93 protein-coding genes and 5 pseudogenes are annotated in these 96,698 nt (G+C 72.5%); 43 read left to right on the forward strand and 55 right to left on the reverse strand.

Translation table 11 applies throughout. The annotated features are described in order from the left end of the window. Positions 1-48 precede the first annotated feature (48 nt). The 4 genes from QC283_RS33615 to QC283_RS33630 all read right to left on the reverse strand — a co-directional run bounded on the left by QC283_RS33615 (position 49) and on the right by QC283_RS33630 (position 2,883). Entirely contained in the window at positions 49-408 is a 360-nt protein-coding gene (locus QC283_RS33615; protein WP_279565544.1) for a cupin domain-containing protein, read from the reverse strand. A gap of 79 nt (positions 409-487) precedes the next feature. Further along, a complete protein-coding gene (locus QC283_RS33620) occupies positions 488-1,465 on the reverse strand; it encodes a pyridoxal-phosphate dependent enzyme (protein ID WP_279565545.1) in 978 nt (325 codons plus the stop codon). Next, on the reverse strand, positions 1,462-2,169 hold the full coding sequence (locus QC283_RS33625; RefSeq protein WP_279565546.1) for a helix-turn-helix transcriptional regulator: 708 nt from the start codon (positions 2,167-2,169) through the stop codon (positions 1,462-1,464). The genes QC283_RS33620 and QC283_RS33625 overlap by 4 nt, the downstream gene beginning before the upstream one ends. Positions 2,170-2,577: 408 nt before the next feature. Beyond that, entirely contained in the window at positions 2,578-2,883 is a 306-nt protein-coding gene (locus QC283_RS33630) for a hypothetical protein (RefSeq protein WP_279565547.1), read from the reverse strand. Positions 2,884-3,228: 345 nt separating this feature from the next. Here QC283_RS33630 and QC283_RS33635 point away from each other — a divergent pair, with 345 nt between their 5' ends. Together QC283_RS33635 and QC283_RS33640 are read left to right on the forward strand one after the other, a co-directional pair. Further along, positions 3,229-4,890 carry an alkaline phosphatase D family protein gene (locus QC283_RS33635; RefSeq protein ID WP_279565634.1) on the forward strand — a complete coding sequence of 554 codons (1,662 nt, stop codon included), beginning with the start codon at positions 3,229-3,231 and terminating at the stop codon, positions 4,888-4,890. Positions 4,891-5,082: 192 nt separating this feature from the next. Continuing rightward, a complete protein-coding gene (locus tag QC283_RS33640) occupies positions 5,083-6,459 on the forward strand; it encodes an alpha-lytic protease prodomain-containing protein (RefSeq protein ID WP_279565548.1) in 1,377 nt (458 codons plus the stop codon). 70 nt (positions 6,460-6,529) lie between these two features. On the opposite strand, the gene QC283_RS33645 is transcribed toward QC283_RS33640, so the two are convergent. From QC283_RS33645 to QC283_RS33680, 8 genes are all read right to left on the reverse strand, one after another. Further along, complete coding sequence (locus QC283_RS33645; protein ID WP_279565549.1) at positions 6,530-7,612, reverse strand: serine hydrolase domain-containing protein; 1,083 nt, start codon at positions 7,610-7,612, stop codon at positions 6,530-6,532. Further along, entirely contained in the window at positions 7,609-8,529 is a 921-nt protein-coding gene (locus tag QC283_RS33650) for a DUF6895 family protein (protein WP_279565550.1), read from the reverse strand. Before QC283_RS33650 ends, QC283_RS33645 begins: the two co-directional genes overlap by 4 nt. Continuing rightward, on the reverse strand, positions 8,526-9,470 hold the full coding sequence (locus QC283_RS33655) for a DUF6895 family protein (protein WP_279565551.1): 945 nt from the start codon (positions 9,468-9,470) through the stop codon (positions 8,526-8,528). The genes QC283_RS33650 and QC283_RS33655 overlap by 4 nt, the downstream gene beginning before the upstream one ends. Next, positions 9,467-10,174 (reverse strand): hypothetical protein, encoded by a 708-nt coding sequence (locus QC283_RS33660; RefSeq protein ID WP_279565552.1) that lies wholly within the window; start codon positions 10,172-10,174, stop codon positions 9,467-9,469. The genes QC283_RS33655 and QC283_RS33660 overlap by 4 nt, the downstream gene beginning before the upstream one ends. 21 nt (positions 10,175-10,195) lie before the next feature. After that, positions 10,196-10,381, reverse strand: coding sequence for a hypothetical protein (locus QC283_RS33665; RefSeq protein ID WP_279565553.1), 186 nt, complete (start codon positions 10,379-10,381; stop codon positions 10,196-10,198). A 137-nt stretch (positions 10,382-10,518) separates the two neighbouring features. Continuing rightward, a complete protein-coding gene (locus QC283_RS33670; RefSeq protein WP_279565554.1) occupies positions 10,519-11,154 on the reverse strand; it encodes a class I SAM-dependent methyltransferase in 636 nt (211 codons plus the stop codon). A 197-nt stretch (positions 11,155-11,351) separates the two neighbouring features. After that, positions 11,352-12,353, reverse strand: coding sequence for a mechanosensitive ion channel family protein (locus tag QC283_RS33675; RefSeq protein WP_279565555.1), 1,002 nt, complete (start codon positions 12,351-12,353; stop codon positions 11,352-11,354). 669 nt (positions 12,354-13,022) lie between these two features. After that, positions 13,023-13,649: an RNA polymerase sigma factor gene (locus tag QC283_RS33680; protein ID WP_279565556.1), complete on the reverse strand. Its 627-nt coding sequence runs from the start codon at positions 13,647-13,649 to the stop codon at positions 13,023-13,025. A gap of 153 nt (positions 13,650-13,802) precedes the next feature. Between QC283_RS33680 and QC283_RS33685 the strand changes: the two genes are divergently transcribed. Together QC283_RS33685 and QC283_RS33690 are read left to right on the forward strand one after the other, a co-directional pair. Beyond that, positions 13,803-15,029 (forward strand): MerR family transcriptional regulator, encoded by a 1,227-nt coding sequence (locus QC283_RS33685; RefSeq protein WP_279565557.1) that lies wholly within the window; start codon positions 13,803-13,805, stop codon positions 15,027-15,029. Continuing rightward, complete coding sequence (locus QC283_RS33690) at positions 15,019-15,486, forward strand: TIGR03618 family F420-dependent PPOX class oxidoreductase (RefSeq protein ID WP_279565558.1); 468 nt, start codon at positions 15,019-15,021, stop codon at positions 15,484-15,486. The genes QC283_RS33685 and QC283_RS33690 overlap by 11 nt, the downstream gene beginning before the upstream one ends. Positions 15,487-15,495: 9 nt before the next feature. On the opposite strand, the gene QC283_RS33695 is transcribed toward QC283_RS33690, so the two are convergent. Both QC283_RS33695 and QC283_RS33700 read right to left on the reverse strand, forming a co-directional pair. Beyond that, entirely contained in the window at positions 15,496-17,622 is a 2,127-nt protein-coding gene (locus tag QC283_RS33695; RefSeq protein WP_279565559.1) for an MMPL family transporter, read from the reverse strand. A 142-nt stretch (positions 17,623-17,764) separates the two neighbouring features. Next, on the reverse strand, positions 17,765-18,319 hold the full coding sequence (locus QC283_RS33700) for a MarR family winged helix-turn-helix transcriptional regulator (RefSeq protein WP_279565560.1): 555 nt from the start codon (positions 18,317-18,319) through the stop codon (positions 17,765-17,767). Between the two features lie 107 nt (positions 18,320-18,426). Here QC283_RS33700 and QC283_RS33705 point away from each other — a divergent pair, with 107 nt between their 5' ends. Both QC283_RS33705 and QC283_RS33710 read left to right on the forward strand, forming a co-directional pair. Next, positions 18,427-20,001 (forward strand): SDR family oxidoreductase, encoded by a 1,575-nt coding sequence (locus QC283_RS33705; protein WP_279565561.1) that lies wholly within the window; start codon positions 18,427-18,429, stop codon positions 19,999-20,001. 219 nt (positions 20,002-20,220) lie between these two features. Continuing rightward, a complete protein-coding gene (locus tag QC283_RS33710; RefSeq protein WP_279565562.1) occupies positions 20,221-21,597 on the forward strand; it encodes a cryptochrome/photolyase family protein in 1,377 nt (458 codons plus the stop codon). A 55-nt stretch (positions 21,598-21,652) separates the two neighbouring features. Here QC283_RS33710 and QC283_RS33715 read toward each other — a convergent pair whose 3' ends face one another. The 3 genes from QC283_RS33715 to QC283_RS33725 are packed head-to-tail and all read right to left on the reverse strand — an operon-like array spanning position 21,653 to position 22,719. Then, positions 21,653-22,093, reverse strand: a complete 441-nt coding sequence (locus QC283_RS33715) for a hypothetical protein (RefSeq protein ID WP_279565563.1) — start codon at positions 22,091-22,093, stop codon at positions 21,653-21,655. A 38-nt stretch (positions 22,094-22,131) separates the two neighbouring features. After that, a complete protein-coding gene (locus QC283_RS33720; protein WP_279565564.1) occupies positions 22,132-22,464 on the reverse strand; it encodes a DUF3140 domain-containing protein in 333 nt (110 codons plus the stop codon). Positions 22,465-22,470: 6 nt separating this feature from the next. Continuing rightward, on the reverse strand, positions 22,471-22,719 hold the full coding sequence (locus QC283_RS33725) for a DUF2945 domain-containing protein (protein WP_279565565.1): 249 nt from the start codon (positions 22,717-22,719) through the stop codon (positions 22,471-22,473). A gap of 229 nt (positions 22,720-22,948) precedes the next feature. Here QC283_RS33725 and QC283_RS33730 point away from each other — a divergent pair. Beyond that, positions 22,949-23,535, forward strand: a pseudogene (locus QC283_RS33730) (thioesterase family protein). 31 nt (positions 23,536-23,566) lie between these two features. Here the strand turns inward: QC283_RS33730 and QC283_RS33735 are convergent. From QC283_RS33735 to QC283_RS33745, 3 genes are all read right to left on the reverse strand, one after another. Further along, a complete protein-coding gene (locus QC283_RS33735) occupies positions 23,567-24,019 on the reverse strand; it encodes a VOC family protein (RefSeq protein ID WP_279565566.1) in 453 nt (150 codons plus the stop codon). Between the two features lie 147 nt (positions 24,020-24,166). Then, positions 24,167-25,168 carry an NADPH:quinone reductase gene (locus tag QC283_RS33740; RefSeq protein ID WP_279565567.1) on the reverse strand — a complete coding sequence of 334 codons (1,002 nt, stop codon included), beginning with the start codon at positions 25,166-25,168 and terminating at the stop codon, positions 24,167-24,169. Positions 25,169-25,404: 236 nt separating this feature from the next. Then, entirely contained in the window at positions 25,405-25,944 is a 540-nt protein-coding gene (locus QC283_RS33745) for a DUF2269 domain-containing protein (protein ID WP_279565568.1), read from the reverse strand. 191 nt (positions 25,945-26,135) lie between these two features. Between QC283_RS33745 and QC283_RS33750 the strand changes: the two genes are divergently transcribed. From QC283_RS33750 to QC283_RS33760, 3 genes are all read left to right on the forward strand, one after another. Then, the gene (locus QC283_RS33750; RefSeq protein WP_279565569.1) at positions 26,136-26,579 is read left to right on the forward strand and encodes a hypothetical protein; all 444 of its coding nucleotides are present in this window, start codon (positions 26,136-26,138) and stop codon (positions 26,577-26,579) included. A 126-nt stretch (positions 26,580-26,705) separates the two neighbouring features. Further along, on the forward strand, positions 26,706-27,098 hold the full coding sequence (locus QC283_RS33755) for a hypothetical protein (RefSeq protein ID WP_279565570.1): 393 nt from the start codon (positions 26,706-26,708) through the stop codon (positions 27,096-27,098). A gap of 159 nt (positions 27,099-27,257) precedes the next feature. Beyond that, positions 27,258-27,851: a TetR/AcrR family transcriptional regulator gene (locus QC283_RS33760; RefSeq protein WP_279565571.1), complete on the forward strand. Its 594-nt coding sequence runs from the start codon at positions 27,258-27,260 to the stop codon at positions 27,849-27,851. Between the two features lie 12 nt (positions 27,852-27,863). Here QC283_RS33760 and QC283_RS33765 read toward each other — a convergent pair whose 3' ends face one another. After that, on the reverse strand, positions 27,864-28,883 hold the full coding sequence (locus tag QC283_RS33765; protein ID WP_279565572.1) for an SMP-30/gluconolactonase/LRE family protein: 1,020 nt from the start codon (positions 28,881-28,883) through the stop codon (positions 27,864-27,866). A 200-nt stretch (positions 28,884-29,083) separates the two neighbouring features. On the opposite strand from QC283_RS33765, the gene QC283_RS33770 reads away from it, so the two are divergent. The 5 genes from QC283_RS33770 (at position 29,084) to QC283_RS33790 (ending at position 36,517) form a co-directional block, all read left to right on the forward strand. Beyond that, on the forward strand, positions 29,084-30,898 hold the full coding sequence (locus QC283_RS33770; protein WP_279565573.1) for a flavin-containing monooxygenase: 1,815 nt from the start codon (positions 29,084-29,086) through the stop codon (positions 30,896-30,898). Between the two features lie 278 nt (positions 30,899-31,176). Further along, positions 31,177-32,400 (forward strand): oxygenase MpaB family protein, encoded by a 1,224-nt coding sequence (locus QC283_RS33775; protein ID WP_336620680.1) that lies wholly within the window; start codon positions 31,177-31,179, stop codon positions 32,398-32,400. A 253-nt stretch (positions 32,401-32,653) separates the two neighbouring features. Next, positions 32,654-34,957 (forward strand): molybdopterin cofactor-binding domain-containing protein, encoded by a 2,304-nt coding sequence (locus QC283_RS33780; protein ID WP_279565575.1) that lies wholly within the window; start codon positions 32,654-32,656, stop codon positions 34,955-34,957. Between the two features lie 27 nt (positions 34,958-34,984). Then, on the forward strand, positions 34,985-35,461 hold the full coding sequence (locus QC283_RS33785; RefSeq protein ID WP_279565576.1) for a (2Fe-2S)-binding protein: 477 nt from the start codon (positions 34,985-34,987) through the stop codon (positions 35,459-35,461). A gap of 24 nt (positions 35,462-35,485) precedes the next feature. Next, positions 35,486-36,517, forward strand: a complete 1,032-nt coding sequence (locus QC283_RS33790; protein ID WP_279565577.1) for a porin PorA family protein — start codon at positions 35,486-35,488, stop codon at positions 36,515-36,517. A 17-nt stretch (positions 36,518-36,534) separates the two neighbouring features. Here QC283_RS33790 and QC283_RS33795 read toward each other — a convergent pair whose 3' ends face one another. Beyond that, positions 36,535-37,419 carry an aldo/keto reductase gene (locus QC283_RS33795; protein WP_279565578.1) on the reverse strand — a complete coding sequence of 295 codons (885 nt, stop codon included), beginning with the start codon at positions 37,417-37,419 and terminating at the stop codon, positions 36,535-36,537. A gap of 14 nt (positions 37,420-37,433) precedes the next feature. Then, the gene (locus QC283_RS33800; protein WP_279565579.1) at positions 37,434-38,372 is read right to left on the reverse strand and encodes an NAD-dependent epimerase/dehydratase family protein; all 939 of its coding nucleotides are present in this window, start codon (positions 38,370-38,372) and stop codon (positions 37,434-37,436) included. Between the two features lie 70 nt (positions 38,373-38,442). Between QC283_RS33800 and QC283_RS33805 the strand changes: the two genes are divergently transcribed. Further along, positions 38,443-39,351 (forward strand): LysR family transcriptional regulator, encoded by a 909-nt coding sequence (locus tag QC283_RS33805; RefSeq protein WP_279565580.1) that lies wholly within the window; start codon positions 38,443-38,445, stop codon positions 39,349-39,351. A gap of 476 nt (positions 39,352-39,827) precedes the next feature. Further along, complete coding sequence (locus tag QC283_RS33810) at positions 39,828-40,382, forward strand: GrpB family protein (protein ID WP_279565581.1); 555 nt, start codon at positions 39,828-39,830, stop codon at positions 40,380-40,382. Between the two features lie 76 nt (positions 40,383-40,458). Here the strand turns inward: QC283_RS33810 and QC283_RS33815 are convergent. Both QC283_RS33815 and QC283_RS33820 read right to left on the reverse strand, forming a co-directional pair. Next, a pseudogene (locus QC283_RS33815) lies at positions 40,459-40,566 on the reverse strand (pirin family protein); the annotation flags it as partial. Positions 40,567-40,711: 145 nt separating this feature from the next. After that, positions 40,712-41,638 (reverse strand): DUF1963 domain-containing protein, encoded by a 927-nt coding sequence (locus QC283_RS33820; RefSeq protein WP_279565582.1) that lies wholly within the window; start codon positions 41,636-41,638, stop codon positions 40,712-40,714. Between the two features lie 298 nt (positions 41,639-41,936). Here QC283_RS33820 and QC283_RS33825 point away from each other — a divergent pair, with 298 nt between their 5' ends. Next, positions 41,937-42,422, forward strand: coding sequence for a hypothetical protein (locus tag QC283_RS33825; protein WP_279565583.1), 486 nt, complete (start codon positions 41,937-41,939; stop codon positions 42,420-42,422). Positions 42,423-42,442: 20 nt separating this feature from the next. On the opposite strand, the pseudogene QC283_RS39695 reads toward QC283_RS33825, so the two are convergent. Both QC283_RS39695 and QC283_RS33830 read right to left on the reverse strand, forming a co-directional pair. After that, positions 42,443-42,631 (reverse strand): annotated as a pseudogene (locus QC283_RS39695) (transposase); the annotation flags it as partial. 241 nt (positions 42,632-42,872) lie between these two features. Next, positions 42,873-43,583, reverse strand: a complete 711-nt coding sequence (locus QC283_RS33830; protein ID WP_279565584.1) for an HAD family hydrolase — start codon at positions 43,581-43,583, stop codon at positions 42,873-42,875. A gap of 395 nt (positions 43,584-43,978) precedes the next feature. On the opposite strand from QC283_RS33830, the gene QC283_RS33835 reads away from it, so the two are divergent. Beyond that, positions 43,979-44,638 carry a ScbR family autoregulator-binding transcription factor gene (locus QC283_RS33835; protein ID WP_279565585.1) on the forward strand — a complete coding sequence of 220 codons (660 nt, stop codon included), beginning with the start codon at positions 43,979-43,981 and terminating at the stop codon, positions 44,636-44,638. Positions 44,639-44,889: 251 nt separating this feature from the next. On the opposite strand, the gene QC283_RS33845 is transcribed toward QC283_RS33835, so the two are convergent. Beyond that, on the reverse strand, positions 44,890-45,855 hold the full coding sequence (locus QC283_RS33845; RefSeq protein WP_279565586.1) for a pirin family protein: 966 nt from the start codon (positions 45,853-45,855) through the stop codon (positions 44,890-44,892). Between the two features lie 164 nt (positions 45,856-46,019). Between QC283_RS33845 and QC283_RS33850 the strand changes: the two genes are divergently transcribed. Continuing rightward, entirely contained in the window at positions 46,020-46,367 is a 348-nt protein-coding gene (locus QC283_RS33850) for a tetratricopeptide repeat protein (RefSeq protein ID WP_279565587.1), read from the forward strand. 77 nt (positions 46,368-46,444) lie between these two features. Here the strand turns inward: QC283_RS33850 and QC283_RS33855 are convergent, their stop codons facing one another. Beyond that, on the reverse strand, positions 46,445-47,872 hold the full coding sequence (locus QC283_RS33855; protein WP_279565588.1) for a PepSY-associated TM helix domain-containing protein: 1,428 nt from the start codon (positions 47,870-47,872) through the stop codon (positions 46,445-46,447). A 142-nt stretch (positions 47,873-48,014) separates the two neighbouring features. On the opposite strand from QC283_RS33855, the gene QC283_RS33860 reads away from it, so the two are divergent. Beyond that, a complete protein-coding gene (locus QC283_RS33860) occupies positions 48,015-48,689 on the forward strand; it encodes a peptide deformylase (protein ID WP_279565589.1) in 675 nt (224 codons plus the stop codon). A gap of 121 nt (positions 48,690-48,810) precedes the next feature. Here QC283_RS33860 and QC283_RS33865 read toward each other — a convergent pair whose 3' ends face one another. Then, a complete protein-coding gene (locus QC283_RS33865; RefSeq protein ID WP_279565590.1) occupies positions 48,811-50,247 on the reverse strand; it encodes a dihydrolipoyl dehydrogenase family protein in 1,437 nt (478 codons plus the stop codon). 120 nt (positions 50,248-50,367) lie between these two features. On the opposite strand from QC283_RS33865, the gene trxA reads away from it, so the two are divergent. Beyond that, entirely contained in the window at positions 50,368-50,757 is a 390-nt protein-coding gene (gene trxA, locus QC283_RS33870; protein ID WP_279565591.1) for a thioredoxin, read from the forward strand. 79 nt (positions 50,758-50,836) lie between these two features. Here trxA and QC283_RS33875 read toward each other — a convergent pair whose 3' ends face one another. Together QC283_RS33875 and QC283_RS33880 are read right to left on the reverse strand one after the other, a co-directional pair. Beyond that, on the reverse strand, positions 50,837-51,871 hold the full coding sequence (locus QC283_RS33875) for a LacI family DNA-binding transcriptional regulator (protein ID WP_279565592.1): 1,035 nt from the start codon (positions 51,869-51,871) through the stop codon (positions 50,837-50,839). 107 nt (positions 51,872-51,978) lie between these two features. After that, positions 51,979-52,662 (reverse strand): TetR/AcrR family transcriptional regulator, encoded by a 684-nt coding sequence (locus tag QC283_RS33880; protein ID WP_279565593.1) that lies wholly within the window; start codon positions 52,660-52,662, stop codon positions 51,979-51,981. 146 nt (positions 52,663-52,808) lie between these two features. On the opposite strand from QC283_RS33880, the gene QC283_RS33885 reads away from it, so the two are divergent. The 3 genes from QC283_RS33885 to QC283_RS33895 all read left to right on the forward strand — a co-directional run bounded on the left by QC283_RS33885 (position 52,809) and on the right by QC283_RS33895 (position 54,282). Then, positions 52,809-53,372, forward strand: coding sequence for an NAD(P)H-dependent oxidoreductase (locus tag QC283_RS33885; RefSeq protein ID WP_279565594.1), 564 nt, complete (start codon positions 52,809-52,811; stop codon positions 53,370-53,372). Between the two features lie 230 nt (positions 53,373-53,602). Beyond that, the gene (locus QC283_RS33890; protein ID WP_279565595.1) at positions 53,603-53,806 is read left to right on the forward strand and encodes a hypothetical protein; all 204 of its coding nucleotides are present in this window, start codon (positions 53,603-53,605) and stop codon (positions 53,804-53,806) included. A 113-nt stretch (positions 53,807-53,919) separates the two neighbouring features. Beyond that, a complete protein-coding gene (locus QC283_RS33895; protein WP_279565596.1) occupies positions 53,920-54,282 on the forward strand; it encodes a hypothetical protein in 363 nt (120 codons plus the stop codon). A gap of 7 nt (positions 54,283-54,289) precedes the next feature. Here QC283_RS33895 and QC283_RS33900 read toward each other — a convergent pair whose 3' ends face one another. Next, complete coding sequence (locus QC283_RS33900) at positions 54,290-55,261, reverse strand: TerC family protein (protein ID WP_279565597.1); 972 nt, start codon at positions 55,259-55,261, stop codon at positions 54,290-54,292. Positions 55,262-55,411: 150 nt separating this feature from the next. On the opposite strand from QC283_RS33900, the gene QC283_RS33905 reads away from it, so the two are divergent. Then, positions 55,412-56,689 (forward strand): polysaccharide pyruvyl transferase family protein, encoded by a 1,278-nt coding sequence (locus tag QC283_RS33905; RefSeq protein ID WP_279565598.1) that lies wholly within the window; start codon positions 55,412-55,414, stop codon positions 56,687-56,689. A gap of 124 nt (positions 56,690-56,813) precedes the next feature. Next, the gene (locus tag QC283_RS33910) at positions 56,814-58,250 is read left to right on the forward strand and encodes an FAD-dependent oxidoreductase (RefSeq protein WP_279565599.1); all 1,437 of its coding nucleotides are present in this window, start codon (positions 56,814-56,816) and stop codon (positions 58,248-58,250) included. 85 nt (positions 58,251-58,335) lie between these two features. On the opposite strand, the gene QC283_RS33915 is transcribed toward QC283_RS33910, so the two are convergent. The 4 genes from QC283_RS33915 to QC283_RS33930 form a co-directional block, all read right to left on the reverse strand. Then, positions 58,336-59,355 carry a sigma-70 family RNA polymerase sigma factor gene (locus QC283_RS33915; protein WP_279565600.1) on the reverse strand — a complete coding sequence of 340 codons (1,020 nt, stop codon included), beginning with the start codon at positions 59,353-59,355 and terminating at the stop codon, positions 58,336-58,338. 36 nt (positions 59,356-59,391) lie between these two features. Next, a complete protein-coding gene (locus QC283_RS33920) occupies positions 59,392-59,736 on the reverse strand; it encodes a DUF6343 family protein (RefSeq protein ID WP_279565601.1) in 345 nt (114 codons plus the stop codon). A gap of 80 nt (positions 59,737-59,816) precedes the next feature. Beyond that, positions 59,817-60,242 carry a CBS domain-containing protein gene (locus tag QC283_RS33925; protein WP_279565602.1) on the reverse strand — a complete coding sequence of 142 codons (426 nt, stop codon included), beginning with the start codon at positions 60,240-60,242 and terminating at the stop codon, positions 59,817-59,819. A gap of 28 nt (positions 60,243-60,270) precedes the next feature. After that, complete coding sequence (locus QC283_RS33930) at positions 60,271-60,705, reverse strand: PPC domain-containing DNA-binding protein (protein WP_279565603.1); 435 nt, start codon at positions 60,703-60,705, stop codon at positions 60,271-60,273. Positions 60,706-60,814: 109 nt separating this feature from the next. Between QC283_RS33930 and QC283_RS33935 the strand changes: the two are divergent. Next, positions 60,815-61,006: pseudogene (locus tag QC283_RS33935) on the forward strand (CoA-transferase); the annotation flags it as partial. Continuing rightward, positions 61,006-61,652: pseudogene (locus QC283_RS33940) on the forward strand (3-oxoacid CoA-transferase subunit B). The pseudogenes QC283_RS33935 and QC283_RS33940, both read left to right, overlap by 1 nt. Here the strand turns inward: QC283_RS33940 and QC283_RS33945 are convergent. Next, positions 61,642-63,657, reverse strand: a complete 2,016-nt coding sequence (locus tag QC283_RS33945; protein WP_279565604.1) for a BTAD domain-containing putative transcriptional regulator — start codon at positions 63,655-63,657, stop codon at positions 61,642-61,644. The pseudogene QC283_RS33940 and the gene QC283_RS33945 overlap by 11 nt on opposite strands. A gap of 220 nt (positions 63,658-63,877) precedes the next feature. On the opposite strand from QC283_RS33945, the gene QC283_RS33950 reads away from it, so the two are divergent. Together QC283_RS33950 and QC283_RS33955 are read left to right on the forward strand one after the other, a co-directional pair. Continuing rightward, a complete protein-coding gene (locus QC283_RS33950; protein WP_279565605.1) occupies positions 63,878-64,756 on the forward strand; it encodes an alpha/beta fold hydrolase in 879 nt (292 codons plus the stop codon). 149 nt (positions 64,757-64,905) lie between these two features. Next, positions 64,906-66,162 (forward strand): MFS transporter, encoded by a 1,257-nt coding sequence (locus tag QC283_RS33955; RefSeq protein WP_279565606.1) that lies wholly within the window; start codon positions 64,906-64,908, stop codon positions 66,160-66,162. 219 nt (positions 66,163-66,381) lie between these two features. Here the strand turns inward: QC283_RS33955 and QC283_RS33960 are convergent, their stop codons facing one another. The 5 genes from QC283_RS33960 to QC283_RS33980 form a co-directional block, all read right to left on the reverse strand. After that, a complete protein-coding gene (locus QC283_RS33960; protein ID WP_279565607.1) occupies positions 66,382-67,518 on the reverse strand; it encodes a hypothetical protein in 1,137 nt (378 codons plus the stop codon). Positions 67,519-67,798: 280 nt separating this feature from the next. Continuing rightward, positions 67,799-68,323 carry an SMI1/KNR4 family protein gene (locus tag QC283_RS33965; RefSeq protein WP_279565608.1) on the reverse strand — a complete coding sequence of 175 codons (525 nt, stop codon included), beginning with the start codon at positions 68,321-68,323 and terminating at the stop codon, positions 67,799-67,801. A 70-nt stretch (positions 68,324-68,393) separates the two neighbouring features. Then, positions 68,394-68,822 carry a VOC family protein gene (locus QC283_RS33970; RefSeq protein WP_279565609.1) on the reverse strand — a complete coding sequence of 143 codons (429 nt, stop codon included), beginning with the start codon at positions 68,820-68,822 and terminating at the stop codon, positions 68,394-68,396. A 355-nt stretch (positions 68,823-69,177) separates the two neighbouring features. After that, complete coding sequence (locus QC283_RS33975; RefSeq protein WP_279565610.1) at positions 69,178-69,603, reverse strand: PPOX class F420-dependent oxidoreductase; 426 nt, start codon at positions 69,601-69,603, stop codon at positions 69,178-69,180. Between the two features lie 89 nt (positions 69,604-69,692). After that, on the reverse strand, positions 69,693-70,619 hold the full coding sequence (locus QC283_RS33980; protein WP_279565611.1) for an NAD(P)-dependent oxidoreductase: 927 nt from the start codon (positions 70,617-70,619) through the stop codon (positions 69,693-69,695). Between the two features lie 97 nt (positions 70,620-70,716). On the opposite strand from QC283_RS33980, the gene QC283_RS33985 reads away from it, so the two are divergent. Then, positions 70,717-71,172, forward strand: a complete 456-nt coding sequence (locus QC283_RS33985) for a type II toxin-antitoxin system PemK/MazF family toxin (RefSeq protein WP_279565612.1) — start codon at positions 70,717-70,719, stop codon at positions 71,170-71,172. On the opposite strand, the gene QC283_RS33990 is transcribed toward QC283_RS33985, so the two are convergent. After that, on the reverse strand, positions 71,157-71,996 hold the full coding sequence (locus QC283_RS33990) for a TIGR02452 family protein (protein ID WP_279565613.1): 840 nt from the start codon (positions 71,994-71,996) through the stop codon (positions 71,157-71,159). The genes QC283_RS33985 and QC283_RS33990 overlap by 16 nt on opposite strands. A 287-nt stretch (positions 71,997-72,283) precedes the next feature. Between QC283_RS33990 and egtA the strand changes: the two genes are divergently transcribed. Genes egtA through egtD form a run of 4 tightly spaced genes read left to right on the forward strand, consistent with a single transcriptional unit; the run spans position 72,284 to position 76,726 of the window. Next, positions 72,284-73,585 carry an ergothioneine biosynthesis glutamate--cysteine ligase EgtA gene (gene egtA / locus QC283_RS33995; protein ID WP_279565614.1) on the forward strand — a complete coding sequence of 434 codons (1,302 nt, stop codon included), beginning with the start codon at positions 72,284-72,286 and terminating at the stop codon, positions 73,583-73,585. Beyond that, a complete protein-coding gene (egtB, locus tag QC283_RS34000) occupies positions 73,582-74,967 on the forward strand; it encodes an ergothioneine biosynthesis protein EgtB (protein WP_279565615.1) in 1,386 nt (461 codons plus the stop codon). The genes egtA and egtB overlap by 4 nt, the downstream gene beginning before the upstream one ends. Next, entirely contained in the window at positions 74,967-75,767 is an 801-nt protein-coding gene (egtC, locus tag QC283_RS34005; RefSeq protein ID WP_279565616.1) for an ergothioneine biosynthesis protein EgtC, read from the forward strand. The genes egtB and egtC overlap by 1 nt, the downstream gene beginning before the upstream one ends. Then, positions 75,764-76,726, forward strand: coding sequence for an L-histidine N(alpha)-methyltransferase (gene egtD, locus QC283_RS34010; RefSeq protein WP_279565617.1), 963 nt, complete (start codon positions 75,764-75,766; stop codon positions 76,724-76,726). The genes egtC and egtD overlap by 4 nt, the downstream gene beginning before the upstream one ends. 12 nt (positions 76,727-76,738) lie before the next feature. On the opposite strand, the gene QC283_RS34015 is transcribed toward egtD, so the two are convergent. Then, positions 76,739-78,001 carry an extracellular solute-binding protein gene (locus QC283_RS34015; protein ID WP_279565618.1) on the reverse strand — a complete coding sequence of 421 codons (1,263 nt, stop codon included), beginning with the start codon at positions 77,999-78,001 and terminating at the stop codon, positions 76,739-76,741. 253 nt (positions 78,002-78,254) lie between these two features. On the opposite strand from QC283_RS34015, the gene QC283_RS34020 reads away from it, so the two are divergent. Continuing rightward, the gene (locus tag QC283_RS34020; protein WP_279565619.1) at positions 78,255-78,470 is read left to right on the forward strand and encodes a dodecin; all 216 of its coding nucleotides are present in this window, start codon (positions 78,255-78,257) and stop codon (positions 78,468-78,470) included. Between the two features lie 40 nt (positions 78,471-78,510). Here the strand turns inward: QC283_RS34020 and QC283_RS34025 are convergent, their stop codons facing one another. Continuing rightward, positions 78,511-79,002, reverse strand: coding sequence for a phosphatase domain-containing protein (locus QC283_RS34025; protein ID WP_279565620.1), 492 nt, complete (start codon positions 79,000-79,002; stop codon positions 78,511-78,513). A gap of 72 nt (positions 79,003-79,074) precedes the next feature. Here QC283_RS34025 and QC283_RS34030 point away from each other — a divergent pair, with 72 nt between their 5' ends. Next, positions 79,075-80,094 (forward strand): LLM class flavin-dependent oxidoreductase, encoded by a 1,020-nt coding sequence (locus QC283_RS34030; RefSeq protein ID WP_279565621.1) that lies wholly within the window; start codon positions 79,075-79,077, stop codon positions 80,092-80,094. A 64-nt stretch (positions 80,095-80,158) separates the two neighbouring features. After that, entirely contained in the window at positions 80,159-82,510 is a 2,352-nt protein-coding gene (locus QC283_RS34035; protein WP_279565622.1) for an excinuclease ABC subunit UvrA, read from the forward strand. Positions 82,511-82,555: 45 nt separating this feature from the next. Here the strand turns inward: QC283_RS34035 and QC283_RS34040 are convergent, their stop codons facing one another. The 6 genes from QC283_RS34040 to QC283_RS34065 all read right to left on the reverse strand — a co-directional run bounded on the left by QC283_RS34040 (position 82,556) and on the right by QC283_RS34065 (position 88,680). Beyond that, positions 82,556-83,428 carry a PRC and DUF2382 domain-containing protein gene (locus QC283_RS34040; RefSeq protein WP_279565623.1) on the reverse strand — a complete coding sequence of 291 codons (873 nt, stop codon included), beginning with the start codon at positions 83,426-83,428 and terminating at the stop codon, positions 82,556-82,558. Positions 83,429-83,500: 72 nt separating this feature from the next. Continuing rightward, positions 83,501-84,322, reverse strand: coding sequence for a lysophospholipid acyltransferase family protein (locus tag QC283_RS34045; RefSeq protein ID WP_279565624.1), 822 nt, complete (start codon positions 84,320-84,322; stop codon positions 83,501-83,503). Beyond that, positions 84,322-85,092 (reverse strand): GNAT family N-acetyltransferase, encoded by a 771-nt coding sequence (locus tag QC283_RS34050; protein ID WP_279565625.1) that lies wholly within the window; start codon positions 85,090-85,092, stop codon positions 84,322-84,324. The genes QC283_RS34045 and QC283_RS34050 overlap by 1 nt, the downstream gene beginning before the upstream one ends. A gap of 218 nt (positions 85,093-85,310) precedes the next feature. Beyond that, a complete protein-coding gene (locus QC283_RS34055) occupies positions 85,311-86,060 on the reverse strand; it encodes a succinate dehydrogenase/fumarate reductase iron-sulfur subunit (protein ID WP_279565626.1) in 750 nt (249 codons plus the stop codon). Beyond that, positions 86,057-88,006 (reverse strand): fumarate reductase/succinate dehydrogenase flavoprotein subunit, encoded by a 1,950-nt coding sequence (locus QC283_RS34060; RefSeq protein WP_279565627.1) that lies wholly within the window; start codon positions 88,004-88,006, stop codon positions 86,057-86,059. Before QC283_RS34060 ends, QC283_RS34055 begins: the two co-directional genes overlap by 4 nt. A gap of 2 nt (positions 88,007-88,008) precedes the next feature. Further along, positions 88,009-88,680 carry a succinate dehydrogenase gene (locus QC283_RS34065; protein WP_279565635.1) on the reverse strand — a complete coding sequence of 224 codons (672 nt, stop codon included), beginning with the start codon at positions 88,678-88,680 and terminating at the stop codon, positions 88,009-88,011. A gap of 131 nt (positions 88,681-88,811) precedes the next feature. Here QC283_RS34065 and QC283_RS34070 point away from each other — a divergent pair, with 131 nt between their 5' ends. Then, positions 88,812-89,696 carry a LysR family transcriptional regulator gene (locus tag QC283_RS34070; protein WP_279565628.1) on the forward strand — a complete coding sequence of 295 codons (885 nt, stop codon included), beginning with the start codon at positions 88,812-88,814 and terminating at the stop codon, positions 89,694-89,696. Positions 89,697-89,864: 168 nt separating this feature from the next. Here the strand turns inward: QC283_RS34070 and rmdA are convergent, their stop codons facing one another. The 3 genes from rmdA to QC283_RS34085 all read right to left on the reverse strand — a co-directional run bounded on the left by rmdA (position 89,865) and on the right by QC283_RS34085 (position 94,214). Continuing rightward, complete coding sequence (gene rmdA / locus QC283_RS34075) at positions 89,865-92,009, reverse strand: cyclic Di-GMP phosphodiesterase RmdA (RefSeq protein WP_279565629.1); 2,145 nt, start codon at positions 92,007-92,009, stop codon at positions 89,865-89,867. Next, positions 92,006-92,818 (reverse strand): SAM-dependent methyltransferase, encoded by an 813-nt coding sequence (locus QC283_RS34080; protein ID WP_279565630.1) that lies wholly within the window; start codon positions 92,816-92,818, stop codon positions 92,006-92,008. The genes rmdA and QC283_RS34080 overlap by 4 nt, the downstream gene beginning before the upstream one ends. 448 nt (positions 92,819-93,266) lie before the next feature. Next, positions 93,267-94,214 (reverse strand): SCO0930 family lipoprotein, encoded by a 948-nt coding sequence (locus QC283_RS34085; RefSeq protein ID WP_279565636.1) that lies wholly within the window; start codon positions 94,212-94,214, stop codon positions 93,267-93,269. A 768-nt stretch (positions 94,215-94,982) separates the two neighbouring features. On the opposite strand from QC283_RS34085, the gene QC283_RS34090 reads away from it, so the two are divergent. The 3 genes from QC283_RS34090 (at position 94,983) to QC283_RS34100 (ending at position 96,645) form a co-directional block, all read left to right on the forward strand. Beyond that, positions 94,983-95,114: a hypothetical protein gene (locus tag QC283_RS34090; protein WP_279565631.1), complete on the forward strand. Its 132-nt coding sequence runs from the start codon at positions 94,983-94,985 to the stop codon at positions 95,112-95,114. A gap of 16 nt (positions 95,115-95,130) precedes the next feature. Further along, positions 95,131-95,895, forward strand: coding sequence for a bestrophin-like domain (locus QC283_RS34095; protein ID WP_279565632.1), 765 nt, complete (start codon positions 95,131-95,133; stop codon positions 95,893-95,895). A gap of 222 nt (positions 95,896-96,117) precedes the next feature. Then, positions 96,118-96,645, forward strand: coding sequence for a hypothetical protein (locus QC283_RS34100; RefSeq protein WP_279565633.1), 528 nt, complete (start codon positions 96,118-96,120; stop codon positions 96,643-96,645). Positions 96,646-96,698: the final 53 nt, after the last annotated feature.

The following is a 96,698-nucleotide window of genomic DNA, read 5'->3' on the forward strand; positions in this document are numbered from 1 at the left end:
ACCCCCTCTCGCGGTTCCCGACTGTCCGCCCGACGCACGCGGGCCGCCCTAGTCGGCCTTGGCGTACTCCTTGGCCATGCCTCCGGCGAAGTCGTACACCACGCACTGTTCGTCGCCCACCACCCAGGCGTCGTGCCCGGGCGAGCAGACGAACACGTCGCCGGGGCCCACCTCGCTCTCGGCTCCGTCGTCCATGTGGACGCGCATGCGCCCCTGGGCCACGTAGCAGTTGTGGTGGATCATGCAGCTGTCGGTGCCCGCGATGGGTGCCACGGACTCCGACCAGCGCCAGCCCGGCTCGAAGGTGGCGACGGCGAAGTCGAGGCCTTCCATGTGCACGGCCTCGATGTGTCCCCGGGGGAAATCGCGCCGCTCGTCCGGCTTGTCGAGCGTCTTGGCCTCCAGCATGACGCTCCTCCTTTCCCTGCTCCCACCATCCCATCGTCCGCCTGTCAACTCGGGGCCGCCATCCGGGGGACGTGGGGTCTCAGCGGGGCGCGCCGCACAGGCGGGCGAAGCGTGCGGCGTCCACGTTGCCGCCGGAGAGGATCACGCCGACGCGGCCGGGCAGCGGGCCGGCGCGGCCGGTGAGGAGGGCGGCCAGCGGGGTGGCGCCACTGGGTTCCAGGACGGTCTTCAGCCGCTCGAAGGCGAACCGCATCGCGTCCCGGATCTCGTCGTCACCGACCAGCACGACCCCGTCGAGCAGCCGCCGGTTGAGGGAGAAGGTCAGCTCGCCGGGAGTGGGCAGGGCCTGGCCGTCGGCGATGGTGCGCGGGACCGGGACGGTGACGCGCCGGCCCGCCTCCAGGGAGCGCCGGGTGTCGTCACCGGCCTCGGGTTCGACGCCGATCACGCTGGTGCCGGCGTGCAGGCCCTTGACCGCCGTCGCGCTCCCGGCGATCAGTCCGCCGCCGCCCACCGGTGCGATCAGCGCGTCCAGTGGTCCGGTCTCCTCGACGAGTTCGAGGGCGGCCGTGCCCTGTCCGGCGATGACGTGCGGGTGCTCGTAGGGCGGGATGAGGCTCAGCCCGCGTTCGGCGGCGAGGGCCTCGGCGAGGGCGACGCGGTCGCCGGTGTAGCGGTCGTAGGTGACGATCTCGGCGCCGTAGCCGGCGGTGGCGTCCCGCTTGGAGGGCGGCGCGTCCTCGGGCATGACGATCACCGCGGTGGTGCCCAGTTCGCGCGCGGCGAGGGCGACCGCCTGGGCGTGGTTCCCGGAGGAGTAGGCGGCGATGCCGCGGGACAGCCGCTCCGGCGTGAGGCGGGAGGCCGCGTTGTAGGCGCCGCGGAACTTGAAGGCGCCCACCCGCTGGTGGTTCTCGCACTTGAGGAAGACCTCGGCGCCGACGAGGGCGTCCAGGGTGCGCGAGCGCAGCACCGGGGTGCGGTGCGCGACGCCCGCCAGGCGGGCCGCGGCGGAACGGACGTCGTCGAGGGTGACCGGCGGGGTGGTGGTCGTCACGCGTGTCCTCCAGCGGTGTCGGGGTCGGGGCCCGGGGATGCGGCCGGGCCGGTCGCGGCGCGGGCGCGGGAGAGGTAGTTGTAGGCGGAGGCCCGGGAGATGCCGAGCCGGGCGGCGACCTGCTCGACCGATCGGCGTACGGCGAACACTCCGCGTCCGTCCAGGTCGCGGAAGAGCTCCAGGCGCTGTGCGCGGTCCAGCGCCGCCCAGCTCCTGTCCCGCAGCGGGTGGGCGTCCAGGATGGCGTCGACCACCGCGTCGATGTCGTCGCCGAAGGTGGTCGCCGGGGGATCGGCGGGGGCGCCCGCGGCGCCGGCGAGGGCACCGAGGAGGGCCTGGGCCCGGTCGACGGCGGTGACGTCCAGGTTGACGCACAGGGCGCCGAACACCGCGCCCGTGGAGTCGCGCAGCACCATCGTGGAGGACTTCAGCAGGGTGCCGTCGCCCGTGCGCGTGACGTAGTTCAGCTCGTCCCGCGCCTCGTCGCCGCGGGCCAGCACGCGCATGCCGATCTCGCTCATCGCCCCGCCCACCGTCCGCCCGGTCACCGAGCCCGCGACGGCCACGACCGACCGCTCGGGGCGCCGGTAGTCGTGCAGGACCACCTCGCAGACCGGGCCGAACGTCGCCGCGATCCCGTCGACGACGGGGCGTAGCGCGGCGAGGACGGAGTTCCGTTCGGCGTCCAGGGCCGTTTCGCTCACCAGGTGCCTCCTTACTGGAACCGCGAGTGGACTGAGACTACACGTCTAATGTCTGGACTGACAGTCCAGATTCCATCGGCGCCCCGCGGTCGGCGTGGGACCACCCTCTCGCCGAGCGGGTCGTGCGGGAGGACGGCATCGCGCTCACCGCCCGCGTGGACGGACTTTTCCCCGGTCGGCGCACCCGGGTGACGCTCGCCCCGGTGGGGCACGGCGCGAGATCACGGCGACACCGACGGCGGAGGCGACGGAGCGCGAGACCGGCGGCAACCGCGCCGGGCTCACGGGAGGACTGGGAGAAGCGGCCGCACGGCCAGTCCAAGAGCCGCGTCAGCCGTTCGCCACTGCCGGCGTAGACGGCGGACCGGGCAGTGGCGGCGCCCCGGGGACGGACCGCCCGTCCGGCCCTTACGGGCGCGGATCGGTCCGCCGCCAGCCGGGGCGGGCGTCCGCGCCCCGGCGGCCGGCCGCGGCGGCGCACCGGGGGCAGACCCGGCGGACGGCGTCGGCCGCACCGCCGGACTCGGGCAGCACGTCGGCCCAGGTCACGCCCGCGAACCGGGACAGCCGCGCGCGGTGGAGCGACAGACCGCAGACGGTCTGATTCCTGCCCTGTTCCCACGCGTGCACCTCGCCGGCCGGAAGCCAGCGGTTGTCGTCCTCGTCCCACCAGCGACCGGAGGCCGCCACTTCGTAGCGCCGCGTCCTGGCCATCGGCTCCGCCCGCCGCCTTCCTCTCCCGTGCCCCCGGTCCACTGGCCCCCACGCCTCACCCGCCCCGGGTGCCCTGCGGCGAAGACGCCCACACGCGCGTACCCCCTCCTGTGTGATCACCCCGCAAGTCCTGCCGGTTTCGCCCGTTTCGTCTGCTTAGCATGCGGGGTCCGCGCATCGCGGGTCGGCGCCACCGCGCGACGGGACCCGGGCACGGACGGCGCACCCCGGCTCGCCCCGCCGCGAGTACCCCGTGCCGGCGTGCGTGGGGCGACCGCCCGGGGCCCACCCGGTTCCCCGTGCCGTTCGCCCATGGACCGCCCGCCCCGTACGAGAGGACAGCAGATGGCGCCCACGGGCCGTCACAGCGCACTGGCCGAGCACGCCTTCTCCCCGCACGACGCCGTGCTGGGCGCCGCCGCACGGCACCTCGGCCGCCGGCGTTTCCTCACCGTCACCGCGGCCGCCGCCGCGCTCGCCTTCTCCACCAACCTGCCGGCTCGCGGCGCGGTCGCCGCGCCCCTGCGGGCCGCCCGGATCAGCAGCGACCCGTTCACCCTCGGCGTCGCCTCCGGCGACCCCCTGCCGGACTCGGTGCTGCTGTGGACCAGGCTGGCGCCGGAGCCGTTCCTGGAGGACGGCGGGATGGGCACGGAGCGGGTCACGGTGGAGTGGGAGGTGGCCCTCGACGAGTACTTCGCGGCCGTCCTCTTCCGGGGCACCGCCGAGGCCCATGCCGAATACGCCCACAGCGTGCACGTCGACGTCAAGGGTCTGACACCGGGCTCCGTGTACTACTACCGCTTCCGCACCGGTACCTGGATCAGTCCGACGGGCCGCACCCGCACGGCGCCGCCGGCGGGCGGTGCGGCCTCGTCACTGAGACTGGCGGCCGTCGCCTGCCAGGCCTACCAGGACGGCTACTACACGGTGCACCGGCACCTCGCCGAGGACGACGTCGACGTGGTCTTCCACCTCGGCGACTACTTGTACGAGTACGCGGTGAACTCGGCCGGCGGCGAGCGCCGCTACACCGACATCACGCTGCCCGACGTGTTCAACCGCGAGACCATGACCCTCGCGGACTACCGGATGCGCTACGCGCTCTACAAGAGCGACGAGGACCTGCGGGCCGCGCACGCCGCGCACCCGTTCGTCGTCACCTGGGACGACCACGAGACCGAGAACAACTACGCCGACAGCGTCCCGGAGAACGACATCCCGCCGGACCAGTTCCTGCTGCGGCGGGCGTCCGCCTACCGCGCGTACTGGGAGAACCAGCCCCTGCGCGCCGCCCAGCTGCCCCAGGGCCCCGACGCGCAGCTGTACCGCCGGCTACACTGGGGCACGCTCGCCCAGTTCGACATCCTCGACACCCGCCAGTACCGCTCCGACCAGGCCTACGACGACCGGCCGCACGCCCCCGGACCCGAGTCGGACGACCCGGCGCGCACCATCACCGGCGCCGCGCAGGAGCAGTGGCTGCTCGACGGCTGGCAGGGCTCGGCAGCGCTGTGGAACGTGATGCCCCAGCAGGTCTGCTTCTCCCAGCGCAAGTTCGACGTGACCGCCGACGCCGCGCTGTCCATGGACGCCTGGGACGGCTACCGCGCCTCACGCGAGAGGGTCGTCGCCGGTGCCAAGTCGGCCGGGGTCGACAACTGGCTGATCCTCACCGGCGACGTGCACGTGGGCTACGCCCTCGACGTCAAGGACGACTTCGACGACCCCGCGTCCGCCACCGTCGGCACGGAGATCACCTGCACGTCGGTGGCCAGCGGCCGGGACGGCGTGGAGCAGCCCGCCAACTGGGACCTGTACATGCGGGCCAACCCGCACATGAAGTTCTACAACGGCAAGCGCGGCTACGTCCGGGTCGGACTCGACCGCCAGGCCGCCCGCCTCGACTTCCGGACGGTCTCCGCGATCAGCACGCCCGGGGCCCCGATCACCACGGCCGCGTCCTTCGTCACCGAGGCGGGCGCCCCGGGGCTGAAACCCGCCTGATCCCGGCCCGGGACGCGCGTCCGCGTACTGCACTTGGCACCCACCGCGTCCCCCATAGCGCGAAAGACACCCGGGTCCGGCGTCGGCGCCCGTCTTCGCGGCAATGACTGTGACTTCGCCGCTTCGCACCGTGATCCACGGTCATCCACCGATCCCCGCTGTCTCGTACAGCCCTCGAAGGAGGCACATCGCATGGTCGGCAGACATGCCGCGCGCAGCCGCCGCGCCGCCCTGACCGCGCTCGGCGCCCTGGTCCTGACCGCACTCCCCTCGGCCGCGTCGGCCGCGCCCCCGCCCGCCCCGGAGCGTCAGCCCGTCGCCGCCCGGACGCTCGGCGCCCACAAGCCGACGGCGGACGTGCTGCGCGCGATGGAGCGCGACCTGAAGCTGACGCCGCGGCAGGCGACGGCCCGGCTGGTCAACGAGGCGGAGGCGGGCACCCGGGCGGGCATGCTGCGCAACACGCTGGGCGACCGCTTCGCCGGGGCCTGGGTGAGCGGCGCGACCTCCGCCGAGCTGACCGTCGCCACCACCGATGCCGCGGACGCCGCCGCCATCGAGGCGCAGGGCGCCAAGGCAGCGGTCGTCGAGAAGAACCTGAGCGAGCTCCGCGCGGTCAAGGAGAAGCTGGACGCCGCCGCCGTCCGTACGCAGACCCCCGAGACGCCGGTCTGGTACGTCGACGTGCGGACCAACCGGGTCGTGGTCCAGGCCACCAGCCGGTCGGCCGCGTCGGCCTTCGTCGAGGCGGCCGGGGTCGAGGGCCAGGGCGTGGGCGTCCGCGTCTCGCAGGACCGGCCGAGGGTGCTGGAGGACCTCGTCGGCGGCGACGCCTACTACATCAACGGTCAGGCCCGCTGCTCGATCGGTTTCTCCGTCACCAAGGACGATCAGCAGGGCTTCGTCACGGCGGGTCACTGCGGTGACCCGGGCGACACCACCACCGGGTTCAACGAGGCGGACCAGGGCACCTTCGAGGCCTCGACCTTCCCCGGCAAGGACATGGCCTGGGTGGGTGTCAACGCCGACTGGACCGCCACCCCCGACGTCAGGGCGCAGGACGGCCAGACGGTGCGGGTCGCCGGCTCGGTCGAGGCGCTGGTGGGTGCCTCCGTGTGCCGTTCCGGCTCCACCACCGGATGGCGCTGCGGCACGATCGAGCGGCACGACACGAGTGTCAGCTACCCGGAGGGCACCGTCGACGGGCTGACCGAGACGACGGTGTGCGCCGAGCCCGGCGACTCCGGCGGCCCCTTCGTCGCGGGTACCCAGGCGCAGGGCACCACGTCGGGCGGCTCCGGTGACTGCACGCGCGGCGGGACCACCTTCTACCAGCCCGTCAACCCGCTGCTCAGCGACTTCGGCCTCACCCTGACGACCACGTCCGCCTCGGCGGGAACGCCCGCGCCGCAGGACAACGCGGCCGCGGACGCGTGGGCGGCGGGCCGGGTCTACGAGGTCGGGGCCACGGTGTCCCACGCGGGCCTGCGGTACCGGTGCCTGCAGAACCACCAGGCGCAGGGTGTCTGGTCGCCTCAGGACACGCCGGCCCTGTGGCAGCGTGTCTGACGGACGGTGAGCCGCCGGTACGGCGGCTCACGGGCGCGGGGCCGTCGCCGACGGCGGCTCCGCGCCTTCGTCATTCCCCGGCGAGGAACGCGTACGCGGTGGTCATGAACGGGTCGCGGGCGCGGAAGCGCCGGGTGCACACCGCGGCCAGCGCCGTGCCGGTGTCGGGCCGGAACCCCAGGAACGCCTGCTGGCCGAGGGTGGCACCGCTGTGGAAGTACATCGGCCCGCCGTCGGTGGGGTGCCGGAACCACGCCACCGTGTGCACGTGCCGGTGCCCCAGCCCGCGCCTCAGCACCGGAACCCGTACCGCGCGCAGCGCGCCGGCGGCCGGTGAGCCGGCCGGGTCGAGGTGGGCCTCGAGGAAGGCGAGCAGGTCGTGCGGGGTGGACCGGACGGCCCCCGCCGCCTGGAAGCCGCCCGCGTCGAAGGCCGGGACGGGGGTGCGGCCGTCCTTGCGGTGCCCCGTGGCGTCGGTCTTCCCGTCCGCCGCGCGCAGGGCCGTACCGCTCAGGCCGAAGGGGTGCAGGACCTGCCGGGTGAGCAGGTCCTCCCATGCCGTGCCGGTGACGGCCTCGACGGCGTGGCCGAGCACGGACACACCGTAGTTGGAGTAGTGCCAGCGGGTTCCGGGGCGGTGCTTCGGTCCGTGGCGCAGGAAGGTGCCGGTCAGCCGGTCGGCCGGGTAGCGGGCGTAGGGATTGGTACGCCAGGCGGGCAGGGCGAGGCGGAGGAAGCCGGCGGGCAGGCCGGGCAGCCCCGAGGTGTGGGTGATGAGGTGGGCGAGTGTCACGGGGTCGGGGCCGGCCGGCCGGGCGGGGTCCAGGCAGGCGACGGCCGGTTCGCCGCCGGTGAGCACACCGTCGTGGATCAGCCGGGTCAGCAGCAGTCCGGTGAACGTCTTGGAGGCCGACCCGATCTCGTAGCGCAGGTCCTCGCGGGGGACGGCGGGGGGTGGGGCGGTGCCGCCGCTGTGGAGGGCGCGCCGGCCGTGCCGGGAGACGGCGAAGACGACGTCGGGTGCGTCGGAGACGTCGACGGCGCCGGCCAGCCGGTCGTCCAGGGCCGCCTCGTCGGCGGGTCCGGGCGCCGGCGGTGTGGCGTGCTCGTCGTCGGCCGGATCGCCCGGCCAGTTCGTCGGACGGTCTGTCATGAGCCGCTGTGCGCCAGCTCGCTGAGGGCGCGGGAAGTGGCGAGCAGGGAGGCGAAGGCGGCGACCAGTGTCGGGTGGTAGACGATGTCGAACACCTCGTCGGGGTCGCCCTCGGGCATCGTCCGTGTCGCGGGCATGGCGCCGTCGGGCCGTTGCGCGGCGGCGAAGCCCTGCCAGGCGGGCTCGTCGAAGGTGGGCCGGGGCAGGCAGGCGTCGACGACCAGGAGTTCACCGAGCAGGTCCCAGCGTTCCAGGTCCAGCCAGTCGTCGATCCAGACCGGGAGCCAGGTGGCGAGGTAGTCGGCGATCGGGGCCGGCAGACCGTCGGGGTTCTCACCCCAGTCGGTGAGGTGGAAGACGGTGTGCGTGATGTCGTAGGCGGTGTGGCCCTCGACCGTCCACGGTTCGGGGGTGCCGGCCAGCCAGGTGGCGTCCAGCAGCTCGGCCTCCGGTGGCCGGGGCGGCAGGCCGAAGCGGCGTTGGAAGGCGGAGAGGCCCAGACGACGGGTCGGCGTCACCGGCAGCCGCGTCCAGTTCGCCAGCCGGTGATTGAGGACCGTGGCCCGCTCCACCTCGGGCTGGCTGTAGCCGAGCTCCTTGAACGCCAGGTAGACCTCGAACGGGATGGGTGAGAACGGCTCGATGCGCTGCCCGCGCACCAGCATGCGGCCCCCGTCCAGAGTTTCGCGCCAGCTGTGGTCGAGCAGTTGGCGGGCCAGTCGCGCCTGCCGGGACCCGGCTACGCCTTCGCGGAAGAGCACCTTGCAGATGAGGGCGAGTTCACCGACCGGCTTGAAGCGTTCCAGGAAGCCGATCTCGGGGTCCACCTCCGGATCCAGCCGGAAGCCGTCGCGGTGAACCCACAGCCACTCCAGGGCATCGGCTCCGACGCGGTGGATCAGTCGGGTGTCCGTCATCCCGGCACTCCTTGTCCGGCGTGGTCCACGTCCCTCAGCCGTGCCGTGGTGAGGGACGCCGCGAACGCCGCCATCAGGGTGGAGTGGTAGCAGTCGGTGAAGTCGTAGGGGGCGGCGCCGTCGGTGGATCCGGCGGCGTCCTGGATGGCGCCCTCTTCGGGGATCGCACCGGACGCGTGCTGTGCCGCCGCGACGCGCTGCCAGGCGTCCTCCAGGACGACCGGTTCGGGCGGGCGCGGCAGGCTCGCCGCCACGGCCAGCAACTCGCAGCTCAGGTCCCACATCCGTGCCTCCAGGCAGGTGTCGAGCCAGGGCGGCAGCCAGTGCAGCAGGTAGTCCGCCAGATCCGGCGGTACCCCTTGGGCGGTGCGTCCCCATTCGGTGAGGTGGAAGACGACGTGGGTGAGCGCGTAGCCGGCCGCGCGTTCGAAGGTCCAGGGTTCCGGCAGGCCGCCCAGCCAGGTGCGGCCGAGCGCCTGCGGTACCCGGCCGTGCGGGCTCAGGCCGCTGCGCCGCTCGGCCTCGATGACACCGAGCCGGCGGGTGGGGTACTGCTCGGTCAGCCGCCAGCCGCGGGTGCGGGCCACCACGGCGGCGCACTCCTCGTACCCGGTGTGCCGGTGACCGGCCGAGGCGAAGGCCGCGTACACCTCCAGCGGATAGGTGGCGAAGGGCTCCAGCGACTGCATCAACAGGAACAGTTCGCCCCGGCGGGTCTGTTGCCAGGCGAAGTCCAGCAGGCTGGACACGCGGGTGTGGAGCGGGTCCGACGGCGGGGTGCGCGCGGACACGGAGGCGCAGACCTGTGCGAGCTCGCCCAGGGGTTTCCAGGTGCTGTTCACCTGGCCGTCGGCGGCCAGGGCGTCGTCGCCGAGGGCGAAGCGGTCGCGGTGGGCCCACACCCAGGCCAGGGCGGCCTCCTCGACCTTCCGGACGCTCACAGGAGCACTGCGGCCGGCATCAGCCGGACCGCCTCCAGTTGCAGGGCCACCCGCGGGTCGTTGCCGCCCATGAGCCGTACGAAGTCGAGTCCGGCCTCGAGACCGAGGGTGTCGGGCACGCCGTCCAGGAGGGTGAGCCAGCGCCCGGCTCCGGCCGCCTGCTGCCAGTCGCGGCGGCGTACCGCACGCACGAAACCGCGGGCGACATCCACCGGACGGCGCCGGGCCGCACGGGCCACCGCGCACTCCTCGCCGGGCAGTGCGAGCGGGGCGAGTACGGCGAGTTGGTGGGTCAGGAACTGCCAGCCCGCCTCGTCGAGCCAGTCGGCGCCGGGTTCGGCGACCGGGTCGTCGTCGAGCGGGTGGGTCAGGGGTTCTTCGAGCCGACGCAGGGCACGGACCATGGCCCAGTGGCTCCATACGACGGTGGGGGCCGCGTCGGCGCGCGGCGGATGGGCCGCCACGGCGTCCTTGAACACCGTCAGTCGTCCGGGTTCGGGCGGAACGCCCATCAGGGCGGTGGGCAACAGCGCGTCGGCGCCCAGGACCCGTACCGCCGCGACGGCGACGCCTTCGCCCGCGCCGCTTTCCGCCAGGGTGCCCCCCGCTCGCACGTGGTCTCCGCTCCGAAGAGCGGAGACCACGTCGGAAGCGAGGTCCAGCACCGTCCCCTGGAGAAGGGCCGACGTGCTCGACTGCTCCATCTCGATACTCCCGTCGGTCCGTCAGCCCTTCTTCGGGCGCGGGGTCGGCGGCGAAAGCAGCAGCTTGCCGCCTCCGGCCTGGAGGGCCAGCGCGGCGCACTCGCGGCTGTCGCGGAAGACTCCGTCGGGCTCGGCGGGGTTCAGTGCCGCTTCGATGTCGATGTTCTCGGTGCGGACTTCCTCGAGCACCTTGTCCTTGGAAGGCATTTCACCATCTCCCTCTGGTAGCCAATGGCCTTCACACCACAGGTGTCCGGGAAGCCACAAAACATTCCTCTCTTCTCAAATTCCTCGTGAGATTACTTTTTCAACAAAACGGACACGGGTGCCTTCTTGCTCCTGTTTCACAGGCGCCGCAGGCGCCACACGTTGTCCTCGCGGAAGCCTTCGACGCCCTGAGGCGAGGCGCTCGGCCGGCGGACGGTCTCCTTGACCTCGATGGTCCATTCGCCGTGCGGCAGGGCGAGTTCGGCGAGGACCCCGTCCAGGGTGGGGAAGACGGCGTCGAAGGGAGGGTCGGTCTGCCAGGACGGCCACCCGGCGTGCAGGACGAGCAGCAGGGTTCCGCCGTCCGCGACGGCCCGCGCGGCGTCGCGCAGGACGGCCTGCTGGTCGAGTGCGACCGGGGACTGCAGATAGTGGGCGCTCACCAGGTCGAACGAGCCCTCGGGAAATGACCGGCCCAGCTCGTGGCGTTCCCAGGAGACGCGGTCGCCGACCCCGGCGTCGGCGGCGTGCCCGGCGGCGCGTTCGAGCGCGGTGCCGGAGATGTCCACGCCGGTGACCCGCCAGCCCCGCGAGGCCAGCCACACGGCGTCCGCCCCCTCGCCGCAGCCGAGGTCCAGCGCGGTGCCGGGGGCGAGGTCACTCGCCTCACGGACCAGCAGGTCGTTGGGCCGGCCGCTCCAGACCCGGTCGGTGTCGCGGTAGCGGTTTTCCCAGAACTCCGCCGCGGGAGCCGGCTCGGGCATGTCGGTCATGGTGCCTCCTGGAGAGGGACGGGACGGACGGATCGTCCGCTCGGCAGCGCGCGACGACCGCGCCACCTGTGCGCAGGCTGCACCGGCCGGAGCCAGGACGACAAAATACTTTGCCGGTTCGGCAAACCCGGTGCTCACCACCGTCCGGTCCGACCGGCCCGTCCGGCCTGGCCGGCCCGTCCTCCCCATCCGACGCGTCAGCGCGTCAGGGCGCCGTCCTCGGGCTCGGGAGCGTCCGTGCGCACCCATACCGTCCGCTGCGGGAAGGGGATGTCGATGCCCGCCTCGTCCAGGGCGTCCTTGACCCGGCGACGCAGCTCGCGGGTGATACCCCACTGCTGGAGCGGCACGGTCTTGACGGCCAGACGCACCAGGACGCCGTCGGCGTCCAGGGACTGCACCCCCCACACCGCGGGGTCCTCGAGCAGGAGGTCCGTGAAGTCCGGTTCCTGGCGCAGGGCGCGGCCGGTGTCCTCCAGCACGCGGTAGACCGTGTCGAGGTTCGCGTCGTAGGCCACGGCGACGTCCAGGACGGCACGCGCCCATTCCTGGCTGTCGTTGCGGACCCGCAGGATCTCACCGTTGCGGATGTGCCACAGGCCGCCGTTGAGGTCGCGTACGTGCGTCAGCCGCAGCCCGACGTGCTCCACCTCGCCGACGGCCTCACCGAGGTCGACCGAGTCGCCGACGCCGTACTGGTCCTCGACCATGATGAGCAGGCCGGACAGGTAGTCGGCGACCAGGCTCTGGGCGCCGAAACCGATCGCCAGACCCACTACTCCGGCGCTGGCCAGCAGCGGGCCGAGCGCGATGCCGACCTGGTCGAGCACCATGGCCACACCGACCATGAACAGCACGATGGTCACGGCGCTGCTGAGTACCGAGCCGATCGTGCGAGCCCGCTGTTCACGGCGCTGTTTCGCCCGGGACCGGTCGCGGTGCAGTACGGCGGCACCTCGCCCCGACCGCCGGGGCCGGCTGCGCTCGGACTCACCGGCCGGCGGCTCCAGCACTCGCTGGACGACCCGGGTGATGGCCCGCTTGGCCACCGCGCGCACCACCAGCAGGATGACGACGATGAGCGCGATGCGCAGCGGTATCCCGATCAGTGCCGTGGTGTGGTCGCCGATCCAGTCCGACCACGAGGCCGCCAACCGCGGGTCGGTGGCCGGGCCGAAGGGCGGGGAGGTGTGCGACATCGGCTCAAGTGCTCCGTTCCTCGGGGATGACGTCTCTGCCGTCGGGGCCGCCTACCCACGGACGGCTCGAGCATGACGCCCGGTGCGTTTCGGCGCTCTCGTCATGTTTTTCCCGTCCGTCCCCTATGTCGGACGGTTGCGCCATCTTCACTCGGGTCCGGCCCATCACCGGCGCCGGCCCGGGCACCCGTGAGGGGTCGTCCACAGCGGAGGGGGACCTGCGGCGTGGTTACCGTTGTTGCCGTCCTACTACTGCCCGGAGTGGGGCTGCTGTTGTTCACCATGACGTGCCTGGAGGACCGGCTTTTCGGCGATCCGGGCCCGGCCAGGCACGCCCGGCGCCGGCATCTGCGTCTCATTCCGGGCGGCAGAACCGGGGAGGCTCCGCCGGGCGCGAGCCGGAAACCGGCCGGACACCGGTCATCCGGCCGCGACGCCGCCTGAGGCCCGGCCTGTCGGCACGGCACCCCTGGCCGGTCGGCACGGCCCCCTGGCTGGTCGGCACGGCCCCTGCCCGGTCCGCGGGCGCCGGCCGCGGCGCCCGGACCGCCAGGTGGGCCACCGGGGCCGCGGCGAGCAGCGGTCCGGCGATATCACCGGCGTGGTACATGGTCTGCGCGCACTGCCGGGCCTGGTCGACGGGCCGTGGATGTGTACGATCGCCGGGCGCTACGGGGCGGCCTCCGGGACATCGGCCTCCCGCAGCCGATCGCCGAGTCGGCGCAGCCCGCGGCGGGCGTGGCTCTTCACCGTGCCGAGGGGCCAGCCGGTCAGCCGGGCGATCTGGGTGTGCGTCAGGTCGTCGTAGAAGGCGAGGCCGAGGACCCTGCGCTGCGGTGCGGGGAGCCGCGCCAGTTCCTGGCCGAGGATCACCCGGTCGAGTACGGCTTCCGGCCGGACGGCCGGATCGTACGGGGTTCGCGCGAGCCGGGCGCCGGCCGCCGCGACGAGGTCGGCGCGCCGTGTGCGGGCGATCAGCGCGTCGGCGATCTTGCGGCGGGCGATGCCGACCAGCCAGCCCGCCAGTACGCCCCGCGCGGGCACGAAGGTGTGCCGGCCCCGCCATGCGGCCAGGAAGACCATCTGGGTGACGTCCTCCGCCTCCCGCGCGTCGCCCAGCGCCCGGTGCGCCAGCGTGAACACGAGGCCGCTCCACCGGTGGTGGGCGGCCACCAGGCAGGCCTCCTCGCCGCGCGCGAAACCCTCGGCCAGTTCCTCGTCGGCGAGCGGCTCCCCGGCCGCCGGCGAGCAGGACGGAGCGGGGGTGGGCCGCCCGCGGGGCCACTGTGCGGTCATGATGGCTGCTGCTCCTTCACCAGTCGGCCGGGGTCCGGCCGGCCCGGCCGCCGCGGACGCCTCCGGCCGCCCCAGCCTGGGCAGGGCGGTCGAGGACGGGCAACTCGCAGCGTTTGTGCGTCGTATGGTGAGGAGGTGCCTGAAGGGGATGAAGTGAACGGCGGGGATGGCGAGGACGGCGTGTGCCCGGACCCGGCGGACGACGCCGGTGTCACGACCGGCGCCCTGGCACGCCGGCTCGGTGTGTCGCCGACGACGGTCAGATCGTGGGACCGGCGCTACGGGCTGGGTCCGGCCGACCGGGAGGACGGCCGGCACCGGCGCTGGCGGACGGCGGACATCGCCGTGCTGGAGGAGATGTGCCGGCTGACCGCGGCCGGGGTGGCGCCTGCCGAGGCCGCGCGCGCCGCGAGGACCGGGACGGGGCGGGGACGGACCGGGGCGCTCCCGGGCCGGGGCGCGCCGTCGACGCCGGGGGACGGATCCTCGACGGCCGGCTCGGCGCCACCGACGGACGGGTTCGCGGCCCCGACGCCAGGTCTCCCGCTCTCGACACCCGCAGCCACAGCCACAGCCACAGCCACAGCACCGACGGCGGACATTCCCTCCCAGTCCCGGCCCCCGGGCTCCCCCTCCCCGACCCCGGGCGTTCCGTCGCAGGCGCCCGGCGGCGCCCGTGCCGGTGGGAGTGGTCTGCCGCTCGGCGACGTGCGCCACGAGGCACGCGGGGTCGCCCGTGCCTCGGTACGGCTGGACTCGCCGGCGGTGCAGCAGCTGCTGAACACTTTCGTCCGGGACCACGGCGTCGTCGCCGCGTGGGAGGACGTGATGATGCCGACGCTGCACGCTGTGGGCCGTAAGTGGCAGTCCAGCGGCGACCGTTACGTGGAGGTCGAGCACCTGCTGTCCTGGCACGTCTCCACCGCGCTGCGCAGCACGCCGCTGCTCCGGCCCTGCCCGCGGCCGCCGTCCGAGGCGGCACCCGTGCTGCTCGCCTGCCTCCCCGACGAGCAGCACACCCTGCCGATCGAAGCGCTCGACGCGGCGCTGCGCGAGCGGGGCACGGCCACGCGGATGCTGGGCGCCGCCGTACCGGTCCGGGCGCTGACCGCCGCCGTGCGCCGCACGGGACCGGGAGCCGTCGTGCTGTGGTCCCAGACACGGTCCACGGCCAGTTCGCCCCTCGCCCGGCACCTCGCCGACACGCGGTGGGGCGTCAAGGGGGCCCGGCTCGGCCCCGTCGTCCTGGCCGCCGGTCCGGGGTGGGGGCACCGGGCGCCACCGGGACTGCTGCGGCCCCGCGAACTGGCCGAGGCACTGGCGATGCTGTCCCGGGCGGAAGCACGCACGATTCACGCAGGGAGATCCGATGAACACTGAGGAACGGCGCGGCACGGACGCGGCGGACACGGACACGGACGCGGAGTTCGTGAGGTTCTGGCAGGAGCGCCGGCTGTGCTTCCTGTCGACGCAACGCGTCGACGGGACCCCGCACCTGGTCCCGGTCGGGGTGACCTACGACCACGCCACCCGTACGGCACGCGTCATCACCGGCGGGGCCACCGCGAAGGCGCGCAACGTCCGGCGGGCCGAGCGCCCCGTCGTCGCCGTGAGCCAGGTGGACGGCAGGAACTGGTCCACCCTCGAGGGCGTCGCGACCGTGCGCGACGACGCCGAGGCGGTCCGCGACGCGGAGGCCCGGTACGCGGCCCGCTACCGGCAGCCCCGGGCGAACCCGGAGCGGGTCGTCATAGAGATCGCCGTCCGGCGTTTTCTGGGCACGGTGCGTCCCCTCGCACCCTCCAGGGACGGTGCCCCTGGAGGCCTCGAAGGGTGAGCCCACCGGTCAGTCGCCGCGCCCCGGGCGGGAGACGGCGTCCCCCGCCGCCCCGGCCGGTGTCCGGCGGCCGAGGCGTCCGGGCCACCACGCGACGGCGCCGATGTCGCGGGCGAGCGCCGGGACCAGCAGCGAGCGCACCACGAGGGTGTCCAGCAGGACGCCGAAGGCCACGATGAAGGCGATCTGCACCAGGAAGGCCAGCGGGATCACCCCGAGGGCGGCGAACGTGGCGGCGAGGACGACACCGGCCGAGGTGATCACGCCACCGGTGGCGGTCAGACCGCGCAGGATGCCCTCCCGCACGCCGTGCTCCAGGGACTCCTGCCGTACGCGGGACATGAGGAAGATGTTGTAGTCCACGCCGAGGGCGACCAGGAACACGAACCCGTACAGCGGGACGGAGGCGTCGGTGCCGCTGAAACCGAACACATGGGTGAAGACGAGAGCCGAGACGCCCAGGGTGGCCAGGAAGTTCAGCGCCACCGTCGCCACGAGCAGCACCGGCATCAGCAGGGAACGCAGCAGGACGACCAGGATGGCCAGAATGATGGCGAGGACCACCGGCACGATGAGCGAGCGGTCGTGTTCGGCGGTGCGCTGGGTGTCGTACTGCTGGGCGGTGTAGCCGCCGACCAGGGCGTCCGCGCCGGACACGTCGTGGACGGCGGACCTGAGCCGGACCACCGTGTCCTTGGCGGCGTCGCTGTCCGCCGGCGCCTGCAGCGTCGCGTCGATCCGCACTCGCCCGTCGACCACCTTCGGTTCCCCGCCGCCCGGCCGGCCGGAGGCGGTGACCGCGGCGGCGGAGGCTACGCCGCGTGTGTCGCGGGCCGCCGCGAGGACGGGGTCGAGCCGGCCGGCGTCCGCGATGATCACGGCGGGGTTGCCGGAGCCGCCCGGGAAGTGCCGCGCCAGGGTCTGCTGGGCGGCGACCGAGGGAGTGTCGTTCACGAAGATCTCGTCCAGCGGCACGCCCTTGGAGGTCAGGGTCGGCGAGAAGGCGGCGCAGGCGATCAGCGCGGCGAGGGAGATCGCCCAGATGCGGCGCGGGGCCCGGTCCACCAGTGCGGCGACGCGGTGCCACAGGCGGTGCCCGGCCTCCGGATCTCCGGTGCGCACGGGCTTGGCCGGCCAGTACGCGGCCCGGCCGAGCAGGACGAGGACGGCGGGCAGGAAGGTGAGTGTGCTCAGTACGGCGCAGACGATGCCGATGGCGCCGACGGGTCCGAGCGCGCGGTTGTTGGTGAGGTCGCTGAGCAGCAGGGCCAGCAGGCCGGCGGCGACGGTCGCCGCGCTGGCGACGACCGCCCCCCAGGACGCCCGCAGCGCCGCGCGCATGGCGCCGAAGCGGTCCGGGTGCCGGGCGATCTCCTCGCGGTAGCGGGCGGTGAGCAGGAGCGCGTAGTCGGTGGCGGCGCCGATGACCAGGATGGAGAGGATGCCCTGGACCTGTCCGTCCACGCGCACGATGTCGCGGTCGGCGAGCGCGTAGACGATCGCGCAGGCCAGGCCCAGCGCGAAGACGGCGCCGAGGATGATGACCAGGGGCAGCAGGACACTGCGGTAGACGAGCAGCAGGATCACCAGCACCGTGATCAGTGCGACGCCGAGCAGCAGCCCGTCGATGCCCGAGAAGGCGTCGGAGAGATCGGCCTGGGAGGCCGCCGGTCCGGCGAGTCGCGCCTGGGTGCCGGGGACCTGACCGGCGGCGTCGCGGATCTGCTCCAGGACGTCGGGCAGGCGGTCGCCGAGGTCCGGCTCGACCTGGACGACGGCTTGGAGGGCTTCGCCGTCGTCGGAGGGCAGGGCGGGCGTCGCGGGGCCGACGATCCCGGGCTCCCCTTCGAGGCCCGCGACCGACCGGGTCGCCGCCGCCCGGTGTTCGGTGACGGCGCCGCCGCCGTCTGCGGTCCACACGACGATCACGGGGAGGGTCTCGTCCTGCTGGAAGGCCTTCTGCGCGTCGATGACCCGGGTGGACTCGGCGCTGCGGGGCAGGAAGGCGGCCTGGTCGTTGGTGGCGACCTCACCGAGCTTTCCGGCGTACGGGCCGAGCGCCCCGCCGATGCCGAGCCAGGCCAGGAGCAGGACGACGGGGACGAGCCAGCGGGCTCGTCGGGAGGTGATGGACATCGCTCTTCGGGTCTCCTGGTCTCCAGCGGTGCGGGAAGTGACTCGATCATAAACAATCTCAATGATTGAGTTACTTGTGGGTCATCGCGACACACCCACTTATGCCCGGGCGCACCCGCCGGATGCGGCACGCGGCGGAAAATCAGCCGTCGTCCGACCGCACGAGCCGCAGTTCCCCGTTCATCGCCGCCAGGAAGCGGACCACGACCGCCAGTTCGCTCTCGTCGAAGCCGGAGGACGCGGCCGTGGCCGCATCGGCCAGCGGACGGAAGTACGTCCGGGCCGCCGCCCGGGCACCGGGCACGTAGTGCAGATGGACGACCCGGCGATCCGCGCTCTCCCGGACCCGGCGCACGTGCCCCGCACGCTCCAGCCGGTCCACGCACGCCGTCACCGCGCCCGAGGTGAGCCCCAGATGCTCGCGCAGCCGCCCCGGCGTCATGGGCTCCTGCGCGTCCAGGATCGCCGCGAGAGCCTGGACGTCGGTGGCGTGCAGTCCGTGTGTGCCGGCGAAACTCTGCACGAGGCGGTTGATCTCGCCGTTCATCCGCCGGAGCTGCGCGGCGAGGACGTGCAGCTCGCTCGCCTCGGGCCCCGCCTTGGACCCTCGCCCGGACTCCGCCGCGGTGGTCCGCCCGGACCCCGCTCCGGTCCCCCGCTCGTGCGCGTGCTGTCCGCGCTGGTTCGCTGTCGCCACGCGATCAGCGTATAGAAGGGTCAACCTGGGCCGTCGCGCATCCACCGCGGTCCGCGCGTGGGAAGTGATCACCGCGACGACTTCCCGTGCGAGACGGAGCCTGGCCCATGAGCGAAGTACACGGCCGCGTGAGCGGCGACAGAGCCGATGCGGGGGACGGCGACGGAGCGCGCGGCCCGCGCTGTCTGGTCACCGGCGCCACGGGGTACATCGGCGGCCGGCTCGTGCCGGAGCTCCTCGCCGCCGGGCACCGGGTACGGTGCCTGGCCCGCTCCCCGCACAAGCTGCGCGACCATCCCTGGGCCGGGGACGCCGAGGTGGTGCGGGGAGACGTCACGGACGCCGGCTCGGTGGCCGGGGCGATGGAAGACATCGACGTCGCCTACTACCTGGTGCACGCGCTGGGTGGCGGCGGGGACTTCGAGGAGACCGACCGGCGGGCGGCGCGTACCTTCGCCGAGCAGGCCGAGGCGGCCGGTGTACGGCGCATCGTCTATCTCGGCGGCCTGACCCCACCGGACGTGCCCGAACGGGAGCTGTCGCCGCACCTGCGCTCGCGCACCGAGGTCGGCCGCGTCCTCCTGGCCTCCGGCGTGCCCACGACCGTCCTGCGCGCCGCGGTCGTCATCGGCTCCGGGTCGGCCTCCTTCGAGATGCTGCGCTACCTGACCGAACGGCTGCCGGTGATGGTCACGCCGAGCTGGGTCCACACCCGCATCCAGCCGGTCGCCGTCCGGGACGTGCTGCGCGCCCTCGTCGGCAGCGCGCGGATGCCGGACGACGTCTCCCGCGCCTTCGACATCGGCGGACCCGACGTCCTGACCTACCGGGACATGATGGTCCGGTACGCCGAGGTGGCAAAGCTGCCGCGGCGGCTGATCCTGCCGGTGCCGATGCTGACACCCGGCCTGTCCAGCCACTGGGTCGGTCTGGTCACCCCCGTGCCCGCGTCCATCGCGCGCCCGCTCACCGAGTCGCTGCGGCACGAGGTGGTGTGCCGCGAGAACGACATCGTCCGGTACGTGCCCGCCCCGCCGGGATACCCGCTCGGCTTCGACGACGCGGTCCGGCTGGCCCTGCAACGCGTGCGGGACGCCCGGGTCGCCACCCGCTGGTCGTCCGCGTCCGTGCCCGGAGCGCCCAGCGACCCGCTGCCCACCGACCCCGACTGGGCCGGCGGCAGTCTCTACACCGACCACCGCGCCCTGACCGTCGACGCCCCGCCCGACGCGCTGTGGCGGGTCGTCGAGGGGATCGGCGGCGACAACGGCTGGTACTCCTTCCCGCTCGCCTGGGCGGTACGGGGCTGGCTGGACCGGCTGGTCGGCGGGGTCGGCCTGCGCCGCGGCCGCCGGGACGCCGCGCGGCTGCGGGCCGGCGACTCGCTCGACTTCTGGCGGGTGGAGGAGATCGTCCCCGGCCGTCTGCTCCGGCTGCGCGCGGAGATGCGGCTGCCGGGTCTGGCCTGGCTGGAGATGTACGCCGAGACGGACGACGCGGGCCGTACACGGTACCGCCAGCGGGCCCTGTTCCATCCGCACGGGCTGGCGGGCCACGCCTACTGGTGGAGCGTGTGGCCCTTCCACGCCGTGGTGTTCGGCGGCATGGCCCGCAACATCGCGCGGGCCGCCGTCCGGGACCACCGGCCGTCCGGCCCGGTCGGCGGCGCACCCGCCTCCTGACGCGGGCGGGCCGCGTCACCCGGCCCCCGGACGAGGGGCGCCGACGTGCGCGGCCCGGCCCGTCGCGGCCCGCGGCCCTGGGCCTGTCGCCGGGGGCGCACCTCCCCTGCCTCCACGCAGACCACACCACGGTCGGCTCCCGTGCCCCGCGATCCTGTCCGCGTCCCGAGCCTCACGTCCCGAGCCCCCAGCCCCCAGCCCCCAGCCCCGAGGAGCGTCATGACCACGTCGGTCGTCCTGTTCACCCGCGACCTGCGACTGCACGACCACCCGCCGCTGCGCGCCGCCCTCGAGGGCTCCCGCGCCGTCGTGCCGCTGTTCGTCCGCGACCGGGCCGTCGACGCGGCCGGTTACGCCGCACCCAACCGGCTCGCCTTCCTCGCCGACTGTCTGCGGGACCTGGACGCCGGACTGCGCGAGCGGGGCGGACGGCTGGTCGTCCGCTCCGGCGACCTGGCCGAGGAGGTGTGCGCGGTGGTCGGCGAGGCGGACGCCGACGAGGTGCACATGGCGGCCGACGTCAGCGCGTACGCGCACCGGCGCGAGGACGTGCTGCGGGCCGCTCTGGAGGCGCGGGGCTGCCGGCTGCACGTCCACGACGCCGTGACCACCGTGCTGGCCCCGGGGTCCGTCACCCCCGCCTCCTCCGACCACTTCGCCGTCTTCACACCGTACTTCCGGCGCTGGTGCGAGCGGCCCGTCCGGAGCGTCCTGCCCGCGCCCCGCCGTATCCGCGTCCCGGACGGCGTCGGCTCACAGCCACCGCCCTGCCGCACTGACCTGCCCGGGCTGTCCCCGGGACTGCCTCCCGGCGGCGAGAGCGAGGCCAGGAAGCGACTGACGGCCTGGCTGCGCGGCCCCGTCACCGGCTACGAGGACCACCACGACGACCTGGCGGGCGACGCCACCTCCCGTCTCTCCCCCTACCTCCACTTCGGTGCCCTCTCCCCCGCCGAAACGGTCCACCGCGCGCGCCGCGGGGGCGGCCCCGGCGCCGAGGCGTTCGTACGGCAGCTGGCCTGGCGCGACTTCCACCACCAGGTCCTGTCCGCACGGCCGCACGCCTCCGCGCTCGACTACCGCACCCGGCACGACCACTGGCGTTCCGGGCCCCGGGCCGAGGAGGACATCGCCGCCTGGAAGGACGGGCGCACGGGTTACCCGATCGTCGACGCCGCGATGCGCCAGCTGCGGCACGAGGGCTGGATGCACAACCGGGGACGCCTGCTGACCGCCAGTTTCCTCACCAAGACGCTCTACGTGGACTGGCGCGTCGGGGCCCGGCACTTCCTGGACCTGCTCGTGGACGGCGACATCGCCAACAACCAGCTCAACTGGCAGTGGGCGGCGGGTACCGGGACCGACACCCGCCCCCACCGCGTCCTCAATCCCACGACCCAGGCTCGGCGGTTCGACCCCGACGGGGCGTACGTCCGGCGCTGGGTGCCCGAACTGGCGGGCCTGGAGGGCCGGGCCGTACACGAACCCTGGAGGCTGTCCGGCCCCGAGCGCGCCGTCCTCGACGCCTACCCGGACCCGATCGTGGACCTCGCCGAGGGCCTGGAGCGCTTCCGCCGGGCCCGCGGACGCGACTGACCGTCCGTCGGGAGACACCCCGCACGCGGATCTCGGCGTCAGGTGAAAGGCCTGTTCACAGGGTGCGGGTGCCGGGGCTGTCGGGGCGGGCCGTGTGGTCGGGGTGGTCACGGGTCCGGCGGGCCTCCTTCAGCTCCGCCTCGTACAGATGGTCACGGCCCTCGGCGAGCCGGTCCACCGCCTCGCGCTCCAGATCCCGGAACGCCTGGTAGTACGTCCGGTCGTACGCCTCGACGATCTGGAACGTCCAGTGCCCGGGGATGACGTTGCGTCCCAGGATCTCCGTCCGGACGCGCTCGGCCCATTCCGGGTGACCCGCCTCGCGCAGCAGCTCGACCGCGCGGTCCAGTTCGAAGTCCGCGGTGCCGGTGAGCTGGTGAAAGGCGAACAGGTGCCCACGGGCACGATCGGTCGTCTCCAGCGCCTTGGACAGGGACCCGAGGGCTTCAACCGTCTCGTCGCTGACGCCCTCGGGGCGCCGGTGCGGGTCTTCCATGCCGTGGTCGGTCCCTTTCGGTGAACGTGAGAACGGTGTCACGTCAGCGGATCGTGGCCCCAGTTCATGAGCGAGTGCCGCCACCGGGTGTCCCGGACATCGCCCGAGGGCCGCTGGGCCAGATGCCGGCGGATGTAGCCGACGACCTCGCGCATGTGCTGGTAGTCGTCGTCCGAGAGGTCGCCCTTCTTCGTCCGCAGGATCTCCACGATCCGGCGGCCGGAGGCGTGCCCGGTGGACTCTCCCCCGTCCTTGTGCTGTCCCGCTTCCCGCGACTGGTCGGAGGCCAGCCATTTCTCCAGTTCGGCAGGCGTCATGTTCACCAGTTCGCGGAACCGGTCCCCGGTCTCCTTGCTCTCCTCGTCGTCCACTCCGTCTCACTTCTTCTTCTTGAGCGCGGACGGCTTGTGCACCGCCGGCCGGCCGGACTTGTCGCTCCGGACCTGGTACTGCGGATCGTCCGGCGAGGCGTCCACCGTGCGCCCCGCGGCCTCGGTGCGCTTGGTGATCTTCTTCTCCACCTCCCCTTCCGCCCGGCTGCCGTGGCTGCTCCAGGCGACCTTGTCGCCCTTTCCGAGGTTCTCGCCACCGTCTCGGTTCTCGGCGCCACCGCGGTTCTTCGCCATCCCGGTGCTCCTTCCCTCGCTCCGTTCCCTCACCAGCCTGGGTGGTGCGCGGTGGTTCCACCACTCGGCAGCGGGTCCCCTTGCGGGGCCGCGAGTTCCCGGTTCCGGCGCCGAACTATCCTGAACGCTGCCGGGCCCCGGCCCACGGCCTCACTCGTCACCGCAGTCGTTCCAGGAGCAGCCCCCGTCGAGCACCAGTACAGCGACCCCGGACAGCTGCTACGAGCGCATCGACGAGCACCGCTACAAGAGATACGGGTGGAGACGGTCCGCCCCGGGCGCACGATCGAGCTGGTGGAGGCGACCGTGCTCATCGCGGGCCGGTCCGTGGTGCGGGCCAGGGCCTGGCTGCTCGCCGACGGGGACACGAGCGCCGTCGCCGGTGGCGCGGCGGACCGGCTCGCCGCGCCGCAGACGCTCGCTTCCTGGCCCATGGCCGCCGAGTGGCCCGGCGGATACATCGCCTCCCTGGACGTACGCCCGCTCGCCCCTCCCCTGCCGGGCCGCACCACCGCCTGGGTCTCCACCGGGCTCGACCTGGTCGCCGGGGAGGCCGCCGGCCCGCTGGCGTCCTTCGTCACGCTGATCGACACGGCCAACGGCATCGCCGTACGTCAGTCGCCCGAGGAGTGGATGTTCCCGAACGTCGACCTGACCCTGCACCTGCATCGCGCTCCCCGCGGGCGCTGGACCGGCCTGGACACCGCCGTCGTCTTCGGCCCCACCGGGCAGGGCGTCACCAGCACCGTGCTGCACGACGCCGACGGCCCCGTCGGGCACGCACAGCAGATGCTCACCGTTCGTCCGCAGCCGTGAAACGGCCGACTTCGCGGTCCCGCCCACAGCGTCAGCCGTCACCCGCGGGTGGATCGGCGAGGATGCCGTTCAGCAGCCCGGTGGACTGACCGACTTCGATCAGGTAGCCGTCCGGGTCACGCAGGTAGCAGCGGAGTTCGGCCTTCCGGTCGATCGGCGGGGTGAGGAACTCCGCGCCCAGCTCACTCCACTCGCGGTAGCAGCGTTCGATGTCGGCCACCCGGATGTTCAGGAAGCCGGCGGCCGTCCCCGGATCGGTCGGCGGGCGCAGTGTGACGTCGGGTTTGTCCGGGGTCGGACCGCCGCCCGGATTCATGATGAGCCAGCTGTTCGCGAGCTTGACGATGCACGGGTTCTCGGCGAGTACCACCTCGCCACCGAGGACGTCGGAGTAGAAGGCACGCGAGCGCGGCACGTCGGCCACGGTGAGGAAGTGTGTGAGCAGCAGTCCCGAATCCGGGGCCGGAAGGTCTTCGCGGCGCATGCTTCGGTCCCCCCTCTCGGAGTGACGGGTCTCCTCCATGATGGGCCGCGATCGCCCGGACCGCGATCCCCCCGGGCCTCGGCCGCGCCGGAAGGACGATCAGCGGGACACGCGATCAGCCGGAGAGGCGATCAGCCCGAGAGACGATCAAGAGGGCGTGAGGATCAGGCGCCCCCGCACCTCACCGGCCTCCAGCCTCCGGTGCGCCTGCGCGGTCATCGACAGGGGCAGGCGATCGGCGATGCGCGGACGCCACGGTGTGTCCCTCAGGACGCGTACGACGCCCCCGGCGGCCTCGGCGAGGTCGGCGGTCGTGGCATTGCTGATGGCGAAGCCCACGATGCCGGCGTCCTTGGTGTAGAGCCGGCTCAACGGCAGCTCGGCGGGCCCTGTGCCCAGTCCGACCATCGCGACCAGGCGCCCGCCCCGCGCCAGCAGGTCCACCGCGTCGGCCAGCACCCCGTGCCCGGACGTGTCCAGATGCACGTCGTAGCCGTCGGGGGCGGCACCCCGTACCCGGGCGCCGAGGTCGGGCGACCGGTAGTCGATGACCTCGGCGGCTCCGAGCCCGCGCAGCGCCGTGGCGTCCTCGGCACGCGCCGTCGCCACCACCCGCGCCCCGGCCCGGGAGGCCATCGCCACGGCGGCGCCGCCCACGTTTCCGGCGCCACCCCCGATGTACACGGTCTCCCCCGGCCTCAGCCGCCCGTGCCGGAACAGCGCCAGCCAGGCCGACGCCGCCGGGTGGGCGGCCGCCACGAGATGCTCCTCGTCGATGTCGCGCGGCACCGTGTAGAGGCGTTCGGCCGGGACCGTCGCGTACTGGGCGAAGGATCCCTGACGGCCCGCGTGGCCCAGGCTGTCGCACCACACCCGTTGCCCGGGGGCGAAACCCACCGCGCCGGCGCCGGCCAGGGCGACCTCGCCCACCAGGTCACGGCCGACGACGAAGGGGAACGGCAGCGGTGTGGCGTACGCCCCGGACCGTACGAAGGTGTCCACCGGGTCGACGGCCACGGCCGCGACGCGCACGAGTACGTCCGTGGGCCCGATCGAAGGCACGGGTAGCTCGCCGTGGTGGATGTGGTCGGCCGGGCCGACGGAGTCGATGTACGCCGCCCGCATCAGGTCGGGGACTGTGCCGGTCATCTGATCCCTCCGTGGAAACCCCCGCGTACGCATGGGGGAGATGGCGGCCTCCTGCCGAGCAGGGCAAGGGGCTGGAATTCGCCGCCAGGACGGATCCCACTGCTCCAACCTACGGATTGCCGCTTCCCGTCACCGGTACGGCGGTCGGCATCGACCCGGGATTCGACCACCTGCCGACCCTGTCCACCGGCGAAGGGCCACTCCCCCGCCCCGCTCATTCACCGGGCGCGCCTGTCTCAGACTCCGGCGGTGCGGGCTCCTGGGCCGCGCCCGGCCGCCCCGGCTCGCGCGCGTAGTCTGCGGCCGCGCCGTGTCGGCCCCCAGGGTTTGAGGACCGAGATCACCGTCATGAAGACGTAGGCGGAGAGGGAGACGACCGGCCCGGACAGGACCTCGCCCGCATCGGGCAGCGGCCCGCCCGCGGCGACCGCCGCGACCGCGGCGTCGACTCCGGGGCGCAGCGCGAAGACGGTGGCGGTCGCCGTGGCCAGCGTCAGCCAGAACTTCGTGAACACCCACCGGTGCCGGGCCAGCCCCCACGGCGTGCCCAGGGCCAGCACCAGACCGCTCGCGAGGGTGAGGAACGCGAGGGGAAGCAGAAGCCAGTCGGCGAAGAGCTTCATGCCACGGACACTGGCCTCCACGGTCACCGGGGAGGCGGTGGTGGCGGCGGTGGCTCCGAGCGCCAGCAGCCCGAGTGTGAGCCCGAGCCAGCCGGCGGAGGCGACGACATGGACGACGAGAAGGACCCGGCGTGCGGGACGGCTGAGTTTCACCCCACCCACGCTGCCGGGCGACGGCCGTGAAGACGTCCGGCGAGGGGAGTAACCGCGCGTACTGACCCGGGCGTACGCACGGGAGGGGGCCATGACCCGATCGGCGCAGGCCACCGTCGTCCGCCCTGCGAGGAGGCCTCGCCCGTCCTAGGCTGGCGGGCGTCTTTCAGGATTCGCCGCGAGGAGTTCCCATGCGTCTGCCCATCGAACCCAGGCATGTCGCCCCACGACTGGCCACCGGGGCGTTCATCCTCAACTCCGGTCTGGCCAAGCGTGGTGCCGACGAGCAGACCGCCTCGATGCTGCACGGGATGGCGAAGAACGCCTATCCGTTCCTCGACAAAGTGCGGCCGACGACCTTCGTCCGTCTGCTGTCCGCCGGTGAGATGGCGCTCGGCGCCGCTCTGCTCCTGCCGGTCGTACCGACGGCCGTGGCGGGGGCCGGCCTGACCGCGTTCTCGGCCGGACTGGTGGGTCTGTACCTGCGCACTCCCGGCATGCGGGAGGAAGGCGGCCTGCGTCCGACCCAGGAGGGCACGGCCTTGGCGAAGGACACCTGGATGCTCGGTGTCGGGGTGGGATTCGTCGTCGACGCGCTCACGCGCAGGTCCCGGTGCTCGCGTGGAGCCCTTTGACGGTTCCGCTGTTCGCGCGCGGTGCGAACGCCCCAGTTGGACGACCCGGGTGGCGAAATATACGTTTTGCCCCATTCGGCCTGGTGACTCGTGCGGAGTACATCCACTCGTGACGAGGTGAGAACCATGCTGGTGCTGGGCCTCCTGCTGATGGCGGGCGCCGCCGCCTTCGCGGGTCTGCTGATCGCGTACAACCTGTCCGGCGGTCCGGACTACACGGTGACGCTGCTGGGCAGTGAACCGTTCACGATCAGCACGCTCGGAGCGTTTCTCGGCGGTATCGCCCTGACCCTGATCTTCGGCCTGGGCATGTGGATGCTGCTGGCCGGCACGGTGCTGGCGCGCCACCGCAGCAAGAAGCGCCGCGGGGAGCGGGAGACCGCCCGACGTGCCGCCGCGGAGCGCGACCAACTGGCCGGCCGTCTGGACGGCGGCGAGGGCGGCGGCACAAGCGCCTCGGACGAGACGGCGGGACGCCCGGCCGCCCACCGGCCGCACCGGCTCCGGCTGCACCACTGAGCGACGGGGCCGGCCGGCGCGGCGGGCAACCCTCCCGGCCGGCCCCGACCATCAGCCACCCCCTTGGCCCGTCGTTCCCCGACGCGGCAGGTCCGGAGCCCCCGCCCGCGCCGACATCCGCGGCCACGGCACCGGGGGGCGGCCCGGTACCCTTTCGGGGTGACGCAGCTTTCCACGCCGCACGAGGGGCGGCGTCCCCCGAACGGCGGCCCGAAGGCTGCCGCCCGCAACCGGGCGGCTCTGGTCGCCGCCGCCCGTGAGGTCTACGCGGAGCACGGTCTCGACGTCCCGCTTTCCGCCATCGCACGGCGGGCCGGCGTGGGGCAGGGCGTGCTGTACCGGCACTTTCCCGACCGCACCGCCATATCCGCCGCGGTTCTGGAAGAGAACGTGCGGCAAATCGAGCAGGCCTCCGCGGACGACACCGTCTCCTTCGACGACGTCCTGGGAGTACTCACCTGGCACCTGACGGAATCGGCGGCGTTCATCGGGCTTCTGCACGACGACGGGGCGGCCGGCCGATCCGAGCCGCACGAGCAGGCGATGGCTCTGTCCCGGCGGGTCGAGCGAGCCCTGCGCCGGCGCCTTCCAGCCGGTCACCGGCTGGAAGGCGCGGACGATCTCATGCTCGCCGTCGCCATGGTCTCCGGTGCTGTCACCGGGCCCGCCCGTCACGACCGGGAGCGTCGGGCCCTGGCGGCCTGGCGTCTACTGGGCGTGGCGGTGGGACCGGTGCGGCCGCTCGGCGAGTGAGACCGTGACCGGTCAGCCGCCGTTCGACTGCCGGACGCCCTCCGCCAGCGCGTCGAAGCGGTACAGATAGCCTCCGGCGGGCCCGCTGACCGTCATGTACGCCGTGGTTCCACCGGGCGTGATCGCCACGTTCGTCGCCGATTCGAGCCCGGAGGCGCGTCCGGGAACCTCGATCGTCGCGAGCCGCTCGCCGTGCTGGTCGTACACCGCCATCGCGGGGCGGCCGTGCAGTCCCTGGTACAGGTTGCCGTCCGCGTCCACGGCGATCGAGTCGGTCTGGGCGATGCCGCCGTCGACCTGGACGGCCGTGTGCTGGGAGGTCACCGCTCCGCCTTCGTCGAGGCGGAGGTAGGAGATGCGGTTCTGGGTGAGTTCACTGATCCACAGCCCCCGATAGTCACGGTCGAACGAGATGCCGTTCGTCGCGGCCAGGTTGTCGGCCAGGACGGTGGCCTTCCCGCCGTCCCGGCCGATCCGCACCACACGTCCGCGCTCCTGACGCTCGGTCATGCCTCGCGAGTCGCTGATGTACAGGTTGCCGTCCCTGTCGAAGGCGAGGTCATCGGGGTTCATCCGTGCTCCGTCGACCGGGCCGGAGAAGAAGACCCGGAGGTCTCCGCCGTCAGACGCGAGGCTCACGATTCGGCCGCCGGCGAAGTCCGTCAGGTAGAGCCGGCCGTCGTACGGGCTGAACTGCGCCGAGGTGTAGGTCCCGCGGCCGTCGGTGTGGAGCGCCCGTGCCGTCTTCTCGGTGACGTCGACACGCATCACCTTCGGCTCCCCCTCGGGGGCGGTGACGTCGACGACCAGCAGGTTGCCTTCGGCATCGAAGGTCGGCCCTTCCAGCAGGGTCATCCCGGTGGCCGCGTGCGCCGTCGTCAGCCGCATCAGCTTGTGGGCGGTTATGGTCCGCTCCCCGCCCTTCGAGGGCGCCTGGGCGCCGGGGTCAGCCGTCTGCGTACCGCATCCGGTGAGGGCCAGGGCGCCGATCGTGGCGAGCACTGCGAGGGGGCGGGTCGGCAGTCGCCGCATGGAGGTCACTCTTCCTCTTCTCGTGGGGGCGTTCGTCCGAGCAGCTCCACACCCGGGAACGAACGTTTCCAGCCGAATACTGTGATGCGCTCACGACTAACCGGACAGCGTTGTCCGGTGGTTGTTACGGTAGCTGATGGCGGCCCCCGTCTGGGGGGTTGACCCTGTGAAGATCGAGGATTTGGACAGAGGCCCCCCACATGACCGACCCCCAAGTCATTGGCGACCGCGAACTCGACGCCCTGAAGGAGCGCTACCGGTTCGAACGTGAGCGACGTGTACGGCCCGACGGAACCGGTCAGTACCAGAGCACCGACGCCGAGTTCGGCTACTACGCGGCCGACCCCTACGCCGGAGAGGTGAGCGAACGCGAGCCGCTGCGGGACATCGTCGACGTAGCGGTCGTCGGCGGCGGATTCGGCGGCATCCTCGCCGGGGCGCGCCTGCGGCAACAGGGTGTGGAGCGCGTCCGGATCATCGAGAAGGGCGGCGATTTCGGCGGCACCTGGTACTGGAACCGGTACCCGGGCATCCACTGCGACATCGAGTCGCACGTGTACCTTCCGATGCTCGACGAGACCGGATACGTACCGGAGTGGAAGTACGCGCCCGGCGAGGAGATCCGCCGCCACGCGGTGCGGATCTCCGAGAAGTTCGACCTTTACAGGGATGCCCTCCTGTCCACCGCGGTCACCTCACTGACCTGGGACGAGGCGTCGGACAAGTGGATCGTGGCCACCGACCGGGGGGACGCCTTCCGCGCCACCTACGTGGTCACCGCCACAGGCACCCTCTCCGAGCCGAAACTGCCCGGCATACCCGGCATCGAGACCTTCCAGGGGCACACCTTCCACACGTCCCGATGGGACTACACCTACACCGGCGGCACCCCGGACGGCGGCCTGACCGGTCTGGCGAACAAGCGGGTCGGCGTCGTCGGGACCGGAGCGACGGGCATCCAGGCCATTCCGCTCCTCGCCGAGGACGCCGGTCACGTCTACGTCTTCCAGCGCACCCCCTCCAGCGTGGATGTCCGGGCCAACCGCCGCACCACCGCCCAGGACGTCGCGGCGGACGACGAGGGCTGGGCCCGCCGACGCCGGGACAACTTCCTCCGCATCGTCTCCGGTGAGACGGTCGAGGAGGACCTCGTGGCGGACCGCTGGACCTCCTCGGCGGTGCTTCTGGAGAAGCTCGTGGGCAGCTTCCGCCGGCACGGCGACCCGGCGGCCTTCGAAGCGGCCTACGAACTGGCCGACGCGGCCAAGATGAACGAGCTGCGCAGCCGCGTCGAGCGGTGCGTCACCGATCCGGACACCGCGGAGAAGCTCAAGCCCTGGTACCGGTACGCCTGCAAGCGCCCCACCTTCTCCGACAAGTACTACCCGGCGTTCAACCGTGACAACGTCACCCTGGTCGACACCGCCGACACCCACGGCATCGAGCGCATCACCCCGCACGGCGTCGTGGTCGGCGACACCATCTACGAACTCGACTGCCTCGTCTTCGCCACCGGCTTCTCCGTCGGCACCTCCGGCGTCCTCTCCGGCAAGCTCCCCGTGCACGGCCGCGGCGGCACCCAGCTGCTGCACGCGTGGGCCCAGCGGGGTCCGCGCACGCTGCACGGCTTCACCAGCAACGGCTTCCCGAACCTGATCCAGCTGGGGTCCCTGCAGAACGCCGCCAGCGTCAACTTCACGCACGTCCTGGACGAGCAGGCGGTACACGCCGCCGCCCTCGTCGCCGCCGCCGAAGCCCGTGACGCCGTCATCGAACCCTCCCGCGACGCCGAGGACGACTGGCTCGCCACCCTGGCCAAGGGCTCACCCGATCACGAGTGGTTCCACGCCGAGTGCACCCCCGGCTACTACAACCGCGAGGGGCGCGGCCGGCCGAACGGCCCGACCGCCTACCCCCACGGGGCCGCCGCCTTCCACGACCTGCTGGCCCGTTGGCGTGAAGGGCCCCTGGACGAGGTCCTGCGGGTGAAGGAGGCGAAGGAGGGGACGCGGTAGGAGACAGCAGGAGACAAGGGAACAAGAAGTCGACGTGGCCGTACCCGGCGGGTCTTCCCCGCCGGGTACGGCCACGTCCACCTCCCCAGCACGGACGGAGCACCGGGTGACCCCATGGGCGCCAACAGGACAGGTTCCGCGAGCGTCTCCCTGATTCTGTGAAGCCTCTGGCGTTCACGTCACGCATGTGCTCCCCTGTTGAAACAAGGAAGCACAAAATGTTTCATCGTACCAACCCAGTCCACGGTGCCCCGGAACTCGAGGAGGAGTTCGAAGCGATGGACGACCTGAGCAGGCGCAAGATGCTGATCGTGGGAGGAGCGCTCGGAGCGCTCGGGACACTGGGGGCCGCGTCGCCGGTCCACGCACGGCCCCTGTGGACGTGGGCGCCGAGCGGCTCGGTGGCGGGCAAGGGAGCGGGCGTCGACCCCGAGTGGGTCTGGGACGAGGAAGCCGATCCCGTACTCGCCGCCGTGATCGAACGCGGTGACGTGGCCAAAGCCAACGCGGCGCTGAGCAAGTGGACCCGCAACGACCAGCCCCTGCCGGCCGGCCTCCCCGCGGATCTGCGCGACTTCATGGAGAAGGCACGCCGACTGCCCGCCTGGGCGGACCGGGACAAGCTCGCGGCCGCGGCCAGGTTCACCACGAAGAAGGGCATCTACACCGGAGCCCTGTACGGCCTGGGCAGCGGCCTCATGAGCTGTGCCATCCCGAGGGAGGCACGCGCCGTCTACTACTCCAAGGGCGGCGCGGACATGAAGGACCGCATCGCCAAGACGGCCCAACTCGGGTACGACGTCGGGGACCTGGACGCCTACCAGCCGCGGGGCGGAATGATCGTGACCGCCGTGAAGACCCGGCTGGTACACGCGGCCGTGCGGCATCTGCTGCCTCAGTCGCCGGGCTGGTCCCGCACCAGTGGCGGCCAGACCATCCCCATCAGCCAGGCCGACATCATGGTCACCTGGCACAGCCTGGCCACGTTTGTCATGAGCAAGCTAAGGGACTGGAGGGTGCCGATCACCACCGCCGAGTCGGACGGCTACCTGCACGTGTGGCAGGTCACCGCGCACATGCTCGGCGTCCTGGACGAGTACATCCCCGCCACCTGGGACGAGGCCAACGCCCAGTCCAAGCAGGTCCTCGACCCGATCCTGGCCTCCACGCCCGAGGGCAACGAGCTGACCGACGTCCTCCTCGACATCGTCGCGGAACTCGACGCCGGTCTCACCCGGCCCCTCATCAACGGCTTCGCCCGGTACACGCTGGGCGACCGGACCGGCAACCTGATCGGGCTGGAGAGGGAGCCGTTCTGGCAGCCGTTGATCGGCGCCGCCTGGCCGCTGTTGGTGGCCTTCCGCGAAGGTCTCATTCCGCTGCCGCTGATCCCCCAGGCCGCCTGGGCGGTGGAGGAGGCCCTCCGCAAGTTCGTCCTGCTCTTCCTCTCCGAGGGCAGGGGCATCCACCTCGAGATCCCGGACGCCAACCGCCCCTCCTGAGCCACGTCCGACACCGCCGAAGCGCGCGGGTACGTCCTCACCGGCGTACCCCCGCCAGGTGCCGCACACGTTCCGCGAGCCCACCGCGCCGACCGTGCCACCCCGTACCGACGGGCGGGCTCTTCGACCACGAACACGAGTTGAGACGGATGACTACGTCGCACAGTGACCGAACGACACGGTCGCGCTTCGTCGAGGCCGCCGGCCACGCACAGCCGCCGGCACAACCGGCAGCAAGAGCAGGAGGCCGCCGGTGACAGGCACCGACCCCTCGTCGCGGGACGCCGTTTCCCAGCCCTTCGCCAGACGCCGGTTCCTCGGGTACGTCCTGGCCGCGCCGACGCTGACGACCGCGGCCCAGCTCGTCCCCGCCTTGGAGGCGCGGGCGGACATCCCCTCGCCGGAGATCACGGAACTGATCGACCTCAACGACGTGATGACGGCCGCGGCCCTGCCGACGTCCGGCCTGATCACGGTCGAGGTGAACACGGACGGCACCGTGTCCTTCGCGCTGCCGCGGACCGAAGTGGGACAGGGCATCACGACGTCGACGGCCATGCTGATCGCCGAGGAACTCGGCATCCCCCTCACCCGGGTGCACATCACCCTGGCCGACGCGCGCCCGGAGCTGCTGTTCAATCAGCTCACCGGCGGGTCGAACACGACGTTCTCGACCTACACCCCGATCCGGGTCGCCGCAGCCATCGCCCGGCAGCGGCTGCTCCGGGCGGCGGCGACCGAATGGGACACCGCCCTCACCGAGCTGACCTGGGATGCCGGAGTCGTCACCGGCCCCGGGAACCGGAGCGCCGGCATAGGGACACTCTCCCGCAAGGCGGCGGGCGTGCGGACCGAGGAGGTGTCGGTCGGCCTCAAGCCTCGCGACATGTTCACCGTCATCGGCAAGCCGCACAACCGCGTCGACGCCCGCGCGGCGGTCACCGGGCGTAAGAGGTTCACGCTGGACCTCGACGTCCCGGACGCCCTGCCGACCATGGTCTGCCGTCCGCCGACGATCAACGGCGAGGTCGGATCGGTGTCCAATCTGTCCGAGGTCCGTTCCCTGCCCGGTGTCACCGACGTCGTCGTGATACCGACCGGGGTGGTGGTGCGGGCGACCACCTTCGGCCGGTGCGTCGACGCGGTGCGTGCCCTGCGGGTGACATGGAAGCCCGGCAGCGCCGAGGGCAAGTCCGACGACTCCGTGCTCAAGGAACTACGGGCGGCCGAACTGCCCCTGGGCCTCCCGCCGCTGACACCGAGCGTGGAGGAGAGGTTCACCTTCCACTTCCGTAGCAACAGCGCGCTGGAACCCAACTGCGCGATAGCCGACGTGCGTTCCGACCGTGCCGAGGTCTGGTCGAGCCTGAAGGCCCCGATCGTCGCGAAGGAGGCGATCGCCGCCAGGCTCGGCCTGCCGCTCCAGGCGGTGACCGTGCATGTCACGGAGGGGGGCGGGTCCTTCGGCCGCAAGCTCTTCTTCGACGCCGCGCTGGAGGCCGTCGAGGTCTCCCGGCGGATCCGCAAGCCGGTGAAACTCATGTGGCACCGCGCCGACGACTCCCGCCAGGGACGCACCCACCCCATGGCCACCTCCCGAGTACGCATCTCCTACCTGGGCGACACCGTCCTCGGCTACAAGCAGCGGCACACCAGCGTGTCCACCGACCTCGGCCACGGACTCGGGGAGATCTTCACCGCCCTGGCCGCGAGACTGCCGGTGGGTGACATCGGGTTCTCCCAGACCTTCTTCCAGCTCTCCCAGTCGATGCCCTACGACTTCGGCGCGAACAGCCGGCTGCTGAGCGAGACCGACAAGGGCTTCAACACCGGCAGCATGCGCAACGTCTACTCCCCCGACGTCACCTGCGCCCGGGAGCTCCTCGTCGACCGGCTCGCCGCCAGGATGGGCAAGGACCCTTACCGGTTCCGGCACGACTTCCTGGGGGACGACCGCGCGCGTGCCGTGCTGGACAAGGCCGCCGAGGCCGGAAACTGGGGCCGGAGCATGCCCGCCGGTACGGCGCAGGGCATCGCCTTCCACTCCGAATACCACTCCGCCGGCGCGGTGCTGGTGGAACTCGACTGCCGCCCCGAGACCGTCGGCCGCCCCATCCGCGACGGCGTCGCCGGCCCCCGCGTCACCAAGGCCGTCATCGCCGTGGACGTCGGCCTGGCCGTCAACCCGCGTGGTCTGGAAGCACAGATGATGGGCTGCCTGATGGACGGCATCGCCCTGACCCTGACCTCCAGCCTGCACCTGCGCGACGGACACTTCCTCGAAGCCAGCTGGGACAACTACTTCTACACCCGGCAGTGGAACACACCGCCCGAACTCCGGGTCATCGTCATGCCACCCACCACCGGCGAACCCGGCGGCGCCGGGGAACTCGGCGTCGCCGCCTCCATGGCCGCGGTCGCCTGCGCGTACGGCCGCGCCACCGGCACCATGCCCACGGTCTTCCCCGTCAACCACGGCACGCTCTCCTTCGAACCGAAACCCACCGTCCCGCCCGTCCCCGCCTCCCCCACCGACGGCCTGGATCACGTCCGCTGAAGTCCGCTGAATCACCTGGGAGTTCCCGTGCCCGAGCACACATTTCGCCTCAACGGCGAACAGGTCACCGTCGACGCCCCGGACGACGAGCGACTGCTGTGGGTCCTTCGCGACATCCTCGGCGTCACCGGACCGAAGTACGGCTGCGGCATCAACGTCTGCAAAGCCTGTACGAGCCACCTCAACGGCAGGGCGGCCAACCCCTGCTCCATCCCGGTGAAGGACCTGCGGCCGTCCGACGAGGTCACCACCATCGAAGGGCTCCCGGCCACCGTGGGCGCGGACCTGCACCCGATGCAGGAGGCATGGCTCGACCACGACGTGGCCCAGTGCGGCTACTGCCAGCCCGGCCAGATCATGGCCGCCGTCGCCCTGGTCCGCCGGGTCAAGGAGGAGGGCCGCACGGTCACCGAGGCCGACCTGGACGGCATCCGCAACATCTGCCGCTGCGGCACCTACCCCCGTATCCGTGAGGCGATCAGAGCCGGCTCCGAGAACATGTGACCAGACAAATGAGGGGAGGACGTCGTGTCCGCTCGTCGTCCGACGATCGTGCTCATCACCGTGGCCGTGATCCTGACCACCGCCGCGGCAGTCCTTCGCCTCGTCGTCGCCCCGAACGCGACGAAGCTGCCCGGTGACACCGACCAGACGGTGCACTACGCGGGCGAGGCCACCCTGCTGGACAGCGATGCCCTGCGGGCCGGGGACACCGCGCACGCGCTCCGGTCCGGCGTCCCCATCACCGTGGACCGTCGGGTGCGGGTCACGTCCACACACGGCGACACGGCCGTGCTGGAGGACGTGCTGACGGTCCACGCCGGCGAGCAGTCCCTGCCCAGCTCGAAGACGTACGCCATCGACCGGGGAAGCAGGAAGGGCACGTCACCACCGGCCTCGACACCGGTGGAGCCCTCGCGGGGCGCGCTGAGCGCGGCCTTCCCGCCGGAGGCGGCGCAGGACGACTCCTACACGTACTACGACGCGACGACCCGCTCGATCGTGCCGGTCCGCTACACCGGGACCGCGCAACGGGAGGGCCGTGAGGTGAACGTCTACGAGATCAAGGTCTCGGCGCCCGTCAAGGACCCTGAGACGCTCGAACCGCTCCCGTCCGCCCTGCCGAAGAAGCTCGTCGCGAGCCTGGTGCCCGGGCTCGACTCCCCGGCCGGAGCCCGCGTCACGCCCGCGGCGCTGTCCGCGCTGCCCGATCCCGTACCGCTCGGCTACCTGGGTCGGTCCACCCTGGTCGCCTACGTCGACCAGCAGACCGGCATCGCCATCGATCAGTCCGTGAGCAGGCGGGTCGTGGCGACCACCTCCGTGGCCGGTGCGCAGACCCCCCTGATGCCGGTATCCGCCTTCAGCTTCGAGGTCACTCCCGAGAGCGTCGGCGACCTGGGCGACAGAGCGGCATCAGCCGGCCTCATGCTCACTCTCCAGACCGGCATCGCTCCACTCGCCCTGACCGTCGTCGCCGCCGTGCTCGTCCTGGTCGCGTTCCGACTCGGACGAGTTGCCGGAGTAGCCGCATCCGGCGGTCGAGGTCGAGGTCGGTGAGCGACCCGTGAGCCGGCTCAGTTGGGCCGAACGTTTTCGAGTTCCGCCAGCTCCCGCGTGTCCAGCGTGAGCTCAACGGCCCTGGCCGAGTCGGTGATGGAGGCCGGACGGCTGGCTCCCGGTACCGGGATCACTGCCGGGGAGCGGGCGAGCAGCCAGGCCAGGGCGATCCGCTGTGGACTGACGCCGCGTTCGGCGGCGATGCGGTGGAAGGCCGTGCCGACGGAGGTAGGGCCGGCGGGGCCGTCGAGGGAACTGCGGGAGATTCCGCCGAGTGGGCTCCAGGGCAGGAAGGCGAGCCCCAGCTGTTCACTCAGCCGCAGCTCGGGCTCGCTGTCGCGGACGGCGGGCGAGTACTGGTTCTGCACGGAGACGAGTCCGTCGCCGAGGATCTGATGTGCCTGGCGGATCTGAGCGGTGGTCACGTTGGAGATGCCGGCGGCGCGGATCGTGCCGGCTTCGAGCAGCTCGCGCAGCGCTCCGACGGATTCCGCCCAGGGCACGGTCGGGTCCGGCTTGTGCAGCTGGTACAAGCCGATCGCGTCGGCGCCCAGGCGCTTGGCGGAGGCTTCAGCGGCTTGCTTGAGGTGGGCAGGGGTGGCGGTGACGGTCCAACTCCCGTCGCCGGGGCGGCCGCGGCCGCCCTTGGTGGCCACCAGGACATGGGAGGTGTCGCCGCCGTAGCGGGCCAGGGCGCGGGCGATCAGCAGCTCGTTGTGGCCCGCCTCGTCGGCGTGCCAGTGGTAGCTGTCGGCGGTGTCGACAAGGGTGACACCGGCGTCGAGGGCGGCGTGGACGGTGGCGATGGCCCGCGTCTCGTCCGGGCGGTGCTCGATGGACAGCGGCATGGCGCCCAGGCCGATGGCGCTGACGGTGGTGTGGGCGATGGTGCGGTACCGCATGGTGGCCTTGCTCCTCAATCGGTGGGAACGGCGGATACGGCGAGGGCTTCGGCGACGGCGCCGGGCAGCCAGTCGGTGGTGCGGGAGAAGGAGAAACCCAGCGCCTTCGCGCGGGCGTTGCTCATGGCGTAGTGGCGGTCGACTGAGAACGGCGAAACCTCCTCGCCCGCTGCGGCGGTCCGGTAGACGGCTTCCCGGCCGGCCTGCGCGGCGACGGTCTCGGCGAGGCCGTGCACATCGAGTGGGCCGTCGGAGCAGGCGTTGACCGGGCCCGTGAAGTCGGCTGCGGTCGCCCACATCAGCAGGTCCGCCAGCTCCTCGTAGTGGATGAAGACCGTGGGCAGCGCCTTCGCGTGCACAGTGATCTCTTCGCCCAGGGTGACGCGCCCGGCGTAGTGCGCCAGCCTGCCGGTGAATTCCCGCACGCCGCCGCCGAGCACATGGGCGCTGCGCACGGTGGCGAAGGAGAAGCCGGCGGCGTGGGTGAAGACGGCCTCGGCCTGCCGCTTGCCCTCGGCGTAGTGCGCCTCCAGGTAGGCGTCGTCGTGCCAGGGCAGGTCCATGGCCACCTTCCAGGTGGCCGGGTCCACACTCTCCTCCGACACCGGCGTCCCCGAGGGCACGGCGGGCAGGGCGGCGGTCGCGGGGTCGTAGACCTCGATCGTGGAGGTCATGACGTAGCGCCGGGTGCGGCCGGCGAAGGCGCGGGCGGCGACGGCGGCCTGTACCGGGGTGTAGCAGACCTGGTCCACCACGACGTCGAAGGCGCGGGCGTCGAGCGCGGCCGTCAGGGCGGCCTCGTCGTCGCGGTCGACGACGAGGTGCTCGACGCCGGCAGGCGGCGGGGTGGAGCCGCGGTTGATCACAGTGACCTGGTGGCCGGCGGCCTGCAGGCGCTCTACCAGGAGCTTTCCGAAGTACCGGCTTCCGCCGATGACGCAGATCCTTTGCATGTCCCCATCCTGGAGACCTATCGTCATCAGCGGAAGTCCTGGCTTACTGGGTACGTATTAAGGAAAACTGTTGATCGATGTGCAGCGGCTCCGCGTCCTGCGGGCGGTGGCGGAGCACGGCAGCTTCAACCAGGCGGCCGCGGCTCTCCGCCTCACCCCCTCGGCCGTATCCCAGCAGGTGGCTGCCCTGGAACGCGGCCTCGGTGCCCAGGTCGTCGCGCGCAGCACCCGAGGCGTCACACTCACACAGGCCGGCCAGATCATGGTCGGCGCCGCCGAATCCGTCGCCGCGGAGCTCGAACACGCACAACAGCGGATCGCCGAGCTCAGCACCGGCCGCACCCAGCTCACCGCCGCCACTTTCACCAGCGGCGGCAGGCTCTTGCTGCCCGCCGCTCTCACCCAGCTCATGGCAGCCCATCCCCGCACCGTTCTCCACGTCAGGGAGGGCGAGCCCGAGGACACCCTCCCACTCGTCCGTCAAGGTGCCGTGGACCTCGCCCTCGCCTACCACTTCGACGGCCCGCTCCCCGTCGGGCCGGGCGCCGGCGCCGGCCTGGAGTGGACGCCGCTCCTGGAGGACCCCCTGCACGTCGTGCTGCCGCAGGGGCACCGACTCGCCGACCACGACGCGCTGGACCTCGCCGCTCTGGCGGCCGAACCCTGGGTGCTCGGCTGCCTGAAGACCGAGGCATACCTGCGCCGTTTCGCCGAGCGGGCCGGCTTCGATCCGGAGATCCGCGGCACCACCACCGACTACTTCTTCGCCCGCTCCCTCGTCGCCGCGGGCATGGGCGTCTCCCTGATCCCCTCCATCGCACTCGCCCCCGAGGTCCCGGGGCTGAGCACCGTCCCGGTCAAGTCGCCGGGCCCGGTGCGGCACATCGGCGTCGCCACGCTCAACGGCCGTGACCGGCCCCACGTCGCGACGCTCATTCACGCCCTTCGCGAGCAGGCGGCGCGGCACACCGGGCATTGATCCGCCTCCCTGACGTGGGTACTTCTGGGACCACAGCGTCACCTTCGTCGCGGCGGACAACTCCCCAGAGCCGGTCGTCGCCGACTGAGTGGCAGCCGTGGACGTAGGTGACGCCGTGGGTGCGGCGGTACTCGGACGCCCGGAGGGCCTGGATGACCCAGTCGGCTTCGGCCTGGTATCTCAACTCGGCTGTGGTGGTGGGCCATCTCGCCGGTTCCGGTCCGGCCCCCTCCGATGAACGATCGTAGTGGCGAGAGCGGATCAGGCCGCGTTGGCGGCGCTGGGTCTCAGTGCGGACGAACTGACCGACATGGGCTCGGAGCGGGTCCTTGTCGGGGATCCCGGCGTACGAAAGGTCCTGAGGTTTGGCCGTATCCGCCAGCTCGGTACTCCCCGGCCTCTCCCGACGTCGCCTCGCGTGACCGGCGTGGTCGCTGGGCGGAAGTCGGTGGACATCGCAGCGTGCGTTGACCAGGATGACGGCCGTGTCAGAGCCCAGCGGCGTCCACGTGGCCGACTATGACCCGAGCTGGCCCCGGCGGGCCGCTATCGCTATCGATGCTCTCCGGGCAGCGACACCTGGGCTGTTCGTAGAGATCGAGCACATCGGGTCGACCGCTGTCCCGGGACTGGCGGCCAAGCCCGTCATCGACCTGATGGCCGCCGTCCACGACCTCACACACGCTGCGCCTCACCAGGCGGCGCTCACCGACCTCGGCTTCCACGCACACGACAACGGGATGACTGACCGGCTGCTGTACGTCCGCGCGGATAGCGGGGTTCGCAGCCATGTCCTGCACGTGGTGACCCTGGAGAGTTGGCCTACCCGGAACCAGAGGATATTCCGGGACCACCTGCGCGCCCACCCCGAGGACGCGATGCGATATGCACAGCTCAAGCGCGCAATCGTCGCTGCTGGTACGGGGCCGGGTGAGTATGCACGAGCCAAAACGGCGCTGGTACAGGAACTCACCGACCGTGCGCGCGCACAACTCGGTCTGCCATCTGTACCTGTGTGGGAGAAGCGGTGAGTCTTTGCCGATCTGGTTGGGGCGACTCCGGAGCGTGTACCACTCGCCAGCGACCGACCTCAGGCACTGCCGCAGGTCAACGGGCCCTTCCGCGAGGCTTCAGTGGTACAGCCGGTAGCTCGGGGGCGGGCAGTGGGGCGCCGTCGTAGCCCTTGACCTCCCCGAACCGGGAGCCTTCCATCCACGTGGGCGAGTGTGAGCAGGGCCTGACGGCCAGCGCTCGCGACAGCAAGAACCCTCCCGGCCCGTTCGTGACCATTGGCGCTGATGCCTGGACAGCCTGTTGTGAATAGCCTTCGTTTCCGGGGGTAGAGGTGCGTCGAACCTGTTCACGGGGCATCGAAAATGGTCACGGTTAGCGCCTTGTCCCACCGAGCGGCGGCCAGGTCGTCGTGGCGGATCATAAATTTCGTGTAGTGCTCCTCGTAGACCCGTGCTTCATTGGCGAGCGGTATCCATTCACTCGCCAGCCGGAGCGCGTCCTCGTCCAGATAGGACAACCCATGTCCCTTCGGGAGGGTCTTCGCCAAGATGCTGCCGACCGTCAACTCGTCATCGGCGTACCCGCCGATGACGAGGTAGGCGCCGGACGACCAGAGGCCGTATGCCAGAGACCGAAGTTCGTCCAGGTGCGGCAGTTCACGTTCCATGTACCGAGCCAACTGCTGCTGGAAGGGTGACATGTCGTCCCACTCGAGATCCTCCCAGAACTCGTGCCAGTCCTCGTCCTCGTCGCCCTCCTCAAGCCAAAGGGGTAGATCGGCTCTGAGTTCGGCGCAGACGTCGATCCGCTCGCCGACACACGCGGAGTTGGGAGGTTCCGCGACCGCGGTTTCGGTGCCGTCCGGCACATACAGGACTCGCGCGTACTGCCCCGGATCGGCCCGCCATCCGCCGAAGTCCATCTCTTGGTGAACGAAGAAGAGCAGCGTCCCGTCCGCCGGCAGGTCGAAGTCGTCGACCCTCGGCAGCGCCCCACAATCGACGGAGAGGAGCAACGGCAACGGAATGTCCCCGGCGGACGGCCATTTCATGCCCACCGGCAGCCGGGGCAACCCACCGATGTGTCCGACCGGAGGACCATCACCACGCCCGGACAATCCGATCGCCAAGCGAAGGTACTGGCTGAACCTGTTGATCTCGTCGTCCGGGATGCCCAACTCAAGCGCTGCCCGACGAAACTCTCCCTGATGATCCATGCCCGAGAAGATAGACTCCTTCCAATTCGACTGTGTCAGCGGGGCGTTGGTGAGCATGGGTGGTACGTGGTGGATCTGAGTGGTCGGTCACCTGGATCATCCCAGCCGGATCCGCCTCCAGGAAGCCGCGCAACTCCAAGGCGAGGCCGCATGTCCGTTCCGGGAGCGTGGTCAGTCCTGCCTTCGAAGTGCCACTCGTCGCCGGGGAATGGATGGTGCAGCCCATGTCCGTTGGGCATGGGCTCCCACATGCTTGGCTGAGATCGTCAGATCTCGTTCCAAGACACACCAGGTGCGGGGCATTTCGGGATCCTCGTGGGCTGCGCGCCGCGACAGGCGTGGCATCATCGCGCGGATGAGCCATGTGAACAACGCTGCCAGTTCCTCCGAAAGCGCCTGGATCTTCGGCCTGGAGGAGATCCCCGCCGTTGACGTGAGCGAGGACGGCACGATGCATCCTCCCGTCTTCGGCAGGGCTCTGATCAGGGCCCCCGAGGGCACGCCACAGGCTTTGCGATGGGCGGCGGAGGAATTCGTTGACCAGTGTGGGCCTGACTGGGCAGTCTCGTCTGTCCTTCTGCAATGGCTCAGGATCGAGGCCGGCGACGAGCTACTACTGGGCGTGGAAAGCTGTGCTTTGGAGCGCGTCTCCGACGATCAGATTCGCCTTCACGCAAACTACAACCAATGGGACGACCTGGTCGTCCCTATCTCAGCTGTTCGACGCATGCTGGCCGACATGGCGCACTTCATCGTCACGGAGGCCCGCCACCCACTGCCTGCCTGGAGGATCAGGCGACTGGGAGAGCGGGACTGGAGGCGCAGGCGCGACGCTGAGTAGGTCGGAATGCGCGACCTACTGGTCAAGCGGACGGCGAGGCGTTGGAAGCGGTGAAGCAGGGCGAAGGTCTGCTCGACGACATAGCGGAGTTTGCCCAGGTCTTTGATGTTGGGTGACCCCTTGCGGGAGATGACGGGCAGGATCCGGCGCTTGCGCAACGCGTCCCGGTTCGGGTCGGAGTCGTAGCCCTTGTCGCCGAGCAGGGCTTCGGGTCTGCGGCGGGGCCGGCCGGGGCGGCCCGCGACGGATGGGACGCCGTCACACGCCTACGCCCCAGATGCGGCACGCGTTCCGCATGGTTCTGAAGCCGGGGGCGGGGCTGTCAGGGCCACAAGGCCCGGACGTAGTTGCAAGTGCCCTCGTCCCTGCGGGACCGGTTATGCAGGCCGACGGCGTGGCCGATCCCATAAGTGACTTCCGCACTTTCCCTTGTTCAGAAAGCGTGGGCTGTCAGAGCCGGCGTGGCCCCCGCGGGCTGCCGAGCGCGTGGGCCCAGGCCAGCAGTTCGGGAACGTCCAGTGACGGTAACCACGCGTCGGCCCGGGTGGCGCCGTCGCCCTGCGGACGGGGACCGACGCCCAGGACCCGCAGGCTTGCCCGGCGGGCTGCTTCCACACCGGTCAGGGAGTCCTCCACCGCCAGCACCCGGTGCGGGGGGACACCACAGAGCCGGGCCGCCACGGCGTACACGTCGGGATGCGGCTTGGGGCGCACGCGGTCCCCGGTGTCGGGGACGACGAGGTGCTGGAAGTGCGCGAGCAGCCCGGCCCGTTGCAGGCTGCCTTCGACCACGACCCTCGGGCAGTTGCTGGCCACCGCCAGCGGCAGGCGGCCGGAGAGCATCCGTACGAGCCGGACCGCACCCGGCATCGTCACCGGTGCGTCGGTCACCAGGGCCAGGAAGTGGTCGAGGAGCGCGGCTGTCAGGTCCTCGGTCAGTTCGGGTTTGTGCACGGACTGGGCCATGAGCCGGCCGCAGTCCACGTAGTGCAGGCCGAGGGCCTGCTCCGCGAACCCGGGCGGTGGCTGAAGGCCGTGCTCCCGGAAGGCCCGGCTGCGAGCCTCCTGCCAGTGGCGTTCGCTGTCCATGAGGGTGCCGTCGCAGTCGAAGACGACGGCTTCGGGCGACCAGTCGAGCAGATCGTGGTCCGAGGTGGTCACTGGGGCCTCCCATGCTTTTGCATGCATGTGGCATTCCCGTCTCGACGGGAAACGGAAAGATAGTTTCCGCTACGTTATTTCCGTCCAGGCAAAACGGGCAATAACCCTTTTCGGTGACTCGATGGACGTCGGAGACAGACGTATCGCCCTACGGAGACCCACCTGACGCGGCCGTTGAGAATGGCAACGCCACGCCCCTGCCCACCGGTTGGCACGCACGCTTGACCGTGCAAGTCCCGGAGCGTCGCGCTCCCGATACCACTCGCACGCGTTCACATTCGAAAGAACTGTGTAATTTCCGCCCGAAAGTGCCCCTTTGGGCTCCGGGCGTACGCTGGCGCACTAAGTTCGTGGCTCGATACCCGACATCAAAACAGACGAGGGCGGACGGGACGTTGCAGGAACGGGCGAAGGCAACCCGCAGATCATTGCTGGAAGCGGCAGCCCAACTGTTCGCCGAACAGGGATACGCGGCCACCAGCGTCAACGACATAAGCGCGAGATCGGGCCGGACCAGCGGCGCGGTCTACTTCCACTACACCGGCAAGGAAGGAATCGCCGTGGCCGTCGTCGAGGACCGGTTCGCCACCTGGTCCCAGCTCGCGGCACGCTATGGAGACGACACCGTCCCCCCGCTCGAACGACTCGTCGCCCTCAGCTACGACATCGCCTACGCCCTCACCCGGGACCCCGTGACGCGCGCCGGTGCCCGTCTGTGGACCGAGCGCACCGTCATAGAAGCTCACGTCCCCGACCCTTTCGCGCTCTGGACCGCCGCCACCACGCGACTGCTTGCGCAGGCCCGGCTGGCCGGGCACGTCAACGAGAGCATCCGCCCCGCCCGCACGGCCCGCGCCTTGGTGCCCGCCTTCTTCGGCCTGTGCACTCTCACCGAGGCCCTCGAGGGCACGACCGTCCTCGACGACCGCCTGACCGACTGGTGGCACCTGATCCTCAGGGGTTTCGTCGGGGACTGTGACGTTCTTGCACGAGTGGAGGCTGGCTCACTCGCCGCCGGACGCCACGCCCCTGCCTCGGTGACGGCTAATGACTAGTGCTCTGAACGGGAAGGTTCGCCGGGTCGGCGATTGGGACGGTTGGATCGGCGGTGACGTCCGTTCCGACCGCTGGAGGTGTGGTGGCTGAGCCTGTGCGGGTGCGCAGACTGACCGATCAGGAGGGGCACGGCGCAGCGCAGTGGGCTCACAGCGGACCCAACCGCCCAGTGCGCGCGAGGATCCTGCAAGGGATGAGGCAGGACGACCGACCGACTGGCCGTCACCGGCCGGTCAGCCGTTCTCCCAGGTCAGCGAACCCTTCCGCGCGGCTTCAGCGGCACCAAAGGCAGCTCAGGGGCGGGCAGTGGGGCGCCGTCGTAGCCCTTGACCTCCCCGAACCGGGAGCCTTCCATCCAGTCCCGGCGCGCCTGCACGATCTCCTCCTGGGAGCGCCCGATCCAGTTCCAGAACATGAGCAGCTCCTCCTCGAACGGCTCCCCGCCCAGGAGCATCAGGCTCGCGTCCGAGTCGGCGCGCAGGCGGAGTTCGTCGCGGCCGCAGCCGAGGTAGAGCATCGACCCCGGTACCAGCGGCACGCCGTCGACGTGGGCCTCGCCGGCCATGGACAGGACGGCGTACTCGAAGTCCCGTTCCAGCGGGAGGCGTACGTCCGTGCCGTCCGTGAGGGTCAGGTCGGCGCCGACGACGGGGGTGTACGTCGTGCCGGGCGAGGTGGTGCCGTCGAGGGTGCCGAGGAGCAGGGTGGCCGTCAGGCCGGGCGCCGTGACATGAGGCAGTTCGGCGTGGAACTCGAAGTGCGGGTCGGTGTGGCGGTGGGCGTCCGGGAGAGCGACCCACAGCTGCGCGCCGTGCAGGTAGCGGGCGTGCGAGCGCGGGCTCTCCTCGGAGTGGCTGATCGCGTGGCCGGAGGTCATCAGGCCCAGCTGGCGTGGGCGGATGGTCTGCAGGCTGCCGGTGGAGTCGCGGTGCAGGACCTCGCCCTCGTGCAGCCAGCTGACCGTCTGCAGGCCCATGTGCGGATGCGGCGGCACCTGCATGCCGGGCTCGTCAGCGATGTCGTCGGGCCCGTAGTGATCGACGAAGCACCAGGCGCCGACCATGCGCCGGCCCAGGTTGGGCAGCAGTCGGCGGACCTCGGTGGACTCGCCGAGCTTGACGTGGCGAGGGCTGAGGAGTTCCCGCACCGGCTCCGCCACCACGAAGCCGCGGCCGCCGCACAGGCTGGGAACCGCGTCGCGGTCAAGGTTGCTCATGCCGCCCAACCTAGCGCCGGACGGCCCTCCGCGTCAGACCGCCCTCCGGCCGTCACCGTGGCCGGGCGGAAACACCCCCCGGTGGCGGAGTCCCGGTGGCGGAGTCCAGGTGGTGGAATGTTCAACCATATCGGGTGGTTGCAGTACTGCGAAGGAGGTCACGAGTGGACACGACGTACTACGGCCACGGAACGGCGGCGGAGCGCTGGGAGCGCGCGCGGATGTTCTTCGACGCCAAGGACTACGCCGCCGCGGCGCGGGTCCTGAACGGTCTGGTCAAGGAGGTGCCCGAGCAGACCGGACCGCGGCTGCTGCTGGCGCGCGCCTACTACCACTCGGCCCAACTGCGGCGCGCGGAGGCCGAGCTGCGGGTCGTCGTCGAGCGCGAGCCCGTCGAGCAGTATGCCCGGCTGATGCTGGGACGCACGCTCGAACGGCAGGGGCGGCAGGAGGAGGCCGACGCGCAGCTGCGGATCGCCGCCGCGTTGGCGGGGGACTTCGCCGACCACTGATCGGCGACGTGACGGTGGAGCGGTGAGTTCGGTGGAGCGGTGAGTGCGATGGCGTACTCACCGCTCCGCCGTACGACTCACCGTTCGGCCGTCGCACCGCCCGCGTACGTCCGCCGCCCCCGCCGGTGGGCGATCTCGCCGAGCACGACGTCGACCGCGACGAACACGGCCAGGGGGATACCGAGCAGCGGCACGAAGTAGCCGAGGACGGCGACGGCCGCCGCGAGCGGGACGAGGAGCGCCGGCGGCACCTGCTGCCAGGCGCCGCGTGGGATCGGGCGGCCGAAGGCCGAGCCCCGGCCGCGCTGCCACCACATGCGGTAGCCCCAGAGGATGAGCAGGATCAGGGAGGCCGCCAGCAGCATCAGGGCGATCTGGTTGGGCAGGCCGAACAGGCTGCCGGTGTGCAGGTCGATGCCCCAGCGGCTGAGCTTGGCGAGCACCGGGTAGTCGGCGAAGCGGAGCACGTCGGTCACCTCGCCGGTGGCCGGGTCGACGGCGACCGAGTCCTGTTTCTCGGGCCAGCTGCGCTGCACCTGCTTGACGACGTAGACGGAGGACGCGTCGGCGGGCGGGACGATCTCCACGGGGTCGCCCAGGCCCTCGGCGCGCGCGGCGGCAAGGACCTTGTCGAGCCCGACCCCGTGCCCGGCGTCCCCGCCGGCGCCGGCCGCCGCGCCGTGGCCCGCGTGCTCACCGCCTGCCGCGCCCGCCGCCGACGCCGACACGGACGGGGTGGTCTGGCCGAGCGAGACGCGCAGGTCCTCGATGTTCGCCCCGGCATACGTGGACCAGGTCAGTCCGGTGGCCGAGAGGAAGACGAACCCGGCCGCGGCCCAGGCACCGACCGTGCCGTGCAGGCCCAGGGTGCGGCGCCGGCCGTTGGTGCCGCGCAGCTTGCGCCTCGCCCTGCGGCGGGAGAACCACAGCACCAGGCCTCCGCCCGCGATCACCCACAGCCAGCTGGCGGCGAACTCGCTGTACAGGCGGCCCGGCTCACCGAGGTGCAGGTCGCGGTGGAACTCGTCGATCCAGGTGCGCAGCGGCAGCGCGCCGGTCGAGCCGTACTGTTCGAGGGCGCCGCGCACCTTCGCGGTGTACGGGTCGACGAAGACCGCGAGCGTGTGGTCCGGGTCGACGCCCTCGACGTCGGACAGCAGCACCCTGGTGGTGGCGTCCGCCTCGGGCGAGGGGCGTACGGCCGACACCGTGCCCTCGGGGTGGGCCTGCCGGGCCGCCGCGACCTGCTCGGAGACCGGCAGCTTGCTCTCGCCCACGTCGGGAACGGTCAGTTCGTGGGCGTAGACCATCTTCTCGGCCTGGAACGAGGCCGCGTAGAGGAAGCCGGTGGCCGCCGCGACCAGCAGGAAGGGGGCCACGAACAGCCCGGCGTAGAAGTGCAGGCGCAGGACGAGCGGGCGCAGCGTGGACCATCTGCGGGGTGGGGGCGGCGGGGTGGCCGGCCCTGGGGCCCCGTCCGTGGGGGCTGCGGAGGTGGTGGTCATCGGTGGGCGCTCCGGGGACGTCGTGGGGGGGCGGGGTGCTCCCAGTGGTCGGGGCGGGGGCGCGCCGGGTTCCCGGCCGTTCGAGTGGCGTGCGTCACATCGGCGGTGTGGTGGGTGGTGTGCGCCGTGGCATCCTGGCGCGATGGGAACTCCAAGTGATCGCGCACCTCTTGCCGAACGGGTCGAGGAACTGCTCGCCGTCGGCGGCCCGTTGCCGATCGTCGCGGCCGGCGATCCGGTGCTGCGTCGCGTGGCTGAGCCCTTCGACGGGCAGTTGGAGTCGTCGCTGCTGGCGCGTTTCACCGAGGCGCTGCGCCTCACCATGCACGCGGCGCCGGGTGTCGGACTGGCCGCGCCGCAGGTGGGGGTCGGGCTGAGGATCGCGGTCATCGAGGACCCGGCGCCGGTGCCGGACGAGGTGCGGGTGGCGCGGGGGCGGGTGCCGCAGCCGTTCCGGGTGCTGGTCAACCCGTCGTACGAGCCCGTCGGCGCCGCCCGCGCCGCGTTCTACGAGGGCTGTCTGAGCGTGCCGGGCTGGCAGGCGGTGGTGGCGCGGCACGCCGAGGTGCGGCTGCTGGCGCGGGACGAGCACGGGCGGGCCGTGGACGAGGTGTTCGCGGGCTGGCCCGCCCGGATCGTGCAGCACGAGACGGACCATCTCGACGGCATGCTGTATCTGGACCGGGCCGAGCCGCGGTCGCTGGCGTCGAACCGGGCGATGGTGGAGTTGTGGGGGCAGGCGACACCGGAGCGGGCGGCGGCGGCGCTGGGGTTCGGGCTGCCGGAATCGGCGGGATCGGCGGGATCGGCGGTCTGAACGGCCGCGGGGGGCGCGGGGACGCAGCCAGGCGTTAGGGGGTGCCGCTGCGGCCGCCCGTGCCGCCCCAGCGACACGACCGTCCGCAACGGCGGCGGCACCGGCTGCGCGGTGTGTCCCGTCAGTTGTCCCGGTACGACTCCAGCAGCCGCAACCACACCTCGCTGATCGTCGGGTACGACGGGACCGCGTGCCACAGGCGGCTGATCGGGACCTGGCCGGCGACGGCGACGGTCGCGGAGTGGATCATCTCGCCGACTCCGGGGCCGACGAAGGTGACACCGCGGACGATCTCGTCCTCCAGGTCGACGACCATGCGGGCGCGCCCCTTGTAACCGTCGCCGTACAGGCTCGCGCCGGCCACCGTCGCGAGGTCGACGTCGACGGCGCGGACGCGGTGGCCGGCCTGCTCGGCCTCGGCCAGGGTCAGGCCGACGGACGCCGCCTCGGGATCGGTGAACACCACCTGGGGGACGGCGTCGTGGTCGGCGGTCGCGGCGTGCGCGCCCCACGGGCCGGAGTCCAGCTCCGGCACGCCGGAGGCACGGGCGGCGATGGCGGCGCCCGCGACGCGTGCCTGGTACTTGCCCTGGTGGGTAAGGAGGGCACGGTGGTTGACGTCGCCGACGGCGTAGAGCCAGTCGTGACCCTCGACCCGGAGGCTGTCGTCGACGGTGAGCCAGGAGCCGGGTTCCAGTCCCACGGTGTCCAGACCGATGTCGTCGGTGCGGGGAACGCGGCCGGTGGCGAAGAGGATCTCGTCGGCCTCGACGCGGTCGCCGGTGTCGGTGACGGCGACGACGGTGCCGCCCTCCCGGGTCACGGACTCGACGGAGGTGCCGGTGCGGAGGTCGACGCCGGCGTCGGTGAGCGCCTCGGCGACCAGTTCGCCGGCGAACGGCTCCATACGGGTGAGCAGGCCGCCGTCACCACGCACCAGGAGGGTCACCCGGGAGCCGAGGGCCTGCCAGGCGGTGGCCATCTCGACGGCGACGACTCCGCCGCCGACCACGATCAGCCGGCCGGGCGCGCTCTTGGCGCTGGTGGCCTCGCGGCTGGTCCAGGGGCGTACCTCGGCGAGTCCGGGCAGACCGGGCAGGGCGGCGCCGCTGCCGGTGCAGACGGCGACGGCGTGCCGGGCGGTCAGCACCCGGCGGGTGCCGTCGGGCGCGGCCACCTCGACCGTGCGCGGCCCGGCGAGCCGTCCCTGCCCCCGGTACAGGTCGACCTCGATGCCCTCCACCCACTGGACCTGGCCGTCGTCCTTCCAGTGGGAGGTGAACTCGTCGCGGCGGGCGAGGACCGCCGCCGCGTCGAGCGGGTCCCCCGCCGACCGGCTCAGACCGGGCAGGCGGCGGGCGTCCGCGCGGGCGAGGACCGGGCGCAGCAGGGCCTTGCTGGGCATGCACGCCCAGTAGGAGCATTCACCGCCGACCAGTTCGCTCTCCACGATCGCGGTGGACAGCCCGGCCGCGCGGGTGCGGTCGGCGACGTTCTCCCCCACGGGGCCCGCGCCGATCACGACGACGTCGTACGCGATGGAATCCGATTGCGTCATGGGGTCAGTCTGGTGGGTGGTGTGCGACGTGGCCACATGGGTACGTGCGCGGAATACCCACCAGGTCGGCAGTGTTGTGCCGACGGCCTCGCACCCGTAACCAGGAAGAGTGATCACCTCATGACCAGCACCGTGGAACTCACCAAGGAGAACTTCGACCAGACGGTCACGGACAACGAGTTCGTCCTGATCGACTTCTGGGCGTCGTGGTGCGGTCCGTGCCGTCAGTTCGCCCCGGTGTACGAGAAGGCGGCCGAGGCCAACCCCGACCTCGTGTTCGGCAAGGTGGACACCGAGGCGCAGCAGGAGCTCGCGCAGGCCTTCGGCATCCAGTCGATTCCGACGCTGATGATCGTCCGGGACCAGGTGGCCGTGTTCGCGCAGCCGGGCGCGCTGCCCGAGGAGGCCCTGACGGACGTCATCGACCAGGCCCGGAAGCTCGACATGGACGAGGTTCGCAAGTCGGTCGCCGAGCAGCAGGCGCAGGCCGAGGGGCAGGGCGGCCAGTAGCAGACAGGACGGCCCGTAGCAGACAGGACGGCCCTAGCGGGCAGGACTCCAGGAGCGGCGGAGCGGAGCCGGCCGCCGGTCAGCTCGACTCGCGGTGCACCACCGCCGCGCCCAGCACCTTGTGGCGCTCGGGCGCGGCGGCGGGGTCGTGGACCGCGCGGTCGACGAGGGCGGCCAGGTCGCGGCCGGAGGGCAGTTCCAGGTGGACGGTGCTCAGCCGGGGCCGCAGCAGGCGCCCCAGCATCAGGTCGTCGGCGCCGATCACGGCGGCGTCGCCGGGGATGTCGAGGCCCTCGTCCTGCAGGGCCCGCATCAGCAGCATCGCGTACTCGTCGTTGTACGCGTACACGGCGTCGAGACCGAGTGAGCGCCAGCGGCCGGCCAGCCGGGCGGCGTCCCGCTCCTCGTAGGCGAGGGGCAGCTCGGTGACGGTGGCGTCGGTGTCGCCCACGGCGCGGCGGGCGCCGGCCAGGCGCGGCGCCGAGAAGACCTCCAGCCCGTCCTCCGCCGGCACGACGACGCCGATCCCGCGGCGCCCGCGGTCGTAGAGGTGACGGGCGGCACTGTGACCGACGGTCTCGTGGTCCATGAGCAGGGCGTGCGCTCCCTCGACGGCGTCGGGGCCGAGGGTGACGACCGCGCGGGCGCCCGAGCGTTTGAGGACCTCCACGCCACGCGGGCCGAGACCCGCTCCGGGGACGAGGACGGCCACCGGACGCAGTTCGGCCCAGGCGCGGGCGGCCTCGTCGTCGTACAGGCCGACGGTGCCGTACTGGACGACGGTGTAGTCGAGGCGGCCGAGGGCCCCCTGGAGTTCGTCGAGGAACCGGCGGTAGAGCGGGCCGGCGGGGAAGGACGGCGCGGGCATCAGGACCGTGCGGCTGTGCCCGGCGCGCAGGGAGCGGGCCGCGGCGTGCGGGACGTATCCGAGCTCCCTGGCGGCCTCGTGGACGCGGCGGCGGGTGGGCTCGCTGATCCGGACGGCGCTGGTGTTGTTGAGGACGTAGGAGACGGTCGCGCGCGAGACGCCGGCCAGGCGGGCCACATCGGCACTCGTGGGGACGGAGCGCGGTGCGAGGGCCTTGGGGGCGGGCGGTTTCGGTATCTGCACCATGACGTACGGCATCCTGGCAGAAGCCGGGTGCGGTGCGGCGGGCGGGGCCGAGCCGTCCGGACCGGACGAAATCCCACCCGGCGACACGTGGGCACGGTGGCCCCGGGTCAGGCCGGGTGCTCGGTGCGGGTCACCCGTGCGACCAGGTCCATCCAGCCCGCCCGCAGCCGCGCCGGAGGCACCCCGCACTGCTCGGTGAGGTGGTGGACCAGGGCGGCGTCGAGGTACGCCATCAGCGTGTGGGAGAGGAGCTCACTGTCCCCGTCCGGGGCCGCCTGGCGCAGCAGCAGGGCGACGTGACCGCGCTGGAAGCGGCGCGGTGCGGAGGTGTAGCGGCGTTCCGCGCTCGGCTCGGCGGCCAGTTGCAGCTCCAGTTCGTCGATGGAGCGGCGCAGCATCGCGCAGCCGAAGGCGCGCAGCCGCTCGACGGGCGGCGCTCCGGGCCCCAGCGGCGGCGGGCCGCCGAGGAGCGCGGCCTGGAACTTCTTCTCGGAGTGGTCGAGGAGCGCCATGAGCAGGCCGGTGCGGTCGCCGAAGCGGCGGAAGACCGTGCCCTTGCCCACCGAGGCCGCCGCGGCCACCGCCTCCATCGTGACGCCGGCCGCGCCGTGCTCGGCGACCAGCCGGGCCGCGGCCTCCAGCAGCCGGGCCCGGTTGCGCGCGGCGTCGGCACGCAGGCAGGGCTCGTCCCCGTCGACCCCTGTGCCCTCGGGCCCCGTGCCGAGTTGCAGCAAGTCGGGCGGGTCGACGGGCTCCTGGGGCTTCGGGAAGGGCGGCAGGGCGGCGGGCATGAAGCCAGCGTAAAGCATCGGGAAGAAAACTGGACCGCGGTCCGTTTGGGATGTTAGAAATTAAACGGACCCCGGTCCGGATCCTTTACGGCAGTGTTTCAGCAGCGTCTGCCCCGGCAGCGTCTGCTCCATCAGTGGGAGTACTCATGTCTGTCCGCATCCTTGCGCTCGTCGGCAGCCTTCGCGCCGGTTCGCACAACCGCCAGCTCGCCGAGGCGGCCGCCAAGTTCGCGCCGGAGGGCGCCGAGGTGCAGCTGTTCGAGGGGCTGGCCGACATCCCCTTCTACAACGAGGACATCGACGTGGAGGGCGGCGTCCCGGCCGCCGCCGCGAAGCTGCGCGAGGCCGCCCAGGCCGCCGACGCCTTCCTGTTCTTCTCGCCGGAGTACAACGGCACCATGCCGGCCGTCCTGAAGAACGCCATCGACTGGCTGTCCCGTCCGTTCGGCGCCGGCGCCCTCACCGCCAAGCCCGCCGCCGTGGTCGGCACCGCCTTCGGCCAGTACGGCGGCGTGTGGGCGCAGGACGACACCCGTAAGGCCGTGGGCATCGCCGGCGGCAAGGTGATCGAGGACCTCAAGCTGTCCATCCCGGGTTCGGTCACCCGTTTCGCCGAGACCCACCCGGCCGACGACGCCGAGGTCGCCGCCCAGCTGACCGAGGTCGTCGCCCGGCTGCACGGCCACGCCGACGAGGCCGTCGCCGCCTGACCCTCACCCCAGCGCGTACGGGACCGGAGCTCCGCCGAGCTCCGGTCCCGACGTGTGTGCCGGGGTGGGCCGAGGAGTCGATCTGGACGTCCACGGGGGTGTGGCCGCACCCTGTCTGTGTCGCGACGGTCCGATCAAGCGCCACACGTCGGCCTTGCGCCCCATCGGTCTTCCGACGCGCCGTCCTTCCGGCGCACCACCGACACACCACCGACGCACGAGGAGTCGCCATGCCCAGCACGACCGGTGTCGTCTGCCCGCACTGCGGGTGGCCCGACGGTGCCGAGCCCTACGAGGTACTGTCCGCGCACTCCACGGCGGCGGGCGGCACCCTGTGGACCCGGTGCGCCTGCGGTTCGCTGCAGGCCCGTGTCGTCGACGACCACGGCACCCGCGTCGTCTCGCGCGGCAAGCCCTCCCCGGCGGGTTGCTGAGGGGCGGCCGGCCGGGCGCGGCGGCACCCTCACACCTGTGAGGTTCACGCCGGAGCCTTCGTCTCCTTGACTGGTCGCGCAACCGAAAGACGCACGACCTCACGGGGGTACCGATGAACCGCGGGAAGAACATCGTCACGGCCGCACTGGCCGCCACCGTCTCGGCCCTGGCCCTCACGGCGGCCGGCTTCGCCGCTCCGGCGCAGGCCACGCCTTCCGGAACGGCAGCGGCAGCGGCAGCGGCCGGTGTGGACTGCGACGGCTGGGTGCACAACAACAACCCCGACCACGGCATCGCCGGCTGCAGCAACGACACCGGCCGCACCATCACCTTCCGCGCCGAGATCGTCTGCGGCCGGGCACCGGACGTCTCGGGCCAGTGGGTGACGCTGGCGCCCGGACAGTACGGCGAGTCCTCGGGCGTCTGCGCCTTCTACAGCTCGGGGGTCGGCCGCGTGGGCTGGACCATCCAGTAGCCCTGTGTCAGCCGTTCCGGTCCCCCTCCCGCCGCTGCTCCTGCTTCCTCGCGGCCCACAGGCTCGTCGCCGTGGTGACCGCGAGGACGAGCACGATGAAGCCGAGTGAGAAGGGGATCCCGATCTCCGGGACGTGGACCCCGGACTCGTGCAGGGCGTGCAGCACCAGTTTGACGCCGATGAAGCCCAGGATCACCGACAGGCCGTACGAGAGGTGCACCAGCTTCCTCAGCAGGCCGCCGATGAGGAAGTACAGCTGGCGCAGGCCCATCAGCGCGAACGCGTTGGCCGTGAACACGATGTACGGGTCCTGGGTCAGGCCGTAGATGGCGGGGATCGAGTCCAGGGCGAACAGGACGTCGGTGGAGCCGATCGCGAGCATCACGACCAGCATCGGGGTCATGACCCGCCTGCCGTTCTCCTCGATCCACAGCTTGGTGCCGTGATACCGGTCGGCGACGCCGAAGCGGCGCTCGATCGTCTTCAGCAGCTTGTTCTCCTCGTACTCCTCGTCGTGCCCGCCCTTGCGGGCGTCCTGGACGAGCTTCCAGGCGGTCCAGATCAGGAAGGCGCCGAAGACGTAGAAGACCCAGGAGAAGGCGGAGATGATCGCCGCGCCGGCCGCGATGAACCCGGCGCGCAGCACCAGGGCGACGATGACGCCGACCATGAGCACCCGCTGCTGGTACTGCGAGGGCACCGCGAACTTGGCCATGATCAGGACGAAGACGAAGAGGTTGTCGACGCTGAGCGACTTCTCGGTGATGTAGCCGGCGAAGAACTCGCCGGCGGGTCCGCCACCCCCGAACACCAGGAGCCCCACGCCGAACAGGCAGGCCAGAACCACCCAGACGGCCGTCCAGATACCGGCTTCCCTGATCGACACGTCGTGCGGCTTGCGGCCGATGAAGAAGTCGGCGGCGACCAGGACGCACAGGCCCGCGACGGTCAGCAGCCAGACGCTGAGGGAGACGTTCACCGGTGCTCCTGGGGGCGGCGGAAGGACGGGACCGCGTACGAGTTCTTGGTCAGGGTGTTTCCACGGAGCGGCGCAGGCAACCCGGCAGCGTGCGCGGTCTGCGCACCCAGGCCGGCGGGCCGGCCGACTCCGACGTGACAGGAGCCCCGGATGACCACTGCCCCCTCGCATCCGCCCTCCGCCCGCCCGGGCCCGCGCATCGGCGTACTCGGTTCCTACGGCGGTTTCAACACCGGCGACGAGGCGATCCTGACGTGTGTGCTGAGCTGCCTGCGCGCTCAGCGGCCCGACGCGCACCTGGTCGTCCTGAGCCGGAACGCGGAGCACACCCGTACCCATCACCCCGACGCCGACGAGGTGGTGCCCTGGGAGGGCGTCAGCCGCAACCACGTCCTCGACGTGCTGCCCGGCCTGGACCTCCTGGTGCTGGGCGGCGGCGGCATCCTCTACGACGGCGAGGCGCGGCGCTATCTGCGGCTGGTGCGCGCCGCGCAGACCCGGAACGTGCCCACCTTCGCCTACGCCGTCGGGGCGGGGCCGCTGACGGACGCCGAGGACCGGGACGCGGTGCGCACCGTGCTGGCGGACATGGACGACGTCGTGGTGCGGGACGAGGAGTCCCGGCTGGTGCTGGAGGAGGTCGGCCTGGAACGCGAGGTCGCGGTCACCGCCGACCCGGCCCTGCTGCTCGGGCCCGAACCCTTCACCGAGGCCATGATGCGCGACGAGGGCATCCCCTCCGGTGCCCGGCTGGTGGGCATGTCGGTGCGCGAACCGGGCCGGGCCGCCGAGAAGCTCGACGAGGGCGACTACCACGCGCTGCTCGCCGACGTCGCGGACTTCCTCGTGCGTCGGCTGGACGCGCATGTCGTGTTCCTGCCGATGGAGCGGCACGACGTACGGCACGCGCACGCCGTGCTGTCCCACATGACGGCGCCGGACAAGGGCCGGATCCTGCACGGTGACTACAGCCCGGGGCAGGTGCTCGGCTTCATGCGCCATCTGGACGTGGCGGTCGGCATGCGGCTGCACTTCGTGATCTTCGCTGCGCTCACCGGCGTGCCGGTGCTGCCGCTGCCCTACTCCGGCAAGGTCTTCGACTTCGCGCGCCGACTGGGCGCCCCGGCGCTGGTGGGCGTGGCACGGGAGCAGGCCGGACTGCTGCTCGCGGAGGTGGACCGGCTGTGGGACGAGTATCCGCAGCGCCGGGAGGACCTCCGGTCCCGGATGCGGGAGCTGTCCGTGGCGGCCCGGGAGACCTGCGTGCGCTGCGGGTCGCTGCTGGACGAGATCGGTGAGGCCGCCGAGGCCGGTGGGCACGGCGAGGAGGGTGGGGCCGGTGAGGCCGGCAAGATCGGCGCCGGAACGCGGGGGCGGGCGGCCGGACACGAGCAGTGCGTCTCCGAGCCGCGGCCGTTGCACGCCTGACCCCCGACCGCCCGACCGGATCCGACCGTCTGACCCCCGACCGGGTCCGACCGTCTGGCCCTCTGACCGCCAGACCGCCCGACCGTCCGACCGCCCGACCGCCCAGGAGCCCCTGAGGAGAGCGATGCCGATCCTGGAAGAGCCCCGCGAGCCCCGCACGGTCACCCTGCCGCCGCGGCCCGCCCGGCACGGGGGCCGGTGCGACGTCCTGGTGGTGGGCGGCGGTCCCGCCGGGTTCGCCGCCGCGGTCGGCGCGGCCGACGCCGGGGCCGACGTCGTACTGGTGGAGCGGTACGGGTTCCTCGGCGGCAACGCGACCGTGGCGCTGGTGATGCCGCTGATGTCGTTCCACAACGAGCACAAGCAGGCCGCGTTCACCGAGGCCGGGGACACCTCACGGCTGCTGCCCACCGACCACGGCGAGGGCGAACCGGTGGTCGCGGGCGTGCTGTGGCAGCTGCTCGACCGGCTCATGGGGCGCGGCGGCTGTCTCCCGCCCTCCCCGAAGACCGGCTACACGGTCCCCTTCGACCCGGAGCTCTTCAAGCTCTCGCTGCTCGAGATGATGGACGAGTCGGGGGTGCGGATGCTGTTCCACTCCTTCGCGTCCGGCGCGCTGCCCCTCGACGACGGTTCCGGCTGGCGGGTGGTGTTCGAGACGAAGTCGGGGCCGGTGGTGATCGACGCCGGGGTGGTCGTGGACGGCACGGGCGACGGTGATGTGGCCACGGCCTGCGGGGCGCCGTACGAGATCGGCCGGCCCGAGGACGGGCTGGTGCAGCCCATGACGCTGATGTTCCGCGTCGCGGACTTCGCGCGGCCGGACTTCGCCGACTACGTACGCGCGCACCCGGACCAGTGGCGTGGTGTGCACGGCCTGTGGGACCTGATCGAGGAGGCCAGGGCCAACGGCGAGCTCCGGCTGCCGCGCGAGGACATCCTCTTCTTCGCCACCCCGCACCCGCGCGAGATCGCCGTCAACAGCACCCGGGTCAATCGGGTGCTCGGCACCAATGTGTGGGACCTGACCCGCGCCGAGTACACGGCCCGCCGCCAGCTCTCCCAGATCGACCGCTTCCTGCGCACCCGCGTACCCGGTTTCGAGGAGGCGTACGTGGTGCAGAGCGGCACGCACATCGGCGTACGGGAGAGCCGTCGCGTACTCGGCGACTACCAGCTGACCGGCCACGACATCCTGGCCGCGCGCACCTTCCCGGATGTCGTCGCGCACGGTGCCTACCCGGTCGACATCCACAACCCGCGCGGCTCCGGCACCGTCCTCAAGCGTGTCCCGCAGGGCAGCTTCTACGACATCCCGCTGCGCTGTCTGGTGCCCCGGGACACCGAGCGGCTGCTGGTGGCCGGGCGCTGCATCTCCGGCACGCACGTGGCGCACTCGTCGTACCGGGTCATGCCCATCGCCATGGCGACCGGCCAAGCGGCCGGGGTGTGCGCCGCGCTGACCGTCCGGCACGGACGCGGTCCGCGCGGCCTGCCCTACCGCCTGGTCCAGCGCGAGCTGCTGCGGCAGGGCGCCCGGCTGCGGATGGACGGCCGCTGAGGTCCGCCCACCCGGTCCGGGAGGCCCGCCCACCCGGTCCAGCCGGTCCCGGTCCAGCCGGTCCGCTCGCCCGATCCGGCCGAGGTCAGCTCGCCCAGTCCAGGAGGCGGTCCCGGGTCTCGGGGGCGCGGAGGTGCTCCAGGGATGCCTTCTCCAGCTGACGGACGCGTTCCCGGGTCAGGCCGACGTGCTGTGCCACCTGGTGCAGGGTGCGGGGGCGGCCGTCGTGCAGGCCGTAGCGCAGACTGAGGATGAGGGCCTCGCGGGGTGCGAGGGTGCCGACGGCCTCCCGCAGTTCCGCCGCGAGCGCCTGGAACTCGGCGACCTCGGGTGCCTGGAGCACCTCGGTGTCGGGGATGAGGTCGCCGACGACGGTCTCGCCGGTCTCGTCGACCGGGGTGTCCAGGCTGACGGCGTTCCGTCCGACGCGGCGCAGCCAGACGACCTTCTCCTCGTCGATGCCGCTCTCGGCGGCCACCTCGTCGGCGGTCGGCTCGCGGTCGAGGCTCCCGCGGAGCTTCCGTTCGACCTTGGCGAGCTTCTGCAACTGCTCCACGACGTGCACCGGCAGCCGTACGGTGCGCGCGTGCGTCGCCAGGCCCCGCTCGATGGCCTGGCGGATCCACCAGGTGGCGTACGTGGAGAACTTGAAGCCCTTGGTGTGGTCGAACTTCTCCACGGCCCGGATCAGTCCGAGGTTGCCCTCCTGGATGACGTCCAGGAGGGGCAGCCCGCGGTGGGCGTGGCGCTTGGCCATCGACACCACGAGCCGCAGATTGGCCCGCACCATGTGGTCCTTGGCGGCCTGGCCGTCGTGTACGGCCTCCTCCAGAACGCGGCGCCGTCCTGGCGCCGGGGCGGGCTCGCCGGTGTCGGCCGACTCCAGTTCCTCCATGGCCCGGGCACCGGCCTCGATGCGCGTGGCCAGCCGCACCTCGTCCTCGGCGGTCAGCAGTGGGGTGGCGCTGATCTGGGTCAGGTACTGGCCGAGCAGGTCGGGTTCCTCGTCGGGTTCGGGGATCCGGCTGCGCAGCCGCGCGGTGCGGGTGGTGGCGCGGCGGTCCTCCCGAGGGCCCGTCGCGGGTGCTCGTGCCTGGGGAGCCATGTCGCTTCCTCCTCCGTCCCCCCTCGGGACATCGGGTCAGTGCGGAACGGGGGTGCCCCGTTCGCGCCGCAGTCGGCCGATCACGACCATCAGGTCCGCCGCCGCCAGCAGGGCGAGCGCCGCGCACACGGCGGCGAGGACCACCAGGCCGCCGCGTCCGGGACTGTCACCGGGGCCGGTGTCCGCGGCCCACACGCCGAAGAACGCGGCCCCGGCGGCGAAGAGCGGCAGGAAGACGGCCGACAGCAGCAGTCGCAGCCGCAGCGGGCTCTGCGCGGTGACCGGTTCGGTTCCGGTGCGCGGGGAGCGGCGGCCGATCATGCCGGACCGCGCACGCGAAGCGGGTTCCGTGGCCCCGTGGGGGCGGCGTCGGTCGTTCATGCCGTTCCTCCGTGACGGTCGGGGGCGTGACGGTCGGGGCGTCAGTGGCCGGAGGTCTCAGTGGCCGGTGGCCGGAGGCGTCAGTGGTCGGGCGGGGCCTCGCTGAGGTCCGCCAGGGCGGAGCGCGGGTCGTCGGTGGCGGCCAGGTCGCCGAGGGTGACCACGCCGACCGGGACGCCGCCGTGCTCGACGACCGGAAGCCGGCGGACGGCGTGGCGTCGCATCAGCTCGGCCGCGTGGTCGGTGCTGTCGTCCGGTTCGAGGGTGACGACGGGCGGTGGGGTGCACACCGAGCCGACCGTCGTGTCGTCGGGGTCGCGGCCGTCTGCGACACCGCGGAGCACGATGTCGCGGTCGGTGAGCACGCCGAACAGATCCCGGTCGTAGGTCACCAGGACGTCGCCGACGTCCTCCTCGCGCATCAGCCGGGCCGCCCGGGCCACCGTGGTCATGGGCTCGACGGCCACCGCGGCCGGTGACATCACGTCTCGGACGCGCTGTGTCATGGTCACGCCTCCCGGGGTGGGTGCGGAGTCAGCCGAGGTCGATCAGGGCCAGGCCGATGTCGGGGCGGTGGGTCTTGGCCAGTTCGGCCGGGCTGTCCCGGACGACGACCTCCAGCGTCGGCCAGACCCGGCCGGACAGCAGGTGGCCGCCGCGGGTGGAGCCGTCCGACAGGCCCAGTACGGCGTGCAGGTGCGGGGTCGGCCCGTCGTCGGCGACGGCGATGTCCCCGATCAGCGACAGCACCTCGCACTGCTCCTCCACCGGGATGTGCCGGTAGTCCTTGGCCTGCCGGTCGAACCAGCCGACGACCGCCTCCGAGAAGGCGCCCACGGCGGTCACCTGGGACGCCCCGAGCGACCGGTCACGGGCGAAGGCGGTGAGTTCGGCGAGCGCGTCCTCACCGGGGTCGAGGACCACCACGTACACCGCGGACGGACCGTCCTGCACCTGTTGCCACTTCATGCGCGGTCGGGTACCCGGCGCGGGCCGGGGCAACCGCCGCGCCGGACCTGCCCGGCCGCCGGGTTCAGCGTGCCGCCGCCAGGTCCTCCTCCAGCGCCCGGGCCGCCGCGTCGTCCACCGCAGGACCGCCCGCAACTCCAACCCGGTGATGGCCACGGCGGCAACGAGGGTGATCGCCCAGGTCACCGAGATCGTGCCGCCCGGCTCCCTCGACCCCGAGGCCGTGGTGACGCCGGGCATCCACGTCGACCGCGTCGCACGGGCGGCCGCCCGTCGGCTGACCGTCCAAGGAGCCCGCTGATGAGCGCCCCCGGCCCGCTGACCACCGACGCACTCGCGGCGCGCATCGCCCGGGACATCCCGGACGGCTCCTACGTCAACCTCGGCATCGGGCAGCCGACCCGCGTCGCGGACCATCTCGACCCGGACGCCGGGATCGGATCGTCCTGCACACCGAGAACGGCATGCTCGGCATGGGGCCCGCCGCCGTGGGCGGGGAGATCGACCCCGACCTCACCAACGCCGGCAAGGTCCCGGTGACCGAGCTGCCGGGGGCCGCGTACTTCCATCACGCCGACTCGTTCGCGATGATGCGCGGCGGTCATCTGGACGTGTGTGTGCTCGGGGCGTTCCAGGTGTCCGGGCGGGGCGATCTCGCCAACTGGCACACCGGCGCCCCGGACGCCGTCCCGGCCGTCGACGGGGCGATGGACCTGGCGATCGGCGCCAGACGGGTCTACGTGATGATGAGGCTGTTCGCCCGCGACGGCTCGCCCGAGCTGGTCCCGCGGTGCACGTACCCACTCACCGGCACGGCGTGCGTCTCCCGCGTCTGCACGGACCACGGTGTCTTCGCCACCGGCCCCGGCGGGGTGCGGGTGCTGGAGACGTACGGGATCACTCCCGAGGAGCTGCGGGAGCGGCTGGCGGTGCCTTTCAGGCATTGAACGGGCTGAACGGACCACACGGACCGGAGGTGTCGGAGGGGCCGAGTGCCCGGCGGATCGCGGCGAGCCAGCCGTCGACCGGCCCGAAAGTGAGCAACCCGCTGCCCGCGCCCGCGAGCTCCCCGGCCGCGGGCAGCAGCCGTCCGTAGGTCCGCTCCAGTGCCGTCCGGTCGCCGAGTTCGACGGCGAGCGCTGCTTCGGCGCAGCACAGGGCCTCGTACAGGAGGTCGGGCGGCGGCTGCGGGAGGGCCGTCAGTGCCGCCCGGGCCTCGGTGTCACGGCCGTCGGCCAGGAGGGCGAACGGTTCGGCCCAGGGACGGTAGGGCCCCCAGTCCGCGGCCGGGTCCACCTCCGCCGGGCGTCCGTGGGCCAGGCGCAGGCCGAGCAGGGCGAGGGACAGCAGCCCGCGTTCCAGGCCCGGCATCCCCGCACCGTCCAGCCGCGCGGCGGCGGACCGGTAGGCGGCCTCGGCGCTGTCGTACGAGCCGCCGGTGGCGGCCCGGCGCAGGGCCCGGTACCACTGGGTGAAGACGGACACGAGCGGCCGTTCGTGCCGTTCGGCCAGGCGGTCGACGGCGGTGGCGTACTCGTCGGCGGCGGTGAAGTCGCCGAGGGCCGAGCGTGCCTGGATGCGGATCAGATGGCCGGCGACCTCGTGGTTGACCAGGCCGTGCCGGGTGGCGAGCGCGACGAGTTCGGCGCCGATCGCGTCGCGGCGCGGGGCCAGCCCGGCGGTGGTGCAGGACTGCATGAAGGCCCCGTTGAGGGCGAAGGCGAGCAGCGCGGGGTCGTCCAGACGGCGGGCGACACGCACGGCCTCGTCCGCCGCCCGGGGTCCACGCGGGGACCGTACGCCCCGGGACTCCAGGGCGACGGTGGCGAGCAGCCGGCAGCGCGCCGCGTCGGCGGTGGCGTCGCCGGGCAGGGCGGTGAGGGTGCGTTCGGCCGCGGCGACGATCCGCCGGGCCGCCTCGGGGTCGTCGCCTCGGGTCCAGTTGGCGGGGACGTCGTAGGCGCCGATCACCCGGGCCGTCAGTTCCGCGTCGCCCGTCTCCTCCGCCGCCGCGACCGCGGCCGTACGGTGCTCCCGGGCCGCCTCCAGTCCGCCGCCGCCGGTGACCGCGAGGTTGCGCAGCAGACCGACGGTCGACTCCAGGCGGGCGTGGGCGCCGGCGGCGACCGCGCGGTCGTACGCCTCGGTCGCGCGGTTCCAGAGCCGGGCCGCCGCCTCCGCGGGTTCGGCGGGCGGGTCCAGGTCCGGGTCCTGGGCGAGGATGCTCGTCTCCAGACGGCGCAGCCGGGGCCCCGGGTCGACGCCGAGGTGTCCGGCCAGCAGGGCGCGGGCCCGGCGCAGCACCGCGAGAGCGTCCGCCTGGCGCCCGGTCCGGTAGAGGGCCAGGGCCAGCAGGCGCCAGGCCTCCTCACGCCAGGGGTGCTCGGTGAGGTGCGCGTCCAGGTCGGGGACCGCCTCGGCGGCACGGCCCAGGTCCACGAGGAGCTCCGCCCGGCGTTCGACCGCGCGCAGCCGCAGTTCGGTGAGCCGGGAGCGCTCGCCGCGGGCCCAGTCAGCCTCGCCGAACTCCGCGTAGGCGGGACCCCGCCACTGACCCAGCGCCGCTCGGAGGCGGGCCGGGGCCCGCGCGGCCGGCAGCCGGTCGGCCTCCGCGACGGCCGCCTCGAAGCGCCAGGCGTCCACGGCGTCCGGTGCCGCGCGCAGGACGTAGCCGGGGCCTTCGGTGACCAGCAGCCGGGCCGGTGCGCGCGGCGGGCGGTCGGGTTCCAGGGCGCGGCGCAGATCGCCGACGAAGGTGCGCACCGCGCCCACGGCCCGTGGCGGCGGCGCGTCCCACAGGTCCTCGACCAGTCGGGCGACCGGCACGACCCGCCGCCGGGCCAGGAGCAGCCGGGCCAGCACGGCGCGGTGGCGGGGGCCTCTGAGGGCGAGCACGTCGCCGTCGCGCTCGGCCGTGACCGGCCCGAGCACACCGAACGTGACCGCTTCCATGTTCCGCCCGCTCCGATCCGCACCGCTGCTCGCCGGTCACCACGGTACGCGTGCTGATCGGTTGCTGATTCACGCGCGGGAGGCTCGTAGGCGTCACCAGCACGACATGGAACACGACGTGGACGGAGACGACGTGGACGGAGACGACGTGAACAGACACGGCGTGGAAGGACACGGCGTGCAACGGACACCGCGTGGAGCAGAGAGGCACAGACCTGCCATGACACCGACCATTCCCGACTTCACCCACGACCGGGTCACGGTCGCCGACGGGGTCGCCCTGCACGTGGCCGTCGGCGGCTCCGGCAGCCCCGTCGTACTGCTGCACGGCTTCCCGCAGACCCATCTGATGTGGCGGCACGTCGCCGCCGACCTCGCGGCCGACCACACGGTCATCTGCCCCGACCTGCGCGGCTACGGCGCCAGCGACAAGCCGGCCGACCCGGACGGCACCGCCTACGCCAAGCGGACCATGGCCGCCGACGTCGTCGCCCTCGCCCGGGCCCTCGGGCACGAGCGGTTCGCGCTGGCCGGGCACGACCGGGGCGCGCTCGTCGCGGTGCGGGCCGGGCTCGACCATCCGGACGCGGTGACGCACCTGGCCGCGCTGGACGTGCTGCCCACCCTGGACATGTGGGACGTCCTGCACGGCACCTCGGCGGCCGTGGGCTTCCACCTGTACCTGATGGCGCAGCCGCCCGGGTTGCCGGAGCGGTTGATCGGCGCGGCGCCGGACGCGTTCTTCGGTCACTTCCTCGACATCTGGACGCGGGACCCGAAGGCCCTGCCCGCCGATGTCCGCGCCGCCTATCTGAAGGCGTCCCGCGAGGCGGTGCCGTCCATCGTGGCCGACTACCGGGCCTCGGCCGGCATCGACGTCGCCCACGACCGGGCCGACCTCGACAGCGGCGGCCGGCTGAGGATGCCGGTGTCCGTCCTCCAGCAGGACTGGGGCGCCGCCCTCGGCTACGACGCCGCGGCGCTGTGGCGGGCCTGGGCCCCGGACCTGCGGCACGAGACCGTCGACTGCGGCCACTTCATGGCGGAGGAGGCGCCCGATGAGGTCACCGGGGCTCTGCGGAAGCTGCTGGCGCGGTAGGACGCCCGCCCGCCGTCCGCGTACCTCGCGTACCCGTGTGCCCGTACACCCGCGTACCCGCGTATCGCCGCTCGTGCCCCGGTGTACAACGGCCGGTTGTACGGGGTCCACGGGCGGTTGTTTGATCCGTGGGGCCGCCGCTCGCTTTGATGTCCGGCGTGTTGATGTCCGGGGTGGCGGGTGGCAGGTCGCTGGGGCGGCGGTTCGGGTGGCTGTGGGCCGCGTACGCCGTCAGCACGTTCGGCACGCGGCTCGCGTTCGACGCCTTTCCGCTGATCGCGGTCGTGGTGCTGGACGCCGGCCCGGCGCGGGTGGCGGCGCTCGCGGCGGCCGGTCTCGCGGTGGGCGCGGTGGTGGCGGTGCCGCTGGGTCCGTGGGTGGAGTTCCGGCGCAAGCGGCCGGTGATGGTCGCGACGGACCTGGTCCGGTGCGCGGTGCTGCTGAGTGTGCCCGTCGCGTACGTGTCCGGCCGGCTCGGTTTCGCCCAGCTGCTGGTGGTGTCGGTCGTGGTGGCCGCGGCCGACATCACGTTCAGGGCCGCCGCGGGTTCCTGTCTCAAGACACTGGTAGGGCCCGGTGACCTGCTGACCGCTAACGGCCGGTTCGAGGCGACGGCCTGGACCGCGACCATGCTCGGTCCCCCGGTCGGCGGTGCCGCGATCGGGGTCTTCGGGCCGGTGGTCACGGTGGCGGTCGACGCGGTCAGCCATCTGCTGTCGGCGCTGGGAATCCGCGCGATCGGCGGTGGGGAGCCGCGCCCCCACCGCACCGGCGCCCCCTCCCGGCTTCGCGCCGGTGAACTGCTGGACGGCTGGCGGTATTTCCTCACCAGCCCGGGTCTGCGTCCGCTGTTCCTCAACACGGTCCTGGTCAACGGTCTGATCATGGCGACCACGCCGCTGCTCGCCGTCCTCATGCTGGCCGATCTGGGCTTCGCGCCCTGGCAGTACGGCCTCGCGTTCGCGGTGCCGTGCGCCGGCGGACTGATCGGGTCCAGGATGGCCCAGCCGCTCGTGGCGCGGTTCGGGGAGCACCGCGTGCTGACCACCAGCGGGGTGCTGCGCGTGTGCTGGCCCGTCGGTCTGGCCTTCGTCCGCCCCGGCGGCGCCGGGCTCGCCCTTGTGATGGCCGTCGAATTCGGGCTGATCACCTCCATGGGCGTCTTCAATCCGGTGTTCGCCACGCGCAGGCTCGAGCTGACCCCGCCGGACCGGGTCGTCCGCACCCTGTCCGCCTGGTCGGTCAGCGGGAAACTGACGACCGCGGCGCTGATCGCGGTGTGGGGCCTCCTGGCCGGTCTGACCGGGCCGCGTACGGCGATCGCGCTCGCGGGCGTACTCCTTCTGGCGACCCCGCTGCTGCTGCCCCGGCACGACCACGCGCGGACCGCTGGAGGGCGTCCCTAGGGCCTGTCCGGCGGATCAGGTCGCAGGAAAGGGGCTGCGCCTGATCAGCGCCGGTGAGCGGGGGCTGGTGCGTCCAGATGCAAGGCGGAGGAGGGCGTCGACGCGATGGGGGTCCCCCCGCGCGAGCGCAGTCGAGCGTGGGGGAGTCGGCAACCGACGACAACGCCGCAGGTGGGCGTGCCAGCCCCCGCGTCTGCGGCATGATCCGCCGGACAGGCACTAGGGGGCCTGTCTGTCCGGGCCCAGCGTGGGGAACTGGCGGCGGGCCTGCGCGAACAGGGTGGGGTAGTCGGTGCCGTAGGTGACCGCGGCGGCGAAGAGGGCGTCGAGGGCCGCGCACAACGGGTCGGGTTCGGCCGCGGCGAGCAGCGCGGGCATCGCCATCGCCTGTCGTAGCGGGTTGTCGTGGCATCCGGCCGGCGAGTCCACCAGGGTGTGGGGGATGCGGTCGTCGGCGAAGAACCGGTCCCAGACCCGCTGGGGGTCGTCGAACGGCGCCGGCAGGCTCTCTCCGCGGTCCAGTGCGGCCAGCGCGGGCGTGATCCAGTCGACGTCGTCCAGCCCTGCCACGGTGAGGGCGCGGTGGGCGGCCCACCGGGCGAGACCGCGCTGCGTCGCCGGGCACGCCGCGTCGACGGCGTCGAGCAGATCGCGGTCCAGCGGCACGAGCCCCCGGGCGTTGCAGCCGGCCTCGCGCACGCGTCGGCTGGGCAGCCGTCCGCCCCATGACAGCGCCTCAGTACGCTCCCGTGCGGCCTGCTCCGCCGCCCGCCGTTCCTCCCGCCGGCGGCGTTCGGCCGCGGCCCGCTGCTCGGGGGTGGGAGGCGGCGGCAGCCCGCGGGCGTGCCGGTGCCAGTGCGCGGCGCTGCGCGAGGTCTGCCGGACGACGAGGTCCTCGGCGGGCGGGGCCGGCCAGAACTGCAGCAGGTAGTGGTCGACCGGCGCACCGCCTTCGAGTACGGCGAGCTCCTCCTGACGCCCCCGGTCCATGCCGCGCCCGCAGTAGCGCACCCGGTGGTCGACCGGGAGCAGGTCCAGCGCGCACAGGGGGCCGTCGCCCCACGGCAGGACGACCGTCGAGGCGGAAGCCGGCTGGAAGGACGCCTCCACCACGTCCTCCCAGCCGTCGTCGAGCGGCGGCGGCGCACCGTGCACCTCGACGGTCAGACCGACGCGGCCGGTGTGCAGGCCCGTGACGAGGAAGAGGCGTCCGGGGACGGCCGCGCCGCACAGACCGTTGGCCTGCCCGGCGCAGGCCGGCGACGGGCCCGGGTCGTCCCCGTCCCGTCGGCTTCGGCTGTCCACGTAGAACTGCCCGTAACTGACGTGCAGTTCACCGCTGTACACCGTCCGCACGGCCGCCCCCTCCTCACGTCCGGCTCCCAGAGGCCACCAGTATGCGGAGTGGGTCTGACAGTGAGGATGTTCCTGGCGTCGTTCGGCGGTCCGACTCCGGGTCCGACTGACGTCCGGCTGTCCGTCTGTTGAATCGCCGGCCGCCGAACGACGCCACCGCGTGTACTCGCGGGTGTCCGTGACCTCACAGGAGCTTGACCTCAGGTTCGTCGCCCACGAGGTCTGCAGGCACGTCAGCAGCACAGGCATCCGGAACACGGCGGGCTCGGGCGGAGCCAGCTCATGACGCCGACCGACTGCTGTCCGCGTCATCGAACGACGCGGCAGCAGTCAGGTGCTCGACGAACGTATGGAAGTCCGCGGCCAGTGGGAGCTCCGAGTCGCCCTCCACGTCGAACCACGTCACGGACGGCTCCCCGCGCTCGCCGCAGGTCCGGTAGTCGAGGGCGATCCAGCAGTGGCCATCACCGGAGAGCAGAACGAGAGGTGAAGGAAGACCCCATTCCTCCACCAGGTAGCCCGAGTCCAGCAACGACGGCTGACCGTCGTCACGGCCGATGCCCCTCATGTCGTCGAACGGAACATGGTTCTCGCTCCATGACGTCGGCGCATCGGTCGGGAACGCGTTCCAGGCGTCCGCCACCAGGCCGCCGTTCTGGAGCCGCAGGATCTCCAGCAACGCGGCCGGCAGACGGACACCGAGCCGGCGCTCGGCATCCTGAACGACCGCGTCGGTCAGCGGTGGCTGAACCCCGTACAGGCCCTCGCCCCAGAACGTCGCCTTGACCTCATCAAACCGAGCCACGAACGCATCCTATGGACCTCGCGGCCCGGCTTGACGATCTACAGGAGCTTCGAGGGTGCGCCGACGACCGTCAGCGTGCCCCCGGCACGTCCTCCGTGACGCCGTTCAGCGGCGAGGCCGGGTCGCTGCCGTAGGGGCGGGTGAAGGCCTCCATGCCGTGCCCCGACGGGTCGGCGAAGTACACGCCCCGTCCGCCGTCGCCGCGGTTGATCCGGCGCGGGTGCCGACCGTGCGGGTCGGCGTGGATGGGGATCCCGTCCTCGACCAGCCGGGCGAGGATCGTGTCGAACTCGTCCTCGGAGACGAGGAACGCGTAGTGCTGGGTCGGGATGTCGATGTCGACGGTGGCGAAATCGAGGGTGACGCCGTTGGCGGTCGTCACGGGCAGGAAGACTCCGGCCGGCTCACCGACCTCCAGCCCCAGGATCGAGGCGAGGAAATGAGCGGACTTCTCCCGGTCCCGGGAGAGAACGATGGTGTGGTTGAACTCGACTGACACGGGTGAATGCCTCCACGGGCATCTCCGCGGCGCCTCCATGCCTCACCCGGACGGTGACCGACACGCGATGCCGCGCCGTGGATCCTAGACGAGGTGGATCGAGGTGTCGACACCCCGCGGGATTCCCTGCCGGCGCCTGGGTGAGGGTCCGTTGACCGCGCGGGAGTGATGCCGCGGGTGCTGACGGGATGTCCGGAAGCGGCTCTGACCACCGCCCTTCTCCGGACCCGCACCGTCACGCCCGTGACCCGGAGCAGGCCGCACGGGTTCACTTCGACGGGTGGACCCGGCGGCCTCGAACGCCGGACGGCCGCGCGGACAGGCGCCGGGCCCCGCGGGCCCCGGCGCTCGTTCCTCAGGTGGACGCCTGGTCGCTGTCCTTCATCGCGCCCCAGCCGTGCCAGCGCTCGACCTCGACCCAGGCGCTGACCCGGGCACGGACCCGGTCCGGGTAGGGGTTGCCCGTGTAGTGCCGGGAGAGACGGTCGATGCCGGTGAGGCCCTCGTCGTCGCGGGTCTCGGTGACGCGGCCGATGAGCGTGACGTGCGTGTACCAGTCGTCGCCCGCGAGGACGGTGAGGGTCACGCGGGGGTCCCGGCGCACGTGCTTGAGACGTACCCGGCCCTCGTCGAAGTTGATCAGGACCCGGCCGTCGTCCTCCCACAGGTACCAGGTGGGCGTGGAGACGGGCGCGCCGTCCGAGCGGAGGGTGGCCATGACGCAGGGGTTGGGGCGGCGCAGCAGTTCGACGGCCTCGGGCGGCAGCGGCGGCTTGGACATGCGGACTCCTCTGATCTCGATGTGTGCCGGGACGGCGTCGGCGTCCCGGTCGTTCCGGTCGTTGCGCTCACCCGGTACCCCGGGTGAGCTCAGTCGGACAGCTTCGCGGACGGCTTGTCGGAAGGCTCGTCGGACAGTTTCTCTTCGAAGCTGGCGAAGTACGCCGCCGCCATGTCCTCGTCCCCGTGTCCCCGCGCCGCGGCGCGCGCCAGGCGTTCGGCGCCGGCGGCGGCCACGTCCAGCCGGACGCCGTTCGCCTCGCCCGCCTCGACGATCAGCCGGGCGTCCTTCGCGGCGGTGGTGACGGCGAACTGGGCCGGCGTCAGCGCGCCGTCACGGATCAGGCCGGCCTTGGCGCGCAGGTAGCCCATGTCGAGCGGTCCTCCGGCGATGGCGTCGAAGAATCCGTCGGGGTCCACGCCCAGCGCCTTGGCGAGTGCCAGGACCTCGCCGGCCGCGTTGGTGGCGGCCAGGACCCAGCTGTTGGCCACCAGCTTCAGCCGGGTGGCGCTGCCGGCCGCGCCGTCCTCGCCGGTCCACACCGTGCGGGAGCCGACGGCGTCGAACACGGGCGTCACCGCCTCCCGTGCGTGGGACGGGCCGGCCGCCAGGACCAGGAGCTGACCGGCCTCGGCGGGCGCGCGGGTGCCGAGGACGGGGGCGTCGAAGAAGACGAGGCCGTGTTCGTGGGCGAAGGCGGCCAGGTCGGCGACCGCGTCGACGCCGGCGGTGGTCGACTGCGCCCACGCGGTGCCGGGGCGCAGGCCGAGGGCGGACTGCCGCATGACGTCGAGAGCGGCCGGGCCGTCGTAGAGCATGGTGAGGACGACATCGGCGCCCCGCACCGCCTCCTGGGGACCGGCGGCGACGTGCGCGCCGTCGGCGGCCAGCGACTCGGCCTTGTCCCGGCTGCGGTTCCAGACCCGGACGGTGTGTCCGGCGCGGGCGAGGTTGCGGGCCATCGCGGCACCCATGATGCCGGTGCCCAGGACACTCACGGTGAGTTGGTCGGTCATGACGTCGGCCTTCTGTCCGTACGGTCGGGGCCCGGGGTCGCGGGCCCCGGTGATCAGCCTGCCACCCGGGCGCGCGGCTGTCCCGTACGGTACGGCCGTGAGCGCCTACCCCGATGACACCGACCGCACCGTCCCCGGCCGTTACGGCCCCGCCGCCACCACCGAGGCCGACGCCCGGGACGTGGGCCGGGTGCGTACCGAGTACTCCCCCGCGCACGACGGGGACCCCGATCCCGGCGAGATCGTCTGGACGTGGGTGCCCTACGAGGAGAACGACGGGCGGGGCAAGGACCGGCCGGTGCTCGTCGTCGCCCGGGAGGCGGGCGGCACGGTGCTGGCCGTGCGGTTGTCCAGCCGGCGGCATGACGGGAACCGGGACTGGGTGCCGATCGGGAGCGGGCCCTGGGACCGCTCGGGGCGCGACTCGTGGGTCGACGTGGACCGGGTGCTCAGGCTGCACGACGCCGGTATGCGCCGTGAGGCGTGCGCCCTGGACCGGATGCGGTTCGACCTCGTACGGCAGCGGCTGCGGGAGCGCTACGGCTGGAGCTGACCGGGGCTGTCCGCCCCTTCCGGGAAGGCGCGCGCGAAAGCGTCCCGTACCGTGCCGCCCGGAGTGCGGTCCAGGATGCCGAACGTCACCCGCTCGAAGGTGGCCGCGAACCGTCCGCCGGGCCCGAGCAGCGTCCGGAAGGCGCCCGCGACCTGCGCGGGGTCGTTGCGGAACACCCCGCAGCCCCAGGCGCCGAGCACCAGCCGGCGGTATCCGTGGGCGGCCGCCGTCTCCAGCACCCGCTCGGCGCGTGCGGCCAGGGCGGCGGGCAGCTCGGCGGCGCGTTGTGGTGCCGTACGCAGCACCACGCCCGCGTTGGGTGCGGCGGAGGTGAGGAAGCCCGCGGTGTACGGCTCGTCCAGCAGCCGGCCGCGGTCGTCGCGGAAGACGGGCACGCCGGGCGAGTGGATGACGCGGTCCGTGTAGAACGGGTCGCGATGGGCCCGGTGGTGGTCGTAGAACTCGCGCGCCCGCAGCAGGCAGGTGTACAGGGCGGAGGCCCGGCACACGGCCTCCTCCTGGGCCTGGGCACCGTTCAGATAGCCGCCGCCGGGATTTCGAGCGGAGGCGAAGTTCAGCACGGCGACCTCCCCGCCGAGGCGGCGGGCGGCCTCCAGACTGCTCTCGCCGGTGACCTCCCAGACCGTCCGCACCGGGGCGGACGGAGCCGGCTCCACGGGCCCCGGACCGAACATCCGCGTGCGCTCGCGTGCCTCCTCGACCGCCGCGGCGATCGGCACCTCGCGCCCGTCGGACGCGCGGTAGGACCCCGCCATCACGATCTGCTCGGTCTGCTGTGCGATGCCCCGCAGGCGCGCGCTCATGGCGCCACCCCCGTGGGCGCCATGACCGCGCACCGCGCGGTCTCCCCCGTCGTGCTCATGCGGGAATCCTGAGCGATGCTGGGGAGGCGGTGCAACGGAGTTTCCCGTCCCGGGAACGACGGGGAAAGCCCCCGGAAACGGACGGGTGGCGGAGATTACCGAGCCGATACGTCCCGGTATGCACCCTTGTGCGGAGCCGCATGAGGGTCTTGGGTGGGACGAGTGTGCCGACCCGGCCCACTGCAGAAGGGTCGGCGGCATGGATGGAATCTCAGGAGGATCCCGACATGTCCGATGCGGTAAGTGGCTGCACCCGGCCACGCACCACTGTCACCGAAGCCGAGGTCGAGGCGCTGGTCCACGGCATCTGCTTCAAGACCGGTCCGCCCACGCGCCTCGGCGTCGAAGTGGAATGGCTCGTCCACGACCTGCGCGCGCCCCGGCTCCCCGTGTCACCCGAACGGCTGCGCGCGATGTACGCCACCCTGCGCGCCGTGCCCCTGAGGTCGGCGCTGACCGTCGAGCCCGGTGGCCAGCTGGAGTTGAGCTCGCTCCCCGCCGCCTCCCTGATGGAGTGCGTCGATTCCGTCTCCGCCGACCTCGACGCCGTCCGGGCGGTCCTGCGCCAGGACGGTCTCGCCCTCGTCGGTCTCGGCCACGCCCCCTGGCACACGCCCCGCCGCTACCTGCGGCAACCGCGGTACGACGCCATGGAGGCCTGCCTCGACCGCACCGGCCCCGGCGGCCGCTTCATGATGCGCGCCTCGGCGTCCGTGCAGGTGTGTGTGGACGCCGGGCACGAGGAACCCGGCCCGCTCGGTCACGTACGCCGCTGGTGGCTGGCCCATCAGCTGGGCGCGGTCCTCGTGGCCGCGTTCGCCAACTCCCCGCTGGCCGACGGCCGGCCCACCGGCTGGCGGTCCACCCGGCAGCTGCGGTGGACGCAGATCGGCACCGGCCGGGCGGGCGGCCCCCCGCTGGACTCCGACCCGCGCGGCGCCTGGACCCGGCACGTCCTTCAGGCGCCGGTGATGTGCGTACGCCGGGACGACGGGCCGTGGGACGTACCGGACGGTCTGACCTTCCGGGAGTGGATCAGGAGCGGGGCGCCGGGCGCGCCGACCCGCGAGGACCTCGACTACCACCTCACCACCCTGTTCCCGCCGGTCCGGCCGCGCGGCCACCTGGAGCTGCGCATGATCGACGCGCAGCCCGGGGACGACGGGTGGATGGTGCCGCTCGCCGTGACGGCGGCGCTGTTCGACGACGCGGAGGCCACCGAGACCGCCTACCGGGCCGTGAAGCCGCTCGCCGAGCGCACGCTGGGCCTGCCCGCCCCGCACAACCCGCTGTACCGGGACGCGGCCCGTCTCGCCCTCACCGATCCGGAGCTGCGCGAGGCGGCCGTCGTGTGCTTCACGGCGGCTCTCGCCGCCCTGCCCCGGCTCGGCGCCACCACCGAGGTGAGGGACGCCGTAGCGGCGTACCTGGAGCGCTACGTGGTCAGAGGCCGCTGCCCCGCCGACGACCTGCTGGAGACGCCGGACGGCGCGAGCCGTGGCCCGCACGGGAGGGAGACCCGCCCATGACCGACCCCGCCATCACCACCGCGACCACCTCTGAGTCCGGCACCGCCGCCGTTTCCGGCACCGCCGCCGAAGCGTCCGTCGACGCCGAGGCCCTGCGCGAGCGGGCCCTGGCCACGCTCGTCACGGCCCGCGACCGCACCACGCTGCTGACCAGCTGTGTGGAGGGCCCCGACCTGACCGCCCAGGTGTCACCGCTGATGTCCCCGCTGGTGTGGGACCTGGCGCACATAGGCAACCAGGAGGAGCAGTGGCTGCTGCGCGCCGTCGCCGGGCAGGAGGCGATACGGCCCGAGATCGACAGCCTCTACGACGCCTTCGAGCATCCGCGCGCCGAGCGGCCGAAGCTGCCGCTGCTGTCGCCCGCCGAGGCCCGCCGGTACGCGGCCGACGTGCGCGGACGGGCCCTGGACGTGCTGGAGAGCACCGCGTTCCACGGGACGCGGCTGACTGAGGCGGGTTTCGCCTTCGGGATGATCGCCCAGCACGAGCAGCAGCACGACGAGACGATGTTGATCACCCATCAGCTCCGCAGGGGTCCGCAGGCCCTGACCGCCCCGGACCCGGCCCCCGTGCCGCTGTTCACCGGTCCGGCCGAGGTCCTGGTGCCCGGCGGCCCGTTCACGATGGGCACGTCGACCGAGCCGTGGGCCCTGGACAACGAACGCCCCGCGCACCGGCGCGAGGTGGCGCCGTACTACCTCGACACCACGCCGGTGACCAACGGCGCCTACCAGGCGTTCATCGACGACGGCGGCTACGACGACCCGCGCTGGTGGACCCCTCGGGGCTGGGACCACGTCCGCCGGTACTCCGTCACCGCCCCGCTCTTCTGGCACCGGGACGGCGGGCAGTGGCTGCGGCGCCGCTTCGGGGTCACCGAGGCGGTCCCGGCCGACGAGCCGGTGGTGCACGTGTGCTGGTACGAGGCGGACGCGTACGCCCGCTGGGCCGGACGGCGGCTGCCCACCGAGGCCGAGTGGGAGAAGGCGGCCAGGTACGACCCGGCCGGGGACCGCTCGGCCCGCTATCCGTGGGGCGACGCCGACCCGGGCCCGGAGCACGCCAACCTCGGCCAGCGCCATCTGCGTCCGGCGCCCGCGGGCAGCTATCCGGCGGGCGAGTCACCGCTCGGCGTACGGCAGTTGATCGGCGATGTCTGGGAGTGGACGTCGAGCGACTTCGCCCCGTACCCGGGCTTCAGGGCGTTCCCGTACAAGGAGTACTCGGAGGTGTTCTTCGGGCCCGAGTACAAGGTGCTGCGCGGCGGTTCCTTCGCGGTGGACGCGGTGGCCTGCCGGGGCACGTTCCGCAACTGGGACTATCCGGTCCGGCGGCAGATCTTCTCCGGGTTCCGCACCGCCCGTACGGCGGAGGGGTCCTGATGTGCCGTCACCTCGCCTATGTGGGCTCCGAGGAGGCTCTCGGCCGGCTGCTCGTGGCTCCGCCGCACGCCCTGTACCGCCAGTCCTGGGCGCCCCGGCACCAGCGGTACGGCACGGTCAACGCCGACGGTTTCGGTGTCGGCTGGTACGCCGGGGGTGACCCGGTGCCGGCGCGGTACCGCCGGGCAGGGCCGATCTGGGCCGACCGGTCCTTCGCCGATCTGGCCCGGGTGGTGCGGACCGGCGCGCTGCTCGCCGCCGTACGGGACGCGACGCTCTCGGGCGCCGACGCGGAGGCCGCCGCGGCGCCGTTCGCCGCGGAAACCTGGCTGTTCAGCCACAACGGTGCCGTGTCGGGCTGGCCCGGCTCGCTGGCGCGGACGGCCGGGACACTGCCGCCGGAGGACCTGCTGTCACTGGAGGCCCGCAACGACTCGGCACTCGTGTGGGCGCTGGTACTGGCCCGGCTGCGCGCCGGGGACGACGCGGGCCGGGCGCTCGGCGAGACGGTGCTGGAGGTCGCCGCGGCGGCCCCCGCCTCCCGGCTCAACCTGCTGCTCACCGGCGGTGACACCATCACCGCCACCACCTGGGGCGACACCCTGTGGTACCTGGCCCGCCCCGGGGGCGGCACGGTCGTCGCCTCGGAGCCGTACGACGACGACCCGCACTGGCAGGAGGTCCCCGACCGCACCCTGCTCGCGGCGAACCGCACGGAGGTGCTGCTCACTCCGCTCAAGGACCCGGGCGACACCGCCCTCGCAGACGCTTTCGTCTCTCCGAAGGAGCCCCGTACGTGAGCCCGTTCCGTCTCACCCGCACGCTGCCCGAGGACGCCACGGACGCCGCCCTGCGCGCCGACGTCCTGGCGGGCCTGACGAGCACGCCCAAGTGGCTGCCGCCCAAGTGGTTCTACGACGCGCGGGGCAGCGAGCTGTTCGAGGAGATCACCGCGCTGCCGGAGTACTACCCGACCCGGGCCGAGCGGGAGATCCTCGCCGACCGGGCCGGCGAGATCGCCGCGGCGACCGGCGCCCGCACCCTGGTGGAGCTGGGTTCCGGTTCCTCGGAGAAGACGCGGATCCTGCTCGACGCGCTGACCGGCCTGCGCGGTTACGTACCGGTCGACGTCAGCGAGAGCGCCCTCACCCAGGCCGGTCAGGCGCTCGTCGCCGAGCGGCCGGACCTCCAGGTGCACGCGCTGATCGCCGACTTCACCGGAGGACTGACGCTGCCCGGGACACCGGGCCCCCGGCTGGTGGCGTTCCTCGGCGGCACGCTCGGCAACCTGCTGCCCGGCGAGCGCGCCGCGTTCCTGGCCGCCGTCCGCGCGCTGCTCTCGCCGGGCGACGCCCTGCTGCTGGGCACGGACCTGGTCAAGGACGAGCGGGTGCTGGTCCGGGCGTACGACGACGCGGCCGGAGTGACGGCCGCGTTCAACAAGAACGTGCTGTCCGTCGTCAACCGGGAACTGGACGCCGACTTCGTGCCCGCGGCCTTCGAGCACGTGGCGCTGTGGAACGCCGAACGCGAGTGGATCGAGATGCGGCTGCGCTCGCGCACCGCGCAGACGGTCAAGATCCAGGCGCTCGACCTGGCGGTGGACTTCGCGGACGGGGAGGAGCTGAGTACCGAGGTGTCCGCGAAGTTCCGGCAGGAGGGCGTGCGGGCCGAACTGGCCGCGGCGGGGCTGGAGCTGGCCCATTGGTGGACGGACGGCGAGGACCGTTTCGCGCTGTCGCTGAGCGTGGCGCGCTGACGCGGCGGCGCGTCAGCGCGCGTCGAGGTCCAGTAGTTCGGTGACGCGGTCGGAGGCCTTGCCGGCCTCCGACTCCGCGTCGCCACCGGTGAGCACCTTCGTCATGTACTCCTTGATCGGGTTGTCCGCCTCGACCGCGCCCCACCGGGGCGTACCGGGGGTGGCCCGGCCCTGCGCGGCGCCGGCCGCCATGGCGGCGACCCCTTCCTCGTCCGCGACGGCCTTGGCGAGCGACTTCTTGTTCGGGACGTAGTTCATGGTGCGGGCCAGGTCGGTGTTCCACTTGGTGCCCACGAGCGCCTCGACCACGGCGAGGGCGCCGTCGCGTTCGTCGGTGTTCTTGGGGACGACGAGGTCGGATCCGCCGGTGAAGACGGCACCGGGCTTGTCGGCCTTCTTGCCGGGCACGGGGAAGAAGCCCAGCTTGCCCTTGAGTTCGGGGTTCTCGCGCACGATGGACTGGGCGAGTCCGGGCACCGCGACGATCTGCGCGACCTGCCCCTGGGCGAACACGCCGGCCTGCGGCGGGTGTTCCTCATCGGCGTCGAGCGGGCCGTCGCCCAGGGCCTGCAGCTCGCGGTAGAAGTCCATGCCGCGCAGCGCCGCCTCGGAGTCCAGGGCGCCCGTCCAGGCACCACCCGCCTCCACGGCCAGCTCGCCGCCCTCGTCCCAGATGAAGCCGGAGAGGGTGTACCAGTCCTGTCCGGCCAGGTAGATGCCCTGGTCACCGCCCTTGTCGAGCTTCTCGGTGGCGGTGAGCCATTCCTCGCGGGTGCTGGGCGGCGCGGTGATGCCGGCCTGCTCGAAGAGGTCCTTGCGGTAGATGACCACGCGGTTGGCCGCGTACCAGGGGATGCCGTACTGCTGGGACAGCCACTGTCCGGGTTCGGCGAGGCCCGGCAGCCAGTCGTCGCTGCCCCAGTCCCGCATCGACTCCAGGGTCAGGTCCATCAGCCGGCCGCCCTCCGCGTACTGCGGGACCTGGGTGTTGCCGACCTCGATGACGTCGGGCCCGTCCGTGCCGTCGGCCTTCAGCGCGGTCTGCACCTTGTCGCCGATCCCGGTCCACTTCTGGATCCGGACGTCGAGGTCGAGGCCGGGGTTCTTCCGCTCGAACTCCTCGGTGAACCGCTCCAGGAAGTCCTGCGAGGCGCTGTCCTTCATCAGCCACACGGTGACGGTGCGCCGCTCGCTCCCGCCGTCCTGCGACATCAGGCCGCAGCCGCTGAGCAGGGAGGCGGACACACAGACAAGGGCGAGCAGGCGACGTCTCACAAGGGGTCCTTCTGTCTGACGGACAGCGGCGGAGGCGGACAGGGATGTCCGGCGCACGCAAAGGGAGACCCGACGTGGGGGACGAGCCCGAGGCTCGAACGGGTGTCTGGGATTTTGGTATGGACCAATGCGGAGGTCAAGGGGGACGAGCGGTTGTCCCGTCGGACCCTCCTGACGCCTCGCGCTCCGTCGCCGCTTGGGGCACGGTGGAGTGACGGACGACACACCGCCGCCCGCGGAAGGGAGCACCCGTATGTCGAACCACACCTACCGGGTCACCGAGATCGTCGGCACCTCGCCCGACGGCGTCGACCAGGCCGTCCGCAACGCCATCACCCGGGCCTCGCGGACCCTGCGCAATCTGGACTGGTTCGAGGTGACCCAGGTACGAGGCCAGATCGAGGAAGGGGAGGTCGCGCACTGGCAGGTCGGCCTGAAGCTCGGCTTCCGTCTGGAGGAGACGGACTGACCGCTCCGGGCCCACCCCACCCCCGGGTCCGCCCGGCCCGTCAGGTGCGGCCCTCGCGCTCCTGCGCCACCCGCAGCTCGGCCGACCGGGCCGCCCAGCGCGCCCGGACGACGGTGAATCCGGCCCGCTGGGCGTCGTCGCACACCAGCTCGTCGTCGTCCACGAGAACCTTGATCTCGTGGGTGCGGGCGAGCCGCCGAAGGATCTCCAGCTTGGTGCGCCGGGCGGGCCGGCGGTCGGCGTTGCCCCGCATGTGCACGGGCCCCTCGGGCAGACCGTGCGCGGCGAGCCAGTCGAGCGTGTCGCGCCGGCAGCGCTCGGGCCGCCCGGTCAGATAGACGATCCCGCACTCCTCGGCGCGCTCCCGCACCAGCGCGATGCCCTCCGCGAGCGGCGGGTCGTGCGGAGCGGCGGCGAAGAAGGCGTCCCAGTCGCGGGGCCGGCGCTCCAGGAACCGCTGCCGGTGCGCGGTGTCGGCGAGGGTGTTGTCCAGGTCGAACACGGCCAGCGGGGGCCTGCTGCTGTCGGTCACCCGCCAACCCTAGAGGTCCCCTATAGAGGTCCCCTCCGGGAATCCTGGCGCCGCGCGGACGTTGAACACCGTGTGAGCTCAGTGATCGCGACCACCCGCTTCTCCGTCCTCGACCGCTCCCGCATCCGGGAGGGCCACACCGGCGCACAGGCGCTGCGCGACACCGTGGAACTGGCGCGGGAGGCCGAGCGGCTCGGCTACCACCGGTTCTGGGTGGCCGAGCACCACGGCGTGCCCGGGGTGGCCGGCTCGGCGCCGACCGTGCTGGCCGCGGCCGTCGCCGGTGCCACGCGGAGCATCCGGGTCGGCACCGGCGGCGTGATGCTGCCCAACCATCGGCCGCTGGTCGTCGCCGAGCAGTTCGGCGTACTGGAGTCGCTCTTCCCCGGCCGGATCGACATGGGACTCGGCCGCTCGGTGGGATTCACCGACGGCGTGCGCAGGGCGCTGGGCCGGGAGAAGGACGACGCCGACGACTTCGGCGCCCAACTGGCCGAGCTGCTCGGCTGGTTCCGGGGCACCTCCCCCACGGGCGCGCACGCCCGCCCCGCGGAGGGGCTGACCGTGCCGCCTTTCGTGCTGGCCATGGGCGAGGGCGCGGCGGTCGCCGCCCGGGCGGGCCTGCCGATGGTCATCGGGGACCTGCGCGACCGCGACCGGATGCGCCGCGGCATCGACCGCTACCGCGCCGGATTCCGCCCCTCCGCGTGGAGCCCGGAGCCGTACGTCGTCGTCTCGGGCACGATCGCCGTGGCCGGCACCCCCGAGGCCGCCCGGCGGCTCCTGCTCCCCGAGGCCTGGTCCATGGCCCACGCCCGCACCCGCGGCACCTTCCCTCCCCTGCCTCCGGCCGAGGACGTCGAGGCGAGGACGATGACCGCCAAGGAGCGCGACCTGTACGACGCCGGTCTCACCGGCCACATCGCCGGCACCGAGGAACAGGTCGCCGACGCGCTCGAGTCGCTCCTCGGGGACACGGGCGCGCAGGAGGTCCTGGTGACCACGAGTACGTACGACCGCGAGGCGCTGCTGGACTCCTACCGGCGGCTCGCCCGCGTCACCGGCGCGGGGACGACCGCCTCCCGGGCGTAGAATCGCGTAGTTTGCCCCACCGGCCCCGCCGGCCGTCGTCGAAGACCGTACGGAGTTCCCCGCCATGCACAGCCCCCACGACCCGTACGTCCGGGTGCGCGACGCCCGTGAGCACAATCTCAGGGGTGTGGACGTGGACGTCCCCCGGGACGTGGTGGCCGTGTTCACCGGTGTGTCGGGCTCGGGGAAGTCGTCGCTCGCGTTCGGGACGGTCTACGCGGAGGCGCAGCGGCGCTACTTCGAGTCGGTCGCGCCGTACGCCCGCAGGCTGATCCACCAGGTCGGAGCCCCGAAGGTCGGTGAGATCACCGGGCTGCCGCCCGCCGTGTCGCTGCAGCAGCGCCGCGCGGCGCCGACGTCCCGTTCCTCGGTCGGCACGGTCACCAACCTCTCCAACTCCCTGCGGATGCTGTTCTCCCGCGCCGGCGACTATCCGCCGGGCGCGGCGCGGCTCGACTCCGACGCCTTCTCGCCGAACACGGCGGCCGGGGCCTGCCCGGAGTGCCACGGGCTCGGGCGGGTGCACCATACGACCGAGGAGCTGCTGGTCCCGGACGCGTCGCTGTCCGTCCGGGACGGCGCGATCGCCGCGTGGCCGGGCGCCTGGCAGGGCAAGAACCTGCGGGACGTCCTGGACGCGCTCGGACACGACGTGGACCGGCCGTGGCGCGAGCTGCCCGCCGGGGAGCGGGAGTGGATCCTCTTCACGGACGAGCAGCCGGTGGTCACGGTGCACCCGGTGCGGGACGCGGGCCGCATCCAGCGGCCGTACCAGGGCACGTACATGAGCGCCCGCCGGTATGTGATGAAGACGTTCTCGGACTCGAAGAGCGCCACGCTGCGGGCGAGGGCGGAGCGCTTCCTCACCAGCGCGCCCTGCCCGGTCTGCGGCGGCGGCAGGCTGCGCCCCGAGGCCCTGGCGGTGACGGTCGGCGGCCGTTCCATCGCCGAGCTGGCCGCGCTGCCTCTGACGGAACTCGCGCAGGCGCTGCCGACGGGAGGTGAGACGGCCCGGGTGGTCACCGGGGACCTCGTCTCCCGGATCGCGCCCGTCGTCGAGCTGGGGCTCGGCTATCTGAGCCTCGACCGTGCGACGCCCACCCTGTCGGCGGGCGAGCTGCAGCGGCTGCGGCTGGCGACGCAGCTGCGCTCCGGGCTGTTCGGGGTCGTGTACGTGCTGGACGAGCCGTCCGCGGGACTGCACCCGGCGGACACCGAGGCGCTGCTGACCGTGCTGGAGCGACTGAAGGCGGCCGGCAACTCGGTGTTCGTGGTGGAGCACCATCTCGGCGTGATGCGCGGCGCCGACTGGATCGTGGACGTCGGTCCGCGGGCCGGCGAGCACGGCGGACGGGTGCTGTACAGCGGTCCGGTCGCCGGGCTGGCCGGTGTCGGGGAGTCGGCGACCGCCCGCCACCTCTTCGACCGCTCCCCCGCACCCGTCCGTGAGGCGCGCGTCCCACGGGGGACGGTGACGGTCGGTCCGGTCACCCGGCACAACCTGCGGGGGGTGACCGCGGAGTTCCCGCTCGGCGCGCTCACCGCGGTGACGGGGGTCTCCGGCTCCGGGAAGTCGACGCTCATCGGCGAGATCACTCAGGAGCTGCCGGGGGTGGGCCGGCTGGTCTCCGTCGACCAGCGGCCGATCGGGCGCACCCCGCGCTCCAACCTGGCCACGTACACGGGCCTCTTCGACGTCGTGCGCAAGGTCTTCGCGGCCACCGGCCAGGCGCGGGAGAGGGGTTACGGCGTGGGCCGGTTCTCCTTCAACGTGCCGGGGGGCCGCTGCGAGACCTGTCAGGGCGAGGGATTCGTCAGCGTGGAGCTGCTGTTCCTGCCCAGTACCTACGCGCCGTGTCCGGACTGCGGCGGGGCGCGCTACAACCCCGGGACGCTCGAAGTGGCGTACCGGGGGCGGAACATCGCCGAGGTGCTGGACCTGACCGTGGAGGAGGCGGCGGACTTCTTCGCGGACACGGACACACCGGCGGTGGCGCGCAGCCTGGCCGCGCTGCTCGACGTCGGCCTCGGCTATCTGCGGCTCGGCCAGCCGGCGACCGAGCTGTCCGGCGGGGAGGCGCAGCGCATCAAGCTGGCGAGCGAGCTGCAGCGAGGGCGCCGCGGCCACACCCTGTACCTCCTCGACGAGCCGACGACGGGACTGCACCCGGCCGATGTCGAGGTACTGATGCGTCAGTTGCACGGTCTGGTCGACGCCGGGCACACGGTGGTCGTCGTCGAGCACGACATGGCCGTGGTGGCGGGCGCCGACCGGGTGATCGACCTGGGGCCGGGCGGCGGCGAGGCGGGCGGCCGGATCGTCGCCGCGGGGCCGCCGGCCGAGGTGGCGCGGGCGGACGGGAGCGCCACCGCGCCCTATCTGGCCGAGGCCCTGCACGGGGGCGTGTGCCGGTGAAGTGCCTTCACCGGCACACGCCCCGTGGCGACGGCAGGAAGACCGCTACTTACGGCCCCGCCGGGTGTCGTCGTCGGTGATGGCCTCGGTCTCGGCCTCGATCCGCTCCTTGCGGACCTGGCCGCGTACCGTCTCGTTGTCGGTGCGCTCCTCCGTGGTCATCCGGACGCGCTCCACCGGCACCGTCTCCGTGTCGACGACAGGGCGTTCCTCGTGCAGCGTGACCTCGTGCTCGTCCTCGCTGATCTCCGGTCCGGAGAGCGCCTGGTCACGGTTGGCGTCCGTGATCGGCTCGCGCTCCACCCGCACCTCCTCGTGACTCACCGGAACGGTCTGCTGGACCTCCTCCGTGACCACGTACTTGCGCAGCCTGGCCCGGCCGGACTCACGCCGTTCCACGCCCACGTGCATCTGCTCCTCGGAGCGGGTCATGGCGTCGTCGCGCGTGCCCGTCCGGTCCTGGGCGTCCTGGTAGCCGGTGGTGCCGCCCGCCGTGCCGGCCATGCCGGCGGCTCCCGCGGCTCCCGCGGCTCCCGCCGTACCGGTGCCCGCGGCCCAGCGGCCGTCGTCGGTGCGCTCGGCCTCGGAGAGCACGCTGTCCCAGTTGATGCCGTAGTAGTCGTAGAGCCGGTGCTCCTCGGTCTCCGACAGATGGCCGCCCGCGTCGACGTCGACATTGGGCGCGTCCTTGACCTGGTCCTTGCGGTAGGGGACCTCGAGGCGGTCCTGCACCAGCGAGGCGTCACGGATGGGCACGAAGGACTCGTTGGAGCCGAACATGCCCGTCTTGACGCTCACCCACTCGGGACGCCCGGTCATGTCGTCGAAGAAGACGTGCTTGGCGTCGCCGATCTTGTTGCCGTCCCCGTCGTAGACCGGATGGTCCAGGACGTTGGCGATCTCTTCACGGGTGATCATCTGGCATCACCCTCCTTCCGGAGTGCCTGCCTTCCGGATGTCCTCATCGGCAGGACGGAAACGGCACATACGTCACAAAGCGCACATACTTTTCGAAGGTGCTTTCCCCTGGGCGGCGTGGGCGAGCCCGCGGCGGTCGGGATGGCGGTCCGGCGCGATCACCGGCCGTACCTCCACCTCCGCCATCAGCCCGTGCGCCGACGCCACCCGCCACAGCGAAGCGAGCAGGGTGTCCTCGCCCACGAACGCGGGCACCGTGCTCACCGCCCGCTCTCCGGTCCGGTACCGGATGCGGACCGGCTGGACCGGCACCCCGGCGTCCAGGGCGGCCTGGAAGACGGCCCGGCGGTAGCGGCCCTGGGCGCGCCCGCACCAGGTGCTGCCCTCGGGGAAGACGGCGACCGCGGCGCCCTCGCGCAGGCTCTTCGCGATCGTGGCGACCGTGTCCGGCAGGGCCCGCAGCCGGTCCCGTTCGATGAAGAGCACGCCCCCGCGGGCGGCGATCGGGCCCGCCACCGGCCATCGCCGGATGTCGCTCTTGGCCAGCATCCTGGCCGGGCGCACGGCGGCGAGCAGGGGTACGTCGAGCCAGGAGACGTGGTTGGCGACGAGGAGCAGCCCGCCGCCGGGCGGGGCGGCGCCCGTGACGCGGACCCGGACGCCGGCGGCCCGCACGATCCACCGGCACCAGCACCGCACCACCACGGCGGGGACCGTCCCCCACCGCCGGGGGCGTCCCCGGCCGAGCGGCGTGAGCACGACGGCGGCACCGACGAGCAGCAGTACCGCGACCGCGGTGAGCCGCAGCACGGCGAGCGGCACGGCCGCCGCGGCCCGGGACCGCTCCACGCACTGTCCCGGGGTGCAGGGCGCGGCGGGCAGCCAGGCGCTCATCAGGCCGGGACGAGGGAGAGGAAGTGCCGCAGATAACGCGGGTCGACCCGGCTCATCGGCAGCAGCACGTACAGGTCGGCGACACCGAAGTCCACGTCGTGCGCGGGTTCCCCGCATACCCAGGCGCCGAGGCGCAGGTAGCCGCGCAGCAGGGCCGGCAGTTCGGTGCGGGCCGCCGGCCCCGCCGTGCCCGCGATCCACGGGAGCAGCGGCCGTACCCGGTACTCCTCGGGTGCCAGGTGCTTGGCCCGCACCCGGTCCCAGGTGCCGGCGGCGAGGGCGCCGCCGTCGGTGAGTGGGATCGAGCAGCAGCCCGCCAGCCACTCGTGGCCCCGGTCGGTCATGTAGCGGGCTATACCGGCCCAGATGAGCCCGATGACGGCGCCGTCGCGGTGGCCGGGGTGCACGCAGGAACGGCCGACCTCGACCAGCCCGGGCCGTATCGCGTCCAGCGCCGCGAGGTCGAACTCGCTCTGCGCGTACAGCCGGCCGGCGACCGCCGCGCGCTCCGGCGGCAGCAGCCGGTAGGTGCCGACGACCTGCCCGGTCGTCTCCTCCCGCACCAGCAGGTGGTCGCAGTACGCGTCGAAGGGGTCGATGTCGTACCCGGGCTGCGGGCTCGCCGGCAGCGCGCCCATCTCCCCGGAGAAGACATCGTGCCGCAGCCGCTGCGCGGCCCGCACGTCCTCCTCGTCGCGGGCGAGGGCGACGGTGTAGCGGCGGGGTGCGGCGGGCTTGGGGGGACGGTCTGCGGTCAGTACGCCGGTCATGGCACTCTCCTGGTCACGGGCCGGGGCGGCGACGGCGGACCGACGGTGTACGGTCCGCCGCACCTGTTCTTCCGCTGCCGGTTGGCCGGTGCGTGACCTGGGCCGGGAGAGTGGATGTGCGGCTGCTGAATGCCAGGGGCGGAAAGCGAGACGGGGCCGGGAGGAGCACCTCCCCCGGCCCCGTCCGTCCGCACCTTTCGGCGAACGTCCTTGATGGGCTAGCGCTTCGCCACCTTGCGCGTGGCCCGCAGCCACTCCTTGTTCATGCTGGTGATGGAGAACAGCGGGATGCCCTTCGGGCAGGCTGTCGCGCACTCGCCGGCGAGGGTGCAGCCGCCGAAGCCCTCGTCGTCCATCTGCGCGACCATGTCCAGCACCCGCGTCTCCCGCTCGGGCGCGCCCTGCGGCAGGACGCCGAGGTGGTTGACCTTCGCGGAGGTGAACAGCATCGCCGCCCCGTTCGGGCAGGCCGCCACGCAGGCACCGCAGCCGATGCACTCGGCGTGCTCGAAGGCGAAGTCGGCGTCCGGCTTCGGGACCGGGGCGGCGTGGGCCTCCGGCGCGGCGCCCGTGGGCGCGGTGATGTAGCCGCCGGCCTGGATGATCCGGTCGAAGGCCGAACGGTCGACGACCAGGTCCTTCACGACCGGGAACGCGGAAGCCCGCCACGGCTCGATGTCGATGGTGTCGCCGTCCTGGAAGGACCGCATGTGCAGCTGGCAGGTGGTGGTGCGCTCGGGGCCGTGGGCGTCGCCGTTGATGACCAGCGAGCAGGCGCCGCAGATGCCCTCACGGCAGTCGTGGTCGAAGGCGACGGGGTCATCGCCCTTGAGGATGAGTTCCTCGTTGAGGGTGTCGAGCATCTCCAGGAAGGACATGTCCCGGGAGATGCCGTCCACCTCGTACGTGGACATGGCGCCGTCGGCGTCGGCGTTCTTCTGCCGCCAGACGCGCAGGGTGAGCTTCATGCGTAGCTCCGCTGAGTGGGGTGGACGTACTCGAAGACCAGGTCTTCCTTGTGCAGGGTGGGGGCCTCGCCGGTGCCCGCGAACTCCCAGGCGGCGGCGTACCCGAACTCGTCGTCCCTGCGGGCCGCCTCGCCGTCGGGGGTCTGGGACTCCTCGCGGAAGTGGCCGCCGCAGGACTCGGCCCGGTGCAGCGCGTCGAGGCACATCAGCTCGGCGAGCTCCAGGTAGTCGACGACGCGGTTGGCCTTCTCCAGCGACTGGTTGAACTCCTCGCCGGTGCCCGGGACCTTGATGCGCCGCCAGAACTCCTCGCGGATCTGCGGGATGCGCTCCAGGGCCTTGCGCAGGCCGGTGTCGGTGCGGGCCATGCCGCAGAACTCCCACATCAGCTCGCCGAGTTCGCGGTGGAAGGAGTCCGGGGTGCGGTCACCGTCCACGGAGAGCAGCAGGTTGAGCCGGTCCTCGGTCTCGGCCAGCACCTCCTGCACCGCCGGGTGGCCTTCGTCGACCTCGTCCTTGTGGGGGTTGCGGGCGAGGTAGTCGTTGATGGTGGCCGGCAGGACGAAGTAGCCGTCGGCCAGGCCCTGCATCAGCGCGGAGGCGCCGAGCCTGTTGGCGCCGTGGTCGGAGAAGTTGGCCTCTCCGACGGCGAACAGGCCGGGGACGGTGGTCTGGAGGTCGTAGTCGACCCACAGTCCGCCCATCGTGTAGTGCACGGCCGGGTAGATCCGCATCGGTACCTGGTACGGGTCCTCGTCGGTGATCCGCTGGTACATGTCGAAGAGGTTGCCGTACTTGGCCTCGACGGCCCCCCGGCCCATCCGCTTGATCGCGTCGGCGAAGTCCAGGTACACGCCCTGGCCGCCGGGGCCGACGCCCCGGCCCTCGTCGCAGACGTTCTTCGCGGCGCGGGAGGCGATGTCACGCGGGACGAGGTTGCCGAAGGACGGGTAGACGCGCTCCAGGTAGTAGTCGCGCTCGTCCTCGGGGATCCTGTTCGGCGGGCGGTCGTCGCCCTTGGCCTTGGGCACCCAGATCCGGCCGTCGTTGCGCAGCGACTCGCTCATCAGCGTCAGCTTGGACTGGTGGTCGCCGGTGCGCGGGATGCAGGTCGGGTGGATCTGCGTGAAGCACGGGTTGGCGAAGTACGCACCGCGCCGGTGCGCCCGCCACACGGCGGTGGCGTTGGAGTTCATCGCGTTGGTCGACAGGTAGAAGACGTTGCCGTAGCCGCCGCTGGCGAGGACCACGGCGTCCGCGAAGTAGGTGTCGGTCTTCCCGGTGATCAGATCGCGGGCGACGATGCCGCGCGCCCGGCCGTCGACGACGATCAGGTCGAGCATCTCGGTGCGCGGGTGCATCTCGATGTTCCCGGCCGCGATCTGCCTCGACAGGGCCTGGTAGGCGCCGAGGAGCAGCTGCTGGCCCGTCTGGCCCCGGGCGTAGAACGTACGGGAGACCTGGACTCCGCCGAAGGAACGGGTGTCGAGCAGGCCGCCGTACTCGCGGGCGAAGGGCACGCCCTGCGCCACGCACTGGTCGATGATCTCGACGGAGATCTGCGCGAGCCGGTGCACGTTGGACTCCCGGGAGCGGAAGTCGCCGCCCTTGACGGTGTCGTAGAACAGCCGGTGAACGGAGTCGCCGTCGTTGCGGTAGTTCTTCGCGGCGTTGATGCCGCCCTGCGCGGCGATGGAGTGGGCCCGGCGCGGGGAGTCCTGGTAGCAGAACTGGACGACGCGGTAGCCCTGTTCGGCGAGGGTCGCGCCGGCCGAACCGCCCGCGAGGCCGGTGCCCACGACGATGACGGTCTGCTTGCGCCGGTTGGCGGGGTTGACCAGCTTCGCCTCGAAACGGCGCGTGTCCCAGCGCTCGTTGACGGGTCCGGCCGGGGCCTTGGTGTCGGCGACCGGCTCTCCGGTCGTGTAGTCGGCGTAGGAAGTCATGGTCAGCTCACCACTCCGGTCATGACGCCCACGGGTACGGCGACGAAGCCGATCGTGAGCAGCAGCGCGAGGACGTTCGCGATGGTCTTCAGGGCTCGGTCGCGGGTACGGCTGCCGGCGCCGAGGGTCTGGGCGGCGCTCCAGAAGCCGTGCCGGACGTGCATGCCGACGGCGAGCACCGCGACGATGTAGATGACGTTGCCGTACCAGGTGGAGAAGGTGTCCACGACGTTCTGGTAGGGCTTGCCCGTCTCGAAGCCGCCGGAGTGCACGGTGCCGGTGGTCAGGTCCAGGATGTGCCAGACGATGAACAGGGCGAGGATGATCCCGCCCCACCGCATGGTGCGCGTCGCGTAACTGGAGCGCGGCTTGCGGTGCACGTACTTGCTGGGCCGCGCCTTGATGTCGCGGCGGCTGAGCTGGTAGGCGGAGACGGCGTGGGCGACGACGGCGACGACCAGGACCACACGGACCAGCCACAGCGTCCACTCGTAGTGCATGAACGGTTCACCGACCGTGCGCAGCCAGTGTGCGTAGTGGTTGAACTCGCTCGTCCCGAAGAAGATCTTCAGGTTCCCGATCATGTGGGCGACCAGGTAGAGCAGCATGACGAGACCGCTGACCGCCATCACTGTCTTCTTGCCGACGGTCGAGTCCCACACGGTGCGCGCCAAGGACGGCCGTCGGTCCGTCCGCGTTGCCAGAGCCATGGCACAGGACGCTACGGGGCCGGACCCTCATCGGTCCAAGACATGGAGCGCCTTGTTTCCATAGGCTGCCCCTATCCACGACGTATGCTCACGGTATGCAGTTGCAACAACTCCAGTACTTCGTGGCGGTCGCCGAGACCCGGCACTTCACCCGGGCCGCGGAGACCGTCCACGTGGCGCAGCCGTCGCTGTCCCAGCAGATCAAGGCGCTGGAGCGGGAGCTGGGCGCCGACCTGTTCCTGCGGGCGCGGGGCAACATCACGCTCACCGACGCCGGGGAGGCACTGCTGCCACTGGCCCGGCGCATCCTGGCCGACGCGGACACGGCCCGCCACGAGGTGCTGGAGCTGGCGCAGCTGCGCCGGGGCCGGGTCAGGCTGGGGGCCACCCCGAGCCTGTGCACCGGGCTGCTGCCGGACGTGCTGCGCGCGTTCCACGACCGGTATCCAGGCGTCCAGCTGATGATCGAGGAGGGGGGCTCGCACGACCTGGTGCGGGAGCTGGCGCGCGGCGCGCTCGACCTGGCGCTGGTCGTGCTCCCCCTGCCCACCGCGTCGCCGGCGCTGACCACGGTGGAGCTGCTGCGGGAGGACCTGGTGGTGGTGTCGTCCCCGGAGTCGCCCCGGCCGGGCGGCGGACGGCGCGCGGTCCGCATCGCCGACCTGGAGGGTGAGCGCATGGTGATGTTCCGGCACGGTTACGACCTGCGGGAACTGACCGTGGCCGCGTGCCGTGCCGAGGGGTTCGAACCGGACTTCGCGGTGGAGGGCGGGGAGATGGACGCGGTGCTGGGGTTCGTACGGGCGGGGCTGGGGATGGCCGTGGTGCCGCGGATGGTGGCGGCACGGTCGGGGCGGGGGCTGCGGGTCACCCCGCTGGCCCGGCCGGGGTTGCACCGGACGATCGCGCTCGCCCACCGCAGTGATGTGGCTCCCCCTCGGGCGGCTCGGGAGTTGCAGCGGATGTTGCTCGAGCGGTGACGGTCCGGCCGCGCGGGGGTGCCCGGAGGCGCCGTTGTCGTCAGCGCCGTCCGGGGCCGCGGGCTCGTCGTGGTCGCTCGCGCCCACGCGGCGGAGCCCGCACATGGAAACAGTCCCGCGCCCCTGGAGGGGCGCTCCCCCGACGCCCGTGACAAGGCGCCCGGGGATTCAGGCCGTCGCGTCCACCAGGGCCAGTTCGTGCAGGCGCTCCGGTGGGCCCGGGCGGGCGTAGTACCAGCCCTGGGCCGTGTCGCAGCCGAGTACGCGCAGCTGCTCGGCCTGGGCACCGGTCTCCACGCCCTCCACGGTGACCGCGAGATCCAGGCTGTGGGCCAGCGCGACGATGCCCTCGACGATCTTGAGATCGACGGGATCCGCCGGGAATCGCTGCATGCTCTGGGTGAAGGAGCGGTCCAGCTTGAGGACGCTCACCGGCAGCCTGCGCAGGTTGGCGAGGTTGGAGTAGCCGGTGCCGAAGTCGTCCAGGGCGATGTCGACGCCCATCTCGGCGAGCCGGCGAAGCGGCTTCAGCAGGTCGTCGTCGGCGCCGATGAGTGCCGACTCCGTCACCTCCAGACACAGCGCGTCGGGTGCGACGCCGGTCCGCTCCAGGATGTCGACGGTGTCCTGGACCAGGCCGGGATGGGTGAGCTGGCAGGGCGAGAGGTTGACGTTGATCCGCAGCGGGCCCGCGGCGGTCGTCTCGCCGTACCGCTCCCGCCAGGCGCGGGCCTGCCGCACCGACTGCTCCAGTACCCAGCGGCCCAGCGGCACGATCAGGCCCGTGTGCTCGGCGAGCGGGATGAACCGGTCGGGGCCGAGCACTCCGTGCTGGGGGTGCAGCCAGCGCACCAGGGCCTCGGCGCCGCGCACGCTGCCGTCACCGAGGTGCACCAACGGCTGGTACTCGATGAAGAACTCGCCCCGCTCCAGCGCCGCGGGCAGCGCGGTGGTCAGGCCGTGCCGGGTGATCACCCGGGCGTCGGCCTCCGGGTCGGCCAGCTCGAAGCGGTTGCCGCCCGCCGACTTGGCCCGGTACATGGTGATGTCGGCGCTGCGCAGCACCTCCGCCGGGCTGCGCTCGCCCGCCGGTCCCTCGACGATGCCGATGCTGCCGCGCACGGTCAGTTCGCGGCCGTCGATGCTGATCGGGGCGAGCAGCGCGTTCATGATGCGCCCGGCCAGCTCGTCGGCCTCGTGCCGGGTGTCGGGGCCGGTGGTGAGCGCGACGAACTCGTCGCCGCCGAGGCGGGCGACCATCTCGCCGGGCGCGGTGGCGCAGGCCTGCAGACGGTCGGCGACCTCCACGAGCAGCCGGTCGCCGGCCGCGTGGCCGAGGCTGTCGTTGACGGTCTTGAAACCGTCGAGGTCGAGATAGCACAGACCGAAGCGCCGCCCGGGCCCCGCGTTCAGGGCCTTCTCCAGGCGTTCGAAGAAGAAGCTGCGGTTGGGCAGGCCGGTGAGCGCGTCGTGCGTGGCCTCGTAGCGCAGGCGCAGATTGAGCAGCCGGCGCTCGGTGGTGTCCTCCATCAGCGCGAGCTGGTACTGCGGGACGCCGTCGGCGTCCCGCAGCAGGGAGACGGTGAGGTTGGTCCACAGGACCGTTCCGTCGGGCCGGTAGAAGGCCTTCTCCACGTGGTAGTGCTCGCGCTCGCCGCGCACCAGCTCGTCGTAGAGCCGCCAAATCTGCGGCGCGTCGTCGGGGTGCGTCCACTCCGTCGCCCTGCGGCCGCCCAGCGTCGGGCCGGCGATGCCGAACATCCGCATCAGCGCCTCGTTGACCTGGAGCACGTTGCCCTCCAGATCGGCGATGCCGATGCCTATGGCGGCGCCCTCGAAGACCGCGCGGAAGCGCGCCTCGCTGGCGTGCAGGGCCTCGGCCACCACGCCCTGTGCCTTCAGGGCGGCCTGCGCGATGGCCTCCTGTTCGGCCAGGGTCCGTGCGCGCAGCGCCGCGGCGAACCCGGCCGCCATCGCGTGCTGGAGCCGCGCCGAGCGGGCCCGCAGGTCCTCCGGGTCGCCGCCCTCACCGCAGTAGAGGACGAGGTAGGCGTCGACGCAGTCCAGCGTCCGGGCGAGCGCCTCGGGGTCGGTGCAGTGCGAGTCGACGAGCGCCGCGCCGACGGCCCTGGACTCCCGCGCGTCGAAGCTCCGCGCCCGCAGCACCTCGCTCAGCCGACGGGCCAGCGGCAGCAGTCGCTCCTCGAACTCCGGCCGGGTCGACGACGTGGAGGTCACCGGGAACACCGCCCGGCTCCAGATCGTCGCGAACCGGCGCAGTCTGTCCTCCGGGCCGTCCGGCTCCGCCGTCACGCCGTACGCCCCACGCCGGCGAACCCCGAGAACGCGTACGGGTCCGCTTCCTCCGGCGCCTCTTCGGGCCGCCAGCGCGGCATCGGAACCAGTCCGGGTTCCACCATGTCGTACCCCTCGAAGAACCGCGCGATCTCGTCGCGCGAACGCATGATCAGCGGGTTGCGGATGTCCTTGTACACGTCCACCGCGCCGGTGGCCCGCTCGGCGGGCAGTGGGATTCCCTCGTACGAGGCGTGCGTGAGGACGAGCAGGCTGCCGGGCGCGAGCGCTTCGCTCAGCTCGGCCACCGCCGTGTACGGGTCGTCCGCGTCTTCCACGAAGTGCAGTATGGCAACCAACAGCAGGGCCACCGGCCGATTCAGGTCGATCAGCCGCTCCACCTGGGGGCTGGAGAGGATCTCCCGCGGCTTGAGCAGGTCGGCGGCCACGACGTCCGCGTCGTCGTCGCCCGCCAGGACGGCCTCGCTGTGCGCGACCGCCACCGGGTCGTGGTCGACGTAGACGACGCGGGCACCGGGGCGGCTGCGCCCGGCCACCTCGTGGACGTTGCCGAAGGTGGGGATGCCGGAGCCGATGTCGAGGAACTGGTCGATGCCCTCGGCGGCCGCGAAACGCACGGCGCGGCGCATGAACGCCCGGTTCGCCTGCATGATCTTGGGGAGCCCCGGCATGAACTCCATGGCCTTGCGGGCCGCTTCCCGGTCGACCTCGAAGTTGTGCGAACCGCCCAGGTAGAAGTCGTAGATCCGGGACACGCTGGGCACCGAGATGTCGATGCTGCGAGGGGCCCAGGCGGGACGCTCCATCTAGCTCTCCAAGGGCATAGGCGATCCGGTGTTCGAGCTGAGGCTACTGATCGTCCGCCAAACGGGCGAGCCCAAACGGAAATTGACCGTCCGTTCCCGGTCACTGCCCGAGGCATGTGCCGTGCGCCAAGACACACCAAAGCGCGCGAACAGGGCCGTCCCCTCCGCCTGGGCGGAGGGGACGGACCGCTGGTCGCGCGCTGCGGGTCGGCGGGCGGGAGGCCGCTAGGGCCTGTCCGGCGGATCATGCCGCAGACGCGAGGGCCGGCACGCCCACCTGCGGCGTTGTCGTCGGTTGCCGACTCCCCCACGCTCGACTGCGCTCGCGCGGGGGGACCCCCATCGCGTCGACGCCCTCCTCCGCCTTGCAGCTGGACGCACCAGCCCCCGCTCACCGGCGCCGATCAGGCACCGTGACTTTCCTGCGACCTGATCCGCCGGACAGGCCCTAACTCTTCGGCGCGCCGACCGGCTTTCCGTCGGGCGAGACGGCGTACCAGGTGCCGCCGACGCCCTGACCGTTGGTGTCGCCGGCCTTCTTGTCACCGGCGAAGGTGTAGATCGGCCAGCAGTCGACCGTCTGCTGCTCGGCGCCGTCGGGCCGGGTGAAGGTCATCAGGTCCTTCTTCACGACACCCTCGGTGTCCTCGGGCTCCACGGGCGCCACGACCGGCCACTTCTCCAGGCAGGCGCCGGTGCACGCCGACACCGGCTTCGGCCAGGCCTCGTCCTTCATGAAGCGGTAGACGGTCATGCCGTTCCTGTCGACGACGATCTCGCCGAGCTTCGGATCGTCGCGGGTGGACAGCCCGGCCGCGTCCTTCGCCTCGGCCTTCTTGCCGTCCGCGGCCAGCGCGTACCACTTGCCCCCCACACCCTGGCCGTTGACGTCGCCGGCCGCGGTGTCCTTGGCGTAGCGGTACGCCGGCCAGCCCCCGATGGTCAGCTGCTTGCTGCCGTCGGGCCGGACGACCTCGCCGAGCAGTGCCTCGTCGATGCCCTCGCCGGCGAGGGCGTCGTCGGCGGCCACGGGGGGCCAGGCGGTGGCGCAGTCGTTCTCGCACGTCGTCTTGGGCGGCTTGGCGGTGTCCGCGTCGAAGCGGTAGAGGGTGCGGCCCGCTCCGTCGGTCACCAACTCGCCGATCTCGGCGTCGGTGGAGACGGACAGCTTGCCGGCGGACTCCGGCGGGTTCGCCGACGCCCGCGCGCCGTCCGCGCCGGTCCCGAGTCCGTCGCCGGCGCCGGTACTGATGTCGCCGATGTCCCCGGGCTCGGCCGTGGCGCCCACGTTCTGGCTGCCGGGGGCGCTGCCGCCGTCCTGGCCGCACGCCGTCGTCAGAGCCAGCACCACCGCGGCGCTCGCCACGAGTGAGGCGCTCCGCCAGGAGGTCTTCATCGTCAATCCCCGATCGTCATGAAGGTGTTGGGACGGCCACTGCGCCGCCGCACGACACTGGGTACGCGCGGGGAAGCGGGTTGTGTTCAACGGGGGCGCGGATTTCTTTCCGGGCCCCCGCCCCGCCCGCCGCCACCCGGTGCGTCTGCCCGTACACGGGTGCGAGGCGAGACACGGGCGGGTGCGCGCTGGTCAAACCGCCGGTCGACCCTTGTCCCCCCTTCGGGGTAATCGTCCGGTAATCGGGCGTGAGCAGGTGCGGCAGGCTCGATGATCTGCGTCGTGCATGGACCCGAACCGACCCGATCCGCCTCCGCCGGACGGGTGTTGGCCCTCGTGACGCTGACGTTCACGCTCGTCGGCGCCCCGATCGGCACGGCGCAGGCCGACGCCTGTGCGTATGTGTCGACCGGACCGGGCGGCACCGACGCGGTGGCGGTCGCCGGGAGCGACTCCTGGCCCACCTTCCCGCCGTGCCCAGAGCCCTCACCGACACCGCCTCCCGCCCCGACTCCCACGCCACCACCTCCACCTCCACCTCCACCTCCGAAGCCCACTCCCCCGCCGCCCCCCGCGCCGACGCCTGAGCCGCCGGCGCCGCCCACCCCGGAACCCGAGCCTCCGCCTGCCCCACGGCCGGCACCGGCCCGGCCCACGCCGACACCGACGCCGACACCCAGCCCCACCCCGACCCCGGCGCCGGTCCGTCCCGCGGCTCCCGCGCCCGTCCCGTCGGCCACGCCCACGCCCCGGCCGTCACTCAGCCCGGTGCGCTACCCGCGCTACCGCGCCGCCCGGCAACAGCAGCGGCCCTCGCGCGGGGCCACGTCGCCGCTCGTCTTCGTCCTGCTCATCACGGTGCCCGCGGTGGTCGCCGTCGCCGCGCTCCGTGCGCGCTGATCTTCTGGAGCCCCTCTTGCCGGAATGGCTTGTTCTCACCCTCGCGATGCTGGCCGCCTGCGCCGTGGTCGTCATCATCACCCTCGTACGGCACCGCAGGGCGTCCGACGACGAGGACATCACCGAGACCCCGGACGTCATCGAGTACATGACGATGTGGATCGGCGTGGTGTACGCCATCGTCCTGGGCCTGGCCATCGCCGGGGTCTGGGAGGCACGCAGCGCCGCCCAGGACCACGTACAGGCGGAGGCGGTCGCGCTGCACGAGATCTCGGAACGCGTCCGGGTCTATCCGACCGACGTCCGTGACCGCATCCGGGAGGATGTCAACGCCTATGTCGGACACGTCGTCACCACCGAGTGGAAGGCCATGGCCGACCGCGGCGAGGTGACCGAACGCGGCACCGAGCTCCTCGCCCGCGTCCGCGCGGACGTCACCGACTACGAGCCGAGGTCGGACTTCGAGGCCCAGGCCTACCAGCCGCTCGTCGACCAGGTGACCGCGGCGGACCAGGCACGCATCGCCCGGGCGGAGTCGACCGGGGCGACCATGCCGGGTGTGGTGTGGTTCGGGCTCGTCGCGGGAGGCGTCATCACCGTCGGGATGATCTTCGCCCTGCAGATCCGGCGTACGACACGCGAAATGGTCCTCGCCGGGCTGTTCTCGGCACTGATCGCCTTCCTGCTCTTCCTGATCTGGGACTTCGACGCACCGTTCAGTCGCGGTGTGGCGGCGTCGACGGATCCGTTCCTGAGCCTCTTCCCGGGAGCGGAGGGCTGAGGCACCCGCGCGTGCGTCCCCCGGCGGTCCCCGCACCGACGACCCGCCGGGGGGGCGCGGCACACCGTCACCGTCCCCTGAGCGGCCCACGGACTTGCCCCATTCGCCCTACTGCGATCGCGCCGGCGTGCGCGGTTTCCTAGCGTTTCGGGCATCGAGGTGCGTTTCTGGCGCGAGCGGAACTGGTCCGTCGCCGCTCCTCGGGGACCCGGAGGATTCACCATGCGCGCGATACCCGTCGCCTCGGTCGCACTGCTGGGCGTCGCCGCCCTCTCCGCCTGCGTACCGGCCGGGGCGGCCACCGGCTCCGGCTCGACGTTCGGCTTCCTCGTCCACCCCGCCACCGTCGCGCCGGGCGGCGAGGTCACCCTGGGGGTGGGCCGCGGCTCCGACGGCTGCCAGGGACGCGTCACGGTCTCGTCGGCGGTGTTCGACACGGTCACCATCCCGCGGCACAGGTCGTCGGCGACGGCCCGCGTCCACCGGGATGCCACCCGCGGGTCGGTCCACCGGGTGAGGTTCGCCTGCGACGGGAGGACCGGCAGCGTGAAACTGACCATCGCGGGCGGCGGCTCCCACCGTCCGAGTCCCGAGCCCCACCACCCCGACAAGGGCGTGCACGCGGGCGAGGGCGGCAGCGTCGCCGGGTTCGACGTGAAGGAGACCGGACTCGGCCTCGCGCTCATCGCGGGCTCGGTCGGGGCGGCGTACCACCTCTCGCGCCGCCGATCCGGCGAGGACGCCGCCTGAACTCCCGCCCCGCACCGGCAGGGCTTCGCCCCGGACCCGTCGCGGGTCCGGGG

Origin of the sequence: Streptomyces sp. DH41 (assembly GCF_029813785.1) — a bacterium.
Taxonomy (GTDB): domain Bacteria; phylum Actinomycetota; class Actinomycetes; order Streptomycetales; family Streptomycetaceae; genus Streptomyces.

Coding starts and splice junctions, on each gene's coding strand:
- QC283_RS33860 (WP_279565589.1), top strand. CDS start 48,015: ATGGGAACTCCAAGTGATCGCGCACCTCTTGCCGAACGGGTCGAGGAA.
- QC283_RS33915 (WP_279565600.1), bottom strand. CDS start 59,355: ATGGCTCCCCAGGCACGAGCACCCGCGACGGGCCCTCGGGAGGACCGC.
- QC283_RS33930 (WP_279565603.1), bottom strand. CDS start 60,705: ATGAAGTGGCAACAGGTGCAGGACGGTCCGTCCGCGGTGTACGTGGTG.
- QC283_RS33765 (WP_279565572.1), bottom strand. CDS start 28,883: ATGCGGCGACTGCCGACCCGCCCCCTCGCAGTGCTCGCCACGATCGGC.
- QC283_RS34055 (WP_279565626.1), bottom strand. CDS start 86,060: ATGAAGCTCACCCTGCGCGTCTGGCGGCAGAAGAACGCCGACGCCGAC.
- QC283_RS33710 (WP_279565562.1), top strand. CDS start 20,221: ATGACCACGTCGGTCGTCCTGTTCACCCGCGACCTGCGACTGCACGAC.
- QC283_RS34045 (WP_279565624.1), bottom strand. CDS start 84,322: ATGAGCGCCTGGCTGCCCGCCGCGCCCTGCACCCCGGGACAGTGCGTG.
- egtA (WP_279565614.1), top strand. CDS start 72,284: ATGTCCGATGCGGTAAGTGGCTGCACCCGGCCACGCACCACTGTCACC.
- QC283_RS34100 (WP_279565633.1), top strand. CDS start 96,118: ATGCGCGCGATACCCGTCGCCTCGGTCGCACTGCTGGGCGTCGCCGCC.
- QC283_RS33690 (WP_279565558.1), top strand. CDS start 15,019: ATGAACACTGAGGAACGGCGCGGCACGGACGCGGCGGACACGGACACG.
- QC283_RS33875 (WP_279565592.1), bottom strand. CDS start 51,871: ATGGTGCAGATACCGAAACCGCCCGCCCCCAAGGCCCTCGCACCGCGC.
- QC283_RS33895 (WP_279565596.1), top strand. CDS start 53,920: ATGAACCGCGGGAAGAACATCGTCACGGCCGCACTGGCCGCCACCGTC.
- QC283_RS33990 (WP_279565613.1), bottom strand. CDS start 71,996: ATGAGCGCGCGCCTGCGGGGCATCGCACAGCAGACCGAGCAGATCGTG.
- QC283_RS33810 (WP_279565581.1), top strand. CDS start 39,828: ATGACGGCCGTGTCAGAGCCCAGCGGCGTCCACGTGGCCGACTATGAC.
- QC283_RS34070 (WP_279565628.1), top strand. CDS start 88,812: ATGCAGTTGCAACAACTCCAGTACTTCGTGGCGGTCGCCGAGACCCGG.
- QC283_RS33820 (WP_279565582.1), bottom strand. CDS start 41,638: ATGCTCACCAACGCCCCGCTGACACAGTCGAATTGGAAGGAGTCTATC.
- QC283_RS33680 (WP_279565556.1), bottom strand. CDS start 13,649: ATGACCGCACAGTGGCCCCGCGGGCGGCCCACCCCCGCTCCGTCCTGC.
- QC283_RS33845 (WP_279565586.1), bottom strand. CDS start 45,855: ATGAGCAACCTTGACCGCGACGCGGTTCCCAGCCTGTGCGGCGGCCGC.
- QC283_RS33955 (WP_279565606.1), top strand. CDS start 64,906: ATGTCCGGCGTGTTGATGTCCGGGGTGGCGGGTGGCAGGTCGCTGGGG.
- QC283_RS33890 (WP_279565595.1), top strand. CDS start 53,603: ATGCCCAGCACGACCGGTGTCGTCTGCCCGCACTGCGGGTGGCCCGAC.
- QC283_RS33650 (WP_279565550.1), bottom strand. CDS start 8,529: ATGACGGACACCCGACTGATCCACCGCGTCGGAGCCGATGCCCTGGAG.
- QC283_RS33975 (WP_279565610.1), bottom strand. CDS start 69,603: ATGTCCAAGCCGCCGCTGCCGCCCGAGGCCGTCGAACTGCTGCGCCGC.
- QC283_RS34050 (WP_279565625.1), bottom strand. CDS start 85,092: ATGACCGGCGTACTGACCGCAGACCGTCCCCCCAAGCCCGCCGCACCC.
- QC283_RS33665 (WP_279565553.1), bottom strand. CDS start 10,381: ATGCCTTCCAAGGACAAGGTGCTCGAGGAAGTCCGCACCGAGAACATC.
- QC283_RS33725 (WP_279565565.1), bottom strand. CDS start 22,719: ATGGCGAAGAACCGCGGTGGCGCCGAGAACCGAGACGGTGGCGAGAAC.
- QC283_RS33755 (WP_279565570.1), top strand. CDS start 26,706: ATGCTGGTGCTGGGCCTCCTGCTGATGGCGGGCGCCGCCGCCTTCGCG.
- QC283_RS33855 (WP_279565588.1), bottom strand. CDS start 47,872: ATGACCACCACCTCCGCAGCCCCCACGGACGGGGCCCCAGGGCCGGCC.
- egtC (WP_279565616.1), top strand. CDS start 74,967: ATGTGCCGTCACCTCGCCTATGTGGGCTCCGAGGAGGCTCTCGGCCGG.
- QC283_RS33715 (WP_279565563.1), bottom strand. CDS start 22,093: ATGGAAGACCCGCACCGGCGCCCCGAGGGCGTCAGCGACGAGACGGTT.
- QC283_RS33735 (WP_279565566.1), bottom strand. CDS start 24,019: ATGCGCCGCGAAGACCTTCCGGCCCCGGATTCGGGACTGCTGCTCACA.
- QC283_RS33770 (WP_279565573.1), top strand. CDS start 29,084: ATGACCGACCCCCAAGTCATTGGCGACCGCGAACTCGACGCCCTGAAG.
- QC283_RS34020 (WP_279565619.1), top strand. CDS start 78,255: ATGTCGAACCACACCTACCGGGTCACCGAGATCGTCGGCACCTCGCCC.
- QC283_RS33800 (WP_279565579.1), bottom strand. CDS start 38,372: ATGCAAAGGATCTGCGTCATCGGCGGAAGCCGGTACTTCGGAAAGCTC.
- QC283_RS33865 (WP_279565590.1), bottom strand. CDS start 50,247: ATGACGCAATCGGATTCCATCGCGTACGACGTCGTCGTGATCGGCGCG.
- QC283_RS33695 (WP_279565559.1), bottom strand. CDS start 17,622: ATGTCCATCACCTCCCGACGAGCCCGCTGGCTCGTCCCCGTCGTCCTG.
- QC283_RS33920 (WP_279565601.1), bottom strand. CDS start 59,736: ATGAACGACCGACGCCGCCCCCACGGGGCCACGGAACCCGCTTCGCGT.
- QC283_RS33615 (WP_279565544.1), bottom strand. CDS start 408: ATGCTGGAGGCCAAGACGCTCGACAAGCCGGACGAGCGGCGCGATTTC.
- QC283_RS33980 (WP_279565611.1), bottom strand. CDS start 70,619: ATGACCGACCAACTCACCGTGAGTGTCCTGGGCACCGGCATCATGGGT.
- QC283_RS33740 (WP_279565567.1), bottom strand. CDS start 25,168: ATGACCGGCACAGTCCCCGACCTGATGCGGGCGGCGTACATCGACTCC.
- QC283_RS33825 (WP_279565583.1), top strand. CDS start 41,937: ATGAGCCATGTGAACAACGCTGCCAGTTCCTCCGAAAGCGCCTGGATC.
- QC283_RS33945 (WP_279565604.1), bottom strand. CDS start 63,657: ATGGAAGCGGTCACGTTCGGTGTGCTCGGGCCGGTCACGGCCGAGCGC.
- QC283_RS33795 (WP_279565578.1), bottom strand. CDS start 37,419: ATGCGGTACCGCACCATCGCCCACACCACCGTCAGCGCCATCGGCCTG.
- QC283_RS34085 (WP_279565636.1), bottom strand. CDS start 94,214: ATGAAGACCTCCTGGCGGAGCGCCTCACTCGTGGCGAGCGCCGCGGTG.
- QC283_RS33645 (WP_279565549.1), bottom strand. CDS start 7,612: ATGACAGACCGTCCGACGAACTGGCCGGGCGATCCGGCCGACGACGAG.
- QC283_RS33925 (WP_279565602.1), bottom strand. CDS start 60,242: ATGACACAGCGCGTCCGAGACGTGATGTCACCGGCCGCGGTGGCCGTC.
- trxA (WP_279565591.1), top strand. CDS start 50,368: ATGACCAGCACCGTGGAACTCACCAAGGAGAACTTCGACCAGACGGTC.
- QC283_RS33885 (WP_279565594.1), top strand. CDS start 52,809: ATGTCTGTCCGCATCCTTGCGCTCGTCGGCAGCCTTCGCGCCGGTTCG.
- QC283_RS34080 (WP_279565630.1), bottom strand. CDS start 92,818: ATGGAGCGTCCCGCCTGGGCCCCTCGCAGCATCGACATCTCGGTGCCC.
- QC283_RS33660 (WP_279565552.1), bottom strand. CDS start 10,174: ATGGAGCAGTCGAGCACGTCGGCCCTTCTCCAGGGGACGGTGCTGGAC.
- QC283_RS33670 (WP_279565554.1), bottom strand. CDS start 11,154: ATGACCGACATGCCCGAGCCGGCTCCCGCGGCGGAGTTCTGGGAAAAC.
- QC283_RS33640 (WP_279565548.1), top strand. CDS start 5,083: ATGGTCGGCAGACATGCCGCGCGCAGCCGCCGCGCCGCCCTGACCGCG.
- QC283_RS34035 (WP_279565622.1), top strand. CDS start 80,159: ATGCACAGCCCCCACGACCCGTACGTCCGGGTGCGCGACGCCCGTGAG.
- QC283_RS33750 (WP_279565569.1), top strand. CDS start 26,136: ATGCGTCTGCCCATCGAACCCAGGCATGTCGCCCCACGACTGGCCACC.
- QC283_RS33880 (WP_279565593.1), bottom strand. CDS start 52,662: ATGCCCGCCGCCCTGCCGCCCTTCCCGAAGCCCCAGGAGCCCGTCGAC.
- QC283_RS33705 (WP_279565561.1), top strand. CDS start 18,427: ATGAGCGAAGTACACGGCCGCGTGAGCGGCGACAGAGCCGATGCGGGG.
- QC283_RS33630 (WP_279565547.1), bottom strand. CDS start 2,883: ATGGCCAGGACGCGGCGCTACGAAGTGGCGGCCTCCGGTCGCTGGTGG.
- QC283_RS33675 (WP_279565555.1), bottom strand. CDS start 12,353: ATGTCGCACACCTCCCCGCCCTTCGGCCCGGCCACCGACCCGCGGTTG.
- QC283_RS33905 (WP_279565598.1), top strand. CDS start 55,412: ATGACCACTGCCCCCTCGCATCCGCCCTCCGCCCGCCCGGGCCCGCGC.
- QC283_RS33910 (WP_279565599.1), top strand. CDS start 56,814: ATGCCGATCCTGGAAGAGCCCCGCGAGCCCCGCACGGTCACCCTGCCG.
- QC283_RS33775 (WP_336620680.1), top strand. CDS start 31,177: ATGGACGACCTGAGCAGGCGCAAGATGCTGATCGTGGGAGGAGCGCTC.
- QC283_RS33635 (WP_279565634.1), top strand. CDS start 3,229: ATGGCGCCCACGGGCCGTCACAGCGCACTGGCCGAGCACGCCTTCTCC.
- egtB (WP_279565615.1), top strand. CDS start 73,582: ATGACCGACCCCGCCATCACCACCGCGACCACCTCTGAGTCCGGCACC.
- QC283_RS34060 (WP_279565627.1), bottom strand. CDS start 88,006: ATGACTTCCTACGCCGACTACACGACCGGAGAGCCGGTCGCCGACACC.
- QC283_RS33950 (WP_279565605.1), top strand. CDS start 63,878: ATGACACCGACCATTCCCGACTTCACCCACGACCGGGTCACGGTCGCC.
- QC283_RS34040 (WP_279565623.1), bottom strand. CDS start 83,428: ATGATCACCCGTGAAGAGATCGCCAACGTCCTGGACCATCCGGTCTAC.